Annotated in this window: 62 protein-coding genes, 2 tRNA genes, 1 pseudogene, 2 CRISPR repeat arrays and 1 riboswitch; of the genes and pseudogenes, 19 read left to right on the top strand and 46 right to left on the bottom strand. The window is 46.2% G+C overall.

Going from position 1 to position 82,307, the window contains the following annotated elements; translation table 11 throughout:
• From Q384_RS12285 to dusA, 3 genes are all read right to left on the bottom strand, one after another.
• Positions 1-298, bottom strand: a 298-nt coding sequence (locus Q384_RS12285; protein ID WP_037588659.1) for a transposase, incomplete at its 3' end; no start/stop codon positions are given.
• A 93-nt stretch (positions 299-391) separates the two neighbouring features.
• Positions 392-895, bottom strand: coding sequence for a hypothetical protein (locus Q384_RS12280; RefSeq protein ID WP_037588657.1), 504 nt, complete (start codon positions 893-895; stop codon positions 392-394).
• Positions 892-1,839 (bottom strand): tRNA dihydrouridine(20/20a) synthase DusA, encoded by a 948-nt coding sequence (gene dusA, locus Q384_RS12275; protein WP_037588655.1) that lies wholly within the window; start codon positions 1,837-1,839, stop codon positions 892-894. Before dusA ends, Q384_RS12280 begins: the two co-directional genes overlap by 4 nt.
• Before the next feature lie 194 nt (positions 1,840-2,033).
• On the opposite strand from dusA, the gene Q384_RS12270 reads away from it, so the two are divergent.
• The 4 genes from Q384_RS12270 to Q384_RS12250 all read left to right on the top strand — a co-directional run bounded on the left by Q384_RS12270 (position 2,034) and on the right by Q384_RS12250 (position 7,121).
• Positions 2,034-3,890, top strand: coding sequence for a bifunctional chorismate-binding protein/class IV aminotransferase (locus tag Q384_RS12270; protein ID WP_051941038.1), 1,857 nt, complete (start codon positions 2,034-2,036; stop codon positions 3,888-3,890).
• Positions 3,891-4,241: 351 nt separating this feature from the next.
• Positions 4,242-4,538, top strand: coding sequence for a hypothetical protein (locus tag Q384_RS12260; protein ID WP_037588652.1), 297 nt, complete (start codon positions 4,242-4,244; stop codon positions 4,536-4,538).
• 34 nt (positions 4,539-4,572) lie between these two features.
• Positions 4,573-4,941: an ArsR/SmtB family transcription factor gene (locus tag Q384_RS12255; RefSeq protein WP_037588650.1), complete on the top strand. Its 369-nt coding sequence runs from the start codon at positions 4,573-4,575 to the stop codon at positions 4,939-4,941.
• Positions 4,942-5,009: 68 nt separating this feature from the next.
• Complete coding sequence (locus Q384_RS12250; protein ID WP_051941034.1) at positions 5,010-7,121, top strand: heavy metal translocating P-type ATPase; 2,112 nt, start codon at positions 5,010-5,012, stop codon at positions 7,119-7,121.
• 210 nt (positions 7,122-7,331) lie between these two features.
• Here Q384_RS12250 and hrpA read toward each other — a convergent pair whose 3' ends face one another.
• The 17 genes from hrpA to Q384_RS12165 form a co-directional block, all read right to left on the bottom strand.
• Positions 7,332-11,399, bottom strand: a complete 4,068-nt coding sequence (gene hrpA / locus Q384_RS12245) for an ATP-dependent RNA helicase HrpA (RefSeq protein ID WP_051941031.1) — start codon at positions 11,397-11,399, stop codon at positions 7,332-7,334.
• Positions 11,400-11,551: 152 nt separating this feature from the next.
• Complete coding sequence (gene gabD / locus Q384_RS12240; RefSeq protein WP_037588648.1) at positions 11,552-13,003, bottom strand: NADP-dependent succinate-semialdehyde dehydrogenase; 1,452 nt, start codon at positions 13,001-13,003, stop codon at positions 11,552-11,554.
• 9 nt (positions 13,004-13,012) lie between these two features.
• Positions 13,013-13,570, bottom strand: coding sequence for a ClbS/DfsB family four-helix bundle protein (locus Q384_RS12235; RefSeq protein WP_037588646.1), 558 nt, complete (start codon positions 13,568-13,570; stop codon positions 13,013-13,015).
• A gap of 53 nt (positions 13,571-13,623) precedes the next feature.
• Positions 13,624-14,889: a 4-aminobutyrate--2-oxoglutarate transaminase gene (gene gabT, locus Q384_RS12230; RefSeq protein WP_037588644.1), complete on the bottom strand. Its 1,266-nt coding sequence runs from the start codon at positions 14,887-14,889 to the stop codon at positions 13,624-13,626.
• 100 nt (positions 14,890-14,989) lie between these two features.
• The gene (locus Q384_RS12225; RefSeq protein WP_037588642.1) at positions 14,990-15,634 is read right to left on the bottom strand and encodes a LysE/ArgO family amino acid transporter; all 645 of its coding nucleotides are present in this window, start codon (positions 15,632-15,634) and stop codon (positions 14,990-14,992) included.
• Between the two features lie 82 nt (positions 15,635-15,716).
• Entirely contained in the window at positions 15,717-19,457 is a 3,741-nt protein-coding gene (locus Q384_RS12220) for an nSTAND3 domain-containing NTPase (RefSeq protein WP_037588640.1), read from the bottom strand.
• 130 nt (positions 19,458-19,587) lie between these two features.
• Complete coding sequence (locus Q384_RS12215; RefSeq protein ID WP_037588638.1) at positions 19,588-20,337, bottom strand: SDR family oxidoreductase; 750 nt, start codon at positions 20,335-20,337, stop codon at positions 19,588-19,590.
• A gap of 4 nt (positions 20,338-20,341) precedes the next feature.
• A complete protein-coding gene (locus Q384_RS12210; protein WP_037588636.1) occupies positions 20,342-21,403 on the bottom strand; it encodes a metallophosphoesterase in 1,062 nt (353 codons plus the stop codon).
• Between the two features lie 360 nt (positions 21,404-21,763).
• A complete protein-coding gene (locus Q384_RS12205) occupies positions 21,764-24,613 on the bottom strand; it encodes a valine--tRNA ligase (RefSeq protein ID WP_037588635.1) in 2,850 nt (949 codons plus the stop codon).
• A 172-nt stretch (positions 24,614-24,785) separates the two neighbouring features.
• On the bottom strand, positions 24,786-25,670 hold the full coding sequence (rsgA, locus tag Q384_RS12200; RefSeq protein ID WP_037588632.1) for a ribosome small subunit-dependent GTPase A: 885 nt from the start codon (positions 25,668-25,670) through the stop codon (positions 24,786-24,788).
• 22 nt (positions 25,671-25,692) lie between these two features.
• Positions 25,693-28,272: a [protein-PII] uridylyltransferase gene (glnD, locus tag Q384_RS12195; protein WP_037588631.1), complete on the bottom strand. Its 2,580-nt coding sequence runs from the start codon at positions 28,270-28,272 to the stop codon at positions 25,693-25,695.
• Positions 28,269-29,510: a multifunctional CCA addition/repair protein gene (locus tag Q384_RS12190; protein WP_037588629.1), complete on the bottom strand. Its 1,242-nt coding sequence runs from the start codon at positions 29,508-29,510 to the stop codon at positions 28,269-28,271. The genes glnD and Q384_RS12190 overlap by 4 nt, the downstream gene beginning before the upstream one ends.
• A gap of 330 nt (positions 29,511-29,840) precedes the next feature.
• Positions 29,841-31,526: a type IV-A pilus assembly ATPase PilB gene (gene pilB / locus Q384_RS12185; protein ID WP_037588627.1), complete on the bottom strand. Its 1,686-nt coding sequence runs from the start codon at positions 31,524-31,526 to the stop codon at positions 29,841-29,843.
• Positions 31,527-31,623: 97 nt separating this feature from the next.
• Positions 31,624-33,318 carry a single-stranded-DNA-specific exonuclease RecJ gene (recJ, locus tag Q384_RS12180; RefSeq protein WP_037588678.1) on the bottom strand — a complete coding sequence of 565 codons (1,695 nt, stop codon included), beginning with the start codon at positions 33,316-33,318 and terminating at the stop codon, positions 31,624-31,626.
• Positions 33,315-34,298: a hypothetical protein gene (locus tag Q384_RS12175; protein WP_037588625.1), complete on the bottom strand. Its 984-nt coding sequence runs from the start codon at positions 34,296-34,298 to the stop codon at positions 33,315-33,317. The genes recJ and Q384_RS12175 overlap by 4 nt, the downstream gene beginning before the upstream one ends.
• A 198-nt stretch (positions 34,299-34,496) precedes the next feature.
• Positions 34,497-35,096, bottom strand: coding sequence for a Spy/CpxP family protein refolding chaperone (locus Q384_RS12170; RefSeq protein WP_037588624.1), 600 nt, complete (start codon positions 35,094-35,096; stop codon positions 34,497-34,499).
• Positions 35,097-35,532: 436 nt separating this feature from the next.
• Positions 35,533-35,832, bottom strand: coding sequence for a hypothetical protein (locus Q384_RS12165; protein WP_037588623.1), 300 nt, complete (start codon positions 35,830-35,832; stop codon positions 35,533-35,535).
• Positions 35,833-36,091: 259 nt separating this feature from the next.
• Here Q384_RS12165 and ppsR point away from each other — a divergent pair, with 259 nt between their 5' ends.
• The 5 genes from ppsR (at position 36,092) to Q384_RS12140 (ending at position 42,372) form a co-directional block, all read left to right on the top strand.
• A complete protein-coding gene (ppsR, locus tag Q384_RS12160; protein ID WP_037588622.1) occupies positions 36,092-36,913 on the top strand; it encodes a posphoenolpyruvate synthetase regulatory kinase/phosphorylase PpsR in 822 nt (273 codons plus the stop codon).
• A gap of 193 nt (positions 36,914-37,106) precedes the next feature.
• Positions 37,107-38,732, top strand: a complete 1,626-nt coding sequence (recD, locus tag Q384_RS12155; protein WP_169740869.1) for an exodeoxyribonuclease V subunit alpha — start codon at positions 37,107-37,109, stop codon at positions 38,730-38,732.
• Positions 38,733-39,023: 291 nt separating this feature from the next.
• A complete protein-coding gene (gene putP / locus Q384_RS12150) occupies positions 39,024-40,520 on the top strand; it encodes a sodium/proline symporter PutP (RefSeq protein WP_037588620.1) in 1,497 nt (498 codons plus the stop codon).
• Positions 40,521-40,634: 114 nt separating this feature from the next.
• The gene (locus Q384_RS12145; protein ID WP_037588618.1) at positions 40,635-41,336 is read left to right on the top strand and encodes a 5'-methylthioadenosine/adenosylhomocysteine nucleosidase; all 702 of its coding nucleotides are present in this window, start codon (positions 40,635-40,637) and stop codon (positions 41,334-41,336) included.
• Positions 41,337-41,364: 28 nt separating this feature from the next.
• Complete coding sequence (locus Q384_RS12140) at positions 41,365-42,372, top strand: lysozyme inhibitor LprI family protein (RefSeq protein WP_037588616.1); 1,008 nt, start codon at positions 41,365-41,367, stop codon at positions 42,370-42,372.
• Positions 42,373-42,450: 78 nt separating this feature from the next.
• A CRISPR array of direct repeats spans positions 42,451-42,839; the repeat unit is 28 nt; unit sequence TTTCTAAGCTGCCTGTGCGGCAGTGAAC.
• 253 nt (positions 42,840-43,092) lie between these two features.
• Here the strand turns inward: Q384_RS12140 and Q384_RS12135 are convergent.
• The 3 genes from Q384_RS12135 to pnp form a co-directional block, all read right to left on the bottom strand.
• Positions 43,093-43,593 (bottom strand): GNAT family N-acetyltransferase, encoded by a 501-nt coding sequence (locus tag Q384_RS12135; protein WP_051941027.1) that lies wholly within the window; start codon positions 43,591-43,593, stop codon positions 43,093-43,095.
• Positions 43,594-44,097: 504 nt separating this feature from the next.
• Entirely contained in the window at positions 44,098-44,610 is a 513-nt protein-coding gene (locus Q384_RS12130; protein WP_051941024.1) for a chorismate--pyruvate lyase family protein, read from the bottom strand.
• A 94-nt stretch (positions 44,611-44,704) separates the two neighbouring features.
• A complete protein-coding gene (gene pnp / locus Q384_RS12125) occupies positions 44,705-46,828 on the bottom strand; it encodes a polyribonucleotide nucleotidyltransferase (protein WP_037588614.1) in 2,124 nt (707 codons plus the stop codon).
• Between the two features lie 780 nt (positions 46,829-47,608).
• Between pnp and ubiA the strand changes: the two genes are divergently transcribed.
• From ubiA to cas6f, 7 genes are all read left to right on the top strand, one after another.
• The gene (gene ubiA, locus Q384_RS12120) at positions 47,609-48,517 is read left to right on the top strand and encodes a 4-hydroxybenzoate octaprenyltransferase (RefSeq protein WP_051941021.1); all 909 of its coding nucleotides are present in this window, start codon (positions 47,609-47,611) and stop codon (positions 48,515-48,517) included.
• A gap of 79 nt (positions 48,518-48,596) precedes the next feature.
• On the top strand, positions 48,597-49,568 hold the full coding sequence (cas1f, locus tag Q384_RS12115) for a type I-F CRISPR-associated endonuclease Cas1f (RefSeq protein WP_037588668.1): 972 nt from the start codon (positions 48,597-48,599) through the stop codon (positions 49,566-49,568).
• A complete protein-coding gene (cas3f, locus tag Q384_RS12110; protein WP_037588612.1) occupies positions 49,565-52,852 on the top strand; it encodes a type I-F CRISPR-associated helicase Cas3f in 3,288 nt (1,095 codons plus the stop codon). Before cas1f ends, cas3f begins: the two co-directional genes overlap by 4 nt.
• Before the next feature lie 446 nt (positions 52,853-53,298).
• The gene (gene csy1 / locus Q384_RS12105) at positions 53,299-54,612 is read left to right on the top strand and encodes a type I-F CRISPR-associated protein Csy1 (RefSeq protein ID WP_037588610.1); all 1,314 of its coding nucleotides are present in this window, start codon (positions 53,299-53,301) and stop codon (positions 54,610-54,612) included.
• The gene (gene csy2 / locus Q384_RS12100) at positions 54,605-55,537 is read left to right on the top strand and encodes a type I-F CRISPR-associated protein Csy2 (protein WP_037588608.1); all 933 of its coding nucleotides are present in this window, start codon (positions 54,605-54,607) and stop codon (positions 55,535-55,537) included. The genes csy1 and csy2 overlap by 8 nt, the downstream gene beginning before the upstream one ends.
• An 11-nt stretch (positions 55,538-55,548) precedes the next feature.
• Entirely contained in the window at positions 55,549-56,541 is a 993-nt protein-coding gene (gene csy3, locus Q384_RS12095; RefSeq protein WP_037588606.1) for a type I-F CRISPR-associated protein Csy3, read from the top strand.
• A 13-nt stretch (positions 56,542-56,554) separates the two neighbouring features.
• On the top strand, positions 56,555-57,112 hold the full coding sequence (gene cas6f, locus Q384_RS12090; RefSeq protein WP_037588604.1) for a type I-F CRISPR-associated endoribonuclease Cas6/Csy4: 558 nt from the start codon (positions 56,555-56,557) through the stop codon (positions 57,110-57,112).
• A 223-nt stretch (positions 57,113-57,335) separates the two neighbouring features.
• A CRISPR array of direct repeats spans positions 57,336-58,449; the repeat unit is 28 nt; unit sequence GTTCACTGCCGCACAGGCAGCTTAGAAA.
• Between the two features lie 147 nt (positions 58,450-58,596).
• Here the strand turns inward: cas6f and gltA are convergent.
• From gltA to mutM, 8 genes are all read right to left on the bottom strand, one after another.
• A complete protein-coding gene (gene gltA, locus Q384_RS12085; protein WP_037588602.1) occupies positions 58,597-59,877 on the bottom strand; it encodes a citrate synthase in 1,281 nt (426 codons plus the stop codon).
• A 95-nt stretch (positions 59,878-59,972) separates the two neighbouring features.
• Entirely contained in the window at positions 59,973-60,233 is a 261-nt protein-coding gene (locus Q384_RS12080) for an FAD assembly factor SdhE (protein WP_037588600.1), read from the bottom strand.
• On the bottom strand, positions 60,233-60,937 hold the full coding sequence (locus Q384_RS12075; RefSeq protein ID WP_037588598.1) for a succinate dehydrogenase iron-sulfur subunit: 705 nt from the start codon (positions 60,935-60,937) through the stop codon (positions 60,233-60,235). Before Q384_RS12075 ends, Q384_RS12080 begins: the two co-directional genes overlap by 1 nt.
• A 26-nt stretch (positions 60,938-60,963) precedes the next feature.
• Positions 60,964-62,739 (bottom strand): succinate dehydrogenase flavoprotein subunit, encoded by a 1,776-nt coding sequence (gene sdhA / locus Q384_RS12070; protein ID WP_037588596.1) that lies wholly within the window; start codon positions 62,737-62,739, stop codon positions 60,964-60,966.
• A complete protein-coding gene (gene sdhD, locus Q384_RS12065) occupies positions 62,736-63,083 on the bottom strand; it encodes a succinate dehydrogenase, hydrophobic membrane anchor protein (protein WP_037588593.1) in 348 nt (115 codons plus the stop codon). Before sdhD ends, sdhA begins: the two co-directional genes overlap by 4 nt.
• Complete coding sequence (sdhC, locus tag Q384_RS12060) at positions 63,080-63,457, bottom strand: succinate dehydrogenase, cytochrome b556 subunit (RefSeq protein WP_037588591.1); 378 nt, start codon at positions 63,455-63,457, stop codon at positions 63,080-63,082. The genes sdhD and sdhC overlap by 4 nt, the downstream gene beginning before the upstream one ends.
• 191 nt (positions 63,458-63,648) lie before the next feature.
• Positions 63,649-64,422: a lysophospholipid acyltransferase family protein gene (locus Q384_RS12055; protein ID WP_037588589.1), complete on the bottom strand. Its 774-nt coding sequence runs from the start codon at positions 64,420-64,422 to the stop codon at positions 63,649-63,651.
• A gap of 16 nt (positions 64,423-64,438) precedes the next feature.
• Positions 64,439-65,257, bottom strand: coding sequence for a bifunctional DNA-formamidopyrimidine glycosylase/DNA-(apurinic or apyrimidinic site) lyase (gene mutM / locus Q384_RS12050; protein ID WP_037588587.1), 819 nt, complete (start codon positions 65,255-65,257; stop codon positions 64,439-64,441).
• Positions 65,258-65,395: 138 nt separating this feature from the next.
• On the opposite strand from mutM, the gene Q384_RS12045 reads away from it, so the two are divergent.
• A complete protein-coding gene (locus Q384_RS12045) occupies positions 65,396-66,031 on the top strand; it encodes an alpha/beta hydrolase (protein WP_037588585.1) in 636 nt (211 codons plus the stop codon).
• Between the two features lie 295 nt (positions 66,032-66,326).
• Here the strand turns inward: Q384_RS12045 and thiE are convergent, their stop codons facing one another.
• From thiE to thiD, 3 genes are read right to left on the bottom strand one after another with little or no spacing between them, the layout of a single operon-like run.
• Complete coding sequence (gene thiE, locus Q384_RS12040; RefSeq protein WP_037588583.1) at positions 66,327-66,953, bottom strand: thiamine phosphate synthase; 627 nt, start codon at positions 66,951-66,953, stop codon at positions 66,327-66,329.
• Positions 66,943-67,758 (bottom strand): hydroxyethylthiazole kinase, encoded by an 816-nt coding sequence (thiM, locus tag Q384_RS12035; protein ID WP_037588581.1) that lies wholly within the window; start codon positions 67,756-67,758, stop codon positions 66,943-66,945. The genes thiE and thiM overlap by 11 nt, the downstream gene beginning before the upstream one ends.
• Complete coding sequence (gene thiD, locus Q384_RS12030) at positions 67,755-68,564, bottom strand: bifunctional hydroxymethylpyrimidine kinase/phosphomethylpyrimidine kinase (RefSeq protein ID WP_211251118.1); 810 nt, start codon at positions 68,562-68,564, stop codon at positions 67,755-67,757. Before thiD ends, thiM begins: the two co-directional genes overlap by 4 nt.
• 146 nt (positions 68,565-68,710) lie before the next feature.
• Positions 68,711-68,808, bottom strand: a riboswitch (TPP riboswitch).
• Between the two features lie 237 nt (positions 68,809-69,045).
• Between thiD and Q384_RS12025 the strand changes: the two genes are divergently transcribed.
• Positions 69,046-69,942: a tyrosine-type recombinase/integrase gene (locus tag Q384_RS12025; RefSeq protein ID WP_051941020.1), complete on the top strand. Its 897-nt coding sequence runs from the start codon at positions 69,046-69,048 to the stop codon at positions 69,940-69,942.
• 80 nt (positions 69,943-70,022) lie between these two features.
• Here the strand turns inward: Q384_RS12025 and Q384_RS12020 are convergent, their stop codons facing one another.
• The 3 genes from Q384_RS12020 to Q384_RS12015 form a co-directional block, all read right to left on the bottom strand.
• Positions 70,023-71,159: a slipin family protein gene (locus Q384_RS12020; RefSeq protein ID WP_037588661.1), complete on the bottom strand. Its 1,137-nt coding sequence runs from the start codon at positions 71,157-71,159 to the stop codon at positions 70,023-70,025.
• A gap of 265 nt (positions 71,160-71,424) precedes the next feature.
• A tRNA-OTHER gene (locus Q384_RS13565) sits at positions 71,425-71,537 on the bottom strand.
• Positions 71,538-72,265: 728 nt separating this feature from the next.
• Positions 72,266-72,358: transfer RNA gene (locus Q384_RS12015), tRNA-Ser, on the bottom strand.
• Between the two features lie 118 nt (positions 72,359-72,476).
• Between Q384_RS12015 and Q384_RS12010 the strand changes: the two genes are divergently transcribed.
• A complete protein-coding gene (locus Q384_RS12010; RefSeq protein ID WP_037588579.1) occupies positions 72,477-73,202 on the top strand; it encodes a M23 family metallopeptidase in 726 nt (241 codons plus the stop codon).
• 65 nt (positions 73,203-73,267) lie between these two features.
• Here Q384_RS12010 and mtgA read toward each other — a convergent pair whose 3' ends face one another.
• From mtgA to Q384_RS11965, 9 genes and pseudogenes are all read right to left on the bottom strand, one after another.
• Positions 73,268-73,966, bottom strand: coding sequence for a monofunctional biosynthetic peptidoglycan transglycosylase (mtgA, locus tag Q384_RS12005; protein WP_037588577.1), 699 nt, complete (start codon positions 73,964-73,966; stop codon positions 73,268-73,270).
• 25 nt (positions 73,967-73,991) lie between these two features.
• Positions 73,992-75,210: pseudogene (locus Q384_RS12000) on the bottom strand (uracil-xanthine permease family protein).
• A 32-nt stretch (positions 75,211-75,242) separates the two neighbouring features.
• Positions 75,243-76,190 carry a class I SAM-dependent methyltransferase gene (locus Q384_RS11995; protein ID WP_037588575.1) on the bottom strand — a complete coding sequence of 316 codons (948 nt, stop codon included), beginning with the start codon at positions 76,188-76,190 and terminating at the stop codon, positions 75,243-75,245.
• Positions 76,187-76,516 (bottom strand): (2Fe-2S) ferredoxin domain-containing protein, encoded by a 330-nt coding sequence (locus Q384_RS11990; protein ID WP_037588573.1) that lies wholly within the window; start codon positions 76,514-76,516, stop codon positions 76,187-76,189. The genes Q384_RS11995 and Q384_RS11990 overlap by 4 nt, the downstream gene beginning before the upstream one ends.
• Positions 76,517-76,554: 38 nt before the next feature.
• The gene (locus Q384_RS11985) at positions 76,555-77,346 is read right to left on the bottom strand and encodes a polyamine aminopropyltransferase (protein ID WP_037588571.1); all 792 of its coding nucleotides are present in this window, start codon (positions 77,344-77,346) and stop codon (positions 76,555-76,557) included.
• Positions 77,347-77,424: 78 nt separating this feature from the next.
• Positions 77,425-77,880, bottom strand: coding sequence for a copper resistance protein NlpE (locus Q384_RS11980; RefSeq protein ID WP_037588569.1), 456 nt, complete (start codon positions 77,878-77,880; stop codon positions 77,425-77,427).
• Between the two features lie 224 nt (positions 77,881-78,104).
• Positions 78,105-79,175: a magnesium/cobalt transporter CorA gene (gene corA / locus Q384_RS11975; protein WP_037588567.1), complete on the bottom strand. Its 1,071-nt coding sequence runs from the start codon at positions 79,173-79,175 to the stop codon at positions 78,105-78,107.
• Positions 79,172-80,674, bottom strand: a complete 1,503-nt coding sequence (gene ppx / locus Q384_RS11970; RefSeq protein WP_037588565.1) for an exopolyphosphatase — start codon at positions 80,672-80,674, stop codon at positions 79,172-79,174. The genes corA and ppx overlap by 4 nt, the downstream gene beginning before the upstream one ends.
• A 538-nt stretch (positions 80,675-81,212) precedes the next feature.
• On the bottom strand, positions 81,213-81,914 hold the full coding sequence (locus Q384_RS11965; RefSeq protein ID WP_211251117.1) for a hypothetical protein: 702 nt from the start codon (positions 81,912-81,914) through the stop codon (positions 81,213-81,215).
• Positions 81,915-82,307: the final 393 nt, after the last annotated feature.

Here is an 82,307-nt window from a genome sequence, read left to right as displayed (position 1 = left end):
CTTCGGAGAGCTTGGTCTGATTTTTTTTGACGATTTGTGGCTCAAAACCACCGTTTCGGTCTCGCGGTGTTTCCAATTCAAAGCTGCCGGAATTTGCCTTGACCGTCTTTTTGGTGTAACCGTTGCGGCGGTTGGGCTCTTGTGGGTTCTGTTCGAGATAATGTTCGATTTCGGCATCAAGAGCAGCTTCGGTCAGTTGTTTGATAAGCGGGGTGAGTATGCCGTCTTTTCCTGTCAGTGCTTGACCTGATTGAAGCTGTTTAAGTGCTGTTTTAAAGTCGAATATGGGGTTGTTCATGTGTTGTCTCCTATTTGGAATAGTTTAGGGGATTGACACAGATTTTTGAACACTACCTTGCTTTTTTGTCAAATCTTTTAGGTTATTCCGAATTTACATTCTGCCCAATTCGCGTTGCAGTGCTTGAATGTTTTGCTGGCGGTCAAGCACTGCACTTTCCAGCTGACGAACACGATTTTGATATTGTTCATGTTGTTTTTTATCGGTATTTTTTAATGTTCGGCCTTCAGCGAGTGCTTGTTGAGCTTGTGCCAGTGCAATGCGTTCATTAGCCAATTCTTGTTCTAAAATATTACGCCGTGCCGTATCACTGCCTTTGGGAACAATGTTTACAGAGGGTTGGGTATCTGCTTTGTTGGTGTAGTTGGCTCGCGGTTTGGCTTTGACGGTGGGGGTGGTGGCGCGATAAGCCTTTTTATCCGTTGTGTATCTGCCTAATCGCGGGAGCTGTGTGGTTTGGCATTCACCGCGCGGATTGGCAGTGTAAACGGTTTCGCCGTTAATAATACAGGTGTAAACCTGTGCTTTAGCCACAGATACGGAGAATAAGGTGATTGAAAGTATTATCGGTAAAATACCGGAAACGGAAGTTTTCATAAGGGTGGTTGTGCGGTATTCCATGCGGTTAATATTAAATCGGCATTATTATCTTGCAGACGGCTGTCTGACAAGATCTGCCGCCAGCGGCGCGCACCGGTTTGTCCGTGCAACAGCCCTAAATAGTGGCGTACCATGTGGCGCAGGATTGTGCTGTTGTTTTGAATCAATTGATCGGCGGCATAGGCGTGAAGTGTGTGAATCAGTTCTTCATGGCTGATGGGCGTGTGTTCACTGCCATAAAATAAATAGTCCCAATCACGCATAAGCATGGGGTTGTGATAGGCTTCCCGCCCGATCATCACGCCGTCGGTATGCTGCAAATGTTCGGCAATCTGTGCGTTGGTGCTGATGCCGCCGTTGATGATAATTTCCAAATCAGGAAATTCGCGTTTCAGGCGATAGACATAATCGTAGCGCAAAGGCGGAATCTCACGATTTTCTTTTGGCGACAAGCCATTCAGCCAAGCGTTTCGGGCATGAACGATAAAAATTCGGCAAGCGGTTTTACGGCGCAATGTACCAACAAAATCTGCCAAAGGCTGATATTCGGTTTGTTTGTCCACACCGATGCGGTGTTTGATGCTGATTGGAATAGAAACGGCATCTTGCATGGCGTTCAGACAATGCGCCACCAGATCGACATTGTTCATCAAACACGCGCCAAACGCGCCTTTTTGTACCTTAGGGCTGGGGCAGCCGCAGTTCAAATTAATTTCATTGTAGCCGAATTCAGCGGCAATTTTGGCTGCCGCCGCCAATTTTGATGGTTCACTGCCGCCCAATTGCAAAGCCAGCGGCATTTCTATTGGGCTGAAGTTCAAAAATCGTAACGCATCACCATGCACCACCGCACCTGCGTGTATCATTTCGGTGTAAAGCCAAGTATGACGGCTGATTTGGCGCGCCATGTAGCGATAATGGCGGTCTGTCCAATCCAACATTGGGGCGACAGCCAAGCGGCGCGGCGGAAGACTCATGAGATTTTATCGGTATTTGCACAAAATTATATTATAGCAAATCGTATGCTTATTATCGGATTATGGATAATAACCATGCAGCATTCACTTGTTCTGCTTTGCAAAATCAAACCACATTACCAATATAATTGCTGCCCATACACACCACTTCTGCGTTTATGACATTCACACACTCATCTTTTTCAGACAGCCTGTATTTCGCCGTATTAGACGATGCGATTACCGGGCAAGCGCGCTTGTTTCAGCAGCTGCGCGCTCACGATGTGATTGCTGATCATGAAATCAATCGTATTGACCGATGCTTGCAGCAAGGCTGGCGGCGCGGCTGGCATGCACTGTTGTATTTGCCTTATGAAGCAGGTTACGGTTTGCAATCTGTAATACCAAACCCACCGAATCAATCGGGCTGCCTGAATATCTTTTGGTTTGCACAGCAGACTCGGTTAAATGAAACACAATTGCAACACTGGCTGCAACGGGGCGATGGCAATGACCATGAACCTGCCGGTATTGCTTATTTACGCAACAATACGGATAAAGACGATTATCTGACTGCCGTTGCTGCGATTCAGGCAGCCATTGAACGCGGCGATACTTATCAAATTAACTACACCACGCGGTTGTATTTCGACTGCTATGGTTCACCGATTCGCTTGTATTGCCGTTTGCGCGAACGCCAGCGCGTGCCTTATGGGGCATTGGCGTGTTTGCCTTATCAAGATGCGGTGCAATGGACTTTGTGTTTTTCACCGGAATTGTTTGTACGCATTGATGAAAGCGGCATGATTTACGCGCAGCCAATGAAAGGCACTGCGCCTTTGCTGCATGACGGGCAAGATGCAGATCGTGCCGAAGCATTGCGCCAAGACCGCAAAAACCGTGCGGAAAACGTAATGATTGTGGATTTATTGCGCAATGATTTGGGCAAAATCGCCGCAATCGGTTCTGTGGCGGTTACCGATGCTTTTGCCGTGGAAGCGTTTGGCACAGTATGGCAAATGACCAGCAAAGTGAGTGCGCAATTGCAGGAAAATACATGTTTTGCCGATGTATTGCGTGCCGCTTTTCCTTGCGGGTCGATTACCGGCGCACCCAAGCGAATGAGTATGCAGATCATCAATCAAATCGAAACAGCACCGCGTGGGCTTTACACAGGATCTCTGGGTTTTTTAGAACCTTGCCGCAGCGGTTTGGGGTTTCACGGTACGCTGAACGTGGCGATTCGTACTTTGCAATTGCAGCAAGAAGAGAACGGTGCTTATTGCGGCGTTATGGGGGTTGGCTCAGGTATTGTTGCCGACAGTATCGGTATGGAAGAATATCGTGAATGCCAATGGAAAAGCCGATTTCTGGCAGAATTGCCGCCCGAATTTGCCCTTATCGAAACTTTGTGTATGGATAATGGTTGTTGTGCATTGCTGCCTTTGCATTTGCACCGTTTACGAAAATCTGCCGTTGTTTTGCAATATCCGATCAGCGATCAAGAATTGCAGCAGCGTTTTCAGGCAGCCTTAAATACCGTGCCAAGCAAAGGTGTGTTTCGTGTCAAAATGATTATTGATGCCGGCGGTGTTTGTCAGTGTGAATACAGAGAGCCCAACCCTTTACCTGAAACGGTGCGATTGCTGGTGCATCAACGCAATCAAATCAATGCCGATTTTTTAAGCCGCCACAAAACAACTTGCCGAACCGTTTATGACCAGGCTTGGCAAATGGCAGAGCAGTATGGTGCATTTGATGCGTTGTTATTTAATCAACACGGATACTTGCTGGAAGGCGGGCGCAGCAATGTTTTTGTTCGTCTTAACGGGCAATGGTTTACGCCCGATTTGGATTTGCCTCTGCTAAGCGGTGTGATGCGCCAAGCGATTCTGGCAGATCCGCAAACCCATTTAGGCAGTTTGAATGTGATTGAACGAAAGATTCATTATGATGAAATACAACAAGCAGAGCAATGGATTGTGTGCAATGCTTTGCGTGGTGCGGTAGCAATAGATGAAATATTATTGTTGTAATAGGGTTGTTTCAGGCAGCCTGAAATATATGGTTACACGGTATTGCTGCCGAAAGAGCTACATGATGTCAAAATTCACCGTGTTGTGTTGTTTATTCAGAACGTCGAATATATAATAACCACATGAATTTTCATAGTAAAAAATATTTTACCCGCACTTTTTTGGAGCTTGGAGCTGGCCGCGCGGGCGCACTTGCGCCTTGTATCGCCGTTCTCCTTTCGGCGATGTTAGTCGCCGCAATGCGGATACTGTGTCCACGTTGACCCCATGCGCTGGGCATCATAAAAAAGTACGCGGCGCGGTCTGCCATCATTATGACGCCGCGCCGCGCATGATAGGCAATAGCGGTGTTTGTTTTTCCTGTCTTCAAAATTCCCATTTGGACTGCAAGCTGCCCGTAATGCCCTCTCTTTTGCCCACATAACCCTGTACCCCAAGGTTAAAGGACAGAGGCAGCGTTTGCGAGGGCTTGAAGGAAAGGCCAAGCTCTCCTATGCCCGTGCCGCCAGTGAGGTCAGAAATCTTGTTGCACAAACGTTGTCTAATGATAGGGTTGCGCCACAATCTTCTTTCATTCACAAAAAATTCACAATTTTTTTCAAAAACCTCTTGATAACCTTAATTGGATATGTTGTTATAGGTGCATAATAATTCAACTGTTCAATCGTTTGGATGTGAACCTATGGCAATACAAAATACTGAGCTTGACCGCTGTGACTGCGATTCCATTCACGAAGAAGTGGTCGTGGAAGTCAGGGGAAAGATGCCTGACGAAGCCGTTTTAATGGATTTGGCGGATTTATTCAAGGTGTTCAGCGATTCAACACGTGTGAAGATACTCTGCGCCTTGCAACATTCCGAGATGTGCGTCTGCGATATCGCCGTGCTGCTCGGTATGACGAAATCGGCTATTTCTCACCAGTTACGCCAACTTCGGCAAACGCGGCTTGTCAAAAACCGCAAGGACGGCAAAGTGGTGTACTACTCGCTTGACGACGAGCACGTCGGCAATGTCTTTAAGCAGGGTTTGTTGCACGTCCGCGAAAGATAGAGGGAAAAATTTTTACGTAAACAGTTGAACATATTGTCAATCGTTCACTTATAAAAGGAGGCATAACTATGGAAACGGTTATCAAAAAAGAAATCAGGCTTGAGGGCTTGTGCTGCGCAAACTGCGCGGCGAAGATTGAGCGCGGAGCGGCGAAATTAGAGGGCGTGAAGTCCGCGTCCGTCGATATGATGGCGCAAAAAATGACGCTTACTGCCAGCGACCATTCTCGTTTTCCGGCGCTTTTGGAGGAAATTGCCCAAATCGCGGCGCGGATTGAGCCTGACGTAAAGGTTTCGCTGTTCGAGGAACACGCATCGGCACGAAAGGCTGAAACCGAGGAACACGAATCGCCGCTCAAAAAAATCCTGATGGGCGCCGGCGCTGTCCTGTTCGTCGCCGGTATGGCATTCGAGCTGAACCAGCGGCTTGAACTTGCGCTGTTTCTCGCGAGCTACCTGCTTATAGGCGGCGAAGTGCTACTCCGCGCCGCAAAGAACATCTCAAAAGGGCAGATTTTCGACGAGAACTTTTTAATGAGCATCGCCACAATCGGAGCGTTCGCCATCGGTGAGTACCCGGAAGGCGTGGCGGTTATGCTGTTTTACCAAGTCGGCGAGGCGTTCCAAGATTTTGCCGTCGGCAGAAGCCGGAAGTCGATTACCGCGCTTATGGACATTCGCCCCGATTTCGCGAACGTAAAAACCGGCGGCGAGGTCAGGCGCGTTTCGCCGGAGGAAGTCAATGTCGGCGATTTTATCGTCGTGAAGCCCGGCGAAAAAATCCCGCTGGACGGTGTTGTGACAGAGGGGCGTTCCGCGCTCGACACCTCCGCGCTGACGGGCGAAGCGATCCCCCGCGATGTTGAACCCGGCTCGGAAGTGTTGTCCGGCTCGATCAACAAAAACGGCCTGCTTACGATTAAAGTCAAGAAGCTGTTCGGCGAGTCCACGGTATCTAAAATCCTGGACCTTGTGCAAAACGCCAGCGGCGCGAAAGCTCCCGTGGAAAACTTCATCACTAAATTCGCGCGTTATTACACCCCCGCCGTAGTGTTCGCGGCGGCCGCGCTGGCGGTCGTCCCCCCGCTCGCGCTGGGCGGCGTTTGGTCGGAGTGGATTAACCGCGCGCTGGTGTTCCTCGTCGTGTCCTGCCCCTGCGCGTTGATCATCTCCATTCCGCTTAGTTTCTTCGGCGGCATTGGCGGCGCGTCGCGCAACGGGATTCTCATCAAGGGCAGCAACTACCTTGACGCGCTCCACAACGTGGATACGGTCGTGTTCGACAAAACGGGGACGCTCACAAAGGGCGTGTTCGCTGTGACTGAAATCGTCCCCGCGAACGGTTTCGCGGCGGACGAACTGCTGGGGCTCGCGGCAAGCGCGGAATCCGGCTCCAATCACCCGATAGCGCAGTCGATTATGAAAGCCTACGGAAAACCGGCCCTCGGCGCGGCCGATTATGAGGAAGCCGCGGGCCACGGCGTTCGCGTGAAAATCGGCGGTAGAACCGTACTCGCGGGCAACGTTAAGCTGTTGGAGGGTATTGAGTTTGAGAAACCGGAAACGGCTGGCACAGTCGTCTATCTCGCGGTTGACGGCGTATTCGCGGGGCATATCGTCATCGCCGACGAGGTAAAGCCCGACAGCGCGAACGCAATAGCAGAACTGAAAGCCCTTGGCGTGAGAAAAACGGCTATGCTTACGGGCGACAGCCGCGCGGTAGGTGAAAAAATCGGACGCGAGTTAGGTCTGGATACGGTCTGCGCGGAACTTTTGCCGCAGCACAAGGTAGAGCAGCTTGAAAAGCTGTTTGACGCAAAAACCGGCAAAGGCAAACTTCTGTTCGTCGGCGACGGCATCAACGACGCGCCTGTCTTGGCGCGGGCAGACATTGGCATAGCAATGGGCGGCGTGGGTTCCGACGCGGCGATTGAAGCCGCCGACGTGGTGCTTATGACCGACGAGCCGTCGAAAATCGCGGACGCAATCCGCATCTCAAAGAAAACGCGGGCGATTGTTATGCAGAACATAGTGTTTGCGCTGGCGGTTAAAGGCGTAATCCTCTCGCTGGGCGCGCTGGGCTACGCCACGATGTGGGAAGCAGTTTTCGGCGACGTGGGCGTGGCGGTTATCGCCATCCTGAACGCTATGCGGGCCATGAGGACGGTGACAGCGAAATGACCTGTTGGGACTTCTGCGCTCCGTTTTACGACATAGCCGAAAAGACTAACGGACGCGCTTACGGTGAAATGTTGAAAATGGTGTGGGGGGATTCTTTCCCCCCGCCCGTATAAATACGGTTATCGCCCCCTATCGTCGTTATACATTATCAAAACGCTCTGAAACCTCATGTGGTGCCGCTCCGTTGAGTGATTGATGCGGCTTAGCTTTTTACATGCTATTGCTTATCGGCACACACTGGAAACTCTTTTCCAAACATGCCCATGTTTTTTGCAGCCGTTTTACCGATACGGGATAGGGCGTTTTCAATTCTTGCGCAAACAGCGAAACGCGCAATTCTTCAATTTGCCAGCGAAATTGGGTTAATTCAACGGGTATGGTTTGGTTTTGGCGGCGAAGCTGCTCGATTTTTGTTTGCCACAGCTGGTACAAACTTTGTGTGTCGGCTTCGCGGGCGGTGTCGCGAGCAGGATTGCTGCCGTATTTGTCCATGCGCCGCTGTTTGGCTTGCAGATAGACAGGCAGGCGCGACCATTGCTGCCACGGGGTGGCTTGAGCAAATCCGGGGTAGATGATTTGATGCAATTCCGTGCGCAACAATGCCGTTAAAGGGTGTTTGCCCAGTTGGGCATTGAGGGCAACATAGGCTTGGGCGGTATCAAGTAAATAGCGGTTTAAGGCTTCTTTAACGGCGGGCAAACGGCTGCGAGCGCGTTTGATTTGTTCTTTGAAGGCTTTTTCATCGCGCGGGGGCGGATCGTCGCCGAGTAAGGCGCGGTCAAGTACAGCTGCGGCAATGTCTTCGCGCAGGGCTTCCGCACCCAAATGTTTCAGCAGCATGGCGGCTTGAGTAAAATCCGGCAGACCTTTGTTGAGGTCTTTGACTTGTTCTTTCATTTGCCGCGCCATTAAGGCAATACAGCCTTGGCGGTGGGCAGCATCGGCGGTTTCGGGTGTGTCAAACAGGCGCAGGGCGATATTGCCGTTTTTTTCGTGCTGTAAACCCAAATAACCAATGAGCTGCTGCTTGCCGCGAGCGAATTTGATGCTTTCAGGCAGCTTGCCGATGTCCCAGTTGCTTAGGTTATCCCGCTCAAACTCATGGCTGTTGTCGCGAAAGGTAACGGCGGCGGCTTGCCCCAATTCTTGCTGTAAAGCAGGCAGATTGCGTCCCATTGCCAGCTCTTGCCCGCCGTCATCAATAACGCGGATATTGAAAAGGCAGTGTTCAGGCAGTTCGTGTGCTGCCCATGTATCGATGTCGATTTGATCAAGTAAACGCATGTCGCCTACATTTTTGGCAATGGCGTGTGCCAGCTGCGGCAAAATGGGTGCATCGGTATCAAGGTTGCTGTCAAGAAAAGCGGTGATGAATTCGGGAACGGGCACGCAAATGCGGCGTATTTGTTTGGGCAGTGCTTTGATCAGCAGTTGTAATTTTTCGCGGATCATGCCCGGTACCAGCCATTCCAGTGCGGCGGCGTTGAGGCGGTTGAGTGTGGGCAGGGGAACGCTGATGGTTACGCCGTCAAGCGGGTGGTGCGGTTCAAAACGGTAAGTGAGTTTGAGTCTGCCGTCGCTGTGCTGCCAATAAGGCGGAAATTGGTTTTCAGTGATGTGTTCGGCATCGTGCTGCATTAAGTCGTCTCGGCTTAAAAACAGCAGTTTCGGGTTGTCGTGTTCGGCTTGTTTGCGCCATGCGTCGAAGGTACGCAAATCAGCCAGCGGTACGGGGCTGCCGCCGCGCTCGAATAAAGACGGTAAACGTTTGTTGTAAAAAGAAAACAAGGCATCTTCGTCCACCAATACATCTTGGCGGCGCGATTTATGTTCCAGCTCGGCAATGTCGCGAATCAAGCGCGCATTGTGTTTAAAGAAAGCAGCTTGAATGTCGGCTTCTTGTGCTGCCAATGCACCGCGAATAAACAATTCTCGCGCGGTTTGCGCGTCCACACGCGCATAGGCAACGCTGCGGCGCGGAATCACGGTTAAGCCGTACAACGTTACCCGCTCCGCCGCCACCACTTCGCCGCGTTTGGGCGACCAATGCGGTTCAAAATAATGGTAACGCAATAGATGCGGGGCTTCGTCTTCAATCCATTCCGGTTCAAGGTGTGCGACATCACGGGCGTAGAGGCGGGTGGTTTCGGTGAGTTCCGCCGCCATTACCCATTTGGGTTTGGATTTGAAGAGCGCAGAGGCGGGAAATAGATGAAAACGATTGCCGCGTACACCAATGTAATCATGCCCTTCCGGTGATTTGATGCCGACGTTGGCAATTAAGCCGGTGAGTAAAGCGCGGTGGATTTGTTCGTAACCGGCTTCTTTGACAGCGCGTATGGTTTGGCGGTGTTGTTTTTTGTCCAGCTGTTTTTGTTTGTGCTGTGCCGCCAGATCTTGGTCGCTCGCCGTGCTTAATTGCAATTGCATCGGTTTTTCAGGCAGCCTGTAAGCGGCGTCTTTGGATACCAAACCCATTTCTACGGCTATTTGTGCCAATTGGTGGTGCAGTTCCCGCCATTCGCGCATACGTAAATGAGACAAAAAATATTGATGACACCATTGCACCAACTGACGACCGGATAAACCTTTGTCGCGTTCACGCTGAAACGAATCCCAAATATTCAGATATGCCAAGAAATCGGATTGCTTATCGGTAAAGCGTTCGTGTGCCTTATTGGCGGCTTCTCGGATTTCCAGCGGGCGTTCGCGCGGGTCTTGAATGGACAATGCCGACACAATCACCAGCATTTCCGCCACGCAATCATGTTGTTTTGCCGCCAGCAGCATGCGGCTGATTTTTGGGTCAATCGGCAAACGCGCCATATCTGCACCCAAATCAGTGAGTTCATTTTTGGCATTAACCGCACCCAATTCCAACAATACTTGAAAACCGTCGTTAATGTAGCGTTGGTCGGGCGATTGCAAAAACGGAAACGCTTCCACTTCTCCCAAATGCAGGCTTGCCATGCGTAAAATCACCGCAGCCAAGTTGCTGCGCACGATTTCGGGGTCGGTAAATGCGCTGCGCTGCTGGAAATCGTCTTCGGCATACAGGCGGATACATACACCCGCCGCCACTCGTCCGCAACGTCCCGCCCGTTGCTGCGCGGCAGCCTGCGAAATATTTTCTACATGCAATTGTTCCACTTTGGCACGTGCCGAATAACGTTTTACCCGTGCCAAACCGGTGTCCACCACATAGCGAATGCCCGGTACTGTGAGCGAAGTTTCGGCAACATTGGTTGCCAACACAATGCGCCGTGCTGCACCGCTTGGGTGAAAAATTTTGTGTTGTTCATCGGCAGACAAGCGCGCAAACAACGGCAGAATTTCGTCGGCTCGCCGCAAGGGTGATGCACGTAAAGCATCGGCGGCTTCGCGGATTTCGCGCTCCCCGGGCAAAAACACCAGCACATCACCGCGCCCCTCGCGTGCCAGCTCATCGCAGGCATCGACGATTGCATCGGTCATCTCGATTTCAGCTTCGTCCTCATCACGTGAGGCCAGCGGGCGATAACGAATTTCTACGGGATAAGTACGCCCCGATACTTCTATCACAGGCGCAGGTTTGCCGTTTTGGGCAAAATGTTCACTGAAACGCGTTGCATCAATGGTTGCTGAGGTAATAATTACCTTTAAATCAGGACGGCGCGGCAGCAGCTGTTTCAAATAGCCCAGCAGAAAATCAATATTTAAACTGCGTTCATGCGCTTCATCGATAATAATCGTGTCATACGCCGATAAATGGCGATCGGTTTGCGTTTCTGCCAGCAAAATACCGTCGGTCATCAGTTTAATGTAACTGTCGGGTGCGGTTTTGTCGTTAAACCGTATTTTATACCCCACAGCCTGCCCAATCGGGCTGTTCAATTCTTCGGCAATGCGTTCCGCTACTGATCGTGCCGCCAGCCGCCGTGGTTGGGTATGCCCAATCAAGCCTGCCACGCCGCGCCCCAGTTCCAAACAAATTTTCGGCAGCTGCGTGGTTTTGCCCGAACCGGTTTCTCCGCACACAATGACCAATTGATGTGCCGCAATCGCTGCTTTAATCTCTTCGCGTTTGTCATGCACCGGTAAACTGCCGTCGTAATGCGGTGTTGGTGCGTTTTTCAGCCGCTGCAAAAAATGTTGATGTGATTTTTGATAACGCTGCTGCACTTTTTCCACACCGCCGAAACGAGCAGGATTTTTTAAAGCGCGTTGCAGAAAATATCGGTCTTTGCTGAGGATTTGAGCGAGGTTGGGTACAGACGGGTGAACGGACGACGTGGGCATGGGGGTTGAATTAAAAGCCGAGCAATAAAGCGAACATTATAACGTGAAATTTTCAGGCAGCCTGAGGGATTAAATACATTAAAGTATTCAGGCTGCCTGAAAGGTATTTGCCATGCGGTTTGTGCAAAATACCGCTGTGATTCAATCAAGCATTAAATACTGACCAATACATATTTAATTTCCACGTAATCTTCAATGCCGTATTTTGAACCTTCACGTCCCAAGCCCGATTGCTTCACTCCGCCAAACGGTGCGGCTTCATTGGAAAGCAAGCCTGTATTCACCGCCACCATGCCGTATTCCAAACTTTCGGATACGCGGATTACACGGCCAATATCGCGGCTGTAGAAATATGCCGCCAAGCCGAATTCGGTGTCGTTGGCGCAGTGAATGGCTTCTTCTTCGCTGTCAAAACGAAACACAGGGGCTAAAGGACCAAAGGTTTCTTCTTTGGCAACTTTGGCGGTTTGCGGCACATCTTTCAGAATGGTTGGTTGAAAAAACAATTTGCCGTGCGCGTCGCTGCTGCCGCCGCTGACGATTTTCGCACCGTGTGTCACGGCATCGGCAATATGCTCTTTTACCTTGGTAACGGCATTTTCATCAATCAGCGGACCAATGGTAACGCCCGCATCCATGCCGTTGCCGATTTTGAGTTTGCTCACGGCAGCGGTGAGTTTTTCCACAAAGGCATCATAGACGCCGCTTTGTACATACAAGCGGTTGGCGCACACACAGGTTTGCCCTGCATTGCGGTATTTGGAAATCATTGCGCCCTCAACCGCTGCATCAATATCTGCATCGTTAAATACGATAAACGGTGCGTTACCGCCCAATTCCATGGATACTTTTTTAACCGTATCGGCACATTGAGCAATGAGTTTTCGTCCAACTTCGGTTGAACCTGTGAAGCTGAATTTTTTCACGCGGTCGTCTTCGGTTAAGACTTTGCCGATGGCAGACGAGCCGCCGGTAATCACGTTAAACACCCCTGCCGGAATGCCGGCACGGTGTGCCAATTCGGCAATTGCCAAAGCAGACAGCGGCGTTTGTGAAGCAGGGCGGACAATAAAAGTACAGCCTGCTGCCAAGGCAGGCGCGGCTTTGCGGGTAATCATGGCATTGGGGAAGTTCCACGGTGTAATCGCCGCACACACGCCAATGGGCTGCTTTAACACCATAATGCGTTTGTCGGCGGCGGGGGCGGGAATGGTGTCGCCATAGATGCGTTTTCCTTCTTCGGCATACCATTCGATGTAGGATGCACCGTAGGCAATTTCACCTTTGGCTTCAGCAAGCGGTTTACCCTGTTCGGCGGTGAGTATGACGGCTAAATCGTTTTGATGCGCCATCATTAAATCAAACCAACGGCGCAAAAGTATGCTGCGCTCTTTGGCACTTTTCGCTTGCCAGCCTGCCAAAGCGGCTTTTGCGGCGGCGACAGCGCGTTCGGTTTCTGCCGCGCCCATATTCGGTACTTTGCCGATAAGGGCTTCGGTGGCGGGATTGCTGACCTCAATCCATTCGTCTTTATCGGCAGCTTGCCATGTGCCGTTGATATAACATTGCTGTTTGAGTAAATTGGTGTCTTTCAGTTGCAACATAATGATTCCTTATTTAGCAAAATTGAATGGGGCATCTAATGCTTTAATCTGCATTTTGATTTTCTTGATTGCCCAATCGTAGTGAGACGACGTTGCTGAAATACAGTAACTGCCGAGGCTGGTTGTGCCCGTCCACGAGAAATGTTTTTTCTCGAACAGTTCCTTGTCAGAAAAATCCCCAATTAACGCCAAAACCGCTTGATGACTGTCTTTTAACATTTCACGAGCCTGTGCATAGGGTGTGGACTGATGTTTTGCCCAAAAGGCAATGTTCATCTCTCCGTAGTTTTTCCAATTATAGGGTTCGGGCAAAAACGGTTGGTTCATGCTGTGTTGATTTGCGTTTACCCAATTCAGCAAAAGTTTGTGCCATTCGTGAAGATGAATCAGTACATCGCGTATGTTTTTATCGCGCTGCCAATGCGCTTCCTTGCCCGTTGTTTTGGCATCAAAACAGAATGGTGCAGTTTGATTACTCTGCGGCATGGTGTCAATCAGCGCGAATAACTTATCAAAGCCAATGTTCGCGGCTAAGATGAGTTCGGATTTTGTTGTCGGCCTCGGCATTGGTTTTCTCCGTAAAGGCTGCCTGAAATATTTCAGGCAGCCTGTTGGGTGTCTTACTGTGCTTCTTTCAATGCGGCTTCCAAAATGTCCAGTGCTTCATCAAAAACGGCGTCTTCAATGGTGAGCGGGTAGAGGAAGCGGATAACATTGTAGTAAGTGCCGCAGGTAAGAATAATTAAGCCTTTTTCCAAAGCGAGTGCCTGAATTTTTTTCGTTAAGTCGGCATCTGGGGTGTTGCTGTTGGGTTTCATGAGCTCAATTGCCGCCATCGAACCCAAACCGCGCACATCGCGAATGGCGGGAATATCGGTTTTTAAGGCTTCAAAACGTGCTTTCAGTTTATTGCCCAATGCCACGGAACGCTCACACAGTTTTTCTTCTTCAATTACGTCCATCACGGCATTGGCAGCGGCGAGTCCCAAGGGGTTACCGCCGTATGTGCCGCCCAAACCGCCCGGTGTGGGGGCGTTCATGATGTCGGCTTTGCCGCAGACACCCGATAAAGTAAAGCCGCCTGCCATGGATTTTGCCATGGTGATGATGTCGGGGGATACGCCTGTGTGTTCGGTGGCGAATAATTTGCCGGTGCGGGCGAAACCGGTTTGTACTTCGTCGAAAATCAGCACGATGCCGTTTTCATCGGCAATGCGGCGCAGTTCTTTTAAAAACGGAAACGGCGTAATGTTAAAGCCGCCTTCACCTTGCACCACTTCAATAATAATGGCGGCAACATCGGTTGCTGCCATATGGCATTTGAAGATTTTATCCAAGCCTGCCAATGCTTCTTCTGAACGTAAACCGTGCAGTTCATTGGGGTAGGGTGCGTGAACGATGTCGCCGGAGAAAGGACCGAAATTCAGTTTGTAGGGGGCGATTTTACCTGTTAAACCCAAAGTGAAATGGGTTCGTCCGTGAAACGCGCCGTTAAAGGCAATCACGCCGCGCCGTTTGGTGTAGGCACGAGCAATTTTGATGGCATTTTCCACGGCTTCCGCGCCGGAATTAACAAACATAGTGCGTTTATCGCCGTCTATCGGTGTGAGCGCGTTAATGCGGGCGGCGGTATCGGCATAAAGTGCGTAGGGGACAACGTGGTAACAGGTGTGTGAGAATTTTTGCAGTTGCTCGGCAACAGCTGCCTGAACTTTCGGGTGCAGATGCCCTGTGTTTAATACGCCGATGCCGCCGGCAAAATCAATATAACGTTTGCCGTCGGTTGTCCAGATTTCGGCATTTTTGGCGCGTTCGGCATAAAAAGGGCTGCCCACACCAACGCCTTGTGGCACGGCGGAAAGACGGTGTTCAGTGGTGTTGATCATAGTGTTCTCCTTAGTTGGTTGTGTGGTCATGATGAATATGACCGTTTGATTTAAAGACAGAAAAATGACGCATATTCACGAAGTTATCAAAAGGCGTAATTCAAGCCAATTGACGATACGCAAATTGAAACAATCCGGCGGAAATGCCGAGTAAAATGAAACCAATAACTAAATCCATTATTAACAAGGATTTTGGTTTACTGAAAAAACGAGAAGCATATTTTGCAAAAATACCCAATCCGAAAAACCACAGGAAAGAAGCCAGCAGAGAGCCAATCAAAAAAGCATATTTCTGCATTAAAGTTAATGTTGCGCCCACGCCGCCGACAATTACCACAGTATCTAAATATACCTGTGATACCTGTGGATTAAGCAAAGTTACAGACAACGTTTGCATGGTGATTTTCATCATATTTCCCTTTTGAGTATGTGTCGCATCAATACTTAAACTGCCGTGCTTGTGTAGAAATGCGCTTTTTAGTGAAGAAAAAGCATAAAACAACAAAAAACAGCCGCCTGTTAATGCCAATAGTACAGTAAGGATTTTATTCCCTTGAAAAATGCTGCCTAAGACAAAAATTCCCAAGCTCATCAGTAAAATATTACAGATAAAACAAATAGAACAAATTAGAAAAATATGATTTTTACCGATGCCGTTTTTAATGATAAAAATATTCTGCGCTCCGATTGCCATAATCATGCTGCCGGAAAGCAATGCACCTTTGACGATATAAAAAGTTTCCATTATTTTTCCTTAATTTCTAAAAGTTTATATAAAGCCATTTTCATTTGCTCGATATTTGCCCGCAGGGATAACATAGGGAGATTTAGTTATTTGCTATAAATCTTTGCTTTCGTTCCCAGTTGGCACATTTTAAAGCATCGTTTATTTGGTTTTCTAAGTAACGTTTAATGGGCATTAACTTTATCCCTATTGGCGATTGCTCTACGATAGAAAGGATATTACTCCATTTTTCAGCTTCAATGTCTCCAATAATATCATCATTCGAATACACACCACCGGTATCTACCCATGAGATTTTTTTAAACAATTCAATATCTTGTGTTAATGAAACAAACAATAATAATATTTCGTTGAAAATTCCTTCCATTGAATGGCATGCTATATCCACAATAACATTCATTTTTTCAGAATAAGAGTAATTATTGCGGCAATATTCCAATAAAAAATTACTTGCTCTTTCTCTGAAATCTTCCTGTAGGTTAAGGAAGAATGAGTTACAAAAATGTTCTCCAATATCTGAATAAATATTTTTCTTAATAACCAATTCAAATACATTTTTTAAAATAGGCTCAATATTTTGTATTTGCCAGATAATATATAAGTTATTTTCTTCTTGAAGGTAATATTCATTCCCTTTTATTAAGTAAAGTGAATTTACATAATCAAGTAGGAAGTCAGGTTTTTTTTGGAGAATGCTGATTAATATATTTTTATCATAATCAAATAATAAACGATCCTGTTTTATATTTTGTTGTAGATAGGTTTTTTTTAATAAATCCAAGTTGTTTTCAAAATAATTAAAATCATCTTCATAATAAAACCAATCTAGGTAAATAAAATTATCTTCACTTTCATTTTTTGAAATAATAATTTTCAAAGTTTCCTGAAAAATATTAATATGTTTATATAATGATTTTAAATTTATATGAATAGATGTATTTGTATTTTTAATAGTATCCAAAAATACCCCAGTATATTTTTCATTAATTAGACAATTATCTATATTATCAAAAAATATTAGCAGCCATTCTATTTTATTATTAAAATTGTTATTTGATAATATATTCCAAATATATTCTGCTCTCTCTTTTGTTTTTAGATGATTTTTAAAAATTAAATATGGAATATATCCTATTTTATTATTATTTATGACTATCTCTAAAAGTAATTGACAGCCTAATTCAAAATTTATTATGCAGTTTTCATCAATTATTAAGTCAAGAGAATTATTATAACCCAATTCATTGGTTTTTGATTTTTTTAAATAAATAAAATTACTAATAAATAATTTTATTTCATTATTTGTACTGAATACAAAAGAATTTCTTATTTCTGTTTCTTTTAGTTTGTTAAATTCTTGGTGGTTTTTAAAGTTATGGCTTTCTTTATTTTTACAATAGTCCCAATCTAATTTCAAAAACATTTCATATAATGGATTGGTAAATTTTTTTGCTAAAATATCAAATGAATTGTGTGTAATTTTTTGTTTTTTATACTGTCTTATTTGGTTTTGAACATATCTGCAATGCTCAAAAGAATTGGTATTTAAATATGTTTCTATTATTGATATTACAAATGGAATATCATAATTAATTATGTCCTTTTCTGATTTATAATTTACCTGTGCGTATTTTTGCAATAATTCTAATGTTTGATTTGGATAATTTAAATAATTATTTTTTACATTCTCCCAAATATTTTTTCTAAATTGATGAATATATTTATTATTAGTAATAGTATATTGATGCTGAGAAAGAATACGATTTTTTCCTCTTTTTATGTATTGGAATTGTTGAAATTGAAAATCAAGAAATGTTTTTGATAATTCGTAAAATACCACAGAATATAAATTGTCATTATTTTTCAATCCTTCAATTAATATTTTAAAAAGAGTATTTTGTCTGGTGAAATTAGACTGTTTGTCTTCTTTATCAAAAATTAAAGTTTTTCTGATTTTATGAATTAGTTCAGGTAAATGCTCAGGCAGTTTTCTAACATATTCAAAAGATAATTCAATTGTATCTTTTAATTTATTGTTTCGGAAAATAAAAAATTTACCAAGCAACTCGATTATTTTATTCTGCGTGTGAGTAAATTTATTTTCTTCATATTTTACTTCATAGTTAGTTTTCGTAGAAATAGGCAAACAATTTATAATATTATATACAAAATCCAGTGTTTCATCTTGCAGATAAAACCAAAAAACATCTAAATAATTAAATGCTTTTTCCTCATCATTTTTTATTGTATTCCAAAATCGTTGAAGAATGGGCTGGAGTTTTTTCATTACATTGTCATACCCGAAGGTATTATTTGCAGGAATAACACAATCTTTGAAACGGCTTTTATTTTTGTTATTATCAAAATACTTACTTAAGAGTGTTTCAAAAGAGAGTAAATTTTCTTTTATAAATGCTTTATAAAAGAAAAATGTGGATAAATTTTGCTCAGGAATTTTTACATATTCAAATTGGATTTCAACTATTTCTAATCTATCCAATTTTTCTATTTTATCAAAGAATAAATAATAATCAATTCCAAAATCATCAAGAATTGGTGTTATAATTTCTTTATTTTTATATGGAATAGCATAGAAAAAAGAAATTATACCCAGACATTGAATACTGAGTTTATCGGAAAATTCTCCTTTGTCATCTACGAAAGTAGCAAAATATTTTTCAAATAAATCAGATGCATCGAACAAAGCATAAATATTTTGCTTTTCTATTGCGAGCAATGACGCCATTATAGCCAATCGTGGGTTTCCATCAGCAATGCGAACAATTTCTTGATGATATTGAGAATTTAAAATATTAAATGGCTCTGCTTTGATAATACCTATAATTTGCTCATCAGTAAATTTTGATAAATAAATCTCTTCCGTCAAAAAATTCTGACAACATCTATATATATCCTGATAAGCATAGTCTCGAACAGTAATCAAAATTTTTAAATTTCCTGTTCTGATTCCTTTGTAAAATCCTGTTATTTGATTGAAAGCATCAATCCGATTTGCATCATCAATAAATAGGATATAGTTTTTTTTATCATTAAAATATTGATACAAATCATCTAATAATTCACAATTTTTATATGAAACGCAATAAGCTGTATAATCTAAATTTTCTGCCAAATACCGATTGATTGCTTCAAGAGCAAGTTTTGTTTTACCAACCCCAGGTGCGCCTGTAATAATTACGAAATTATTTTGATTGATTTTTGTTTTAATTTCTTGCAGCTCATTTTCTCTGTATAAGAAAGTATTGTCTAAAGGAGTAGCAATACTATTTGCTGCTTTATTGTATTCCTTAATAAAGGTATCAATAGAAACGATTTGACCTGTATCTAAAGGTAATTTTAAATAATCGTGTGCTAAATTTCTATAATTAAAGTGCAGTTCCAATGCCAATGAGTCAAGTGAATAAATTGTTAATTTGATATTTGTTTTGGGGAGTAAATTTTGTAGTTCTTCTATTTCTTTTGAGTTTAAATTAAAATTGATGCAAAAAACTACTTCTTCGATTTTATCGCAAGAAATTCCTGTTTTTTGCTCATCAATACATTTTTTTAAATCTTCTTCTAATTTCTTTATTCCTTTAGAAATATTAGTAGAATACTCAACAAGAATATATTTACCATTGGGTAATAACAAAAAAGTATCAGGTGTGCCTTTTGTGGTTTTTTGTTTCCCACTTTGACTACCTGCTCTTCTAAGAGCACTATAATTTTCGTTTTTAAAAATTAAAAAGCCATCACATAATTCCTGAAAAACTGTTTCATTAATTGCTTTAAGAGCATTTTCTATGGATTGTAATTTACTCATTTTACACCTCTTATTTTCACCTCAAACCCATTTTTACTTTTCAGAAACCAAATTCAAAGCCACCCTGCTTCAGTAGCTTCGTATTTACCCAAAATCACGGCAGAAAGCGTAGATTTTCCTGTTTGTTTACTTATTCATTTCGGCAAACATTCATACCCGCATAACTTTGTGCCACCGGCATAATCTCAATGGTGTTTACATTCATGTGCGGCGGGGTTTGGTAGAGCCATAAGGCGGTGTCGGCAATGTCTTCGGGGCGCAGATAATCCACATTTTGATAAACCGCTGCGGCTTGTTCGGTATTGCCTTTAAAACGGATTTGTGAAAACTCGGTATCGCCGCATAAGCCCGGCTCAATATTGCTGACGCGGATTTTTGTGCCTGCCAAATCGGTGCGCAAGTTTAAACTGAATTGGCGCACAAAGGCTTTGCTTGCGCCGTAAACATTGCCGCCGCGATAGGGCCATGTGCCGGCAATAGAGCCGATGTTAATAATATAGCCCGCGTTGCGCGCCACCATACGCGGCAGAATTTGGCGGGTAATGTACACCAATCCCAAAATATTGGTGTGTATCATGGTTTCCCAGTCGGCAAAATCAGCTTCCTGAGACGGTGCCAAGCCCAATGCCAAACCGGCGTTGTTTACCAATAAATCAATTTCCGCCCATTCGCCGTGTAAATTTGACAAGGCAGTATCCACGCTGTTTTTATCCGTTGCGTCCATTACCAAGGGCAGGAAGGAATTACCCAATTCATTTTGTAAATCGGCTAATTTATCGGCTCGCCGTGCCGCGCCGATAACGCGGTATCCTGCGTGTATAAAACGGCGGCACATTGCCGCACCAAATCCGGCTGATGCGCCGGTGATGAAAATGGTCATGTTGCTATCCTTTCAATGAGTGCTGACTGGTTTTTTCAATGTGTCCGTTGTCCAATATCAATACCCGCTCGGGTAAACGCAGTGCCGCCAGATGATATTGTGTTTGGGCGGGTGCAATGTTTTTTTGCCGCTCACGCCAGCGTGCGCCGACAGAAAAATCAACACAAAATACATTGTGGTGTTTTCCCAGCCAATGATGCGGTTCTTCGGTGATGAGTTTTTTGCGATGATGCGGTTCAATGCTTGGCTGCCATTGCCGCCAATAATGTCCGATGATGATGGGTGTACCGCCGCTGTAATCATGCCACCACGGTTGGCGCACGGTGAAACGCCAGCGGCCGTTCATGTAAAACGGTTGTGCAGATAAGGTTTCTGCGCCGCGGGTAATGGTGCGAATGGGGTTGGCAAAGCTGTGCGCCAAGTCGTAGTGTGCCTGCCCGGGTAAAAACGGCATGGCATAATCAGGGTCTTCTAAGGCTACCTGAAAAACGGTTTGCTCTGTTTGGTAGTCTGCAAACCATTCGCCGATGTGAAACGCGGCGTGAAATTGTTGTTCCCAGCGGCGGTATTGCGGTATTAACGGTAAATCGGCAGCGGCGATTTTTGCCAAACTTTCAGGCAGCCAAGCGGCATGTACCACACACAAATCGCTTCGCTGTAATACCAGCGGCCATGCCGATAGGGCATCAACCAATGCGGCGCGTTTTTCTGCGGGATAGTGCTGCCAAGGTGCGTAACGTTGTTCGTCTTGGGGGCGATCAGGGAAAAACCAGCCTGAGCCGTCTTTGGCATCGTTAATCAGTAAATTGATTTCATGATTGCCCAATATGGCAAACGCCCGTTCTGCGGCAACCGCATTCAATACCCAATGCAGTACTGCGGGGCTGTCGGGACCGCGATCGCATAAATCGCCGACAAATACCAATTTTCGCCCTTGCGGATGTTTGCCTTGTTCATTGTAGCCCAAGTGATGCAGTAAATTTTCCAAAGCCGTCCACTCGCCATGCACATCGCCCACAATATCCAGTGCTTGGTTTTCAGGCAGATTTTGCAATAGTGACGGCATAGGCGTTTATCCTTGGTGTTGAGAATCAGTTGAATATAAAGTCGGTTTGCATCACAAGGTTAAAGGTTAAAATGGAATACTGTATTGTGGATAAAAGTATGTTGCTAATGTAAATCTATGTTATTTAAGAGATAATCAATTATTCAATTTATTTTTCAGGCTGCCTGAAAAATGTACCAATACTGCAAATTATATGATGTTGCGTGATTCAATGCGGCAATTCGCGGCAAAAGCAACGCATCAGCAAACAATAAATGGCGGCGGCAGACAGGCAATCAATCAATGTGTTTTCACTTTTCAGGTTGCCTGAAAACATCAGCACGATGCTTGCCGCCGATTTTTCACTTTAAAAATGACGAATTACACTGCGTATTTTTGCAACTGTGCCGCTACTTTCTCCAATTTTTCTTGTAAATCAGCCAATTCGGCGCGGTCTTTTTCAACCAAATGGGCAGGTGCTTTGTCGGTGTAGCCGGGTTTGCCGAGCTTGGTTTGGATTTTATCAACGGCTTTTTGCAGTTTTTCGGCTTCTTTTGTTAAGCGCGCTGTTTCTGCCGCTTTATCCACTTCCACTTGCAGCATTAAGCGTGCGCCTTGACACACGGCAACGGGTGCATCGTTGTTTTCAGGCAGCCTGTCGGTGCGGTGGGCTTGGCTTAAGCGAGCCATCAGTGGCAGATAAGGTAAAAAGTCATCAAAAGCGGCATCGCCCTCAATCCACAGCGGGGCTTTTACGCCCATGCCTAAGCCCATTTCTCCGCGCAAATTGCGCACTGCGCCGATTAAGTCTTGCAAACTTGCCATTTTATCCAAAGACGGTTGAACAATTTTGGCGGGATTGGCTTGCGGCCACGTTGCCAGCATAATGCTGTCGCTGTGTTTGGCGTTGGCAAGCGGGGCGATGTGCTGCCACAGTTCTTCGGTAATAAAGGGCATAATCGGGTGCAGCAAACGAAGCACCACTTCCAAAACACGCACCAGTGTTCGGCGGGTGGCGCGTTGTGCGGCTTCATCGGGGTTTTGTAACTGCACTTTTGCCAATTCCAAATACCAATCGCAGTATTCGTTCCACACAAATTCATACAGGGTTTGTGCCGCCATGTCGAAGCGATAAGTATCCAATGCTTGGGTTACGGCAGATTCTGTTTGCTGTAAGCGTGAAATCAGCCATTCATCAACAAAGCTGAATGCTAAGGGCAGATTTTCGTCTTGTCCGCAGTCTTTGCCTTCAATATTCATCAGTACAAAACGGGCGGCATTCCACAATTTGTTGCAGAAATTTCGGTAGCCTTCGGCACGTTTGAAATCAAAATTGATGTTGCGTCCAAGGCTGGCATAGCTTGCCATGGTGAAGCGCAGTGCATCTGCGCCGAAAACAGGAATGCCTTCGGGAAACAGTTTTTCGGTGGCTTTTTTGACTTGCGGGGCCTTTTCAGGGCGGCGTAAACCGGTGGTGCGTTTAATTAACAGCTTGTCTAAATCAATGCCGTCGATTAAGTCCACGGGGTCAATCACGTTGCCTTCCGACTTAGACATTTTTTTGCCTTCATGATCGCGCACCATGCCGTGGATATACACATCGTGAAACGGTATTTTTCCGGTGAAGTGGGTGGTCATCATTATCATGCGCGCTACCCAGAAAAAGATGATTTCGTAGCCGGTTACCAATACATTTGATGGCAAAAAGGCGCGTAATTCGGCGGTGTCGGCTGGCCAGCCCAAAGTGGAAAACGGCACGAGCGCGGAAGAAAACCATGTGTCCAATACGTCTTCATCGCGGCGCAAATGGATATTTTCACCGGCTTGCCGCTGTGCTTCGGCCTCTGTTCGTGCCACATAGATGTTGCCGTTATCGTCATACCATGCCGGAATTTGGTGTCCCCACCACAATTGCCGAGAAATACACCAATCTTGAATGTTGTTCATCCATTGATTGTAGGTATTGACCCAGTTTTCAGGAATAAAGCGCACTTGTCCGCTGTCAATGGCGTGTTTGGCTTTTTGTGCCAAGCTCATGCCCGTGAATTCGGATTGCGGTTCGGGGTGCGGGCAATTTTGTTGTGGTGCAGCCGTCATGGCAACAAACCATTGGCTGGTGAGCATGGGTTCAATCACGCTGCCGGTGCGGTCGCCCTTGGGTGTCATCAGCGTATGTGCTTTCACTTCTGCCAGAAAGCCGCCTGCTTCCAAGTCTGCAACCAATTGTTTGCGGGCAGCAAAACGGTCTAAGCCTGCATAGGCTTCAGGCAGCCTGATGCTGTCGGTTTGCTGTCCGCTGAAGTTAAAGACTTCGGCATTTCTCAATACTTTTGCTGTTAAATCAAATACATTAATTAATTCGGTTTGGTGGCGTTTGCCGACTTCGTAGTCATTAAAATCGTGCGCCGGTGTGATTTTCACGCAGCCTGTGCCAAATGCTTTATCAACGTATTCATCGGCAATCACGGGAATGGTGCGCCCCGTGAGCGGCAGTATGAGTTGTTTGCCGATTAGATGGGCATAGCGTTCGTCATCGGGGTGTACCGCTACGGCTACGTCGCCCAGCATGGTTTCGGGGCGTGTGGTTGCCACGATTAAGGCTTCTTTGGGATTGTCTGCCAAGGGATAGCGAATGTGCCACATGCTGCCTTGTTCTTCGATGCTCTCTACTTCCAAATCCGATACCGCCGTGCCGAGAACAGGGTCCCAGTTTACCAAGCGTTTGCCGCGGTAAATCAAGCCTTGTTCAAACAGGCGCACAAATACTTCGGTAACCGCTGCGGCGCGGGTGTCGTCCATGGTGAAGTATTCGCGGCTCCAATCCACCGAACAGCCAACGCGGCGCATTTGTTCGGTAATTGTGCTGCCGGAAACGGCTTTCCACGCCCATATTTTTTCCAGAAATGCCGCTCGTCCCAAATCATGGCGGCTGATGCCTTGTTCACCCAGCTGCCGTTCCACCACAATTTGTGTGGCAATACCTGCGTGATCCGAACCCGGAATCCAGCATACATTTTCGCTTTTCATGCGGTGATAACGTGTCAATCCGTCCATAATCGTTTGGTTAAACGCATGCCCCATGTGCAATGTGCCGGTTACATTCGGCGGCGGTAATTGAATGGAAAATGCTTTTTCAGACAAATCCATATTGGGTTGGAAAGAGCCGTTTTTTTCCCAAATATTGTAAAGGCGGGTTTCAATGTCGGCGGGAGAATATTGATTGTTTTGCATGGTGAATGGTTGTATTAAGCAAAGTTAAATGTGTAATCAGAAATTATAGCCCAGAACCGTTCAGGCTGCCTGAAAGCGATGGATATGCGATGTTAAATCCAAATTATCTATTTGATTTAAATGTTATTTAAGATGCTTTGATGTTTTTCAGGCAGCCTGAATAGGAAAGGCATCACCATTTATTTTCTTTTCCGTTTAATTCTTGGGTGATGCTTTGCAAAAACGTCAGACGAATCGGTGAAATCAAGCCGTTTTCGGTAGCGGTTTTGACTGCACAATCGGGTTCTTTTTGGTGGGTGCAGTTGTGAAAACGGCATTTTCCGATTAAATGACGCATGTCAGGGAAATAGCTGAGTAAATCAACTGCATTCAGGTGATGCAAACCAAAGGCTTGCAAACCCGGGGAATCAATCAGTTGGCTACTGTTGTCCAAGTCATACAATTGAGCGTGGGTGGTGGTGTGCTTGCCTGAATCAAGTGCATCGGAAATGATGCCGACGCGAGCAGTATCTGTTCCCAATAAGGCGTTGATGAGTGTGGATTTACCCATGCCGGATTGACCGAGCAGAATGGTGCATTGCCGATCTAATATCGGCAGTAAAACATCAATATTGTCTAGGGCACTGAGTGCTAATACGGGGTAAAACTGTTGGTAAAACGCGAGTTTTTGCTGCCATTTTTCGGTTTGCGGCAAATCGGCTTTGTTGAGGGCGATAATCGGCTGTATGTGTGCCGCTTCGGCTGCCAATAATGCCCGCTGCAATAATGTTTCGCTGGGCGTGGGGCTGGCAGCGAGAACAATCAATACTTGGCTGACGTTGGCGGCAATTAATTTGCTGCGGGTTTGGTCTTGCCGATAGAGCAGGTTTTTTCGCGGTAAATAATCTTCGATAACCACTTGTTCTTGATTGATGCGTCCGATGTGTACCCAATCGCCGCAGGCAAAATCCACACGTTTTTTGCGTGCAGTGGCTTCGTAAACCGTATTGTCGGCAGTGCGTACAATAAAACGGCGGCCATAATTGGCGATGATTTGGGCTTGGTTGGATTTATTCAAGGGTGAACCTGTTCGATTGGGATTATTGGCTCATTTTGCTGAGCAATGCTTGTTTTAATGCCAGCTGGTGAGCGGGGTTTTCCAGCTGCGGTGCGTAAATCAGAAAACTGTCTTCCACACGTTCGTCTAAGGTGGCGATTTTGGCGTATTTCAGGCTGATGTTCATTTCCGCCAAAATTTCGGCAATATTTGCCAATAAATAGCGTCGGTTAAATGTGATGATTTCTAAGATGTACCAGCCGGTTTTGTCTTCTTCGGGTGTAATTTCCACTTGCGGGGCAATCGGCAAATGGCGGCTGCGCCGTCCGATGGATTTTTGGATTGGGTTGCACAGAGCGGTTTGGTTGGGTGTGCTGATAAATTGGTTTAACGATTCTTGTACGCGGCGCTGTAGGCGTTGGAGATCATGTGGCTGGCAGCCTTCAGGCAGCCCGATAATAAAAGTATCCAAGATGAAATCGTGTTCGGTAATGTGGGCGCGGGCGGCGAGAATGTTTAAATCGTGGCGGCTGAAAATGGTACACAAGCAGGCAAACAGTTTTTCACGGTTGGGCAGATACACCATGACTTGCATGGCATCGTTGCCGGGCAATAAACGGATGTGGGCTTGTGCTTCGTGCTCGTGATTAATCAAAAAGGGTAAATGCCAGAGAATTTCTTGCATTTCGTGGCGCACAAAATAGGCTTTGCCTAAAATTTTCCACAATTGACGCTGTTGCTGCTCTTGAATATTCAGGCGGCTTAATTCGTTTAAGGCGCGTTGCTGGCGGTTGCTGACGACAACGGTTTGGTCGTGCTGCTCGCCTGACAATACTTTTAAGGCTGCTTGAAACAGGTTTTCCAGCAATCCGGCTTTCCAGCTGTTCCAGATTTTTGGGTTGGTGCCGCGAATATCGGCAACGGTGAGTAAATACAGGGCGGTGAGCCGACGGCGGGTTTTGACGCGGTTGCAGAATTTGGCAATCACGGCAGCGTCTTGAATGTCTTCTTTTTGTGCGGTTGCCGACATCAACAGGTGATCTTCCACCAGCCATGTCAATAAATCGGTTTCTTCGGTATTTAAAAAATGATCTTCGGCAAAACGTCGGGCATCGGCAACGCCTTCAACGGCATGATCACCGCCGCGCCCTTTGGCGATGTCGTGAAAAAAAGCCGCCAGATACAACAGGTGTTTTTCTTCAAAGGAATACATCAAACCGGAGGCAAACGGCAATTCGTGGCTGTGTTCGTCCATTGCCAAACGGCGCATATTGCGCACCACCATTAAGATGTGGTCATCAACGGGATAAATATGAAATAAATCGTGCTGCAACAGTCCGACAATTTTTTGCCAAGCGGGCAGATACCGCCCCAATACGCCGTATAAATTTAAGAAGCGCAGCAAATGGGTTAAGCCGCTGCCGTGTTTGAAAAAGCCGATAAATAAGCGGCGGTTGTCGATGTTTTGGTAAAAATCCGCACCCACGGTTTGCGCCGCGCCCCACCAGCCGCGCAGGGTTTGCGGTGCCATACCGCTGACTTCAGGGTGCTGCTGCAATAATGCGGCTGCCTGAAAAATATGAGAAGGTTTTTTTTGGAACAGTTTTTTGTCATCAACTGCCAATAAGCCATTGACTTGATAATAATTTTCATCAATACGTGAGGTGATGCGCGGCAATACGGAATAAACGCGTCCGCGCAGCATCGGCAGAATAATGTCGTTCAGCTGCTTAACGGATTTGGTAGCACGATAAAACACGTGCATCAGTTTTTCGCTTTTGCGGTATTTATTGTCGTCTTGAAATCCCATGTTTTGTGCCACTTGGCTTTGCAAGTCGAAAATCAGCCGTTCTTCGGCGCGCCCCGCAACCAAGTGCAAATCAATGCGGATTTTTGCCAGCTGGCGGTGGCTGTGAATCAGCAATGCCGCTTCATTGCGAGTAAGAATATGTTGTTGCACCAAATAATGAAAATTCGGGCGTATGCCTTGCACTTGTGCCAGCCACATCATGGTATGAATATCGCGCAAGCCGCCCGGTGCGGTTTTGACATTGGCTTCCAGCTGGCTGGCTGAACCCTGTGCTTTATTGTAGCGCTGCTGCTGTTCCAGTAATTTACCTTCAATAAAGACGGCAACATCGCGCTGTTGATTGAGACAGCTGATGAGCCGATCTGCCAATTGGTGTTTACCGCAAATAAAACGGCTTTCCAAAAACGCGGTATCGCCGGTTAAATCTTCATGCGCACTGATACACAATTCGGCAACTGTGCCGATTTTGGCGGCGGGCATCAGATTCATGTCCCATAAGGCTTGAACAAAGGTGGCAATGCGCTCTTGCAAGTCGGCATCAGGTGCGTTGGCGGTAACAATTGCCAAATCTAAATCAGAATAAGGATAAATTTCACCGCGCCCGAAGCCGCCGGTGGCGAGTAAACACATTTCATCATGATGAAACCATTCTTGCCACAATACCGCCAAAGCATATTCCAAGGCTTTAATGGATTGCTGAAAAAACACCGAGATTCGCCGCTTATTCAAGTAATTTTGGATAATTTGCTGTTTTTTTTGTGTTAATTCTTGTGCCACGGCTTGGCAGGTTTTGCAGGGCAAAGGCGCGCTCATACAGGGTTTTCCGTTTTGATACTGTGTTGATAAGCCAATTGTATCGGTTTAATTTGTGCCAACCGCGCTTGCTCAATGGCAGCGGCAATGTTTTTCGGGTCTTGGGCAGCGGCAATGGCGCGGGTGTCTATGTTTGAGGCTACCTGAAGCAGGTTTAACCAATGCTGCCGCTGCGGATAGGGTGTATTTTCTTTATTTTTGCGTCCGCGTACGTCTGCCAGACACACGTTCAAAACATGAATAAATCGCTGCGGACGGCGGAAAGCATCGGTTTTTTTCAATATGTTCAAGATGGTTTTCGGTTTCAGGTGTGCAACCGAATGAATGCGGATATGCCACACACACGCCAGTTGTGCGCATTCGGCGCATTGTTTGGGTACACGCCAGCGGTGGTTTATATTGATTACCGATTTTTCTCCCGCCAAATCATGCCCGTGATGATGAGGCAAAATATGCGGCGGTGTTAATGCTTTGCCCACGTCGTGCAGCAGGGCGGCGTAGCGTTCAGGCAGACTTAAATTTAAATCGGCGGCGGTTTGCAATGTCATTAAAGTGTGAATGCCGCAATCAATTTCAGGGTGGTGATTCGCCGGCTGAGGCACGCCGAACAGTGCATTTACTTCAGGCAGCAGCACCGCCAATGCGCCGCAATCGTGCAATACCGTTATCATGCGCGCGGCTTGTTTTTCCATTAAACCTTTGGCAAATTCCTGCCACACCCGCTCGGCAACCAAAGCATCGGCTTCACCGTCGGCAACCATATTGCGCATCAATTGCATGGTATCGGCGGCAATTTCAAAATCATAACGTGCGGCAAAACGCGCCGCCCGCAAAATACGCACGGGGTCTTCGGCAAAAGCAGGGCTGACGTGGCGCAATATCCCTGCTTGTAAATCTGCCTGTCCGCCGTAAGGGTCGATGAGTGTGCCGTTTTCGTCTTTCGCCATGGCGTTGATGGTGAAATCACGGCGCAGTAAATCTTGTTCTAAAGTAACGCTGCTGTCTGCATAGAATTGGAAACCGGCGTAACCGGCAGCGGTTTTGCGCTCGGTTCTTGCCAGCGCATATTCTTCATGGGTTTGCGGGTGTAGAAATACAGGAAAATCTTTGCCGACGGGTATGAATCCGCGCGACACCATCATCTCGGCATTTGCACCCACCACCACCCAGTCGCAATCCGTTTGAGGCAAGCCCAAAAGTTCATCGCGTACTGCGCCGCCCACCAGATAAATTTGCATACGTATTGATAAATCCAATCATGATTTTCAGACATCAGGCTGCCTGAAAAAATAATGTGTTACCGCATTGTTGCACTTGAATTTCTAATTCTATATTGAGAATGTCAAAAGTCAATCAATGTTTGTGGTTCAGGGCATTAACAGGCGGGTAATCGTTCGTTTTTTGCGGCTTAACTTTAATCTTTGCTGAAACAACGAAAGAATAAGCCTGAAATGAAAAGGTTTGCGTTCGGTAGAATACCGAGCCCAGACCATGACGTGTAAATGATTGGTATTGGGGCAACAAAAAACGCGGGCAATATTTAGTTACCCGCGTTTTTTTGTTATTGTTTATTCATTGTCATTGGTGGTGGCGATTACTTCTTCTAAAGTGGTAACGCCTTGCATGACTTTCAGCAAACCCGCACGGCGCATTTCCACAAAGCCTTCTTTTAAAGCCTGTCTGCGAATATCCACTTCATTGCCGTTGTTCATGATAATTTCTTGCACAGACGGCGTGATTTTCAGCACTTCATAAATACCGGCACGTCCTTTATAACCTTTACCCTTGCAGCGATCACAGCCGACAGCGCGGTACATTGTCCATTCTTTTGCCAAGTCTTCGTCATTGAAGCCGGCTTTTTTCAGTGCAAATTCCGGCGGGCGTTCCATGGGTGCTTTGCAGGAACACAGCCGCCGTGCCAACCGCTGCGCCACAATCAGGCTCACTGCGCTGGCAATGTTAAACGGAGCAACACCCATGTTTAACATGCGCGATAAGGTTGCCGGTGCATTGTTGGTGTGTAAGGTAGAAAATACCATATGACCGGTTGACGCGGCTTTAATGGCAATATCGGCGGTTTCCAAATCGCGAATCTCACCAATCATAATGACATCAGGATCTTGCCGTAAAAACGCTTTCAAGGCAGAGGCAAAAGTCAGCCCTTGTTTGTCATTCATATTTACTTGGTTGATGCCGGGCAAATTAATCTCGGCAGGGTCTTCGGCTGTGGAAATATTAATGTCTTCGGTGTTGAGAATATTCAAACAGGTATAGAGGGTAACGGTTTTACCTGAACCCGTTGGTCCCACCACCAACACCATGCCATAGGGTAAATTAACCGCTTCCATCAGCAATTCTTTTTGGAACGGCTCAAAACCCAGCTGATCCACTTGCAGCATACCGGCATCGGAATTCAAAATACGCATTACGATTTTTTCGCCAAACAGCGTGGGCAAGGTGTTTACACGAAAATCAATGGGCTTGGCACTGGACTTAAACTGCAAACGAATCCGCCCGTCTTGCGGTACTCGTTTTTCAGAAATATCCATTTTTGACATTACTTTGATGCGTGAAGCAACTTGGTCGCGGATATTTAAGGGCATGCGTGCCACTTCTTTGAGCTGACCGTCAATGCGGAAACGCACCCGAGCCATTTCTTCGTAAAACTCAAAATGAATATCCGATGCGCCGTTGTTTAAGGCATCAGACAACATTTTGTAAACAAAACGAGAAATCGGACCGTCTTCTTCAGTGGCTTCATCGGCATTGGCTACTTGATTGGATACCTCCGACAAACCGGACATGCTGCCTAATTCACCCATTAATGCAGATGATCGGTCGTCAAGATTTTCCAAAAGCTGGTTGAGCTGATTGTCTTGAACAATCACCAAATCCGCGCTTAATTGGACAGTGAACGCCAGTTTTTGATAGGCTTGAATCGGGGTCGGGTCAGATACTGCCAAAAATAAATGGCTGCCGCGCTTGAATATCGGCACACAGCGATTACTGCGCATTTGATCGGTGGTTAATATACCGTTTATCAATAAACTTTGATTATAGTTATGTAAATCCAGCAGCGGAAAATGAAAGGTTTGCGACAAAAATATCGCAAGTTTCAGTGGGTCAATGGCACCGGATTTAAATAATTCCGGCATCATGTTGGGATTTTTTTCTAAAGATTCCCGCAGCTTTTCGGCTTGCTCCGAACTGATGATTTTGTGTTGGTATAATACGCGCAGTAAACCGATACTCATGGTGTTTTTCCAAAATGGTCAGACCCGAAACGGGCAGAAAGCCAATAATTAATTGAAGTGATAATTATAAGACAAATTGAGCTTTGACTAGCATCAACTAAGCCACTTCCCAATAGTCCACATACAATTGCAATTCTTGCTGCTGCTGCCACTCATTGGCAATCGGACGGTACACGGCGCGAATGCTGTCGGGCAAAATATCAGTGCAGCGGAAAAACATGGCTTCAAATATTTTTCCGTCTTTACATAAACCGGCTTTTAAATGCCCGCTGCCCACAGCTTTTTGCCACCGCACTTCAAAGTTGTCATGAAAACAGGGTGGCGCAAAGCCTTGCCCCCACACTGCCGCACCCAATTCTCGGGCGTGTTGCAGGGTTAATTCATCGGCGTTGAGTGTGCCGTCGGTGAGGTAATGCTGGTTTAAGTCTTCTGGTTGCAGATACTCTTGGCAAACGGCTTCAAAGGCTGCCTGAAAACGTGGGAAATTGGCTTGGGAAATGGTTAAACCCGCGGCGGCGGCATGTCCGCCGAATTGAATGATTAAATCGGGTTCACGTTTGCTGACCAAATCAAGTGCATCGCGTAAATGTAAAGCGGCAATGGAACGACCGGAACCGCGTAATTTATCGTTGTCGGCAGGTGCAAAAACAATGGCGGGGCGGTTAAAACGTTCGCGCAAACGGCCGGCAACAATGCCAATCACGCCTTGATGCCAGTCATTCCGATACACCACTGCACTGTAGCGTTGATCAATGTTGATGTCGTTTAAACCCATTAAGGCTTCATCCAGCATACCGTGTTCGATTTGGCGGCGTTCGCGGTTCAGATTGTCTAACTGAGCCGCCAATGCGTTTGCTTGTGTTTCGGTTTCCGCCAGCAAGCAGGCGATGCCCAAGCTCATGTCATCTAAGCGTCCGGCAGCATTTAAGCGAGGTGCAACGGCAAAGCCCAAATCAAAACAAGCGGCTTTTCGCCAATCGCGTTTGGCAATATGAAAAAGGGCACGGATACCGATGCACATTTTTCCGCTGCGTATGCGTTTCAAACCTTGTGCCACTAAGATACGGTTATTGTGATCCAGCGTTACCACGTCAGCAACCGTACCCAGTGCGACTAAGTCCAGCCATTGAGCCATAACGGGTTCAGGCAGCCTGTGATTAAAATGATTTTGTTCACGCAACAGACGGCGCAGGGCGCATAACACATAAAACATCACGCCCACACCGGCTAAAGCCTTGCTGGCGAAAGCATCATCAGGCTGATTAGGATTAACAATCACGCAATCGGGCAGCGTATCACCGGGTAAATGGTGATCGGTTATCAAAACATCGATACCCAATTGCTGCGCCCGCTCAACGCCTGCCAAGGCAGCAATGCCGTTGTCCACGGTCAGCAGCACTTGAGCACCGGCATCGGCGGCAAGCTGTGCCAGCGCGGGCGACAGACCATAGCCGTGTTCAAAACGGTTGGGAACGAGAAAATCAACCACGCCGCCCATACTGCGCAAGCCTTTTACGCCCAAGGCACAGGCAGTGGCACCATCGGCATCGTAGTCGGCAACAATCACAATTCGTTCTTGCAAACGGATAGCGGCAGCCAAGCGGGTGCAGAGTGTGTTGATGTTTTTTAAGCCGTCAAACGGCAGCAAGGTTTTAAGGTTGTCTTGGGTTTCATCGGCATTTTTGACTTGCCGCGCCGCATAGAGCCGTGCTTGCAAGGGTGCAATGCCGCTTGCCAGCAGGGTTTGGTACACGTCTTGATTAAATGTGCGGCAAAAAATTTGTGCGCTCATTGCCATACCCCATTAAAGCGCGGCATTTTGTGCCGTTTGTGAAAAAATGAAGTCAATAAACCGGGTTTGCGCACGGTTAAACAACCGCCGTGTTCACCGGAAAGATGCAGCTGTAATGTATCCAGATTTCCGTTTTTCAACGCATCGAGACAAGGAACAAACCAATTTTTATCCCATTTATGCAGCTGTTCAATATAGATCTGCGCATTTGCCGAAAGAACCGATTCACTGAAAATTTCACTGAAAAATGTATGCACATCGCCTCCGTTTTCAGGCAGCTTGTGATGTAAATCTTGCCATGAGGCGGGTGGGCTTTGCAGCGGTTTGTTCGACCATTGATTGTCGGCATATAAGATACTGTTGTCAGCATCACCGCATAAATCATGCTCAAACCAGATGCCATTGATTTCATGCAGCCCATTTTCTTGACGTGTTTGATTAAACGGCTGTTGATGCAGCCACATTTGTATTTCGGTTTGTAAACGCAATATTATTTTGGCATCTTCACCGCAAGGTTTGCTGTGTCCGTCCAAAAAACCGTCTAAATCCAAGAGTGAGGGCACATGAAAGTCCAAAGTTTTCGGCAGGGTGAGCAGCCATAAGTCAGCGCGGTAGGGCAATAATTGCCAGCCGTCTTTGTTGAACCAGTTGCTGAAGCCGGCACAAATCACTTGTGCTTCATACAAGCTGATGTGTAAAGACTTGCCGCTCAAATATTGCACATGATGCATTCCTGCCTGCTGGTGTAAAGGGCTGCACAAAAGTGCGGGCTTATCTTCAGGCAGCCTGAATTCGGTTTTGATGTGGCGGAGCAAAGACCGGCGGCACAAAAAATGTGCATAAAACGCGCTGTTTAAAGCATATTTGTTTTGCCATGTGCCGAAACGTCGTAAAGTGTTTAAGCCCGTCAGCGGGATTTCGGGTAAGGAAATTTTTGGGTATTGCCAAAAAAAGCGGGGCAGGACAAGATTGAGGTGCATATTTGATGTTTTTTTGATTGATGGCAATTTTAAGTCAAATAAAAATATCGTGCAGTGAAGTGGCTGATTATACGGTATTTGAGCAGACAATCATTTACTGCTGTTTTTGCTGCGGTTAATTGGATACAAAAAAGGGCGGAGAACCCGCCCTTTTTAATTTGAATGGCATGTGTCACTTTTCAGGTGAAATACACAATGTCAATTATTTTGTTGAATTGGGTTAGTTTTCTTGGTTTTATTGCGTTGATTTTTAATTTCTCCAGTGGCTTTGACTTTTTGATCAAGGGGCTGTTTGGCAGTTTGATCAAGAGGTTGCTTGGCAGTTTGATCAAGGGGTTGTTTGGCAGTTTGATCAAGGGGTTGTTTGGCAGTTTGATCAAGGGGTCGTTTGGCAGTCTTCATCATATCTTGTTTTTGATTGAAATAAGTTTGCTGCTGTTGCGGCGTTAATACTTGGAAAATAGCGTGTTCTTGTTTCAATCGCTGCAATTCTATGGCATCGCGCTGTTGATTTATTGCTTGGACCAAGGTGCGTGCTTTAGGCTCATTAAAAGTTTTGTCTTTTAACAAATCATCTTTTTGTTCAGATAATTGCTGCTGTTGATTTTTCGCACTTTCGCGTTTTTCGGTACTCTGACGGTATTGTTCGCGAATTTGTTGAATTTGTGTTTTTTGACTGCTACTCAAATTGATGTTTTCGAGGAATAGCAGACCATGAGGCGGTGCGGCTTGAACCGTCAGTGAGGTGAAAGAAAGTGCGGCGGCACTGATCAGTAAAACATGACGAAAAGATTTCATAAGTAATTACTCCTTTGATTGTTTCAGAAAAATAACAATGGTATTGATTTACAACTATTAATTATATTACAGGCAGACGTAATGCGGGGGGTATAAACGTAAAACTTCCTGCTTGCTGTGTAAAACGCATACGGAATTTGGATTTGTGTTGTGTTGTGTTTTTACAAAGCGTTTATTTTACAAAACGTTTATGTTGCGGAGATTAGGAATATCGCATTCTGTGATGTTTATGAACTCAGTCAAATTCTGTAGTGGGGGAGCAGTGTGTAGTTTGTGCTTAGTGTGGTATCAATGCGCATCTTTTTTATATGATCACAAATATAAAAAAGGTGGGGAAACCACCTTTTTTAATCTATTGCCTACATTCATCCAAGTAGATGAAGTATAAGATATTGATTATTTTTCCGATTGTGTGTCATGTGGAAAGTTATTGTGTTTAGAGCGGCTCAACTTTCATGGGTGCGTTTTGTTTCGAGCGCATATCCTGTTTCATGGGCATGTCTTGTTTCACAGTCATGTCCTGTTTCATCGGTACGTCTTGTTCCATAGTCATGTCCTGTTTCGTCGGCATGCCCTGTTTTGCAGTCATATCCTGCTTCATCGGCATGTTTTGTTCCATAGTCATGTCCTGTTTTACAGTCATGTCTTGGCGAGGCGAAACAACTTGAGCTTGGGCGATGAGAGAAGTGCAAGAAAGAGCAAAAGCACTGATCAATGAAAGATGTAAAGATTTCATCTATAACTACTCCTTATTTAATTATCTACTAATTATGTATGAAAGCAAATGATATTCATTTGCTACGGTTATTCTATTGCCGGCAGATGTAATGCGGGGTTTTATAAACGTAAAACTCCTTGCTTGCCGTGTAAAACGCAAGTGAAGCTTGTTTCTTGTTGATGCCCTGATTTAAAGTGTCGTTTGTTTGGCATTTTTTGTTTTATTGAAAATTTGATATTAAAGATAATTGATTGATTACCAAGGAAAGGGTAGTGAAATGGCTTCTGTTCGTCATGTTTTTTTTGTGTCTGATCGCACCGGTATTACTGCCGAAAGTATGGGGTCGGCTTTGTTAAATCAGTTTGACGGTATTGAGTTCAGACAAATTACGTGTCCGTTTGTGGATACTGTGCAAAAAGCTGAAGATGTGGTGGCGCAAATCAACCATGTTGCCGAAACAGGGCATGTTCGTCCGCTGATTTTTGCCAGTATTGTTGATGAAAATATTCGCCGGATTGTGAAAGTGGCATCGGGTTTACATTTGAGCTTTTATGATGCGTTTATCGGTGAATTGGAAAAAGAGCTGCACGCTGAAGCCAATCATTCTGTGGGCAGAACGCACGGTATTCAAGACACTGAGCGTTATGATGCACGCATGGAAGCCATCAATTTTTCTTTGAGCCACGATGATGGTGTCAGTGATAAAGATTTACAGAAAGCCGATGTGATTTTGATGGGTGTATCGCGCAGCGGCAAAACGCCCACTTGTTTGTATCTGGCACTTCAATACGGTATTTTTGCTGCCAATTATCCGCTGACGCCTGAAGACTTGGACAGTACGGATTTACCGCGCATGCTCAAGCCGTTTCGTCATAAAATTTTTGGCTTAACCATTGAATCCGAGCGATTACACCATATTCGCAGTGAACGCCGCCCGAATTCACGTTACGCCAGTATTGATAATTGTTGCCAAGAAGTGAATGAGGCAGAATCAATGTTCAGGCAGCACAATATTCCGTTTACCAACACCACACATAAATCTGTGGAAGAATTGGCGGCGTATGTGATACAGGCAACCAAATTACGCCGTCGGTTTTGAGTAATCAGGCTGCCTGAATATCTACCGTATTTGCTGAAAGTAAATTTTTATCGTTATGCCAACTGATCACACCTCAATTCGAACAAACAACCATTCACATCTCATTACTGATGCGGTATCACGGGCGATGCCGCATGAGCTGTTTTCGGATTGGGAAAAGTTAAAACCCTTCGCCGATAAGCTTTTTTATGGTATGGACGAAGGGCATACTTATTTGCCGCTTCAAAGCAGGCAAGTAAATGTGTTGGCAAACATGCCTGTTTTGGTGGGCAATGCGAGTGAATTTAAGCCGTTTATCTTGGATAAACAACGCTTATTCAGCGGGCGTTTGTGGCAATTGGAGCAACAGATTGCCGCTCATTTATTGCGTTTGGCACGAGGTAACGGAGCTAAAATCATTGATTGGCATTGGGCGGCAGAGCAGCTGCATTACCATTTCAACCACATGGCTGAGGCACAAAAAACCGCTGTTGCTTTGGCTTTGATTCAGCCGCTGATGCTGATTAATGGCGGACCGGGTACGGGTAAAACCACCACGGTTGCGAGTTTGCTGATGCTGCTGTGCCAAAACATGCTGCGTACACAAAATAAATTGCCGCGTATTGTGCTGGCAGCACCCACAGGTAAAGCCGCTGCGCACATGGCTGATGCTTTTCAGGTAGCCTTAAATCGTTTTTCATCCGATGAAGGTGTTGAAACCCATTTACGTCAAGTAGGCGGGCAAACGCTGCACCGTTTGCTGAAACTGCGTCCGCCTTTATTGCAGACGCCTTATTCACAAGAAAATTCTTTATCTGCGGATATTGTGGTGGTTGATGAAGTGTCCATGCTGGATTTGTCTTTGCTGCACACGCTGCTTGATGCTTTGAAAACGGGTACGCGATTGATTTTGCTTGGCGATCACAACCAACTGCCCGCTGTGGGATTGGGCGATGTTGTGCGTGATTTGGCACAAAAAACGATACTGCCGAGACAAACTGCGGAACAATTGCGGCGTTTGCTGCCTGAAGCAAAAATAGACACCGAAAACCATACGCCGCCGTTAAGTGCCAATGTGGTTACGCTCAGCCAAAGTCATCGTTTTGATGCCGAAAGCGGTATTGGTTTGCTGGCATCAGCGGTTACCCAAGGAAACATCACCTCGGCGGCACAGGCGTTTTCTGAATTTCCTGAAGAACTGGTTTGGCGGCAAATATTGAGCGCAAAAACCCATTCAGATTTGTATCAAATACAGCAAAACTATTGGCAAGCGGTTCGGCAAAACAATCCTGCGGCAGTCTTCGCGGCTTTGAAGCAAGTCATGGTGTTGGTTGTGCGGCGTGATGACGCAACGGCGTTTAACCAAGCCTACCGTGATTATTTGAGCTTGCACGAACATTCGGCACAAAAAACATGGTTTGCCGGCTTGCCGCTGATGGTCAGTCAAAACGATTACAGCGTGGGTTTGTATAACGGCGACATCGGCGTGGTATTGCCCGATAAAAAAGGGGTGTTGCAGGCATATTTTGACGGCGGCAGCCGCTGTGTTGCGTTGAGCCGATTGCCTGAACATGAAGATGCGTTCGCCATTACTGTACATAAGAGCCAAGGTTCGGAATATGATACCGTGTATTTATTACCGCCGAATCCTGCAATCAATGCCGAATCGGATCAAACGGCTTTATTCAGTCGCGCACTCCTTTACACGGCGATTACCCGTGCCAAATCGCGCTTTGTGTTTTTGGAGCTGCCTGAAACTTTTCAGGCAGCCTTAAATACGCATTCAATACGGCGCAGCGGCTTGCGTACCGCATTGCAAGAGCAAAATAACATTATTTAACTGACCTTTACTTATTGGCGCGAAATGATTAGAATTATCAATTCTGAATTGCAGACGGTGTTTTATAACGCATGTGATGCCGTTTGAACAGAACAACAGATAGCTTGTTCAGCAATCCGTTTTTTGGGTTTGCATGCTGAAGTACAGAGGATTGCTGTGTTGCGCGTATAAAGATTGCAGGTAACTGAATGAGCGATCAAAAGGTCTTCGGCTACGGCATATTTTTCAAGCGGTATTGAATTTGAAACAGCTTATCTCATCTCAAACAACAATTAGATTGAAGGAGTAAATATGAGTTTTAATCCCATACACATCACATTCAGTATTTACATTATTGCGGTGATTTTAATTGGATTGGCGGCGTATTTTGCTACCAAAAATTTTGACGACTACATACTGGGCGGACGCAGCTTGGGCAGTTTTGTAACGGCAATGTCTGCCGGTGCATCAGATATGTCGGGCTGGTTGTTGCTGGGCTTGCCCGGTGCGATTTATGTTTACGGCTTGAGCAAAGCGTGGATTGCCATTGGCTTGATAGTGGGTGCGTATTTCAACTGGCTGCTGGTGGCGGGACGTTTGCGTGTTCATACCGAATACAACAACAATGCCTTGACTTTGCCGGAATATTTTTTCCACCGCTTCGGGCAATACGGTATTTTGATTAAAGTGGTATCTGCTGCGATTATTCTGTTTTTCTTCACTATTTATTGTGCTTCAGGCATTGTGGCGGGTGCGCGTTTGTTTCAAAGCCTGTTTGCAGTGGATTATGTTACTGCCATGTGGCTGGGTGCGGGCGCAACCATTATTTACACCTTTATCGGCGGCTTTTTGGCAGTCAGCTGGACGGATACGCTTCAGGCAACCTTAATGTTTTTTGCCTTGATTTTAACGCCGATTATGGTGTATCTGGCGGTGGGCGGTGCAGATGAAGTGAATACGGCGATTCAAGCCGCAGCAGCTACAGCTGGTAAAGAATACAGCAATCTGATTTATGGCACGAGCTTTGTTGGTGTGGTGAGTGCCGCGGCTTGGGGCTTGGGTTATTTTGGACAGCCGCATATCTTGGCGCGGTTTATGGCGTCCAGTTCAGTCCAATCTTTGAAAAAAGCACGCCGTATTGGTATGACATGGATGATTTTGTGTTTGGCAGGTGCGGTTGCCGTTGGCTATTACGGCATTGCTTATTTTGGACATTATCAAAATCAAATCAATATGTTGGGCGGTGACCCTGAACGTATTTTCATTGCCTTGGCAACTTTGCTGTTCAATCCTTGGATTGCCGGTGTGATTTTATCTGCCATTTTGGCAGCGGTGATGTCCACATTAAGCTGCCAATTGCTGGTGTGTTCCAGTGCGATCACCGAAGACTTTTATAAAGGCTTTCTGCGCCCGAATGCGGAGCAAAGCGAATTGGTTTGGATTGGTCGTTTTATGGTGCTTGCCGTGGCTGTGGTTGCCATTTTGATTGCGTCAGATCCCAAAAGCCGTGTGTTGGTTTTAGTGGAGTATGCTTGGGCGGGTTTTGGTGCCGCATTTGGCCCTGTAGTCATTTTTTCGGTATTCTGGAAACGCATGACTGCCGCCGGTGCCTTGGCCGGTATGTTGCTGGGCGCTTTGGTTGTGGTGTTTTGGAAGCCGATCACCGGCAGCAGCTTGTATGAAATTGTCCCTGGGTTTATTGCGTGTGCCATTGCCATTGTGGTGGTGTCTTTGCTGACTAAACCCGCCCAAGGCATTGAAAAACGTTTTGAAGAAGCCGATGAAGCTTTCCAAAGAATGCAGAAATAAGTAAAGTAAACGAAAGAGTAAGTAAAACAAAAACACCTGCGCCTGAATTCATCAGACACGGGTGTTTTTTGTCTGTATTATTCATAAGATTTTCTGTCTGTTTTATTGATTGATATGAGTGAACGAGCCCCAATCGGCATTATTGCCGCCATGCCTCCTGAATTGAATGCCTTAATCGAACGATTGGTTGATAAGCAATACATTGAAATCGGTGCTTTTGTGTTTTACCAAGGTTGTTTGGCAGGGAAATTGGTGGTGCTGGCATTAAGCGGTATTGGTAAAGTCAATGCTGCTATTACTGCGGCATTGCTGATTGAACGGTTTTCTCCTTCGGCCATTATCAACACAGGAAGTGCCGGCGGCTTGGGAACAGGTATGCGCGTGGGTGATGTGGTCATTGGCGCAGAAACCGCTCATCATGATGTTGATGTTTGTGCTTTCGGCTACAATAAAGGGCAAATACCGCAATTGCCTGCTCGGTTTGAATCTGCTACTGAATGGGTTGATAAAGCAGGAAAAGCCGCTGAAAAATTCACTGGTGCGACAGTGCATCACGGTTTAATCGTGAGCGGTGATCAATTTATTCATGATGCCCGAAAAGTTCAAGCCATTAAGGAAGATTTTATTGATGTGCTGGCAGTGGAAATGGAAGCCGCTGCCATTGCGCAAACCTGTTATCAAATGGAGACTCCATTTGTGGTGGTGCGTGCGGTTTCTGATTCCGCCGATGAAAAAGCAGAGATGAGTTTTGATGCTTTTTTGGAAACGGCGGGGCGGCGTTCTGCTGATATGGTGGAAGCCTTGATTCAAATTTAATGATTTGTGTGTTTTTGGAGGATTAACGATGAAATACCGTTTTGGATTTATCGGAGTGGTTGCTGTGGGTTTGCTTGGTGCGTGCGGCGGCGAGAAGCAGTCGGCAAAAATAGATGTGGCTGCCTGTAATACGGCTTTAATCACACCCAGTATCCAGCAGCAATTGCAGAAAAATATTACAGAATCAGCACGTCAATACATTGCCACTGATTCACGCGGCTTTATTGATGCCGATAAAATTATTGCCGCTGCCAGCCAGTTGTTGGTTAATGTTGATGATGTTGCGGTGGACAACAGCACGCCAACAACAATGTGTAAAGCAGCCTTAAAAGTATCTGTGCCAAACACTGTGTGGCAAACCGCACAAAGTAACGCGCCTTTGGTTTTTCCCGCACCAAGAACATTTACTGATATTTTAAATCAACAGGTAAACGGCAGCGGTGTCAGCTGGAATGCCGATGTTTTCAGCCAGCCTTTAAGTTATATGCCTGCGGCGGAAGCAGCAGCGAGTGCACCGGAAATCACAGGGCAGGGCATCAATGCGCTCAGTCAAATTTTAAGCACTGCATTGCTGCCTTATGGCGTGAAAGATTTACTGACCATAAACGGAAAAGTAATTAACCGTGCCGATGCGCTGAAGAATGTCAATAACTTGCAATCAATTCCGGAAATACCGGTAAGTGCATCTGAAGCCAGTGCCAATGCTGATGCACAAATGGCCAGTGCCATTCTAAACGGTGGTGCGGTATTGCCGCCCAATGCTGTTGCAACAGTATCTGCCGATGATTTATTGCAGGCACAAAGCAATAGCCGCAATGCGACAGCCGAAATTAATCGTTTGTGGCGGGATATGGACGGAAGCATTCGCAACGAGCTGACTGGTGATCAAGAGCAATGGGTTGCCCAGAAAGAAAAGCAATGCCGTGCCGCCGCACAAGCAAAATCCGGCAGTGAAGCAGAATTGGCACAATTGAATTGTGAAACACAATTAACCAACCAACGCATTAACTATTTGCGCGGTTATGTGATTCATTGATGACGCATGGAAAACCAATATCTTCCGCGCCTGTACGGTAGTAAACTTTAACCAAGCAGCCTTAGGGCTGCTTTTTGTTTTCTAAGCTACCTGTGCGGCAGTGAACTCATGGCAAACACCTCAAAAACAATCCAAGCCTTTCTAAGCTGCCTGTGCGGCAGTGAACACTATGACCTGATTGACGCAGGTCAGACACGCTTTCTAAGCTGCCTGTGCGGCAGTGAACGAGTTAAGCGCAGAAGAAAAAACCGAATTAGATTTCTAAGCTGCCTGTGCGGCAGTGAACAAAAAACATCATTGCGCCTTTGCGTGATGCTGTTTCTAAGCTGCCTGTGCGGCAGTGAACAATTTGAGACATTTCTTTATATGCTAGTTCATATTTCTAAGCTGCCTGTGCGGCAGTGAACAGTGCATGTATTATTTAATAAAGTAACGCGATTTTCTAAGCTGCCTGTGCGGCAGTGAACCATAGCTATACTATTATTTTTCTCTCTGAAAAATAATAGTATAGCTATATCAAAAACAGGCAATTACACAATTTAAATTACAGTCTCCTTGGGAGCAAAAAACGAAGCGTGAATTATGGCTGTGATGTTACTGTTTCACTGATACGGGAATTAGTCCCCTGTCAATCAGAATCTGACAAGAGATGCCTGGCAAGCGGACAACATCCCACACTAAGAGAGGTTCGAAGTCCAATCATGTAATCTGATTCTGGGGTCAAAGCACCAGAACCAAAGGGTCTTGTTCCCTTTCTTCAGATTTAAATCCTGCTCGTTTATAAAATGGATAACTCCTGTCACTGGGCCATACAACCAACAACTCGCACTTATTCGCAACTGCCTGGTCTTTAACAAAATTCAATAATTTCTTACCAACCCCATTATTCCGATAAGCTGGTCTTACGTAGACATTCGTTACATATCCCCAGCAACCATTGATTCCGTATGGAGAAGGTATTTTATTCACCAAAATCAAAGAAATAACGCCTATCAACTCCGCATTTTTTTCAGCAACAAAGTTGATTAAGTTCCCCATAGCATCTAATTCCATCTCTTTTTTTAGAAATTGCTCTGTAAAATGGGCTTTATCTATGGGTTGTTCTGTTTCTTCGTCATCGCTGCATAAAGCCCAACGCAGATCGGCGAGTGTGGGTAATTCGGAAATGATGGATTTACGTATGTGGATCTCATTACAATTTAGGGGGCTACCTGATTTCATGTGTTTGCCTTACGTTATTTATATAATTCTGCAGCTTTTAAAAATAGAGTCTTGATGTGTTGCCTTTAATCTAAGAACCTATGTTCAATAACGTCTAAGAACCAATATTCAAAAAATTCTTAATAAAATCATATGATGTCAAAAAACGACTCAATCATCGCCCATTGGCTATCTGTCAAATCACTCGGGTACATAAAGGATTACCTACTATCTTGGTTTATCTGCTAATTATACGCCATATGATTTTATTAAGAATTTTTTGAATATTGGTTCTTAAATATTATTGAACATAGGTTCTAAGTATAGTATAGCTATATTTCTCAACAACCATTGCCTGTTCGTTTGACAGGCAGACGGCAGGTAGGCAACAATGCGGGCAATTCGGAATTTAAAAGGCTTTGCACGACTACAACCGAATTCTCCGCTTCGCTCGTGACGGTATCTGTGTTATTTTGATGTTCGTTTTTTGCTGGGTTTGGCATATATAGCAATGATGAACAAAAATCAAGCCAAAAATGAATTTAATGCGGGCAGAAACACTTCAGTAATGACCAGTGGTTCTTGATTTAAATGAAACACAGATTGCCTTGCCCAGTGTTTTTGTACCGCATCATCGCCCTCAATGTCGGCAAACGCGTAAACAAAAGGGGATCTTTGCCAAGGCAGGTTGTTTTGAAACAAATGCTCTCCCAAAGATTGTTCGCCGCATTGCAGTAATGATGTCCAAAAAGAGGCATTGTTTGTGCAGACACTTCGCGCCCAAACAACCGCCGTTTGATTGAGACACAGCTCCACTTCGCGCACAAAAAGTTTGCCTGCCTGCACCCATGCCAAATCAGCGGTTTCCGGTGGAATATCGTGGTATGTGCCTAAATGGCGTAAATGCACTGAGAACTCAGCATCTAAATTTTTCAGGCAGCGTGTCAGAGATTCGGCAGACAATAATGTACTGATGTTTTTTGATTCATCAAGTACCAAATGGTTTTGCCAATGCAGGGTATTCAGATTTAACGTCATTTGCGTCAGAAATACAGTAATTACAATAAAAAATACCTGCCGCTGATTTCTGAAACAAAACAGCGGCAGGGAAACAATTTTTATTCAAACATGTTTATTCTTCAAATGATTTTTGCAGCATTTCCGGTTTTTCAATCAATGCTTTAATCGACAAGCGCACACGACCGCGGTCATCCATTTCAATGGCTTTGACATTGATTACTTGACCGATTTGCAAATAGTCACTGACATTTTTCACACGCTCATGTGAAATTTGGCTGATGTGAACCAAACCGTCTTTGCCCGGTATCACCGACACAATCGCGCCGACATTATTATCCAGTAATTTGATAACAGTACCTTGGTACACCTTGCCGACTTCAATTTCCGCTGTGATTTCTTCAATACGACGGCGGGCAGCTTCACCGGCTTCGGCGGTAACGGCGGCAATGGTAATTGTACCGTCTTCGGCGATATTGATTTCTGTACCGGTTTCGGCGGTGATGGCGCGAATGGTTTCGCCGCCTTTGCCGATCACTTCACGGATTTTGTCTTGGTTAATTTTCATGGTGTAGAGGCGCGGTGCATGCTCCGACAGCTCTTGGGGACCATCTACTGCTTCTTTCATTAAGCCCAGGATGTGTAAGCGCGCTTCTCTGGCTTGTTTTAAAGCGATGTCCATGATTCCTTTGGTGATGCCTTGGATTTTGATGTCCATTTGCAAAGCAGTAATGCCTTCGGTGGTGCCGGCTACTTTGAAATCCATGTCGCCCAAGTGGTCTTCATCGCCTAAAATGTCGGTTAATACGGCAAATTTATTGCCTTCCAAAATTAAACCCATGGCAATGCCTGCCACGTGGGCTTTCAATGGGACACCAGCATTGAGCAAACTCAAGCAGCCGCCGCACACAGAAGCCATGGAAGATGAACCGTTGGATTCGGTAATTTCCGATACCACGCGCATGGTATAGCTGAATTCTTCGGCAGATGGCAATACGGCAATTAATGCGCGCTTTGCCAAACGGCCATGACCGATTTCACGGCGTTTCGGTGCGCCCACACGACCAACTTCGCCGGTGGAATAGGGGGGGAAGTTGTAGTGGAGCATGAAACGGTCGCTGTATTCTCCGCTCAAGGCATCAATAATTTGTTCATCACGCTGCGTACCTAAAGTGGCAACAGCCAAGGCTTGGGTTTCGCCGCGGGTAAATAAAGCTGAGCCGTGGGTGCGCGGTAATACACCGGTTTGGATATTAATCGGACGTACGGTGCGGGTGTCGCGACCGTCAATGCGCGGTTGGCTGTCTAAAATTTGTCCGCGCACCACATCGCTTTCCAATTTTTTGAATAATCCTTTGATTTGATTGGCAACCAAAGTATCGGTGTCTTCGTTGATTAATGCTTCGGCAATGGCAGACCAGGCTTCGTTTAATTGGGCAGTTCGTGCTTGTTTTTGTTTGATTTTGAAGGCAGCATCAATTCGTGCAGCGGCAATTTCGCGCACTTTTGCTGCTAAGTTCTCATCAACAGCAGTTGGCTGCCAGTCCCACATTTCAGGGTTTACCTCGTCGGCAAATTCATTGATGGCAGTAATGGCGGCTTGCATTTGTTCATGTCCGAATACCACAGAACCCAGCATTACGTCTTCAGGCAGTATATCGGCTTCAGATTCCACCATTAACACGGCTTTTTCTGTGCCTGCCACCACCAAATCCAAGCGCGATTTTGCCGATTGTCTTTTGGTGGGGTTTAAGACATATTCACCATTAATATAACCTACGCGTGCCGCACCAATCGGACCGGCAAACGGCACACCCGACAACACCAAAGCGGCAGACGCACCCAGCATGGCGGGAATGTCTGAGTCAATTTCAGGGTCAATCGATACCACCATTGCCACGATTTGAACGTCGTGATAGAAGCCTTCGGGAAATAGCGGGCGAATCGGGCGGTCAATCAAGCGGCTGGTGAGAATTTCTTTTTCACTTTGTCTGCCTTCGCGTTTGAAAAATCCGCCGGGAATGCGGCCGGCAGCGTATGTTTTTTCAATATAATCAACGGTTAATGGGAAGAAATCTTGTCCTTGTTTGACTTCTTTGGTTGTGGCAACGGTAACCAATACCACGGTATCGCCCATAGATACTTTTACTGCCGCCGCCGCTTGGCGTGCGATTTCACCGGTTTCAAAAGTAACGGTATGATTGCCGTATTGAAATGTTTTGATGTGCTTATTAAACATATTATTCCTTAATTATTTAGGTATGGCAGTTTTGATTGATTAAAAAATACAGACCAATATTTTAGATGACAACAATAGTTATGCGTTCTAAAACGCTAATTATGCACACGCAAAATGAATGTACATAGTTAGGGCTTCAGAGCAGCAAAACCGACTTTTCAGGCAGCCTTTTGAGATAATCTCATCTTTAAGAAAGCAGACAAAAGAAACCGTCATTAACAAACCGACAGCAAAGCCCGTTGTGGTGATTTTGCTGTGTTTTGTTCCGCATGGCAGAAATTGAATATCAGTGTGTTTTCAAGTTCTTCCAAATCAAGAAGAACAGTATTTCAGGCAGCCTGATTTTGTGTATTCTAACACGAAATATGCTTATTTTTTTATCAAGCATATTAGAACCCATGTTTAAAAAAATTCTTAATAAAATCATATGATGTCAAAAAACGACTCAATCATCGCCCATTGGCTATCTGTCAAATCACTCGGGTACATAAAGGATTACCTACTATCTTGGTTTATCTGCTAATTATATGCCATATGATTTTATTAAGAATTTTTTGAATATTGGTTCTTAAACATTATTGAACATAGGTTCTTATTTTGAATTAAAGTGATTTGAATGTGAAATTAAGTTGTTGTGATGAGTGAAGCAATAAAATCGGTTTCATTTACTTTTTTTCACAATTTACCCATAATCTTGTCAATCAAATTTAATGACTGAATCAGCAGCAAAGTCTTGCTAAATGCTGAAATCCTTTTGTATTTACTCTGAAAATGGTGAGCATGTTGTCTTCTTTATTCAATACTATTAAAAGTCGCCTGAAAAATGACTTTTTGAGTGATCGTTTTCACACCTACATTCAACTGATGCGGGCAGACAAGCCCATTGGTACGCTGCTGCTGCTGTGGCCTACTTTGTGGGCATTGTGGATTGCTGCTGATGGTTCACCGACATGGCAGCTGGTGCTGCTGTTTGTACTGGGTACATTTTTTATGCGCAGTGCGGGTTGTGTGGTAAACGATTTTGCCGATCGTGATTTTGACGGTGCGGTGGCACGTACCCAAAACCGCCCGTTTGCGCAAAAGAAAGTCAGCACAAAAGAAGCCTTTGTTTTGGTTGCCGTATTGTGTTTTTTTGCACTGTTATGCTTATTGCCCATGAATCAATTCACTTGGCTGATGAGCCTGCCTGCGCTGTTTTTGGCATTCAGTTATCCGTTTACCAAACGCTTTTTTCCTTTGCCGCAGTTGTATTTGGGATTGGCGTATTCGTTTGGTATTCCCATGGCGTTTGCGGCAGAAACGGGGAGTGTACCAGCATTGGCATGGTTGATTTTTTGCGCCAATGTGCTGTGGACCCTGGCTTATGACACCATTTATGCTATGGCAGATAAAGAAGATGATTTAAAAATCGGTATTAAAACTTCGGCAATTACTTTTGGTAAATATGATGCCGAAATCGTGATGTTGTGCCACGCCGGCTTTACTTTGCTGATGTTGATTTTGGGCTGGCAAATGAAAGCGGCGTGCCCTTATTGGCTGGCGGCGGCAGTGGTGATTTATTGGCAATACCGACAATACCCTGCCATTGCCGGACGCAATCGCATGGCTTGTTTCCATACTTTTTTACGCAATAATCGAATTGGTGCAGTGTGGTTTATCGGTATTGTGCTGCATTTTTGGTGGACATAGCAGTTTCATTGCCCGAATAAAATTTCAGGCAGCCTGATGTGTTTAGTGTTTTGTATTCACTGACATGGAAGTGGTGATTATGTTAATGCCTTCGGATTTGAAAACCATTCTGCACTCTAAACGTGCCAATATTTATTACCTGCAATATTGCCGTGTACTGGTTAATGGCGGGCGGGTGGAATATGTTACGGACGAGGGCAAGTCATCTTTATACTGGAATATCCCGATAGCCAATACCACGGTTGTTATGCTGGGAACCGGAACATCGGTAACTCAAGCTGCCATGAGAGAATTTGCCAGAGCGGGTGTATTGGTGGGTTTTTGCGGCAGCGACGGAACACCGCTCTATTCCGGTAATGAAGTAGATATTGATGTTTCATGGATTAGCCCGCAAAGCGAATACCGCCCCACTGAATATCTGCAAAACTGGGTGTCATTCTGGTTTGATGAAAAGAAGCGACTGATTGCCGCCAAACGTTTTCAACAAATTCGTTTGCAGCAAATTGAACGCCATTGGACTGGTGCAAGAATGCAGCGGGAAACACGTTTTAGTCCTTCTGCATCAATACTGAAAGATAAATTGGATCGCTTTCGTACGGGAATAGAGAAGGCTTCCGATCATAACGAATTGATGAGCCAAGAAGCGCAGCTCACCAAAGCACTTTATAAGCTGGCCAGTGATGCAGTGCAGTATGGTGATTTTACCCGAGCGAAACGCGGCGGCGGTACTGATAGTGCTAACCGTCTGCTGGATCAGGGTAATTATCTGGCATACGGACTGGCAGCCGTAGCAGCATGGGTTACGGGAATACCCCACGGTCTTGCGGTGCTGCACGGTAAAACACGGCGCGGCGGCTTGGTGTTCGATCTGGCTGATTTGATCAAAGATGCACTGGTATTGCCTCAGGCTTTTATTGCGGCAATGGAAGGCGAGGATCAGCAAACCTTTCGGCAGCGTTGCATCAGCGGGTTTCAGCAGTCTGAGGCACTTGACCTGATGATTGAAACGTTGCAGGAGACGGCACTTAAATTGAGGAGCGAGCGCGAATGAATGTCCTGATTGTCTCGCAGTGCAGCAAAAAAGCCCGAGAGCAAAGTTGTCAGATACTTGATCAGTTTGCTGAACGTAAAGGAGATAGTTGCTGGCAAACGGCGATTACGCAACAAGGGCTGGATACGTTGCGGCGGTTGTTACGTAAAAGTGCTCGCAGAAATACGGCAATTGCCTGCCATTGGCTCAAGAAAAATGGGCAAACGGAGCTGCTTTGGATGATAGGAAATCTTCGGCGTTTTAATGCTCAGGGATCGGTACCAACCAACAGTACATCGCGAGATATTCTGCGCAGCAAGCATGAATCGGGTTGGCGCAGCGTGGAATCGATTGCTGTTCTCGCGGCAATTGCCGGTCTGTTTCATGATTTTGGCAAAGCAGGGACTTTGTTTCAGAAAGGGCTAAAAGGGAAATCAGCTCCGCGGTATCAACCGTTTCGCCATGAATGGTTATCGGTACGCCTGTTTCAGGCTCTGGTTGGAAAGCAAACCGATGTGCAGTGGCTGGCGCAGCTTGGCACTCTAACGTCGGCTGATGAAGAAGTACTACTGGCGAATCTGTATAAGGACACGCAGAGCCACACCCACACTAACAGCCCGTTTACCGGTTTGCCACCGCTGGCGCAGGTGGTTGCTTGGCTTATCTTGTCCCATCATCGCTTACCGCAGTATTTAGGGGAAGTTGCGCCCCCCAGTTTTGAAAATGATAACTGGCTTACCGAGCAGCTCAATATTGACTGGAACGCGCGTAATCACGTTGATAGTAACTGGCGAGAAAAGGATTTTCGTGATGTATGGAACTTTTTAAATGGAACACCATTACGGAGCGAAACCTGGCGTGAGAAGGCCAGACAACTGGCTAAACGGGCGGCGCATGCGGTTTCCATCTATGAATTCGGCAAAATAGATCAGCTTTTTACCCTGCACCTGGCGCGTATGACGCTGATGCTTGCCGACCATTTCTACTCTTCGCAGACCCCACGTGTGGTGTGGCAAGATCCAGCCTATGCCGCTTGGGCGAATACCGATCGTGAGACTGGGCAGCTTAAGCAAAAGTTGGATGAGCATAATGTCGGTGTTGCACATCATGCGCTTTTATTGGGGCGAAGTTTACCTGTATTGCGTGAGCATCTGCCCGCCATAACACGGCACAAAGGCTTCCGTGAAAGAGCTAAATTGGTGCGTTTTCACTGGCAGAATCGCGCATGGGACGTGGCTGAAGGATTGCGTGAACGTGCACAGCGTCAGGGCTTTTTCGGAATTAATATGGCATCAACCGGTTGCGGAAAGACCTTTGCCAACGCACGCATTATGTATGCTCTTGCCAATGAAGAAAAAGGTTGCCGCTTCACCGTGGCTCTGGGTTTGCGTACCCTGACGCTGCAAACCGGAGACGCTCTCAGGGAAAGGCTGAATCTGGGAGAGGACGATCTTGCCGTATTAATCGGCTCTTCTGCTGTGCGCGAGCTACATAATGATAAGACTGATTACAAGCTGCATGATGCTGAGGAAGACGATCGCAGCAGTGCTTCAGAGAAGGATTTGTTTGAAGAGCATCAGTATGTCCATTACGACGGCGTAATTAATCAGGGACCATTGCGGCAACTGCTGGACAGTGATCCAAAGTTGAGTAAGCTGATTAATGCGCCCGTTTTGGTCTCAACAATCGATCATCTCATGCCCGCAACCGAAGGGGTTCGTGGCGGCAAGCAAATTGCGCCAATGCTGCGCCTGTTAACCAGCGACCTGGTGCTGGATGAACCGGATGATTTTGATATTGCTGATCAGTATGCTCTTTGTCGTCTGGTGAATTGGGCAGGAATGCTTGGCAGCAGGGTGTTGCTCTCTTCGGCAACACTGTCGCCGTGGCTGGTGATGACGCTTTACAGCGCATATCTCTCAGGGCGAAAAGCCTTCCAGCAGGCATGTGGTGAGCCCGGACAAGCACAGGAAGTGTGCTGTGCTTGGTTTGATGAAGATGAGTCTTGTAGCTCTGTATTCGGTGCTCATGAGCCTTTCTGGAAATATCATAATCAGTTTGCCCAGCGCCGTGCCCAAAGGTTGGATAAAAAACCGGCTCTGCGGGAGGCGCGTTTGGTTACTGTTGAACCGGCTGCCCGGGAAATAGAGACATTTGCTGCCACGCTTCAACGTGAGATTCTGAATTTACACCGCAACCATCATCAGCGGCACCACAGCGGCAAAACCGTTTCGCTGGGGTTGGTGCGGATGGCGAATATCAATCCTCTGGTGGCAACCGCACAGGCACTGATGACCATGCCTTCACCGGAAGGCTACTGCATTCATTATTGTGTCTATCACAGCCAGCATCCGTTGCTATTCCGTTCGCATATTGAAAAGCGACTGGATGCGGCATTTTCCCGCCATGACGAGCATCAGATCTGGCAGCAGCCCGAAATTCAGGAGGCGCTGGAACGGAATCCCGCTATGCACCATGTGTTTGTGGTGTTGGGTACTTCCGTGATAGAGGTTGGGCGGGACTGGGATGCAGATTGGGGCATTGCAGAACCGAGTTCGATGCGCTCGCTAATCCAGTTTGCCGGACGTATTCAACGCCACCGTCAGCAAAAACCAAAGTGTGCTAATTTTCTGATACTCAGTAAGAATTTTCGTGCATTAAAAAACGGCACGGAAAAAGTTGCCTACTGCCGCCCGGGCTTTGAGAGCAAGGATTATAGGCTTAAAAGCCACGATCTCGCGGACATTCTGCTGCTTAAGCAATATCAATTTATCAATGCCGTACCACGTATCCTTGAACCTGATGAACCTTACAGGGACACCTCTTCTTACGGCAATTTAAGTACTCTGGAACACGGGCGCAGCTATAGGGAGTTGTGGGGCGTGAAAACAGACAAAAAACAGCCTATGGCAAAACGGCCTCCTGCAGTCATTTGGTGGCGCAAACAGATTAGTTGGAGCGCAGAGCTGCAAAGACTCACGCCATTCAGAAAATCTCAGCCCGAAGAGCAGCTATTTTTGTATATGGCAGAAGAAGATGATAAGCCAAAGTTTTGTGTGCTTGATGATGGATACAGTGGCTGGAAAGATGCGGGAAATATTGGTGCTGTTGAATTGCAAATGGCGATCGGAGTTTCTGCCTGGTTGGAGAGTGATTACGCTGCTGTGATGCTTGATATTGCTGAACGAAAGGAGATGGAATTGACGCAGGTAAGTAGACGCTACGGCGAAATCAATTTGCGAAAGGCAGGAAATGGTGTCTGGCTTTATCACCCGCTGTTGGGTGTGTTTCGTGCCCTCGATTGAGGACACGAGCTGCCTGTGCGGCAGTAAACGACGAAATTTAGTTAATTTATAAATCCATATTTCTAAGCTGCCTGTACGGCAGTGAGCAATGAATGCAGCTGACCTTTTGCAATCATATATTTCTAAGCTGCCTGTACGACAGCGTTGTGAGTTTAACAAAAAAAAATATTTTAGTAAATTTTTTAATTATTATTAATTGATAAATCCATAGGATTGACATTAATTTCTTGGAAGAGTATATTTTTGATCATCGTGCTAAATCTGTTGATGGGTGATCTTATGAAATTGTTTGAAAAAGCTTTCTTCATATGTCTGGTAGAAGTTGCTGTGCTTTGTGTTAAACCTGCGTATGTTCAAAACCATTTTTATGGGTAGTTCTCGGGCATTCAGGAGCCGGTTCCGCTTTTGGGTGAGCGTTCAAAATTCGATAACGATAAGGATGTGATATGTCACAAAAGAAACTAACGGATTTTATTGTGGAATACATTGCCGGACGACGGCAAGCCAAGCTCGAAGCCTTCGATAAGAAGAATGCAGCAAATAACTCGCCGGAAAGCGAAGTTTTGCAGGAGCGACAGGCACTTGAGCTGCGCTATGAGACGCGTAACTGGCTAACAGATGCAGCAAAACGAGCGAGGCGAATCACTCTTCCCGTGACTCATGCCGCGAAATTTACTCACAGTGATTCGAAAAGCAGCAGTATCTTTATCGAAACCCACACCAAAGAAGGCTATCTTTCAACGTCAACACTGAGTAGCCCTGCTGAAGATATCGTTGGCGACGCCGCCGCTCTTGATATCGCTAAGTTGCTGCAAACGGAGGTTGAGGGCGACTCGCTTCTGGCGTGCCTGAAACGCAACGATGATTCACCACTGGCTGTTTTGGCGGAAACACCCGAGCAGCTTGCTGAGTGGTTGGCGGGTTTCTCACAGGCATTGACGACAAAAGACCCAACTTCTCACACACTTGCCAAACAGGTTTATTTCCCTGTTGCTGGTGATTATCACTTGCTGAATCCACTTTTCCCCAGTTCGCTGGCACAGGCACTACACCAAAAAATAGTTGCGCAGCGTTTTAGCGAGGAAGCAAAAGCGATCAGGCAGGCGCGCCATGAAAAGAAATGGCACTCAGAAATGCTGGTCATATTCCCCAATACCGCTGTGGTCAATTTTGGCGGTACAAAACCGCAAAATATCTCGAAGTTGAACAGTGAGCGAGGCGGGCGTGTATGGCTGCTTCCTGCCAGCCCGCCTGTCTGGGAAAAACAGGATAAAAAGCCACTTACGATGACCACGATTTTTGACTCTGGTTCTTTTAAACGTGCGACGAAGCAGACACTGCGTCAACTTATTCATTTGTTGGTCAGTACCGGCGAAAAAAAGAATGCCAAAATCCGACGGCAGCGTGATCGCTATATTGATGAGCTTATTGACCTGTTATTCAATATTGCTGCGGGCATTCAACGCGAAGACTGGGCGGGCTGGACGAAGGATAGCAAGGATAGCGCGTGTCAATTAAAACGGCATCAGCAGTTTTGGCTTGACCCTTATCGGGTTAATATTGATGAAATTTTTCGCGCCGAACGTGATAAAGATGATTGGCAGGTGAGTGTAGCGAACGATTTTGCCCTCTGGCTGAATGATCACCTTAAAAAAGGGGGATTAAGTGTGGAGCTGGTGGAACGGAGAGAGTGGCAAACAAAGTTCCATCAGCGTTTACACGAGATAGAGCTGGATTTCAGGAGATACCGCCATGAGTAAGCTCATTATTTTACACCGGCTGAAGGTGGAGAACGCAAATGCCATTGCCGGGCTAACATGGGGGTTTCCGGCAATTACCCATTTTCTCGGGTATACACATGCGCTGTCGCGAAAGCTCGAAGCCAGCCATGGACTAACGCTGAACGGGTGTGGTGTGGTGTGCCACAGTCATCAGGTTCATGCCCATACCTCAGGATGGGATTATCAATTTGCTTTAACCCGCAATCCGCTAACAAAGGAAGGAGAGACAGCCTCTTTTAATGAGGAAGGGCGAATGCACATGACAGTTTCCTTGTTGCTGGAATGTCACGGGGAAATTAAGAATGGTGAAGTGGGGTTCCAGGAGCTGGCGCAGCACATGAAAGTGCTATGCCAGACACAAAAGCTGGCGGGTGGCTTCATTACGGATATACGTAATGTCCGTATTTGCGCACTTACCGCCGATGACAAAAATTGGCGTGCGATCCGTTACAGCCTGATGCCGGGATTTGTTCTGTTGGATCGCTCCGCTTTACTGAAGGATCATTTTCAACAACTGCATCAGCAACAGCCTGATGCGGAAATGTTTGATGCTTGGCTCGATTTTGCGGCATTCAAAATGAAAGCCAATGAGTCAGGGGACTGGCAATATCAGCAGAAACCTGCTCCTGGCTATCTGGTTCCGCTGATGACCGGGTGGCAGCGCATATCTCCTCTTTATCACGCCGGTGTTGTGGCAAATGCACGTGATGCTCAGTCGCCGTTCTGTTTTACAGAAGCCGTTTATGGCGTTGGCGAATGGCGCGGCATTCACCGTATTGAAGCTCCTGAGGAAATATTTTGGCATTATCGCACCACAGAAACCGGCTATTACTGCTGCGGGCAATTTGCTCAAGAAGATGAAGCGCAAGACAAAGACGACCCCATCAATTTTGATGACAATTAAAGGATGACATCATGGCTAAAAATTCAACGATTAAAACAGCATCTGTACTGGCTTTTGAACGTAAGCTGGCGAACTCTGATGCGCTGTTATTTTCAGGTAACTGGCAGGGTGACAGTTGGCAGGCAGTGAAAGTACAGGAGAAGGCGGTACGAGGAACCATTTCCAACCGGCTGAAAAATGCGATTACCAGCGACCCTGCGAAACTGGATGCTGAAATTCAAAAAGCCAACCTGCAACGCGTGGATGTGGCGGCTTTGCCTGCCGAAGCGGATACCTTAAAAATAGAATTCAGCCTGCGGGTGTTGGGTAATCTGGCAACGCCATCGGTCTGCAATAACAGAGAGTATCAGGCGGAGCTGGAAGGCGTGATCAATGGCTATATTGCGGAGCATGGTTTTGCTGAATTGGCATTGCGTTATGCTTCTAACCTGGCAAATGGTCGCTTCCTGTGGCGTAACCGCGTGGGTGCAGAGCATGTGCGAGTGATTGTTAAAGGAACAAAAAACTGGGAGTTTAACGCCCATGATTATTCGTTGCGTGACTTCAAAAACAGCGACAAACAGCTGAAAGAGCTGGCGGCAGAAATCGAACACGGTTTGAAGGGCGATGGCTTCGTACTGTTGAATGTTGAAGCGTATGTGCGCCTGGGGCAAGGGCAGGAAGTATTCCCGTCCCAGGAGCTGGTACTTGACAGCAACAGTACCAAAAGCAAAGTGTTGTATCAGGTAGATGGTGTGGCTGCCCTGCATTCGCAGAAAGTAGGTAACGCCTTGAGAACCATTGATACCTGGCATCCGCAGGTAGAAACACTCGGTGCTATTGCGGTAGAACCGTATGGTTCTGTCACCAGCCGCGGTGTGGCATGCCGCCAGCCAAAAGAGAAGGTGGACTTTTATACTCTGTTGGATAACTGGGTAATAAAAGGCGATAAACCACCGGTGGAACAGCAGCATTTTGTGATGGCTGTGCTGATCCGTGGCGGCGTGTTTGGTGAGAAAGAATAATAAGGACACACTCATGGATAGCTATCAGGATATTCGTGTCCTCCCAGACCCTGAATTTAAGGCATCAATTTTACTTTCAGCCTTGTTTGCCAAACTTCATCGAGCACTTGTGGCTCACGGAAAAGGCGATGTCGGTGTGAGTTTTCCTGGGTATGAGGAAACGACGCTGGGTGAAGTGGTACGTTTGCACAGTGAGCGGGCGGTGCTTGAGACTCTGGAGGCGACCGGCTGGCGAGCAGGGCTGAATGATTACTGCACCACCTCAGAAGTACTACCCATTCCGGAAATTAAAAGCTGGAGAAACGTATCGCGCATACAGGTTAAAAGCAGTGCCGATCGACTATTACGGCGCTCGGTGCGTAAAGGGTGGATAACGGAGGAGGAAGCGCAACAACGCGTTCTGAATCACCAAAACCAGAGTTGCAAACTGCCTTTTATTCAGATGAAAAGCTTGTCTTCAAAGCAGGCGTTTCGGCTATTTATCCAGCACGGGGAACCACAGCAATCACCCTCCTGCGGACAATTCAGCAGCTACGGCTTGAGTGCAGAAGCAACCATCCCCTGGTTTTAGTTCAGTAAATCGGGTGGGAGTCCACTCGGTTTTTCTTTGACAAATTTAGCTTTATAGCCAGCCCTACTGACAAATACTGTTGCGCTCCGAGCTGACCCTTTTTTTAGGTGTTTTTTTAATTATATGATTTTTATATAAAATATTTTAGTACTCTAAAAAAGGGTTTTTAGGCTGAAAGGTTGATTAAGTTATTGTTATCAGTGTATTGTATTTTTTTACTCCTGTTCACTGCCGCACAGGCAGCTTAGAAAGATCGGTTAATTCTTCATTCTGATTGCCGTAATGTTCACTGCCGCACAGGCAGCTTAGAAAGCCGTGCCGCTTTCCAGCTCGCTGAACTGCAATGTTCACTGCCGCACAGGCAGCTTAGAAACAGACGACAATACAGGGTGGCTTTCCGGCTCTGTTCACTGCCGCACAGGCAGCTTAGAAAAGATCGCCAGCCATATTCAGTACTGTTGAGCAGTTCACTGCCGCACAGGCAGCTTAGAAAGGACACCGCATCGGGTGATTTTCAGCTGCTTGATGTTCACTGCCGCACAGGCAGCTTAGAAAACCCCGTGTAGCAACGGGCGGCAAGATTTTAAGTTCACTGCCGCACAGGCAGCTTAGAAATTGTTTGACGAATTGACAAAAATATCGCCGAAAGTTCACTGCCGCACAGGCAGCTTAGAAATATTAAAGTGCTTTTAATTGCTTTTTAAAAACGTTCACTGCCGCACAGGCAGCTTAGAAAGCCAACCAACAACAAAACGCCCAAGAACAACAGTTCACTGCCGCACAGGCAGCTTAGAAAAGACAGACTTGTCTCAATGGCAGCCGAACAACGTTCACTGCCGCACAGGCAGCTTAGAAATGCGATTTCCAAATAATTAAATTCAGCTGGGGGTTCACTGCCGCACAGGCAGCTTAGAAAAAATCATCACTTGAGTTTTTTTCACAAAAGGAGTTCACTGCCGCACAGGCAGCTTAGAAATAGTTCAATAGAATCGGTTAAACATACCAGCTGTTCACTGCCGCACAGGCAGCTTAGAAATCATATCCGTTATTATTTTCAGTGATTTCAGTGTTCACTGCCGCACAGGCAGCTTAGAAACATGGCGGCGGTTACGTATGCCGATGCCGTCTCGTTCACTGCCGCACAGGCAGCTTAGAAAAGCAACGGCAACACAATAAAAATAAATAACGGGTTCACTGCCGCACAGGCAGCTTAGAAATGATATGCAGCAAGCCGGAAGTTCTACAAAGTGTTCACTGCCGCACAGGCAGCTTAGAAACATACACTGCTATAGAACAGCTGCATCGCGTTGTTCACTGCCGCACAGGCAGCTTAGAAAAATCGCTCATCAGCAACTAAGCGGTCATATGCATTCACTGCCGCTCACGCTGAGTTTTTAAATATCCGCAGCCCCCCAGTACAGCTCCAAAAATTCAGGCAGCCTTTAGGCTGCCTGAAAACAGGTTAAACCCAATAAATCAATGAATTAACGTTTATCCACAGGAATATAATCACGGCGTTCTGAACCGGTGTATAGCTGACGCGGGCGACCGATTTTTTGGTGCGGATCGGCGATCATTTCGTGCCAATGAGATACCCAGCCTACAGTACGTGCCAAGGCAAAAATCACTGTGAACATGGATACAGGGATTTTTAACGCGCTTAGAACGATACCTGAATAGAAATCTACATTCGGATACAGTTTGCGCTCAATGAAATAGGGATCGTTCAGGGCGATTTTTTCTAATTCCATTGCCAATTTGAATTTGGGGTCGTTATGCAAACCCAGTTCGTTTAATACCTCATCACAGGTTTGTTTCATGATTTTGGCGCGCGGGTCCATGTTTTTGTAAACGCGGTGACCAAAACCCATTAAGCGGTATTTGCGCTCTTTTACACCTTCCATGAATTCGGGAACGCGGGAAACATCGCCGATTTCGTCCAGCATTTTCAGTACGGCTTCATTGGCTCCGCCGTGTGCAGGCCCCCACAAGCAAGCGATACCGGCAGCAATACAAGCAAATGGATTAGCACCGGAAGAACCGGATAAACGTACTGTGGAAGTAGAAGCGTTTTGCTCATGATCGGCATGCAAGATGAAGATGCGGTCTAAGGCACGTACTAAGATGGGATTGGGGGTGTACTCCTGAGTAGGCATGGCAAACATCATGTGCATGAAGTTGGCTGTGTATGACAGGCTGTTTTTTGGGAAATTAAAGGGTTTGCCCGTAGAGTAACGATAACACATTGCGGCGATGGTGGGGATTTTCGCAATTAAGCGGAATTCGGCAATGCGGCGATGCTCGGGGTTGTTGATGTCCAAGCTGTCTTGATAAAACGCTGCCAATGCACCGACAACACCAACCATCATCGCCATGGGGTGCGCATCACGGCGGAATCCTCGGAAAAACCAAGTTAATTGTTCATGCACCATGTTGTGGTGCAATACGCCATTTTCAAACTCTTCTTTTTGCTTGGCATTCGGCAATTCACCGTAGAGCAGTAAATAGCAGGTTTCCAGAAAACTGCTGTGTTCCGCCAATTGCTCAATCGGATAGCCGCGATAGTACAATTGCCCTTTATCACCATCAATAAAAGTGATTTTGGATTCACATGATGCAGTGGAGGTGAAACCGGGGTCAAAAGTGAACATGTCCGTACCCGCATACAATTTGCGGATGTCAAGAACGTCAGGTCCTAAAGTACCTGATAATACCGGCAAATCCAAAGCATCTTTGCCTTCAATATTGAGAATGGCTCGAGACATCTCTAACTCCTTATTATTTTACTTAATGAAAACAGATTTCAGGCTGCCTGAAACTTCGATTGAGTATATCCAATCCAAGTTTCAAAAGGAAGCCGTTACGCCTGTCTGATTTTTTCCAACAATGGCCGGAAAGCGGGATTACTGCAGATTTCGGTTTGATTAACCCAAGCCAGAAATTCCTGATCGGGAGAATCAAGCAATTGAGTCAATAAGGTTAATTCATTATCCGATAATGCGTCAAATTCTTTAACCATAAATCGTTCAAGCAAAATATCCAGTTCAAGCAAGCCGCGGCGCATCAGCCAGCGGATACGCCGTTTGGCAGCATTGCTAAACACGGTTGTGTCAGCCGGCATTACATTGCTCGTTTCAACATAACTTCCTTAATCTTACCGATGGCTCGGGTCGGATTCAGGTGTTTCGGACACACATCAACACACTGCATGATGGTGTGGCAGCGAAACAGGCGATAGGGATCGTTTAAATAGTCCAAACGCTCGTTGGTGATGGTATCGCGGCTGTCAACAATGAAGCGATAGGCGTTGAGCAAACCGGACGGGCCGACAAATTTATCGGGATTCCACCAGAACGATGGGCAAGCAGTTGAACAGCAAGCGCACAAAACACACTCGTATAATCCGTCTAACTCTTTGCGCTCGGCTTGCGTTTGCAAACGTTCGCCGTCCGGCACGGGATGATTATTCACCAAATAGGGTTTGATGGAGTGGTATTGATTGAAAAACTGTGTCATGTCCACGATTAAATCGCGGATAACCGGTAAGCCGGGCAAAGGGCGTAAGGCAATCGGCTGCTTTAAGCTGCGAATATCGGTTAAACAAGCCAAGCCGTTTTTGCCGTTGATGTTCATGCCGTCAGACCCGCAAATACCTTCGCGGCAGGAACGGCGAAACGATAGGCTGTCATCTTGAGCTTTGAGTTTAATCAAAACATCTAATAATTTAACGTCTGTCGGTTCAACCTCCACCTCGTAGTTTTGCATATAAGGCTTGGCATCGACGTCGGGATTATAGCGGTATATTTGAAAACGTATTTTTTCCATGGTTTGTGATTCCTGTGTGTACGCTTTTAATAAACGCGCTTGGCCGGTTCGATGTATTCCACACTCAAAGGTTTGGTGTGCACCGGTTTATAAGTTAAACGTTGGCCTTCGGCGAAATACAAGGTGTGTTTCATCCAGTTTTCATCATCGCGGTTGGGATGATCGTCAGAGGCATGCGCACCGCGCGATTCTTTGCGTGCTTCGGCAGAAACAAGGGTAGCCTGCGCCACTTCAATCAAATTATCCAATTCCAAAGCTTCTAAGCGGGCGGTGTTCCATACTTTGCTTTTGTCGGTGATTTCGGTTTTGGCAACACGTTCGGCGATTTCGCGAATGCGTTCCACGCCGTCTTGCAAGACTTTGTCGGTACGGAATACACCGGCATGGGATTGTACGCAACGCTGTAATTCAGTGCGTACATCATCTACTTTCTCGCCGTTGGTTTGATTTTCCAAGCGGTTTAAACGCGCTAAAGTTTTGGCAGAAGCATCTTCAGGCAATGGTTTGAGTTCGCCGTAATTTTTGATGAACTCAATCATGCTGTCGCCCGCGGCTTTACCGAATACCACCAAATCCAATAATGAATTTGTCCCAAGACGATTTGCACCGTGAACCGAAGCACATGCACATTCACCCGCAGCATAGAAACCTTTTACCACTGCTTCGGGATTACTGCCTTGCGGAGCAACCACTTCGCCGTGGTAGTTGGTGGGAATGCCGCCCATCATGTAGTGGCAAGTCGGTACAACGGGAATCGGGTCTTTAATCGGATCAACGCCGGCAAATTGGATCGCAATTTCACGAATGCCCGGCAGTTTTTCCATGATTTTTTCTGCACCCAAATGATCCAGTTTCAGCAATACATAATCTTTGTTTTTGCCGACGCCGCGACCCTCATGAATTTCCATTGCCATGGCGCGAGAAACCACATCACGGGAAGCCAAGTCTTTAACAGTGGGTGCGTAACGTTCCATGAAACGCTCGCCTTCGCTGTTAAGCAAGATACCGCCTTCACCGCGCACACCTTCGGTAATCAATACGCCCGCGCCGGCAACGCCGGTGGGGTGAAATTGCCAAAATTCCATATCTTCCAAAGGAATACCCGCACGCGCCGCCATGCCTAAACCGTCGCCGGTGTTCATGAACGCGTTGGTGGATGAGGCGTAGATACGACCTGCGCCGCCGGTCGCAAACAAAACTGCTTTGGCATGAAGAATATAGACGTCTCCGGTTTCCATTTCCATGGCAGTAACACCAATGACATCACCGTTTTCATCGCGAATTAAATCCAGTGCCATCCATTCTACGAAAAATTGAGTATTGGCACGGACATTTTGTTGGTACAAAGTGTGCAGCATGGCATGACCGGTACGGTCTGCTACGGCGCATGCACGTTCTACCGCACGTTTGCCATGTTCGGCAGTGTGTCCGCCAAACGGACGCTGATAAATTTTGCCTGATTCCACGCGGTCAAACGGCATGCCCATGTGTTCCAATTCGATGACGGCATCGGGTGCACGGCGGGTCATGAATTCAATGGCATCTTGATCGCCGAGCCAATCTGAACCTTTAACGGTGTCGTACATGTGCCAATCCCAGCGGTCTTCCTGCACATTACCCAAAGAGGCGGAGATGCCGCCTTGTGCCGCTACGGTGTGAGAACGAGTGGGGAATACTTTGGATAAAACAACGGTATTTAAGCCGGCTTTGGATAATTCCAATGCCGCGCGTAAACCGGCACCACCACCGCCAACGATAACAGCGTCAAAACGGCGAACGGGAAAATTCGTGGGAAAACTCATGCGACCCCCCAAATAACTTTAATCGAATAAATCAAACAGCCGAGCAGCCACAAAATAGTGGCAATGTGTAAGAACAAACGTTTGCCGAATGGTTTTATGTAGTCCATCCACAAATCACGAATACCCACCCAAGCGTGCAATATCAAAGCAATCACAGCAATTTGGGTTACCAAACGCACCCAAGTTTGTGCAAAAAATGCTTGCCATGCTTCATATGCAGATGGCATTAAGACAATGGCTGCCAACAAGAAAGCAGTGTACACCAGCATGACCACAGCAGTGATGCGCTGCATCGCCCAATCGCGCAGGCCGTAATGTGCGCCCGTTAATTTACGTTCACTCATAATAAGCATGCTCCTGCAATAAGAACAGTCAGCACAATGGCTGAAACAAAAACAATTTTAGATGTGGCGCGGGCAGTAGAGAGTTCTAAACCTTTGTGTACATCTAAAAACAGAAATCGGATACCGGCAAATGCGTGGTGCAAATACGCCCAGAGTAAACCGATTAGTATGATAATCACCAAAGGATTATGTACCCAAGTCTGATAAGTGTTGAATGCGGACTCATCAGATAAAGTGCCTGAAAACAGCCACAGAATGAGCGGAAGGAAAATAAACAACCCCACGCCGCTTGCCCTGTGCAAAATGGATACAATTGCCGGAATCGACAAGCGTATTTTTGCTATATCAAGGAATTTCGGCCTTCTTTTTTGCATTGCAGCTTCCCCTAAAAACGATGTTAGAGACATGAACCAAAATAAACAACGCAGCATACACTGAAGCTGCACGGCTGTTAATTTTACAACTTTTAACGGCGTTCAACAGAAAAATTTTAATATAACCGATAACAGCAGATTTATTAAATGGTTTTGCTGTGTATTTTAAGAAGGTGCAAACCAATTGGCCGTTATTTTTGGGTACACACTTTACTTTCAACAAAACGTTCAGCTAAGTCTTTTAACTCAAAGCGATCAAGGGCTGGTACGGGTTTGCTGTCAATAAGTGGTGCAAAATCCACTACTGTGTTCATATAGTGATGTCCGGCAACCCGCCACACAGAAGTCAATAATGAAACATGTGCGTAAGACGCATCGGTGGTGCGTTGCTGTTGTTCATCAAAATAGCGCAATGCGATGGTTTGAATGGGTGTGTTGGTATCAATGGCTGCCTGAAAAAGGGCTGCTTTAAACGGCAGAATACCTATGCCGTCGGAGGTTTTTGATTCGGGAAAAAAGGTAACGCTGCGATTACGCAGCAATGCTTGGGCAATGGCTTGATTAACGCTGTCGGTGTCTTTGCGAGAGGTTCTGTTGATAAACACGGTGTCAATGCGCCATGCCAGTTTGCCGATAATCGGCCAGCGGCGAATGGATTGTTTGGCGATAAAACCGCTGGGGTAAAGCGACATCAGCACAAAAACATCCAGCCAAGAAATGTGATTGGATACTGCCAAAATGGGGGTGGTAATGGAGGTGTTGTCTCTGCGGTTGATGTGTAACCGAATATCAAAAATTGCCAAAATTTCGTTGGCAATAGCGGCCAATGCGTCGTTACGTTCGGCAACAGACAAATCAGTGAAAGTATTGATGCGCCGATAAGTGCGGGCAAGCCAAGCGGGTAATTTTGCAAGGCGCAAGAGGCGTTTGTAAAAAGAAAGCGGTGTATATTGGGCAGAAGTCATTGTGTTGTTTTTCGGGTTAGTGCTGACAAACAGAACAGAAAAAAGTACTGCGCTGGGCAATAGTCGTTTTGGAAATGGGTGCGCCGCATTCGCGGCATGGTTCATTTGTGCGTCCATAAACGGCGTATTGTTGCTGAAAATAGCCACTTTTGCCATCAGAATTAACAAAATCGCGTAAAGTGCTGCCGCCGGCATTGATGGCACGGTGCAATACGTCTTTTATGGCGATAACCAGTTGTTCATATTCTTGAGGGTGCAATTGGTTGGCGGGTTTCATTGGGTGAATGCCGGCGTAAAACAGGCTTTCATTGGCATAAATATTGCCCACGCCAACGACAACGCGGTTATCCATAAGTGCCGATTTAACCGCACGGCTTTGTTTGGTTAACTGTGCTGCCAAATAGGCGGCATTAAAATTTTCGCTGAGGGGTTCGTGTCCCAAATGCCGTAACAATGAATGCTGTTCAGGGCTGCCTGAAAACCACAATAAAGCACCAAAACGGCGCGGATCGCGAAAGCGCAGTAATGTGTTGTCGTGGAAGACAAAATCAGCGTGGTCATGTTTTTCCGGCGGCGGGTGTTGTTCGGAAAAGACACGCAGACTGCCGGACATGCCCAAATGTATCATCAGGCAACCTGTTGATGTGTGAAACAACAAATATTTGGCGCGGCGCGAGATTGACAAAACCGTTTGTCCGCACAAATGCCGATGTAATTCCGGATCAACTGTTTGGCGTAATTTTGGCTGGCGCACCACTACCGATTGAAATATTTTGTGTTCAATATACGGCGCGATACCGCGGCGGGTTACTTCAATTTCAGGTAGCTCAGGCATAATGCTTTATGTTGTTTAATATTTTTGTTTTATGAAATATATTTTCAGGCAGCCGTCAATAGCACTTAATCTGCAGGGTCATTATAATAAACAGTTTCGTTGCAACGATAAAAAAATTTTACCAATATATCAAAATCCATGCTGAACACACAAAATATCATTTTTATTCACGGTCCTGCGGGTCGTCTGCAAACCATTTACATTGCCGCACAAGGCGAAGCGAAGGGTGTGGCGGTCATTAATCATCCCAATCCGCTGCAGGGCGGGACATTTATCAATAAAGTGATTCAAACTGCTGCCAAGGCATTGTCTTCATTGGGCTTTCATTGTTACTTGCCTAATTTGCGCGGTGTGGGTGAAAGTGAAGGGGAACATGATTTCGGTCGTGGTGAAACCGAGGATTGCTTGGCAGTGCTGCGGTTTGCGCAAACACAGCATCCTGATGTGTCGAAGCATGTTTTGGCGGGTTTCTCGTTTGGCGGTTATGTCGCCCTTTTTGCTGCCGAAAAAAGCCAACCCGATGCCTTATTGTTGCTGGGACCAGCTGTTGGTGTGTATCAACCCGATGCGCCGCTGTCATTCAATCCCAAACGTACTTTATTGATTCACGGTGAAACCGATAAAGTAGTGCCTTTGCAAAACTCACTGGATTGGGCGAATAAGCAAATCATGCCGATTGTGGTTGTTCCGCAAACAGGGCATTTTTTTCACGGTAAATTGATTGTTTTGCGTGAATGGATAGAAAAGTGTTTACCAGGCATCATTGGTATCTGAATTGAGCTGGTTTTTGGTTTGAAAATAATGCGTTGGTTTCATCTTATCTTGATTTTAAAATGATTGTTGCGGCTGGTTTTCAAAACCATGACTGCGTTTTTTATCCAATATTTTCAATATAATTGATACGTTGCGACTAAAACGCATTCTGTTTTTCAATCAAGCCTTTGCTTTATCATTCTTCCTTGTTGGTTAGAAACCCCGCCTTAAAGGGCGAGGTTGCGAGTGATGTGTGGTCTGGGCACGGTGAAAGCCGCGCCCAGACGCTGAATGACAACAACCTAAAGATTGGCAGCTACCTTTTCCTGCTTAAAATCTGCTTGATTTCACGGGCAGCAGACTGCGGGTTGTCGTGTCCGATAATCGCGGATACAACGGCAATGCCGGCGATTTTTAAATCAATAAATTGTCCGATATTTTGGGTGTTCAAACCGCCGATAAGCACAACGGGGAGATTGACTGCCGCTAAAATTCTTTTGATTTCTGAAACGGAAAGCACATTGGCATTTGACTTGGTGGGCGTGGCAAATACTGCGCCGACACCCAAGTAATCAGCACCGTCTTGCTGTGCTTTAATAGCTTGGGCAACGCAATGAACAGACACCCCCAGTATTTTGTCCGAACCAAGCAAAGCACGCACCTTGTCTGCGGGCAGGTCTTCTTGTCCGATGTGTACGCCGTCGGCATCTATTGCCAAAGCAATGTCCGCTCGATCATTGATAATGAGCGGTACATGATAGCGGCGGGTTAGCATGTGCAGTTCTTGTGCCAATTGATAAAATTCAGCCGATGAGCTGTTTTTTTCACGTAATTGCACCACCCCGACGCCGCCCAAAATGGCTTGTTCCACGGTTTCAGGCAGCATTTTTCCATTGAGTAATTGGCGGTCGGTTACCAAATACACAGAATAATCAGGCGTCATTGAATTTTGCCATTTTTACTAAAGTTTCTGTAGTCATCTGGCTTACGGCATCATGCAGGGCTGCGCGAAAACTGCCATTGCCCAGATGCCCTGCTTGTTTGTGTGCAATTTCTCCGGCGATGCCCATAACCAATAATGCCGCAACAGCCGAATCAAAAGGCAAATCAGGGTTTGCACCGCAAAAACTACCGATTAACGCAGTGCTCATGCAGCCCGTTCCTGTGATGTTTGCCATCATGGGATGCCCATTATGAATAAAAGCGGCTTGGATTTGGTCGGCAACAATATCGCAAGCACCGGTAATAACCGCTGTGCAATGGTGCGTTTTAGCGATGTTTTGAGCGATGGAAAGCGTTTGTTGCTTTGGGGTTATGTCGGCTTTACCGGCGTCCACACCGTAAATTTGGGCTTGTAACCCCGCCAGAAAGAGCATTTCCGAAATATTGCCGCGAATCACGGTGAATTGAATTTCAGACAGCAAGATTTGAACAGTATCACTGCGCAGATGTGATGCACCCGCGCCGACGGGGTCTAAAATAACCGGTATCTGTTTTTGATTGGCGGCTTTGCCCGCTTCAATCATGGCGGAAATGTGTATTTGATTGAGTGTGCCGATATTCAGCACAACCGCTTGGCTTAACTGGGCAATTTCTGCCACTTCGTTAATGTCGTCAGCCATAATGGGTGATGCGCCAATGGCAAGTGTGATGTTGGCACAGTCGTTTACGGTAACGTAATTGGTGATTTGATGTACCAGCGGGCATTTTTCTCTTAAATAATCAAGTGCTTGTTTGTATTTTCTCATGATGCTTCCTGTAATCCGTGTTGATATAAATCGTAAAAATGATTTGTGGGTCCATTGCCTTTACCCAGATTGAGCGCGTGTTCAATTGCGGTGGTGATATAGGATTTTGCGCGGGTAATCGCTTGTAAAATCGGCAAACCATTTGCTAAATTGGCGGCGATGGCGGAAGAGTAGGTGCAGCCTGTTCCGTGTGTGTTTTTGGTGTTGATGCGTGCTGATGAAAAATAATAAAAGCTTTTGCCGTCGTATAACACATCAATCGCATCACCTATTTTGTGCCCGCCTTTTACCAACACTGTTTTCGCACCCATTTGTTGAATGATTCGGGCAGCTTGTTCCATATCTTGTTGATGATTGATGGATATGCCTGAAATTTTTTCGGCTTCGGGAATATTGGGTGTTAATACGTCAGCAAGGGGAATGATTCTTTGAATCAGTGTGTTAACTGAAGATTCTTTCATCAGTGCACAACCGTTTTTTGCATACATTACCGGGTCCACCACAATGTTTTCAGGCAGCCAATTTGCCAGGCACTCCGCCACGGTAATCATAATTTCCGGTGTGGACAACATGCCGATTTTCACGGCTTCGGGAAAAATATCTTCAAACACGCAATCCATTTGTTTAGTGATAATATCTGTGTGAATATTTTGTATATCGGCAACGGTGCAGGTATTTTCAGCCACCACTGATGTAATCACGCTCATGCCGTATGTGCCGTGCGCTGAGAATGTTTTTAAATCTGCCTGAATACCGGCTCCGCCGCTGCAGTCGCTTCCCGCAATGGTTAATACTTTTTTTATCATCAAAATATCCTTAATTCTGCGTTATGCCAAAATAGGCTGCGCAAGGCAGTGATGATAAAAAATCAATAAACCATCGATAAAAAATAAAAACTCCGTGCTTTTGAAAATCATCAAAAGCACGGAGTTTCATCAGTTATCAACTGATTCATTAATCTCATCATGCTCCCTACGCTAGTATGAACTAACAGGTTCAAAGGGTCAGGTTTTACCTTCTCAACGCTTACGCGTTCCCCTGCATTTGCAGATAGTGATTATAGTAAAAAGTGGAGGTGATGCCAAATATTTAGATTTAATGATGTTGGAATAGTGATGCTGAAAAAATTGGTTTGCGGGTAAGCCAATGACAAAACAGCGAATTAACTATTGTACAATGAGTGCAATAGGTTTGAAGAACCCGATTTTATTTTTCAATGCTTGCGTATCTCTTTGCATTGAATTATGGTGATTACCGCAAAATGGTCAATATTTGGGTGGGTAAAACATGCAAGTTTGGCAAGAAATTGAGATTTTCTTGACGCACACACAGCAAAAAGGGGCATCGACACACACTTGCGCAGCATATCGGCGTGATTTGCGGCAATTGCAAAACAGGCTACCTGAAAGCACCGTTATTGCAGAGCTAACTGTATTGATGCTGACCGCTGTATTAAAAAAACTCAGTGCTGAAGGTCTTCAGGCAGCCAGTTTGGGACGAAAAATCAGCGCGTGGCGCGTATTTTTTGATTATTGGCTGCAGCAAGGCGTATTAACCGATAATCCTGCACGGCAGCTGAAAATCCCGAAAAAATCACAGCGTTTACCTAAAGCTGTTGCTGCCGAACCTTTAAATACATGGTTTGATCGCCCGAGTGATGACAACGCATTGGCATTGCGTGATCAGGCACTGTTTGAGTTGCTGTATGGCAGCGGCTTGCGTTTAAGCGAAGCCGCTAACTTAAATCTGGCTGATGTGATGCTGACGGAAGGTTGGGTGCGCGTGTTGGGTAAAGGCGGTAAACAACGGCATGTGCCGCTGGGGCAAACAAGCACGGTTGCTTTAAATGCCTATTTGCCGCATCGGCAAGCAACGGATAATGAAACAGCGGTATTTACCAACCGATTCGGTAAAAGGCTCAGTACGCGTCAGATTCAAAATCGGCTTAATTTATGGGCAAGTGAACGCGGTGCTGATCGCCATTTATCACCGCACATGCTGCGCCACAGCTTTGCCAGTCATTTACTGCAAAACGCAGGCGATATTCGCGCGATACAAGAGTTACTGGGACACAGCAGTTTAAGTACCACACAGCAATACACGGCTTTGGATTTTGATCATTTGGCAAGGGTTTATGATGAAGCCCACCCGCGAGCCAAACGCAAAGAAGAAAAAGAGAAATGAAGTTCTGGATTGTTATTCATCCTTTTTTGTGTTGAACCAAAACCAGCAGGTCGTTCGTTCAAAACTTCCCGCCGGTTGATTTACTCTGCCTTTAACGTTACCAAACCATTCAACACCTGATCCAGTCCGCCGAAAACGGAGATGCGGTCAATACGTTCCGCCACCCGTTCCAGCGTTTCCAGTTCTTTCAGACGCAGGGCGACAGGGTTGCCCTCCATCACTTTGGCGGTGTTCAACAGCGAGCGCGTTGCCGCGGTTTCTTCGCGTCGGCGGATGACATTGGCTTCCGCTGATTTTTCCGCTTCCACAACGCGGGCGAGGATGTTTTTCATCTCGCCCGGCAACACGATGTCGCGCACGCCGAGGCTGCTGACTTCAATGCCGAAACCGATCATCTTTGAGCGAATGTGCGCGGCAACCAGTTCGTCAATATCTTGTTTGTTTTCCAGAATCGCGTCAATGCTGCGTGTGCCGACGGCGGCGCGCAAACCGAACTGCAATTCGCGGTACAGGTAATCGACGGGTTTGCCTACCTGCGCGAAGGCGTGTTGCACATCTGTATAACGCCAGCTTGCAACGAGGTTGAGGCGCAGCCCCACGCGATCTTTGGTCAGGATTTCCTGCCCGCTGACTTCCATCACCTGCAAACGGGTATCGACCAGTTCCAGTTGAATATCTCGGTTGAACCGCCAGAAAGCGCGTGTTCCCGGTTGCAGCAATTCGCTGACGCGACCATTCACGCCAAGTATGCCGATGTGGTAGGCAGGCACTTGCGCAACCAGAATGCCCTCCAGCCCCGGCACGCGGGTTTTCATGTTGGCGGCGTTCAGGCGGGCAACCATCGGTGCGGGCAATTCCGCACCGGCGTCAAGGTCGAAACGCTCCAGATGATGCGTTTTCAAACCTTTCCAGATAAAGCGGCGCACGCCCGGTGCCAGCACTTCGACCAATACATCATTCTCGAAGCGCAAACCGGCTTCGTTGTCTTTCAGAATCATGCTGATAAAATGTTTTTCCGCTTCGGCGGGCTGATTTTTCAGCAGATAATCAACCACCGCCTCGGCAGGCATTATGGAATCCTGCGCACAAGTGGAGACTGCGGGCTTTCCGCCGAAAGGCAGAAGCCAGTAACGCCTCGGTTCCAGAATGGCGCGAAAATCGCCATCGCGGGTCAAGATACCTTTTTCATTTATGCGTACTACAAATTTTTGCCACATTTTTGTGCCCTTTATCAAGGTGCCGGCAGGGCACTGACCCAGCGGGCTTCCCATTCGACGCGGGCGGGGCGGGGTGAGGAGGAAGTCGGCGTTGCCCGTTTTCGTTCGGGCGATATTGTTGCCGCGAATGTCTAACTACATTGCAAACTTCCGTGCCTCAAACCGTGCCGCTTGCGCAGGCAGGGCGTCGGCCGGATCAGCGGCGGGGGGCTTGCGCCATCCGCAGCCAGCGGGTGTTACTTTACAATCGTCATTTACAGTGACATAGTTGGAGTGGGAGTCGAACCCACGACCTATCGGTTTCCAGTTTTGGAGCGGGAATCGAACCCGCCTTCATCAGTGATGAACTGATTGCCTGACCGCCAAGGCGTTCCAAATGGGGAACAAAGCGTTTTCAGCGGGCGGCATACGCGAACGTGACAGCAAAAACCGACTTTCGCGCACCGGCGGGGTGAGTAACCCCTGCCTGTAAGCCATGCTGAAAAACATTTTGCTCAGGGGGAACTATAGCAAAAGGCGTATTGATTGGTGTGGCATTTTTTAATAAATTGAAATTTAATTGGTTTTTGATTATTTGTGACAGCATTACGGTGAATGGTTCTGGTTGTTTGCTGGATTTGTGGATATGATTTTTTGTATAATTTAGATCAACAAGCCACATTTTTGTAACGAGAAATGGCATGAAAAAACCACTGTTGATCGGAATGGCTTGGCAAGCAGTTTCTTCACACCCGTTAGTATTAAAAAAATTAATTCAATTGGCAAATAAACAACCTCGCCGCAGAGCGATGAGGTGTTTGATGAAATAATTTCAGTTGCAAATCATTATAAAGTTTTTTATATTCCTCAAATCCCTGCTTTTGTACATAGCGACTGTAGGTATGCACCTATTCTCGAATGATATGCCGCAGAGCGGCAGGGAATATGACCCAAAGAGATTAAAACATTGCTTTTGCTATTAAGTGATTTAATGAACAAGCAGTAAATCGGTGTTGCCGCAATCAATTAAATTGTATGCGTTACTTAGAAAAATAAAAAACGAGCAAGACATTGAAATCTTAACCCGTTTTGTGTTTTGTCTGTTTATAAAAACAACAAAAATATTATGGCGGAGAATAAGGGATTCGAACCCTTGATACAGGTTTTGCCCGTATACTCCCTTAGCAGGGGAGCGCCTTCGACCACTCGGCCAATTCTCCGTTGAGAAGAGCGCACTATACAGAAACATTAAGTTTCCGTCAATAATTGTGAAACCGATTTTTTGATTTTCTTGACTCCCGAATTGCCGAATAAGATTTGATTTGTTAATCTTCGCTCATGTTTACATTTTCTACTTTCTTATCTGCCTGCATGCGTTTAAAACGCATCTTAGAAGCCGCGTTGTGTTGTGTTGTATTGTCTTCTTGTGCGGGGCATTCCAGTCCTGTTTCAGGCAGCTCAGAAGTGCCTGATGGTTATTACCGTGTGGTGAAAGGTGATACGCTTTATCAGATTAGTCGGCGTTTCAACCAAAATGTACAGACATTATCGCGCTGGAATCGTTTGAGTGATCCCGATAATTTGGAAGTAGGGCAGTTATTGAAAGTGAAAGCAGACGGGAACGGTAAAAATATTGAAAAAACAAAGACACCGACAAGCCAATCAACCGCTTCAGCAGCCAATACAGATACCAAGGAGCACGCCAACGCACAGTATCAATGGCCGGTTCGCGGTCAGATTCTTGCTTCGTTCAACGGGACAACGCAAAAGGGCATTGATATTGGCGGCACCCGCGGTACTCCCATTCATGCAGCGGCAGCGGGAACAGTGTTGTATGCGGGTGATGGCGTGCGCGGATATGGTAAGCTGATTTTATTGCGGCACAGCAAAACCGCACTCACGGCTTATGCACACAATGACAGTTTGAGTGTAAAAAAAGGTCAAGTTGTGAAAGCGGGGGATGTTATCGCCACCATGGGCAGCAGCGGTACACAAAACGTGAAGCTGCATTTTGAAATTCGGTTGAACGGCAATGCAGTCAATCCGGTGAATTATTTACCGTAATATTCGTTGGAAATCGGCGGCGAAAACAAAAATACTTGTTTGGTTTTCAAGCCGCTTGTTCCTGTTTAAGGTGTATCGGAATATTTCATGCGCCGCTGAATTCGGGCTGCATGACGTGCCAGCCCTGCCGGATAGCGTTGCTGATAACGGCGCGGATTTGGCAGCATCACTGCCAGCCGTGCTGCTTGCCGTTCATTTAATCCTGCGGCAGAAATGCCGTAATAATGACGTGCCGCCGCTTCCGCCCCAAAAATACCGCTGCCCCATTCGGCAACATTTAAATACACTTCTAAAATGCGTTTTTTGCTCCACATGGTTTCAATCATCACGGTAATCACGGCTTCTTGTGCCTTGCGGATATAGCTGCGCTCTGATGATAAAAATAAATTTTTTGCCAATTGCTGGCTAATGGTTGAACCGCCGCCACTTTTTTTATGCTGTAATTCATTTTCAACGGCTTGCTGTAAACTTTCCCAATCAAAACCGCTGTGTTCGACAAAGCGATCATCTTCGGCAGCAACCACGGCACGTTTTAGGTTTGCTGAAATATGTTCGTAGTCCACCCATTGCTGGGTAATCTTTGCTTCAGGATTTTTCTGTTGCAACACGGTTAATTGTGCTGCCATAAAGGCGGTTTCAGTCGGATTAAAAAAACGCCAGCACAGTACACAACCGAATATCCATGCCCAATACAACACGAATAAAGCAAGCAATATCCATGCAGTATTGCCGATGAGACGGCGAAAAGAAAACGTTGTTTTCATGATAATTTTTCAGGCAGCCTGTAATTTATTGGTGGGTTTTCTCATTTGGCAGCACCCTATTCAAAAAAATCGCCAGCAATGCACACAAGCCCACACCGGCGAATGCCATGCTGCCGAGTTTCACTGCCATGCCGCCCACGCCCACGGTTAATACCGAGCTGACAATAACCAAGTTCTTCGGATTCATTAAATCCACTTTGGCATCTATCAGTGTTTTTAAACCCAAAGAAGCAATTGTACCAAATAACAAAATCATAATACCGCCCATTACCGGCATGGGAATAGATGCCAAAAAAGCATTGAATTTGCCGAAAAACGCCATACAAATGGCAAACACTGCTGCCCATGTCATGATAACGGGATTGCTGTTTTTGGTAATCATCACCGCGCCCGTTACTTCGCCGTAGGTCGTTACCGGCGGACCACCGATTAAACCGGCAACGCACACGCCCAAGCCGTCGCCCGCCAGTGTTTTGTGTAACCCAGGGTCTTTGGTGTAATCAATGTCGGTTACTTTGCCGATTGCCATTACGCCGCCGATGTGTTCGATGGCGGGGGCGATGGCAACGGGCAGCATGAATAATGCAGCCTGCCAGTTTACTTGCGGTGCCACAAAGTGCGGCACGGCAAACCACGGAGCGGCGGCAATGGCGGCGGTGTCCACCATACCGAAAAACAATGCTGCCAAATAACCGGAAGCCACGCCGATTAAAATCGGAATGAGCTTCATCATTTTGCTGCCAAACACAGCCACAATCACGGTTACCGAGAAGGTAAAGCCCGATAACAGCAAAGAATGGGTGTAATCAACGACTTGGGTGTCGCCCGCTTTGCCCATTGCCATATTGCTTGCCACCACAGCCACAGACAAGCCAATGACCATAATCACGGGTCCGATGACCACGGGCGGCAACAGGCGATGCACGGCTTCCAGTCCGCGCCACTTCACCAGCAAGGCGAATAAAAAATACATGAAACCGGCGGCAAACAGACCAAAGCAGCGTGGCGGGCAAACCCCATTCTTGTATGGAATAGATAATTGGTGCGATAAATGCAAATGATGAACCCAAAAAAATCGGTACTTTGCGTTTGGTGGCTGCCTGAAACAGTAAAGTACCGATGCCTGCACCCAATAGTGCCAGAGCGGGGTTTAAGCCGGTGAGCAGCGGCACCAACACCATTGCGCCGAATGCCACAAACAAAATTTGTGCGCCGGCAATCGCAGTCTTGATTTGATGTCCCATGTGTTGTCTCTTAAATTTTGTTTAAAATGAAATTATGTATGCCGAATTTCCCAGCATTGATGAATTTTCTTATTGCGAAAATCATCCGGTACGGATTGGCGGTTGATGTTTTTTACAAAATAACGCTGATTTAAATGTTCTTCCAAGTAAAAGCCTTTTAAATTATTGGAAAAGAACAGAATGCCCTGCGGCGATAATAAACGCATTGCGCCGTCAATCAAGCGCACGTGATCGCGCTGCACATCTAAGATGTCGCGCATTTTTTTACTGTTGGAAAAACTGGGCGGATCCATGACGATTAAATCGAAAGTTTTGGTTTGTTCGGCTGCCTGAATCAAATAGGCAAATACATCGGCGCGTATCAATTGATGTTGGCTTTTATTGATGCCGTTTAAGGCAAAATTGCGCTGTGCCCAATCCAAATAGGTATTGGATAAATCCACGGTTTCGCTGGCTGCTGCGCCGCCGGTGGCGGCATAAACGCTGAAACTGCCGGTATAGGCAAACAGGTTTAAAAAGCGTTTTCCTTCAGCCGATTGCCCAATGCGCCTGCGGGTGTTGCGGTGATCCAAAAATAAGCCGGTATCCAGATATTTATCCAGATTAACCCAAAATTTGCGCCCGTTTTCGTGTACCACAAAATCTTCGCCGCTCTGACCTGTTTTTTCGTATTGCTCCTTGCCTTTTTGGCGGGCGCGGCGTTTTAGATGAATATGCTCTTTGGGAAATCCGCTGACAAAACAAACCGCATCAATCACTTGGTTTAGCCAGTGTTCGTATTCTTTTTCAGGCAGCAACCAACCGGTATCATATTCTTGCAGGTGAATGTGTTCACCGTATAAGTCAATGGCGAACGGAAATTGCGGTACATCGCGATCATAGAGCCGCCATACCTCTGTGTTTTCACGCTTTGCCCATTTGATTAAATGTTTGATGTTTTTACCCAAGCGGTTGGCAAAAGCGTCAATTTCGGTACTCATGGATTTTCAGTATCCAATAATAAGCGGGAAACAGCTTCCCCACGAACCAAATCACAATCCAAAATTTCCTGTAAATCAGCTTCATTGGCGTAGGTGTACCAACGGCCTTCAGGATAAATCACCAAAGCGGGTCCTTCTTGACATCTGCCCAAGCAGCCGCTTTGACTGATTCGCAATTTGCCGGGGCCAATCAGCCCCATGTTTTTGGCATGCCCGCGCAGAAAATCCAAGGCAGCATCGCCGGTGTGGTTGTCACCGCAACTTTTGCGGTTGGGGTCGTTGCGCTGATTGCAGCAAACGAATAAATGACGTTTGAAATAACTCACGAAAAAATCCTTATTTCAGGCAGCCTGAATGCGGTAATTCAATCAAAGGTTAATGAATGCGGGTGCGGATGCTGCGCTTTTATCGCCGACAGCATAGCAGGAAAATTTAAGTGAAATTGTTCGGCACATTCACGTGCGCGTTTTTTCAGTTTGTTCCAAGCCAATTGTGCGGGGGCAGTCTGAAATGCCAGCACAGCGGCGTTGCCGTGGGTTTCTGCGGGAACGGCAATAACGCGGTTATCAAACACACGGCGCAAACGGTCCATAAAAATAGGGTAGCGTTTATCGCCTTGCCACCAATTGGTAACAAAAATACCATTATCCCGCAAAGCGTGGCGGCAGTCGGCAAAAAAAGATTCGCTGACCAAGTCGTTGATAATTTGTTCACCGTCAAAACCGTCCACCAACACAATATCGGTATTGCCATGCAGTATTTTGATGTATTCTGCGCCGTCGTCTTCAATGATTTCAAATTGCTTGCTTTCATACGGCAATTCAAACAGGCTCTTTGCCACGTTAATGACTTGCGGGTTGATTTCTACAATGGTTTGTTTGGTTTGCGGCAAATATTCGTCTATCCAGCGCGCAAATGAACCGCCGCCTAAGCCGATTTGGGTAATGTGGTGCGGCATGTCATCAATAAATAATAACCACGCCATCATGGCGCGGCTGTAAGACAACACCAATTCGCTCGGGTTATCCAAATTCATTGAGCTTTGAATGGTGGGTGTGCCTAAATGTAAAGAGCGGATATTGCCTTCTTCGGAAATGCCGACTTCAGGAAGGGTAAAACGCGCAGGGCGCAGACGGCGGTAGGGGTGTCGCGGCATGGGGTGTCGGGGTATGTATGGTGTTTAATGCGAAAAACGCTTGTCTTATTTTTAATAAGACAAGCGAGTATTTTTGTTTTAGTTTATTTTTTTCAGGCGGTACATCGGTGCTAACTCACCTTCGGGTTCGCTGCCGTCCATATAATATTGAGTTAAATAGTTTTCACCAACAAAGTAAGGAACGATTTCTCTATCAATGGGCAGATTAATCATGTTGCCTTGTTTGTTCCAAGAAAAATTGCCTTTGGTGACAAATGGCTTACCGGGTTTCATGCCTTTCAGATAGGTTTGTGTCAGTACAAAGCTGCCGTTTTCGTTTAAGACCAGATTGGTTTCAATGCCGGCGCAATCGGCACAGGGCACCGTGCCGGTGTAGGTTCCCCACCAAGTGAGTGAATTTTGGGCATTGTGCCCATCGTTAATCATGGCGGGCGGTGTGGCTGCGGCTTTGCTGATAACAGGTGCAGATGATGTACCACATGCGCTCAACAACGCGATTGTTGCCAAAGCTGCAAAAATTTTATTTGTTTTCATAATATTATCCTCCTGATAATAATAAAGAGCAAATCCAATGCAAGACATTGGATTCAGACAATATGATAAAGATGTTTTTATAAAATCAATATCGACAAATCGGCAACTGTTGTTTACCGAGGCGGTATCTTACCTGAATCAGCCGATGCTTGCTTGCTGTATTTTATTGGCGTGGTTTGTTTGGCGGCTTTGTTTTCAGGCTGCCTGAAAGAAATCAGTTAATATCACAGCCACTTATTTCTGGAAAAATAAGTTAACAGCGACACCACTACGCTTGCCATCACCGCTAATATCAAAAAATAGCCGTAGTGCCAGTGTAATTCCGGCATATTGTCGAAATTCATACCGTAGATGCCGGTAATTACGGTGAGCGGCATAAACAAAATGGTAATCACGGTTAATACACGCATTTGTTTGTTGAGTCGATTGGATTGATACGATAAATGTACGTCCATCATGCTGACTACTGAATCGCGGGCAGTATCCACGGTTTCCAGTAATTGAATGCTGTGATCGTGGACATCGCGCAGATAAACTCGAGTGTTGGTGTTGAATGCGGCAAAATCGCCGCGCACCAATTGATTGAGCATTTCACGCTGGGGCAGCAAGCTGCGGCGCAAACGCATGGCTTCGCGCTTGAGTTTGTGGATTGCCAATAAAACATCATCGCTGTCTGACTTGAATAGGGTCTTGTCCAAATGTTCAGTGCGGTTGCTGAATTGGTTGATGACGGAAAAATAATCGTCAATTAAGCGGTCAATTAGGAAATAACATAAGCAATCAATGCCTTGATTGCGTGATTGCAAACGATTTTGTTGCAAGTTGTCGCGTACGGTGCTGAATAAACCCATGGGGCGTTGCTGGAAAGTGAGTAAAAACCCTTGTCCCATGATGATGTAGATTTGATCGGATTGAAGTTTTTTATTTTGGTATTCAAATGTTTGAAAAACCATAAACAAATAATCGCCGTAGTCCTCAATTTTGGCGCGCTGTCTGCGGCTCAAAATATCTTCTATCACCAAATCATGAATACCGAATGGTTTGAGCAAATTGTGTAAGCTGTCGGCGTTATTGATGCCAATGGCGCGCAGCCACATCAATTCAGTGCTGTCGCTTGGCGGTGAAATGGCATCGGGCAGTTTGTTGGTATATTCCTGCCGATGAAAGCTGTCAGCATTGTAGCGGACAATATTCAAGGAACGCTTCGGTGAATTGGCAGTGCTGCTGCGCACAAATTCTTCGGGTTGGCTGATGTTGTTGAGCGATAAATCGCCGTTATTGTCGTTGGTATTCATGCGGGTAGTACGTGTAGTTGGAAAGATTGACCGATTTTTTGCCACAATATTGATTCCTGTGCCAAAGCAGCGGCGGTAAGCGGATGGTGGTGCAGCCAGTCGGCATCCAATGTTAATGTGGTTTGATGTTTGTTTTGATTGTATTGCAAGGCAAATTGTTCGGGCAGTGCAACATCTTGGCGGGAGCGGCAGAAGAGTGCGGCAAGGCGCAGTGAAATGATTGGCAGCCACAATTCCGATTCGCCGATTCGGGTATCAAATTTGCGCAAATCACCGCGATGCCCCAGCACTAAGGTTGCCAGTATTTGTTGTTCTTTGCGGGAAAACCCCGGCATGTCTGCTTCTTCCAGAATATAAGCACCGTGTTTATGGTAACCGGTGTGTGCGATGGATAAACCGATTTCATGTAAAGCTGCCGCCCATGCAGTATTTTGGCGTTGGACTGAAAAATCATTCAGCGGCGAATGCTGCTGCAATGCCATTAAAAATTGGTCTGCTAAATGCGCCGCACGCTGTGCTTGATGAAGATCAACATGATAGCGTTTTTGAAAGTCGGCAATGGTTTGGCTGCGCATGTCGTCGCCCAGCTGGCGGCCAATCATGTCGTACAACACGCCGTCGCGCAAAGCCGCATCGGTAACGGTCATGAAGTCAATGTTCAATTCTTCAAAAGCGGCAGTCATGATTGCCAAACCGCCCAAAAATACTTCAACACGATCGGGTTTTAAGCCGCTGAAGTTATTTTTTTTGATGTTGCCGCTGTGAATCAGTGAACCGGCGATGTATTGCATTTGTTGAGCGGTAATGCCGTTGATGGCGTGGTTGTTTTCGGTAATAACATCACGAATAGAACGTGCACTGCCGGAAGTACCAATGGCGGTTTGCCAGCTGATGCGCTTTAAATCAGGCGTGATGCGCTGAATTTCGATGCGGGCGGCATTGACGGCTGCCTGAAAATTTTTAGCATTGACTTTGCCTTTTGGGAAAAAGCGCAAGCTGTAGGTAACACAGCCCAAATTCAGGCTTTCCGTGATGTCGGGTTGCAGCGCACTGCCAATGACAAATTCGGTAGAACCGCCGCCAATATCAATGACCAGCATGTTTTTACCGTTTGGCGGCAAAGTATGCACCACGCCAGTGTAAATCAGCCGAGCTTCTTCACGTCCCGCAATGATTTCAATAGGAAAACCCAGTGCGGCTTCGGCGCGGGCGGCAAATTCATCAATATTTTTTGCCACACGGAAAGTATTGGTGGCAACCGCGCGGACTTGTTTGGGGTTGAACCCGCGCAAACGCTGCCCGAATTGTGCCAAACACGTTAAAGCACGCTGCTGGCTGGATGCGTCAAGATTTTTGTGTTCGTCCAGACCGGCAGCCAAACGCACCATTTCTTTTATAGAATCAACGATTTGTAATATTCCGTTGTGATTAATGCAAATTTGCAGTCGGAAGCTGTTGGAGCCTAAGTCCACGGTGGCGAGCATATTTGACGAAGTCATTTGGATTAACGATGCAGAAAGTAAAAAAATTTCCGAATATTACCGCAGACGCTCGGTGTCTGTCATAAAAAGCGGTTTTTGAATCAGACCAACAGCATTTACTTTTGGGCTGTCCTAGATAACATTGATTTTTGGATTTTTGGAAAAAGAAAAGAGTAATGGATGCACAAGGCCACAAACAAAAGACGGCGGCGCGAGCAGTGAGGTTGAACCACCGCCCGCGCCCCTAGCAGTCTAGGCATACATCGGAAAGCCGCCACCTCTAGAGGCGGCGAGATTGTACACCAACGTAGGACAACAACACCATGCAATATCGCTGTAACCAATGTAATAAGTTATTGACCGTCGACATCGGCAATATCGAAACTAAATGCCAGCACTGCAAGATGACCAATCAATACCAATCGTTAACAACCCAACCTAATGCCCTCAAGCGTCTTAGCCAACGCAAAGGACAATATGGATGGATACCCAAGCACACAACCCTTCAAATAGACCCACCCCAGCCTCCGCGTGGGCGAATAAGAAACATCCTTATTCACCCCCCCGACATTCCAATCTTTGTACCGTCCGCAAAAACAATCATTTCTGGCACAAACTGAGTTTTAAACTTTCCGTCTTTCAAGTTTGCCAGCTCTCTATCATTGTCCATAAACTGATTATAACTGCGTCGTCCTGTCCATGTGGTGGTTGTATCGGCCTTGATGCCATCGGTAAACTTAAAAGTTATCGCTCCTATTTCCTTATCGAACATGTCGATAAATTTTAGTTCGCCAGAAACGCCCGTTATCTCTTTTTTCCCTTTGTTCTGTAGAGCGATTTCAAAATATAGGCGATCTTCAAATTCAAATTTTCCTTTTTCAAGGCCATGCTTCACCAGCGTTACAACGAGTGTCTCATCAATCTGACGCTGTAGCGCGGCTTTTTCCTGCAACACTGTTTCTTTTAGGGCTTTTTCCTCAGCCGCTTTTCTTTCTTGCTCAGCAACCCATTGTTTTTGATTGTTGATAGCTGATCCAATGGTTGTGCCAACGGGTACGCCCTCACCACCAAAGGCTTGCGCCATCGTTACTCTGAGGATGTAATCGACCAATAGCTTTTTGTCTTCATCGGGTAACTTTTCCACGCTGGCTTTAAGTTCTTTTTCCCAATTCGCCGTGTTCTGCGGGATAACAACGCTTTTGGGATCGCTGCATCCAAACAAGACTAACGTAAAAAACAGGATCGGCCAATGTTTCATTTCCATATCTACATCTACATCTACTCCCTAAAATAACTTGTTTAGGGATTATTTAACAATTTATTTACAATGTCAAATATTCTTGCAGGGCAATCGCATGAAAAATTTTCTCTCACCATTTTAATCAATTAAGCCATAGTGTATTATTTTCCATAAATTATTCTCATCAGAAAGAAACTCATCATAGAAAAAACAGATAATTTGTTGGATTTATTGGTAAAGATTAAAGATCCACGCGGAAAACACAAAATTGCTTACTCGTTGCCTGCCATTTTAACCATTGCCATATGATGTGCCTCGTTGGCAGGTGCGGATACTTTTGTTGAGATGGAGCAATGGGCAAAAGAAAAAATTGAATGGTTTCAGAAGTTAATTCCTTCTTTACCCTGCATT

It is taken from the genome of Stenoxybacter acetivorans DSM 19021 (assembly GCF_000745895.1).
In the GTDB taxonomy this organism is placed as follows: Bacteria; Pseudomonadota; Gammaproteobacteria; order Burkholderiales; family Neisseriaceae; genus Stenoxybacter; species Stenoxybacter acetivorans.
The sequence above is the reverse complement of the archived record's forward strand: the minus strand, read 5'-3'. Positions and strand labels throughout refer to the sequence as shown.

Coding starts and splice junctions, on each gene's coding strand:
- cas6f (WP_037588604.1), top strand. CDS start 56,555: ATGGATAGCTATCAGGATATTCGTGTCCTCCCAGACCCTGAATTTAAG.
- Q384_RS12280 (WP_037588657.1), bottom strand. CDS start 895: ATGAAAACTTCCGTTTCCGGTATTTTACCGATAATACTTTCAATCACC.
- Q384_RS11985 (WP_037588571.1), bottom strand. CDS start 77,346: ATGCCGCGACACCCCTACCGCCGTCTGCGCCCTGCGCGTTTTACCCTT.
- ubiA (WP_051941021.1), top strand. CDS start 47,609: ATGTTGTCTTCTTTATTCAATACTATTAAAAGTCGCCTGAAAAATGAC.
- csy3 (WP_037588606.1), top strand. CDS start 55,549: ATGGCTAAAAATTCAACGATTAAAACAGCATCTGTACTGGCTTTTGAA.
- csy1 (WP_037588610.1), top strand. CDS start 53,299: ATGTCACAAAAGAAACTAACGGATTTTATTGTGGAATACATTGCCGGA.
- Q384_RS12075 (WP_037588598.1), bottom strand. CDS start 60,937: ATGGAAAAAATACGTTTTCAAATATACCGCTATAATCCCGACGTCGAT.
- sdhA (WP_037588596.1), bottom strand. CDS start 62,739: ATGAGTTTTCCCACGAATTTTCCCGTTCGCCGTTTTGACGCTGTTATC.
- Q384_RS12215 (WP_037588638.1), bottom strand. CDS start 20,337: ATGACCATTTTCATCACCGGCGCATCAGCCGGATTTGGTGCGGCAATG.
- Q384_RS12055 (WP_037588589.1), bottom strand. CDS start 64,422: ATGACTTCTGCCCAATATACACCGCTTTCTTTTTACAAACGCCTCTTG.
- recJ (WP_037588678.1), bottom strand. CDS start 33,318: ATGAGCGCACAAATTTTTTGCCGCACATTTAATCAAGACGTGTACCAA.
- Q384_RS11965 (WP_211251117.1), bottom strand. CDS start 81,914: ATGAAACATTGGCCGATCCTGTTTTTTACGTTAGTCTTGTTTGGATGC.
- Q384_RS12235 (WP_037588646.1), bottom strand. CDS start 13,570: ATGCCGAGGCCGACAACAAAATCCGAACTCATCTTAGCCGCGAACATT.
- Q384_RS12135 (WP_051941027.1), bottom strand. CDS start 43,593: ATGAAATCAGGTAGCCCCCTAAATTGTAATGAGATCCACATACGTAAA.
- Q384_RS12130 (WP_051941024.1), bottom strand. CDS start 44,610: ATGACGTTAAATCTGAATACCCTGCATTGGCAAAACCATTTGGTACTT.
- Q384_RS12175 (WP_037588625.1), bottom strand. CDS start 34,298: ATGCACCTCAATCTTGTCCTGCCCCGCTTTTTTTGGCAATACCCAAAA.
- thiM (WP_037588581.1), bottom strand. CDS start 67,758: ATGAGAAAATACAAACAAGCACTTGATTATTTAAGAGAAAAATGCCCG.
- Q384_RS12170 (WP_037588624.1), bottom strand. CDS start 35,096: ATGAAATCTTTTCGTCATGTTTTACTGATCAGTGCCGCCGCACTTTCT.
- Q384_RS12080 (WP_037588600.1), bottom strand. CDS start 60,233: ATGCCGGCTGACACAACCGTGTTTAGCAATGCTGCCAAACGGCGTATC.
- ppsR (WP_037588622.1), top strand. CDS start 36,092: ATGGCTTCTGTTCGTCATGTTTTTTTTGTGTCTGATCGCACCGGTATT.
- Q384_RS12270 (WP_051941038.1), top strand. CDS start 2,034: ATGACATTCACACACTCATCTTTTTCAGACAGCCTGTATTTCGCCGTA.
- Q384_RS12145 (WP_037588618.1), top strand. CDS start 40,635: ATGAGTGAACGAGCCCCAATCGGCATTATTGCCGCCATGCCTCCTGAA.
- Q384_RS12255 (WP_037588650.1), top strand. CDS start 4,573: ATGGCAATACAAAATACTGAGCTTGACCGCTGTGACTGCGATTCCATT.
- Q384_RS12140 (WP_037588616.1), top strand. CDS start 41,365: ATGAAATACCGTTTTGGATTTATCGGAGTGGTTGCTGTGGGTTTGCTT.
- glnD (WP_037588631.1), bottom strand. CDS start 28,272: ATGAGCGCGCCTTTGCCCTGCAAAACCTGCCAAGCCGTGGCACAAGAA.
- thiE (WP_037588583.1), bottom strand. CDS start 66,953: ATGACGCCTGATTATTCTGTGTATTTGGTAACCGACCGCCAATTACTC.
- cas3f (WP_037588612.1), top strand. CDS start 49,565: ATGAATGTCCTGATTGTCTCGCAGTGCAGCAAAAAAGCCCGAGAGCAA.
- csy2 (WP_037588608.1), top strand. CDS start 54,605: ATGAGTAAGCTCATTATTTTACACCGGCTGAAGGTGGAGAACGCAAAT.
- cas1f (WP_037588668.1), top strand. CDS start 48,597: ATGTTAATGCCTTCGGATTTGAAAACCATTCTGCACTCTAAACGTGCC.
- Q384_RS12010 (WP_037588579.1), top strand. CDS start 72,477: ATGTTTACATTTTCTACTTTCTTATCTGCCTGCATGCGTTTAAAACGC.
- dusA (WP_037588655.1), bottom strand. CDS start 1,839: ATGTTGGATTGGACAGACCGCCATTATCGCTACATGGCGCGCCAAATC.
- Q384_RS12025 (WP_051941020.1), top strand. CDS start 69,046: ATGCAAGTTTGGCAAGAAATTGAGATTTTCTTGACGCACACACAGCAA.
- pilB (WP_037588627.1), bottom strand. CDS start 31,526: ATGAGTATCGGTTTACTGCGCGTATTATACCAACACAAAATCATCAGT.
- Q384_RS12190 (WP_037588629.1), bottom strand. CDS start 29,510: ATGCAAATTTATCTGGTGGGCGGCGCAGTACGCGATGAACTTTTGGGC.
- gltA (WP_037588602.1), bottom strand. CDS start 59,877: ATGTCTCGAGCCATTCTCAATATTGAAGGCAAAGATGCTTTGGATTTG.
- Q384_RS12225 (WP_037588642.1), bottom strand. CDS start 15,634: ATGGAAACTTTTTATATCGTCAAAGGTGCATTGCTTTCCGGCAGCATG.
- Q384_RS12165 (WP_037588623.1), bottom strand. CDS start 35,832: ATGAAATCTTTACATCTTTCATTGATCAGTGCTTTTGCTCTTTCTTGC.
- mutM (WP_037588587.1), bottom strand. CDS start 65,257: ATGCCTGAGCTACCTGAAATTGAAGTAACCCGCCGCGGTATCGCGCCG.
- Q384_RS12205 (WP_037588635.1), bottom strand. CDS start 24,613: ATGCAAAACAATCAATATTCTCCCGCCGACATTGAAACCCGCCTTTAC.
- corA (WP_037588567.1), bottom strand. CDS start 79,175: ATGAATACCAACGACAATAACGGCGATTTATCGCTCAACAACATCAGC.
- putP (WP_037588620.1), top strand. CDS start 39,024: ATGAGTTTTAATCCCATACACATCACATTCAGTATTTACATTATTGCG.
- Q384_RS12250 (WP_051941034.1), top strand. CDS start 5,010: ATGGAAACGGTTATCAAAAAAGAAATCAGGCTTGAGGGCTTGTGCTGC.
- sdhC (WP_037588591.1), bottom strand. CDS start 63,457: ATGCAAAAAAGAAGGCCGAAATTCCTTGATATAGCAAAAATACGCTTG.
- recD (WP_169740869.1), top strand. CDS start 37,107: ATGGACGAAGGGCATACTTATTTGCCGCTTCAAAGCAGGCAAGTAAAT.
- ppx (WP_037588565.1), bottom strand. CDS start 80,674: ATGACTTCGTCAAATATGCTCGCCACCGTGGACTTAGGCTCCAACAGC.
- sdhD (WP_037588593.1), bottom strand. CDS start 63,083: ATGAGTGAACGTAAATTAACGGGCGCACATTACGGCCTGCGCGATTGG.
- gabT (WP_037588644.1), bottom strand. CDS start 14,889: ATGATCAACACCACTGAACACCGTCTTTCCGCCGTGCCACAAGGCGTT.
- Q384_RS11980 (WP_037588569.1), bottom strand. CDS start 77,880: ATGAAAACAAATAAAATTTTTGCAGCTTTGGCAACAATCGCGTTGTTG.
- mtgA (WP_037588577.1), bottom strand. CDS start 73,966: ATGAAAACAACGTTTTCTTTTCGCCGTCTCATCGGCAATACTGCATGG.
- thiD (WP_211251118.1), bottom strand. CDS start 68,564: ATGATAAAAAAAGTATTAACCATTGCGGGAAGCGACTGCAGCGGCGGA.
- Q384_RS12210 (WP_037588636.1), bottom strand. CDS start 21,403: ATGCCGTCACTATTGCAAAATCTGCCTGAAAACCAAGCACTGGATATT.
- Q384_RS12220 (WP_037588640.1), bottom strand. CDS start 19,457: ATGAGTAAATTACAATCCATAGAAAATGCTCTTAAAGCAATTAATGAA.
- Q384_RS11995 (WP_037588575.1), bottom strand. CDS start 76,190: ATGAGTACCGAAATTGACGCTTTTGCCAACCGCTTGGGTAAAAACATC.
- hrpA (WP_051941031.1), bottom strand. CDS start 11,399: ATGCCCACGTCGTCCGTTCACCCGTCTGTACCCAACCTCGCTCAAATC.
- gabD (WP_037588648.1), bottom strand. CDS start 13,003: ATGTTGCAACTGAAAGACACCAATTTACTCAAACAGCAATGTTATATC.
- pnp (WP_037588614.1), bottom strand. CDS start 46,828: ATGTTTAATAAGCACATCAAAACATTTCAATACGGCAATCATACCGTT.
- Q384_RS12020 (WP_037588661.1), bottom strand. CDS start 71,159: ATGTGGCAAAAATTTGTAGTACGCATAAATGAAAAAGGTATCTTGACC.
- Q384_RS12045 (WP_037588585.1), top strand. CDS start 65,396: ATGCTGAACACACAAAATATCATTTTTATTCACGGTCCTGCGGGTCGT.